This window comes from Uliginosibacterium flavum, from assembly GCF_040566545.1.
Lineage (GTDB): Bacteria > Pseudomonadota > Gammaproteobacteria > Burkholderiales > Rhodocyclaceae > Uliginosibacterium > Uliginosibacterium flavum.
The window spans coordinates 1-115343 of sequence record NZ_JBEWZI010000010.1 but is presented as its reverse complement, the minus strand read 5'-3'; the positions used below and the strand labels follow the sequence as shown (position 1 = coordinate 115343).

At 60.5% G+C, this 115343-nt stretch carries 94 protein-coding genes and 1 other RNA gene (1 of these 95 running past the window's edge); 54 read left to right on the top strand and 41 right to left on the bottom strand.

From position 1 onward, the window contains the following. From ABXR19_RS10980 to mutS, 6 genes are all read left to right on the top strand, one after another. On the top strand, window positions 1–672 hold the 3' portion of the coding sequence (locus tag ABXR19_RS10980; RefSeq protein ID WP_354601170.1) for a PilW family protein. The gene continues 528 nt to the left of window position 1, outside the view; only the last 672 of its 1200 coding nucleotides appear in the window; its start codon lies off the left edge, out of view; it ends in the stop codon at window positions 670–672. Between the two features lie 25 nt (window positions 673–697). Next, complete coding sequence (locus ABXR19_RS10975) at window positions 698–1216, top strand: pilus assembly PilX family protein (RefSeq protein ID WP_354601169.1); 519 nt, start codon at window positions 698–700, stop codon at window positions 1214–1216. Between the two features lie 8 nt (window positions 1217–1224). Next, window positions 1225–4668 (top strand): pilus assembly protein, encoded by a 3444-nt coding sequence (locus ABXR19_RS10970; RefSeq protein WP_354601168.1) that lies wholly within the window; start codon window positions 1225–1227, stop codon window positions 4666–4668. A 77-nt stretch (window positions 4669–4745) separates the two neighbouring features. Continuing rightward, window positions 4746–5162 (top strand): type IV pilin protein, encoded by a 417-nt coding sequence (locus ABXR19_RS10965; RefSeq protein WP_354601167.1) that lies wholly within the window; start codon window positions 4746–4748, stop codon window positions 5160–5162. Between the two features lie 152 nt (window positions 5163–5314). Beyond that, window positions 5315–6913, top strand: a complete 1599-nt coding sequence (gene aceB, locus ABXR19_RS10960) for a malate synthase A (protein WP_354601166.1) — start codon at window positions 5315–5317, stop codon at window positions 6911–6913. Window positions 6914–7261: 348 nt separating this feature from the next. Further along, window positions 7262–9832: a DNA mismatch repair protein MutS gene (gene mutS / locus ABXR19_RS10955; protein ID WP_354601215.1), complete on the top strand. Its 2571-nt coding sequence runs from the start codon at window positions 7262–7264 to the stop codon at window positions 9830–9832. Window positions 9833–10171: 339 nt separating this feature from the next. Here mutS and ABXR19_RS10950 read toward each other — a convergent pair whose 3' ends face one another. The 4 genes from ABXR19_RS10950 to ABXR19_RS10935 form a co-directional block, all read right to left on the bottom strand. After that, on the bottom strand, window positions 10172–12622 hold the full coding sequence (locus ABXR19_RS10950) for a pectinesterase family protein (protein ID WP_354601165.1): 2451 nt from the start codon (window positions 12620–12622) through the stop codon (window positions 10172–10174). Between the two features lie 210 nt (window positions 12623–12832). Continuing rightward, a complete protein-coding gene (locus ABXR19_RS10945; RefSeq protein ID WP_354601164.1) occupies window positions 12833–15610 on the bottom strand; it encodes a pectinesterase in 2778 nt (925 codons plus the stop codon). A gap of 262 nt (window positions 15611–15872) precedes the next feature. Beyond that, entirely contained in the window at window positions 15873–18167 is a 2295-nt protein-coding gene (locus ABXR19_RS10940) for a DUF8769 domain-containing protein (RefSeq protein WP_354601163.1), read from the bottom strand. A 60-nt stretch (window positions 18168–18227) separates the two neighbouring features. Further along, window positions 18228–18467, bottom strand: a complete 240-nt coding sequence (locus tag ABXR19_RS10935; protein WP_354601162.1) for a hypothetical protein — start codon at window positions 18465–18467, stop codon at window positions 18228–18230. A 605-nt stretch (window positions 18468–19072) separates the two neighbouring features. Here ABXR19_RS10935 and ABXR19_RS10930 point away from each other — a divergent pair. After that, window positions 19073–19843: a spermine/spermidine synthase domain-containing protein gene (locus ABXR19_RS10930; protein WP_354601161.1), complete on the top strand. Its 771-nt coding sequence runs from the start codon at window positions 19073–19075 to the stop codon at window positions 19841–19843. A gap of 48 nt (window positions 19844–19891) precedes the next feature. On the opposite strand, the gene ABXR19_RS10925 is transcribed toward ABXR19_RS10930, so the two are convergent. Beyond that, window positions 19892–22072 (bottom strand): dihydroxy-acid dehydratase domain-containing protein, encoded by a 2181-nt coding sequence (locus ABXR19_RS10925; RefSeq protein WP_354601160.1) that lies wholly within the window; start codon window positions 22070–22072, stop codon window positions 19892–19894. A gap of 209 nt (window positions 22073–22281) precedes the next feature. On the opposite strand from ABXR19_RS10925, the gene ABXR19_RS10920 reads away from it, so the two are divergent. From ABXR19_RS10920 to ABXR19_RS10900, 5 genes are all read left to right on the top strand, one after another. Further along, entirely contained in the window at window positions 22282–22818 is a 537-nt protein-coding gene (locus ABXR19_RS10920) for a TRAP transporter small permease (protein WP_354601159.1), read from the top strand. Between the two features lie 16 nt (window positions 22819–22834). Then, window positions 22835–24112 (top strand): TRAP transporter large permease subunit, encoded by a 1278-nt coding sequence (locus ABXR19_RS10915; protein ID WP_354601158.1) that lies wholly within the window; start codon window positions 22835–22837, stop codon window positions 24110–24112. Between the two features lie 21 nt (window positions 24113–24133). Next, the gene (locus tag ABXR19_RS10910; protein WP_354601157.1) at window positions 24134–25141 is read left to right on the top strand and encodes a TRAP transporter substrate-binding protein; all 1008 of its coding nucleotides are present in this window, start codon (window positions 24134–24136) and stop codon (window positions 25139–25141) included. Between the two features lie 100 nt (window positions 25142–25241). Further along, window positions 25242–25934, top strand: coding sequence for a FadR/GntR family transcriptional regulator (locus ABXR19_RS10905; RefSeq protein WP_354601156.1), 693 nt, complete (start codon window positions 25242–25244; stop codon window positions 25932–25934). Window positions 25935–26032: 98 nt separating this feature from the next. Further along, window positions 26033–26716, top strand: coding sequence for a nitroreductase (locus ABXR19_RS10900; protein ID WP_354601155.1), 684 nt, complete (start codon window positions 26033–26035; stop codon window positions 26714–26716). Window positions 26717–27027: 311 nt separating this feature from the next. Here ABXR19_RS10900 and ABXR19_RS10895 read toward each other — a convergent pair whose 3' ends face one another. The 3 genes from ABXR19_RS10895 to ABXR19_RS10885 all read right to left on the bottom strand — a co-directional run bounded on the left by ABXR19_RS10895 (window position 27028) and on the right by ABXR19_RS10885 (window position 34617). Then, a complete protein-coding gene (locus tag ABXR19_RS10895; protein WP_354601154.1) occupies window positions 27028–29256 on the bottom strand; it encodes a UvrD-helicase domain-containing protein in 2229 nt (742 codons plus the stop codon). 265 nt (window positions 29257–29521) lie between these two features. Beyond that, the gene (locus ABXR19_RS10890; RefSeq protein ID WP_354601153.1) at window positions 29522–33700 is read right to left on the bottom strand and encodes a CHASE domain-containing protein; all 4179 of its coding nucleotides are present in this window, start codon (window positions 33698–33700) and stop codon (window positions 29522–29524) included. Beyond that, window positions 33697–34617 carry a GGDEF domain-containing response regulator gene (locus ABXR19_RS10885; protein ID WP_354601152.1) on the bottom strand — a complete coding sequence of 307 codons (921 nt, stop codon included), beginning with the start codon at window positions 34615–34617 and terminating at the stop codon, window positions 33697–33699. Before ABXR19_RS10885 ends, ABXR19_RS10890 begins: the two co-directional genes overlap by 4 nt. A 547-nt stretch (window positions 34618–35164) precedes the next feature. Between ABXR19_RS10885 and ABXR19_RS10880 the strand changes: the two genes are divergently transcribed. The 5 genes from ABXR19_RS10880 to ABXR19_RS10860 all read left to right on the top strand — a co-directional run bounded on the left by ABXR19_RS10880 (window position 35165) and on the right by ABXR19_RS10860 (window position 43248). Further along, window positions 35165–38119 carry a PAS domain-containing hybrid sensor histidine kinase/response regulator gene (locus ABXR19_RS10880; RefSeq protein ID WP_354601151.1) on the top strand — a complete coding sequence of 985 codons (2955 nt, stop codon included), beginning with the start codon at window positions 35165–35167 and terminating at the stop codon, window positions 38117–38119. 99 nt (window positions 38120–38218) lie between these two features. After that, entirely contained in the window at window positions 38219–38461 is a 243-nt protein-coding gene (locus tag ABXR19_RS10875; RefSeq protein WP_354601150.1) for a hypothetical protein, read from the top strand. Further along, window positions 38458–40593 (top strand): ATP-binding protein, encoded by a 2136-nt coding sequence (locus tag ABXR19_RS10870; protein ID WP_354601149.1) that lies wholly within the window; start codon window positions 38458–38460, stop codon window positions 40591–40593. The genes ABXR19_RS10875 and ABXR19_RS10870 overlap by 4 nt, the downstream gene beginning before the upstream one ends. A 485-nt stretch (window positions 40594–41078) precedes the next feature. Next, window positions 41079–41633 (top strand): phasin family protein, encoded by a 555-nt coding sequence (locus ABXR19_RS10865; RefSeq protein ID WP_354601148.1) that lies wholly within the window; start codon window positions 41079–41081, stop codon window positions 41631–41633. Between the two features lie 145 nt (window positions 41634–41778). Further along, window positions 41779–43248 carry a tetratricopeptide repeat protein gene (locus ABXR19_RS10860; RefSeq protein WP_354601147.1) on the top strand — a complete coding sequence of 490 codons (1470 nt, stop codon included), beginning with the start codon at window positions 41779–41781 and terminating at the stop codon, window positions 43246–43248. Between the two features lie 261 nt (window positions 43249–43509). Here the strand turns inward: ABXR19_RS10860 and ABXR19_RS10855 are convergent, their stop codons facing one another. From ABXR19_RS10855 to ABXR19_RS10845, 3 genes are all read right to left on the bottom strand, one after another. Beyond that, window positions 43510–43596, bottom strand: a complete 87-nt coding sequence (locus tag ABXR19_RS10855; RefSeq protein ID WP_354601214.1) for a hypothetical protein — start codon at window positions 43594–43596, stop codon at window positions 43510–43512. A 63-nt stretch (window positions 43597–43659) separates the two neighbouring features. Continuing rightward, a complete protein-coding gene (locus ABXR19_RS10850) occupies window positions 43660–44811 on the bottom strand; it encodes a porin (protein ID WP_354601146.1) in 1152 nt (383 codons plus the stop codon). A gap of 250 nt (window positions 44812–45061) precedes the next feature. Further along, on the bottom strand, window positions 45062–46216 hold the full coding sequence (locus ABXR19_RS10845; RefSeq protein WP_354601145.1) for an oligogalacturonate lyase family protein: 1155 nt from the start codon (window positions 46214–46216) through the stop codon (window positions 45062–45064). A gap of 198 nt (window positions 46217–46414) precedes the next feature. Here ABXR19_RS10845 and ubiU point away from each other — a divergent pair, with 198 nt between their 5' ends. The 6 genes from ubiU to ABXR19_RS10815 all read left to right on the top strand — a co-directional run bounded on the left by ubiU (window position 46415) and on the right by ABXR19_RS10815 (window position 52059). After that, window positions 46415–47419 carry a ubiquinone anaerobic biosynthesis protein UbiU gene (gene ubiU / locus ABXR19_RS10840; protein WP_354601144.1) on the top strand — a complete coding sequence of 335 codons (1005 nt, stop codon included), beginning with the start codon at window positions 46415–46417 and terminating at the stop codon, window positions 47417–47419. A 262-nt stretch (window positions 47420–47681) separates the two neighbouring features. Next, a complete protein-coding gene (ubiV, locus tag ABXR19_RS10835) occupies window positions 47682–48641 on the top strand; it encodes a ubiquinone anaerobic biosynthesis protein UbiV (protein WP_354601143.1) in 960 nt (319 codons plus the stop codon). Next, a complete protein-coding gene (gene ubiT, locus ABXR19_RS10830) occupies window positions 48628–49056 on the top strand; it encodes a ubiquinone anaerobic biosynthesis accessory factor UbiT (RefSeq protein ID WP_354601142.1) in 429 nt (142 codons plus the stop codon). Before ubiV ends, ubiT begins: the two co-directional genes overlap by 14 nt. A gap of 2 nt (window positions 49057–49058) precedes the next feature. Next, window positions 49059–49361 (top strand): DUF202 domain-containing protein, encoded by a 303-nt coding sequence (locus tag ABXR19_RS10825; RefSeq protein ID WP_354601141.1) that lies wholly within the window; start codon window positions 49059–49061, stop codon window positions 49359–49361. Window positions 49362–49409: 48 nt separating this feature from the next. After that, on the top strand, window positions 49410–51320 hold the full coding sequence (locus ABXR19_RS10820) for an O-linked N-acetylglucosamine transferase, SPINDLY family protein (protein WP_354601140.1): 1911 nt from the start codon (window positions 49410–49412) through the stop codon (window positions 51318–51320). A 4-nt stretch (window positions 51321–51324) separates the two neighbouring features. Beyond that, the gene (locus tag ABXR19_RS10815; RefSeq protein ID WP_354601139.1) at window positions 51325–52059 is read left to right on the top strand and encodes a pseudouridine synthase; all 735 of its coding nucleotides are present in this window, start codon (window positions 51325–51327) and stop codon (window positions 52057–52059) included. A gap of 173 nt (window positions 52060–52232) precedes the next feature. On the opposite strand, the gene ABXR19_RS10810 is transcribed toward ABXR19_RS10815, so the two are convergent. The 4 genes from ABXR19_RS10810 to ABXR19_RS10795 all read right to left on the bottom strand — a co-directional run bounded on the left by ABXR19_RS10810 (window position 52233) and on the right by ABXR19_RS10795 (window position 57144). Beyond that, on the bottom strand, window positions 52233–53615 hold the full coding sequence (locus tag ABXR19_RS10810) for a sensor histidine kinase (RefSeq protein WP_354601138.1): 1383 nt from the start codon (window positions 53613–53615) through the stop codon (window positions 52233–52235). Continuing rightward, on the bottom strand, window positions 53599–54288 hold the full coding sequence (locus ABXR19_RS10805; protein ID WP_354601137.1) for a response regulator transcription factor: 690 nt from the start codon (window positions 54286–54288) through the stop codon (window positions 53599–53601). The genes ABXR19_RS10810 and ABXR19_RS10805 overlap by 17 nt, the downstream gene beginning before the upstream one ends. A gap of 117 nt (window positions 54289–54405) precedes the next feature. After that, on the bottom strand, window positions 54406–54627 hold the full coding sequence (locus ABXR19_RS10800; RefSeq protein WP_354601136.1) for a hypothetical protein: 222 nt from the start codon (window positions 54625–54627) through the stop codon (window positions 54406–54408). 312 nt (window positions 54628–54939) lie between these two features. Beyond that, window positions 54940–57144: a RelA/SpoT family protein gene (locus ABXR19_RS10795; RefSeq protein ID WP_354601135.1), complete on the bottom strand. Its 2205-nt coding sequence runs from the start codon at window positions 57142–57144 to the stop codon at window positions 54940–54942. 209 nt (window positions 57145–57353) lie between these two features. Between ABXR19_RS10795 and ABXR19_RS10790 the strand changes: the two genes are divergently transcribed. The 3 genes from ABXR19_RS10790 (at window position 57354) to leuA (ending at window position 60415) form a co-directional block, all read left to right on the top strand. Continuing rightward, window positions 57354–58211: a D-hexose-6-phosphate mutarotase gene (locus tag ABXR19_RS10790; RefSeq protein ID WP_354601134.1), complete on the top strand. Its 858-nt coding sequence runs from the start codon at window positions 57354–57356 to the stop codon at window positions 58209–58211. A 189-nt stretch (window positions 58212–58400) separates the two neighbouring features. Next, on the top strand, window positions 58401–58538 hold the full coding sequence (locus tag ABXR19_RS10785) for a hypothetical protein (RefSeq protein ID WP_354601133.1): 138 nt from the start codon (window positions 58401–58403) through the stop codon (window positions 58536–58538). 221 nt (window positions 58539–58759) lie between these two features. After that, on the top strand, window positions 58760–60415 hold the full coding sequence (leuA, locus tag ABXR19_RS10780; RefSeq protein WP_354601213.1) for a 2-isopropylmalate synthase: 1656 nt from the start codon (window positions 58760–58762) through the stop codon (window positions 60413–60415). A 103-nt stretch (window positions 60416–60518) separates the two neighbouring features. On the opposite strand, the gene ABXR19_RS10775 is transcribed toward leuA, so the two are convergent. The 4 genes from ABXR19_RS10775 to ABXR19_RS10760 are packed head-to-tail and all read right to left on the bottom strand — an operon-like array spanning window position 60519 to window position 62529. Beyond that, window positions 60519–60998 (bottom strand): L,D-transpeptidase family protein, encoded by a 480-nt coding sequence (locus ABXR19_RS10775; protein WP_354601132.1) that lies wholly within the window; start codon window positions 60996–60998, stop codon window positions 60519–60521. A gap of 11 nt (window positions 60999–61009) precedes the next feature. Next, window positions 61010–61480, bottom strand: a complete 471-nt coding sequence (gene tadA, locus ABXR19_RS10770; protein ID WP_354601131.1) for a tRNA adenosine(34) deaminase TadA — start codon at window positions 61478–61480, stop codon at window positions 61010–61012. Beyond that, window positions 61477–61788: a DUF6116 family protein gene (locus tag ABXR19_RS10765; RefSeq protein WP_354601130.1), complete on the bottom strand. Its 312-nt coding sequence runs from the start codon at window positions 61786–61788 to the stop codon at window positions 61477–61479. Before ABXR19_RS10765 ends, tadA begins: the two co-directional genes overlap by 4 nt. Window positions 61789–61797: 9 nt before the next feature. Further along, window positions 61798–62529, bottom strand: a complete 732-nt coding sequence (locus ABXR19_RS10760) for a S1 family peptidase (protein ID WP_354601129.1) — start codon at window positions 62527–62529, stop codon at window positions 61798–61800. A gap of 144 nt (window positions 62530–62673) precedes the next feature. Between ABXR19_RS10760 and ABXR19_RS10755 the strand changes: the two genes are divergently transcribed. Further along, window positions 62674–63432 carry an SDR family NAD(P)-dependent oxidoreductase gene (locus tag ABXR19_RS10755; protein WP_354601128.1) on the top strand — a complete coding sequence of 253 codons (759 nt, stop codon included), beginning with the start codon at window positions 62674–62676 and terminating at the stop codon, window positions 63430–63432. Window positions 63433–63574: 142 nt separating this feature from the next. Here ABXR19_RS10755 and ABXR19_RS10750 read toward each other — a convergent pair whose 3' ends face one another. From ABXR19_RS10750 to ABXR19_RS10735, 4 genes are all read right to left on the bottom strand, one after another. After that, window positions 63575–65320: a dipeptide ABC transporter ATP-binding protein gene (locus ABXR19_RS10750; protein ID WP_354601127.1), complete on the bottom strand. Its 1746-nt coding sequence runs from the start codon at window positions 65318–65320 to the stop codon at window positions 63575–63577. 20 nt (window positions 65321–65340) lie between these two features. Further along, window positions 65341–66468, bottom strand: coding sequence for an ABC transporter permease (locus ABXR19_RS10745; protein WP_354601126.1), 1128 nt, complete (start codon window positions 66466–66468; stop codon window positions 65341–65343). Continuing rightward, window positions 66465–67451 (bottom strand): ABC transporter permease, encoded by a 987-nt coding sequence (locus ABXR19_RS10740; protein ID WP_354601125.1) that lies wholly within the window; start codon window positions 67449–67451, stop codon window positions 66465–66467. Before ABXR19_RS10740 ends, ABXR19_RS10745 begins: the two co-directional genes overlap by 4 nt. A gap of 71 nt (window positions 67452–67522) precedes the next feature. Then, window positions 67523–69427 carry an ABC transporter substrate-binding protein gene (locus ABXR19_RS10735; protein WP_354601124.1) on the bottom strand — a complete coding sequence of 635 codons (1905 nt, stop codon included), beginning with the start codon at window positions 69425–69427 and terminating at the stop codon, window positions 67523–67525. A 451-nt stretch (window positions 69428–69878) separates the two neighbouring features. Between ABXR19_RS10735 and ABXR19_RS10730 the strand changes: the two genes are divergently transcribed. From ABXR19_RS10730 to ABXR19_RS10720, 3 genes are read left to right on the top strand one after another with little or no spacing between them, the layout of a single operon-like run. Continuing rightward, the gene (locus tag ABXR19_RS10730) at window positions 69879–70910 is read left to right on the top strand and encodes an HD domain-containing phosphohydrolase (protein WP_354601123.1); all 1032 of its coding nucleotides are present in this window, start codon (window positions 69879–69881) and stop codon (window positions 70908–70910) included. Window positions 70911–70966: 56 nt separating this feature from the next. Continuing rightward, window positions 70967–71323 (top strand): Hpt domain-containing protein, encoded by a 357-nt coding sequence (locus ABXR19_RS10725; protein ID WP_354601122.1) that lies wholly within the window; start codon window positions 70967–70969, stop codon window positions 71321–71323. A 9-nt stretch (window positions 71324–71332) separates the two neighbouring features. Beyond that, window positions 71333–71950 carry a transglycosylase SLT domain-containing protein gene (locus tag ABXR19_RS10720; protein WP_354601121.1) on the top strand — a complete coding sequence of 206 codons (618 nt, stop codon included), beginning with the start codon at window positions 71333–71335 and terminating at the stop codon, window positions 71948–71950. 142 nt (window positions 71951–72092) lie between these two features. On the opposite strand, the gene cheB is transcribed toward ABXR19_RS10720, so the two are convergent. Next, window positions 72093–73124, bottom strand: coding sequence for a chemotaxis-specific protein-glutamate methyltransferase CheB (gene cheB / locus ABXR19_RS10715; RefSeq protein ID WP_354601120.1), 1032 nt, complete (start codon window positions 73122–73124; stop codon window positions 72093–72095). A gap of 246 nt (window positions 73125–73370) precedes the next feature. Between cheB and dnaE the strand changes: the two genes are divergently transcribed. The 14 genes from dnaE (at window position 73371) to ABXR19_RS10645 (ending at window position 87425) form a co-directional block, all read left to right on the top strand. Beyond that, window positions 73371–76910, top strand: a complete 3540-nt coding sequence (dnaE, locus tag ABXR19_RS10710) for a DNA polymerase III subunit alpha (RefSeq protein WP_354601119.1) — start codon at window positions 73371–73373, stop codon at window positions 76908–76910. 14 nt (window positions 76911–76924) lie between these two features. Further along, complete coding sequence (locus ABXR19_RS10705) at window positions 76925–77467, top strand: hypothetical protein (RefSeq protein ID WP_354601118.1); 543 nt, start codon at window positions 76925–76927, stop codon at window positions 77465–77467. After that, the gene (locus ABXR19_RS10700; RefSeq protein ID WP_354601117.1) at window positions 77467–77940 is read left to right on the top strand and encodes a WbuC family cupin fold metalloprotein; all 474 of its coding nucleotides are present in this window, start codon (window positions 77467–77469) and stop codon (window positions 77938–77940) included. The genes ABXR19_RS10705 and ABXR19_RS10700 overlap by 1 nt, the downstream gene beginning before the upstream one ends. A 235-nt stretch (window positions 77941–78175) precedes the next feature. Continuing rightward, a complete protein-coding gene (locus tag ABXR19_RS10695) occupies window positions 78176–79162 on the top strand; it encodes a dialkylrecorsinol condensing enzyme (RefSeq protein ID WP_354601116.1) in 987 nt (328 codons plus the stop codon). Next, on the top strand, window positions 79152–80294 hold the full coding sequence (locus ABXR19_RS10690; protein WP_354601115.1) for a beta-ketoacyl-ACP synthase III: 1143 nt from the start codon (window positions 79152–79154) through the stop codon (window positions 80292–80294). The genes ABXR19_RS10695 and ABXR19_RS10690 overlap by 11 nt, the downstream gene beginning before the upstream one ends. Then, entirely contained in the window at window positions 80294–80698 is a 405-nt protein-coding gene (locus tag ABXR19_RS10685) for a DarG family dialkylresorcinol biosynthesis protein (protein ID WP_354601114.1), read from the top strand. The genes ABXR19_RS10690 and ABXR19_RS10685 overlap by 1 nt, the downstream gene beginning before the upstream one ends. 10 nt (window positions 80699–80708) lie before the next feature. Beyond that, window positions 80709–81125, top strand: coding sequence for a DUF4279 domain-containing protein (locus tag ABXR19_RS10680; protein WP_354601113.1), 417 nt, complete (start codon window positions 80709–80711; stop codon window positions 81123–81125). After that, window positions 81118–82113 (top strand): BtrH-related acyltransferase DarH, encoded by a 996-nt coding sequence (gene darH, locus ABXR19_RS10675; RefSeq protein WP_354601112.1) that lies wholly within the window; start codon window positions 81118–81120, stop codon window positions 82111–82113. Before ABXR19_RS10680 ends, darH begins: the two co-directional genes overlap by 8 nt. A gap of 2 nt (window positions 82114–82115) precedes the next feature. Then, window positions 82116–83039: an ABC transporter ATP-binding protein gene (locus ABXR19_RS10670; protein ID WP_354601111.1), complete on the top strand. Its 924-nt coding sequence runs from the start codon at window positions 82116–82118 to the stop codon at window positions 83037–83039. Next, the gene (locus ABXR19_RS10665; RefSeq protein ID WP_354601110.1) at window positions 83036–84193 is read left to right on the top strand and encodes an ABC transporter permease; all 1158 of its coding nucleotides are present in this window, start codon (window positions 83036–83038) and stop codon (window positions 84191–84193) included. Before ABXR19_RS10670 ends, ABXR19_RS10665 begins: the two co-directional genes overlap by 4 nt. 9 nt (window positions 84194–84202) lie before the next feature. Then, window positions 84203–84703: a rod shape-determining protein gene (locus ABXR19_RS10660; protein ID WP_354601109.1), complete on the top strand. Its 501-nt coding sequence runs from the start codon at window positions 84203–84205 to the stop codon at window positions 84701–84703. 10 nt (window positions 84704–84713) lie between these two features. Continuing rightward, on the top strand, window positions 84714–84974 hold the full coding sequence (locus ABXR19_RS10655; RefSeq protein WP_354601108.1) for a phosphopantetheine-binding protein: 261 nt from the start codon (window positions 84714–84716) through the stop codon (window positions 84972–84974). 28 nt (window positions 84975–85002) lie between these two features. Further along, window positions 85003–85632, top strand: a complete 630-nt coding sequence (locus ABXR19_RS10650) for a DUF6988 family protein (RefSeq protein WP_354601107.1) — start codon at window positions 85003–85005, stop codon at window positions 85630–85632. Then, the gene (locus tag ABXR19_RS10645; protein WP_354601106.1) at window positions 85629–87425 is read left to right on the top strand and encodes a beta-ketoacyl synthase N-terminal-like domain-containing protein; all 1797 of its coding nucleotides are present in this window, start codon (window positions 85629–85631) and stop codon (window positions 87423–87425) included. The genes ABXR19_RS10650 and ABXR19_RS10645 overlap by 4 nt, the downstream gene beginning before the upstream one ends. 291 nt (window positions 87426–87716) lie before the next feature. Here ABXR19_RS10645 and ABXR19_RS10640 read toward each other — a convergent pair whose 3' ends face one another. From ABXR19_RS10640 to petA, 6 genes are all read right to left on the bottom strand, one after another. Then, on the bottom strand, window positions 87717–90836 hold the full coding sequence (locus ABXR19_RS10640; RefSeq protein WP_354601105.1) for a sensor domain-containing protein: 3120 nt from the start codon (window positions 90834–90836) through the stop codon (window positions 87717–87719). A 572-nt stretch (window positions 90837–91408) separates the two neighbouring features. Continuing rightward, complete coding sequence (locus ABXR19_RS10635; protein ID WP_354601104.1) at window positions 91409–91855, bottom strand: ClpXP protease specificity-enhancing factor; 447 nt, start codon at window positions 91853–91855, stop codon at window positions 91409–91411. A gap of 160 nt (window positions 91856–92015) precedes the next feature. Beyond that, window positions 92016–92615: a glutathione S-transferase N-terminal domain-containing protein gene (locus tag ABXR19_RS10630; RefSeq protein ID WP_354601212.1), complete on the bottom strand. Its 600-nt coding sequence runs from the start codon at window positions 92613–92615 to the stop codon at window positions 92016–92018. Between the two features lie 102 nt (window positions 92616–92717). Then, a complete protein-coding gene (locus tag ABXR19_RS10625; RefSeq protein WP_354601103.1) occupies window positions 92718–93476 on the bottom strand; it encodes a cytochrome c1 in 759 nt (252 codons plus the stop codon). Next, window positions 93473–94945 carry a cytochrome b gene (locus tag ABXR19_RS10620; protein WP_435594321.1) on the bottom strand — a complete coding sequence of 491 codons (1473 nt, stop codon included), beginning with the start codon at window positions 94943–94945 and terminating at the stop codon, window positions 93473–93475. The genes ABXR19_RS10625 and ABXR19_RS10620 overlap by 4 nt, the downstream gene beginning before the upstream one ends. Window positions 94946–94966: 21 nt before the next feature. Beyond that, window positions 94967–95602 (bottom strand): ubiquinol-cytochrome c reductase iron-sulfur subunit, encoded by a 636-nt coding sequence (gene petA, locus ABXR19_RS10615; RefSeq protein WP_354601101.1) that lies wholly within the window; start codon window positions 95600–95602, stop codon window positions 94967–94969. A 257-nt stretch (window positions 95603–95859) separates the two neighbouring features. On the opposite strand from petA, the gene ABXR19_RS10610 reads away from it, so the two are divergent. The 3 genes from ABXR19_RS10610 (at window position 95860) to ABXR19_RS10600 (ending at window position 98195) form a co-directional block, all read left to right on the top strand. Continuing rightward, a complete protein-coding gene (locus ABXR19_RS10610; protein ID WP_354601100.1) occupies window positions 95860–96636 on the top strand; it encodes an HAD-IIA family hydrolase in 777 nt (258 codons plus the stop codon). 206 nt (window positions 96637–96842) lie between these two features. Further along, window positions 96843–97607 (top strand): enoyl-ACP reductase FabI, encoded by a 765-nt coding sequence (fabI, locus tag ABXR19_RS10605; RefSeq protein WP_354601099.1) that lies wholly within the window; start codon window positions 96843–96845, stop codon window positions 97605–97607. An 87-nt stretch (window positions 97608–97694) separates the two neighbouring features. Further along, entirely contained in the window at window positions 97695–98195 is a 501-nt protein-coding gene (locus tag ABXR19_RS10600) for a MaoC/PaaZ C-terminal domain-containing protein (protein WP_354601098.1), read from the top strand. Window positions 98196–98344: 149 nt separating this feature from the next. Here ABXR19_RS10600 and ABXR19_RS10595 read toward each other — a convergent pair whose 3' ends face one another. From ABXR19_RS10595 to dnaX, 5 genes are all read right to left on the bottom strand, one after another. Next, window positions 98345–98977 (bottom strand): DUF2059 domain-containing protein, encoded by a 633-nt coding sequence (locus tag ABXR19_RS10595; protein ID WP_354601097.1) that lies wholly within the window; start codon window positions 98975–98977, stop codon window positions 98345–98347. Between the two features lie 19 nt (window positions 98978–98996). Continuing rightward, a complete protein-coding gene (locus tag ABXR19_RS10590; RefSeq protein WP_354601096.1) occupies window positions 98997–99185 on the bottom strand; it encodes a hypothetical protein in 189 nt (62 codons plus the stop codon). Window positions 99186–99233: 48 nt separating this feature from the next. Further along, entirely contained in the window at window positions 99234–99821 is a 588-nt protein-coding gene (gene recR, locus ABXR19_RS10585) for a recombination mediator RecR (protein WP_354601095.1), read from the bottom strand. 106 nt (window positions 99822–99927) lie between these two features. Beyond that, window positions 99928–100245: a YbaB/EbfC family nucleoid-associated protein gene (locus ABXR19_RS10580; protein WP_354601094.1), complete on the bottom strand. Its 318-nt coding sequence runs from the start codon at window positions 100243–100245 to the stop codon at window positions 99928–99930. After that, a complete protein-coding gene (dnaX, locus tag ABXR19_RS10575) occupies window positions 100242–101936 on the bottom strand; it encodes a DNA polymerase III subunit gamma/tau (RefSeq protein ID WP_354601093.1) in 1695 nt (564 codons plus the stop codon). Before dnaX ends, ABXR19_RS10580 begins: the two co-directional genes overlap by 4 nt. 166 nt (window positions 101937–102102) lie before the next feature. Between dnaX and ABXR19_RS10570 the strand changes: the two genes are divergently transcribed. After that, on the top strand, window positions 102103–102303 hold the full coding sequence (locus ABXR19_RS10570; protein WP_354601092.1) for a hypothetical protein: 201 nt from the start codon (window positions 102103–102105) through the stop codon (window positions 102301–102303). Window positions 102304–102363: 60 nt separating this feature from the next. Here the strand turns inward: ABXR19_RS10570 and ffs are convergent. After that, window positions 102364–102461: signal recognition particle sRNA small type (gene ffs / locus ABXR19_RS10565), an RNA gene on the bottom strand. 191 nt (window positions 102462–102652) lie between these two features. On the opposite strand from ffs, the gene ABXR19_RS10560 reads away from it, so the two are divergent. The 5 genes from ABXR19_RS10560 (at window position 102653) to ABXR19_RS10540 (ending at window position 109042) form a co-directional block, all read left to right on the top strand. Next, window positions 102653–103546: a hypothetical protein gene (locus ABXR19_RS10560; RefSeq protein WP_354601091.1), complete on the top strand. Its 894-nt coding sequence runs from the start codon at window positions 102653–102655 to the stop codon at window positions 103544–103546. A 133-nt stretch (window positions 103547–103679) separates the two neighbouring features. Continuing rightward, window positions 103680–105221: a methyl-accepting chemotaxis protein gene (locus ABXR19_RS10555; RefSeq protein ID WP_354601090.1), complete on the top strand. Its 1542-nt coding sequence runs from the start codon at window positions 103680–103682 to the stop codon at window positions 105219–105221. A 402-nt stretch (window positions 105222–105623) separates the two neighbouring features. After that, on the top strand, window positions 105624–107165 hold the full coding sequence (locus tag ABXR19_RS10550) for a DEAD/DEAH box helicase (RefSeq protein WP_354601089.1): 1542 nt from the start codon (window positions 105624–105626) through the stop codon (window positions 107163–107165). A gap of 466 nt (window positions 107166–107631) precedes the next feature. Beyond that, complete coding sequence (gene purT / locus ABXR19_RS10545) at window positions 107632–108828, top strand: formate-dependent phosphoribosylglycinamide formyltransferase (RefSeq protein WP_354601211.1); 1197 nt, start codon at window positions 107632–107634, stop codon at window positions 108826–108828. A 13-nt stretch (window positions 108829–108841) separates the two neighbouring features. After that, complete coding sequence (locus ABXR19_RS10540; RefSeq protein WP_354601088.1) at window positions 108842–109042, top strand: hypothetical protein; 201 nt, start codon at window positions 108842–108844, stop codon at window positions 109040–109042. Between the two features lies 1 nt (window position 109043). On the opposite strand, the gene ABXR19_RS10535 is transcribed toward ABXR19_RS10540, so the two are convergent. Continuing rightward, window positions 109044–109757: a DNA alkylation repair protein gene (locus ABXR19_RS10535; RefSeq protein ID WP_354601087.1), complete on the bottom strand. Its 714-nt coding sequence runs from the start codon at window positions 109755–109757 to the stop codon at window positions 109044–109046. Between the two features lie 234 nt (window positions 109758–109991). Further along, window positions 109992–111356 (bottom strand): TrpB-like pyridoxal phosphate-dependent enzyme, encoded by a 1365-nt coding sequence (locus tag ABXR19_RS10530; RefSeq protein ID WP_354601086.1) that lies wholly within the window; start codon window positions 111354–111356, stop codon window positions 109992–109994. Window positions 111357–111825: 469 nt separating this feature from the next. On the opposite strand from ABXR19_RS10530, the gene ABXR19_RS10525 reads away from it, so the two are divergent. Continuing rightward, window positions 111826–113028 (top strand): ammonium transporter, encoded by a 1203-nt coding sequence (locus tag ABXR19_RS10525; protein ID WP_354601085.1) that lies wholly within the window; start codon window positions 111826–111828, stop codon window positions 113026–113028. A gap of 251 nt (window positions 113029–113279) precedes the next feature. Here the strand turns inward: ABXR19_RS10525 and ABXR19_RS10520 are convergent, their stop codons facing one another. The 3 genes from ABXR19_RS10520 to ABXR19_RS10510 form a co-directional block, all read right to left on the bottom strand. Further along, complete coding sequence (locus tag ABXR19_RS10520; RefSeq protein WP_354601084.1) at window positions 113280–114077, bottom strand: aspartate dehydrogenase domain-containing protein; 798 nt, start codon at window positions 114075–114077, stop codon at window positions 113280–113282. Between the two features lie 53 nt (window positions 114078–114130). After that, entirely contained in the window at window positions 114131–114544 is a 414-nt protein-coding gene (rnk, locus tag ABXR19_RS10515; RefSeq protein WP_354601083.1) for a nucleoside diphosphate kinase regulator, read from the bottom strand. Window positions 114545–114591: 47 nt separating this feature from the next. Next, the coding region (locus tag ABXR19_RS10510; RefSeq protein WP_494338511.1) for a dehydrogenase family protein at window positions 114592–115343 on the bottom strand (752 nt) is incomplete at its 5' end.

The window sequence follows — 115343 nt, the reverse complement described above, 5'->3', positions numbered from 1 at the left end:
AGCGTGGTCGAATTCAATGGCGACATGGCGCTAAAAACTGACCCCATCGTCTTGAAGAAGACCCCCAATACACCAAAGTTCGTGGACGGTCAAATTGTCGCGGTTGCCGACTGCACAAAGATGGACATTTTCCGCGTCACCAACGTGGTTGAAACAACCACAACGGTCACGCTCTCCCATGCCGTCGGATCAGCCGGCGTCGGCAACACCAGCCCGGAATTTCAAGGTCGCTACGGTGCCACTCTAGGAAGCAAGGCCGTCCGCCTGATCGAACAAGCCTACTATGTCAAAAACACCGGGCGTCTCAACAAAACCGGCCAACCGGTCTTCGCGCTATTCCGTCAAGCCACATCGACGGGACTGGCAACAGGGAACGAAGATGAAATAGCTGAAGGCGTTGAAGATTTACGCATCAGTTACGGCCTAGACACAATAGGTTTGGGCCAGGTCGACCGCTACGTAAGCGCGGGCGCCATGACCACCGCACAATGGCCAATGGTCCGCTCCATGCGCCTCGAACTACTTGTCGCCAGCATCGAGAACGGCGCCTTGGACGCTCCGCAGACTTACACCTTCAATGGCGCCAACGTAGTGCCTGCCGCCACAGACCGCAAGCTGCGCACCAGCATCGGCACCACGATCTCGCTGCGCAATCGCGACCACGTCGAATGACTCAACCGGCTCACGCAAAATCATCATGAAACCAGTTCAAGCCAAACGCAAACAATCGCAGCAAGGCGCCGCCCTGATCGTTGGGCTCGTATTCCTGCTGGTACTGACGATGATCGGTGTATCCGCGATCCAGACCTCCACGCAAGAGGAGCGCATGACCGGCTACATTCTCGACAGCAACGCCTCCCTGCAGGCAGCAGAAGCAGCTCTACGTGAGGCAGAATCTTTCGTAAAAAACCGCACCGAGGCCACCCTGATCGGGGCTTACTATGCTGACCCCGGCACCAGCCCCGAATCCAGCATCCCCGCCAACTGGACAACGGCCAATGCACGCGCCGTCAGCACCATTACCTTTAACGCAGGCGCCATCAACCTGGTGAAAGCCCTGCCCCTGTACCGCATCGAAAAACAACCGATTCTTCCCCTGCAACCCGGTACGCCCTTAACAAAAGAAGCTTTCCTGCTGACGGCTTTCAGCACCGGAGGTAGCGGCAACGCCCCTGTCGTCCTGCAAACATCCTACCGCCGTGATATCCCAGAATGAGGTCCATCATGAACACGCCATCCCAATTCCCCGCGCGCCAACGTACGCCGCAGCTTCTGTGCACGCTCGCCAGCCTAGCCGCGTTGCTGCTCGCGGCATCGCCCGTCGCTACAGCAGTGCCGCCAGCACTCAACATCGCTCAGAAACCGCTGTTCCTCGGCGGCACAGACCCGAACGTACTGTTCGTCCTGGATGATTCAGGCTCCATGAATTTCGCATTCATGCCAGAAATTATCGGCAAGTACGCTCTCACAAACCCGAACAACTCTGGTTCAAACTGTCTCGGAGAGAACGCAATGCCGCGCCGCTTGACTTCGGCCCAGTACAACACGCTCTACTACGACCCGGCGGTCACCTATCTGCCTCCGATGAATGCAGACGGATCAACAATGGCCAATTCAAACTTTGCCGCAGCCTGGACAAACGGCTTCAAGACAAGCGACGGAACGACAAATCTGAATAATTACAAAGCATTATTTAGCCCGGGAACCTACACGACTCCCGGAACAAAATGTAACTACCTCGACTCCACTGCCAAGGCGGCGTACTACCACGTATTCAACGCAAGCAACACCGGCTGCACAATCGACAATGCAGTATCGCCTCCCATCCCAAATGACAGTTGCTACACCCGGGTAAATGTAGCCGCTGGCGAACAGGAAAACTTTGCCAACTGGTTTTCGTATTACCGCATGCGCCTCTTGACAGCCAAAACAGGCGTCAGTCGGGCTTTCGCACAAGCAACCAGCGCCCTTTATCTGGGCTACGGCTCCATCAACACCAGTGGCATGGTTGCCAGAGGCGTACTCCCCTTCAAAGATGGAGTCCCCACTACCACAAGCACCTCCCGCAGCCAGTTTTTCAACTGGCTGTTTGCCAAGTCAACAAGCGGCAGCACGCCCTTGCGCCCAGCACTTGAGAATGCGGGAAAGTATTACGAAACCCAGACAGCGCCATGGAGTAGCAAGCCTTGGGATACCGCAAACGGAAACCCGGTCTCTTGCCGCCAAAGCTATACCATTCTAATGACAGATGGCTACTGGAATGGTGGCAGCGCAGTCGGCAACGCCAAAAATGACAACGACGGCACTGCCGGCTCGACCATTGCTCCAGCAGCAGGTTCAAGCCTTTCGCCCTACACATACACACCATCAGCTCCATTTAAAGACGCTGCGAGCGCGACCCGTAGCGACACGCTCGCGGACGTCGCCATGTACTATTGGAAACGGGATATCCGCACAGACTTGGCGAACAACGTCCCTGTCGGCCTGACCTCTATTGATAATGCGTTCTGGCAACACATGACAACATTTACCATCGGCTTGGGATTTTCAAGCACTGTAAATAAAGAGCGGGCCTTCAATTCGATCACAGCCAAAACCGGCGACGCCGACTTTGGTTACCCAACTAGTTGGCCGGCTCCGGCTGCAGATTCGGAAAACAACATCGACGATCTACTCCATGCTGGTGTAAATGGTCACGGAGGCTTCTTTAGCGCCAAGAATCCGACTGAGTTTGCCAATGCTTTGGGTGACACCCTCTCGTCAATTGCTGCACGCCAAGTCTCTGCTGCAGCGGCAGCGGTTAACTCGGGAACACTCTCAGCAGACACCGTTTTGTATCAGGCCACGTTCAACAGCAACAAGTGGAGTGGCGATGTGGTGGCTTACAAAATTGACCCTAGCACCCAAGCCCTAACGGAACTGGCCAAAGCCTCCGCTGGCGTACCATCACCGGCCGGGCGGACGATTTACACTTGGCGGCCCAGCTACACCAGCGGTGCATCGACTATACCCGCCGCAGCCGTGACCTTCGTCGAAACCAATCTGTCGCCCACTCAAACCGCAGCCATCACCAGCGGCATTAGCGGCGCGAGCTTGGGCAGCACAACCGTCGGCGACATCGTGAATTACGTGCGTGGCGACCGTAGCAAGGAGCTATCCAATATTGGGGGAACTCTACGCAACCGGGATGGCGTCATTGGCGACATCATCAATTCTGACCCGGCCTATGCTCGCAAAATGAACCTCGGCTACAAATACGCCCTGGGCTTGAGCACAGCAGCACGTTCCTCATACGACGCATTCGTTGCAGCGCAGATACCCACCCTGTATGTCGGCGCCAACGACGGCATGCTGCATGCTTTCAACGGATCAAAAGCAGCCGGTGACGCACTGGATGAACTTTTTGCTTTCATCCCCAATAGCGTGATAGGCAATCTGCCTTATCTGGCCAAATCCACTGACTTCGCGCACAAGTACTTTGTGGATGGCCCGACCACAGTCAGTCACGCTTACCTGAATGGCCGCTGGAAGACTATTCTTGTCGGCTCGACCGGCGCTGGTGGCAAGGCCTATTTCGCCATTGACGTCACCACCCCCAGCAGCCCTACCGTTATGTGGGAATTCAGCGATATCAACAATGCTGCGATGGGCAACACCATGAGCAAAGCCGCGGTTGTTCACCTTGCAAATGGCAAGTGGGCGGCAGTGTTCGGCAATGGTTACAACAGCACGGCGCAGAACGCCAGCCTGTTTGTTCTGGATCTTGAAACAGGTGCGCTGATCAAAAAACTGGACGTTACTTCGCGTGATCTGACCCTTGCCAACGGCCTGTCAGCCCCGGCCATCAGCGATCTGGATGGCGACGGCAGCGGCGATCTGGTATATGCCGGCGATTTGCAGGGTAACCTCTGGAAGTTCAACCTTTCCGACAGCAATCCGGACAATTGGGCCGTATCCTTCGGTGGCAAGCCCCTGTTCCAGACACCGATCACGACCGACGTCACGGGCACGCACAGACAGTCCATTACGATCAAACCAGAGTTGGCACGCCACCCGCAAGGAGGCACTCTGATCATGTTCGGCACTGGGAAATTCTTTGAGGCCGGCGACCAGAGCAATATTGACATGCAGACTTTTTACGGCGTCCGTGACGAGTGCGGGTTCAATACAGCCGCTGCTTGCACCACCGTATCGACAGCCAAGGTCACGCTGAGCGAGTTGCTGCAGCAAACCTTTACCGGCAGCACCGTCCGCATCCTTTCGAAAAATACCGACACTACCAAGAAAGGCTATTACGTCAACCTCCGCCTGGGCACCACCAACACCGGCGAACGGGTAATCTCGAACATGCTTCTACTGGATGACCGCATCATTTTTACTTCCGTTATCCCGAATGAAGACGTATGCGGCTTCGGCGGCACCAGCTGGCTCTGGGAATTGAATCTATTGACCGGCGGCGAGACGCCTTACAGCGTGTTTGATCTAAACAATGACGGAAAATTTGACGCCAGTGATCGGGGTAACGCCGTCACGCTAAGCGGACTCGCCAGAACACCAGCTCTGGTCCGAGACGGCTCTACGGGTCACCTCATGACAAACGAAAACAAACCCGTTAAAACCAACTTGTATGGCGAATTCGGTCGCCAGACCTGGCGCAAAGTTCGCTAACCCGGAACATCCCGTGCAGCCCGAAGCTGCGCGGGAGATTTAATTGACCGACCAGCCCGCCACGCGGGGAGATCAAGATGATTACAAGCAAAAAGCATAAAGGCTTCACCCTCATCGAACTAATGATCGTGGTAGCCATCGTCGGGATTCTGGCGGCCATCGCCTACCCGAACTACACTGAATATGTCCGCCGGAGTGCCCGTGTCGAATGTGAAGGAACCATGCTGGCGACGGCAAACGCATTACAACGCCGCTTCACCGCGCCTCCCAACAGCTATGTTGGAGCGCTCCCGGCACCCGCCCGCTGCCCGGCTGATGGCGGCACGCAAACTTACACTTTGACGCCGAACCCGATCGCGACAGCCACGTCCTTTGTCATTACAGCCACGCCCATGGGAGGCCAGATCAATGACCGCTGCGGCACCCTGACACTGTCTGACGCCGGCGTCAAAACCAATAGCGCAGGATTGCCCTTGAATCAGTGCTGGCGCTAAACCCGCCACACCCCTCAAAACGCCAGAGCTCGTCTCTGGCGTTTTCGTTTCTGCGCGGACAAATTCAAGGCAAGTAGCAAACACCAGCATTTCCAGCGGCGCTTCGGCGAGCTACACTGCATCGCAACATTCCCGATGCTTGGAGACCTCTCATGTCCTTTGCCCTGCCCGACCACATTCAGATCAATGCCCCGATTCACTCGGGTTTTGAAGCCATCCTGACACCCGAAGCGCTGGCGTTGGTCACGAAGCTGCATCGCGCATTCGAGCCACGTCGACGTGAGTTGCTGGCGGCACGCGTAGCGCGGCAGGCGCGCATCGATGCGGGTGAGATGCCAGATTTTTTGCCGAAAACGAAGGAAGTTCGCGAAGGTGACTGGCGCGTGGCACCGCTGCCGAAAGCGCTGGAGCGCCGCCGCACGGAGATCACCGGGCCGGTAGAACGCAAGATGATCATCAACGCCTTCAATTCGGGGGCGGACTCCTACATGACGGACTTCGAGGATTCGAATTCGCCGAACTGGTTCAACCAGGTGCAAGGCCAGATCAACCTGTACGAGGCGATCCGCCGCACGATCAGCTACACGAACGAAGCGGGCAAGAACTATCGCCTGAATGAACAGGTCGCGACGCTGCAGGTGCGCCCGCGTGGCTGGCACCTGGACGAGAAGCATGTGCTGATCGACGGCCAGCGTGTCTCCGGCGGCATCTTCGATTTCGCGCTGTTCCTCTTCCACAATGCCAAAGAGCAGATCGCGCGTGGCGCCGGGCCTTTCTTCTATCTGCCGAAAATGGAAAGCCATCTGGAGGCGCGTCTGTGGAACGAGATCTTCTGCATGGCGCAGGACGAATTGGGCATTGCGCGTGGCACGATTAAGGCCACTGTTTTGATCGAGACCATCCTCGCAGCGTTTGAGATGGAAGAGATCCTGTATGAGCTGCGCGAACACAGCGCAGGGTTAAACGCAGGACGCTGGGATTACATTTTTTCGTGCATCAAGAAATTCAAGATGAACAAGAATTTCTGCCTCGCCAACCGCAGTGCAATCACCATGAACGTGCCCTTCATGCGCTCCTACGCGCTGTCGCTGGTGCGCGCCTGTCACAAACGCGGCGCACCGGCGATTGGCGGCATGGCCGCGCTGATTCCGATCAAAAATGATCCGGAAGCCAACGACAAGGCCATGGCCGGTGTGCGCGCCGACAAGACCCGCGATGCCAACGACGGCTTCGACGGCGGCTGGGTCGCCCACCCCGGTCTGGTGCCGATTGCACTGGAAGAGTTCGTCAAGGTACTGGGTGATCGGCCGAACCAGTGGGACAAGCAACGCGATGATGTGTATGGCGCGGCCGATCTGCTGAACTTCCAGCCCGAGCAACCGATCACCGAAGCCGGCCTGCGCAACAACATCAACGTCGGCATCCACTATCTGGGCGCCTGGCTGGCCGGAAATGGCTGTGTGCCGATCCACAACCTGATGGAAGACGCGGCCACCGCCGAGATCAGCCGCTCGCAAGTGTGGCAATGGGTGCGCTCGCCCAAGGGCGTACTGGACGATGGCCGCAAGGTAGATGCCGCACTGGTGCGCACACTGATTCCGGAAGAACTGGCCAAGGTGCGTGCAGCCGTCACTGCGCAGGGCGAAAGTATTGCCAGTTACGAGCAGGCCGCGAAAATCTTCGAAGACATGTCGCTCTCCGAGGATTACGTCGAGTTCCTGACCTTGCCGCTGTATGAGGCCATGCATTGATAGCCTGAAGAGCCGCTTGCAGCGGACGTCTTCAAACGGCATGCCTGTATAGGGAGTACAGGCGGACTTCTTGCGGCATGGCTTCTGTAGAGGCAATGCAGGTGCGCCTCATCAGGCATGCCATCCACGTCATTCCGGACTCGATCCGGAATCCAGCGCCCCTCGCCACCCGTCTTCTGGATTCCGGATCAAGTCCGGAATGACGGATTTTTGGCTTGGCTTTGATCGCTCCCGCCCACTGTGGCCGAAACTGATTAACGCTGTAAAGAACGCTACGCATTGCCCCACACAGCCCAGCCGCTCTCGGCGACAATACGGCCTCGCGCCAACCAGCTCACCGCCCGCCGCATGCAGATCGCCGACATCGAAAAACACACACCCATGATGCAGCAATATCTGCGCATCAAACTCCAGCATCCGGACACGTTGTTGTTCTATCGCATGGGCGATTTTTACGAGCTGTTTTTCGAGGATGCGGAGAAGGCGGCGCGGATCCTGGACATCACCCTGACCACGCGCGGCGCCTCGGCCGGCAACCCGATCAAGATGGCGGGCATTCCATTTCACGCGCTGGAACCCTATCTGGCGAAGATCGTGAAGCTGGGCGAATCGGTGGTGATTGCCGAACAAGTCGGCGAGCCGGGCGCGACCAAGGGCCCGATGGAACGCGCCGTGGCGCGTATCGTCACCCCCGGCACGCTGACCGATGCGGCGCTGCTGGATGACCGCGCCGATGCGTCGCTGATCGCGGTGCAACTTAATCGCGGCGTGCTCGGTCTGGCCTGGCTGAATCTGGCCAACGGCGATTTTCGCCTGGTTGAAACCGATCCCGAAAACCTGATCAGCCATCTGGAGCGCCTGCGCCCTGCAGAGGCGCTGATCCCGGAATCGCTCAAGCTGCCGGCGCTGGAAGCGCGCGTGCCGGCGATCCGCCGTCTGGCCGACTGGCAGTTCGATCCAAAAACCGCACAAGAATTGCTGACGACGCATTTCGGCACCCACGATCTGGCCGGTTTCGGCGCAGAGGGACTCAACGTGGCGCTGGCCGCCTCTGGCGCGCTGTTCGATTACGCGCGCAGCACGCAACGCCAGACCCTCGCCCACATCACCGGGCTGAAGGTCGAAAGCGAGGGCGACTATCTGCGCATGGACGCACAAACGCGGCGCAACCTCGAAATCTCCGAAACCCTGCGTGGCGAGCCAGCGCCAACCCTTCTCTCGCTGCTGGATCTGACCGAAACCAGCATGGGTTCGCGCTGGCTGCGCCACGCCCTGCACCATCCACTCGCTTCTCGCGGCGCCTGTCGCGAACGCCACGCCGTGGTCGGCGCCCTGCTCGGCGATGCCGGTGACGGTCCGCTCTCTGCTGTCGCCGCCGCGCTGCGCCCGATTGCCGACATCGAACGCATCGCCACACGCATCGCGCTGACCAGCGTGCGCCCGCGCGAGCTCGCCGCCCTGCGCGAAAGTCTGGCAGCGCTGGATGCCGTGCGCGCACCACTGCCGCAGGCCGATTCAAACCTGCTCGCCCACATCCACGCCGACCTGGCTACGCCGGTCGACACCTTGCTGTTGCTGCAGGCGGCTGTCGCCGAAGAGCCCGCTACGCAAGTGCGCGACGGTGGTGTGATCAATCGCGGCTATGACGCCGAGCTGGATGAGCTACGCGACATTCAGAACAACTGCGGCGAATTTCTGGTGGCGCTGGAAGCGCGCGAGCGCGAGCGTAGCGGCATCAGTACGCTCAAGGTCGAGTTCAACCGCGTGCATGGCTTCTACATCGAAGTCACCCACGCCAATACCGACAAGGTGCCGGACGATTATCGCCGGCGCCAGACCATGAAGAATGCCGAGCGCTACATCACGCCCGAGCTGAAAGCCTTCGAGGACAAGGCGCTCTCCGCGCAGGATCGTTCGCTGGCGCGCGAGAAGATGCTCTACGAGGAACTCGTCGCCAAGCTCGCGCCGCAAGTGCCGCGCCTGCAGCAAATCGCCCACGCCGTGGCCCTGCTTGATGGCCTGAATGCGTTTGCGCAGGCCGCGGCACGCTTCGACTACCGCGCGCCGGAACTGGTCGATGAGCCCGGCATCGAGATCACCAACGGCCGCCATCCGGTGGTAGAACGCCAGGTCGACGCTTTCATCAGCAACGACACGCGCCTCGCCCCGACGCGCCGCATGCTGCTGGTGACCGGCCCGAACATGGGCGGTAAATCGACTTACATGCGTCAGGTCGCGCTGATCGTGCTGCTGGCCCACTGTGGTTCATTCGTGCCGGCAAGCGCCTGTCGCATCGGCCCGGTCGATGCGATCTACACGCGCATCGGCGCGTCCGACGATCTGGCTTCCGGCCGTTCCACCTTCATGGTCGAGATGACCGAAGCCGCGGCGATTTTGAATGGCGCGACCGACAAAAGCCTCGTGCTAATGGACGAAATCGGCCGTGGCACCTCAACCTTCGATGGCATGGCGCTGGCCTATTCCATCGCGCGTCATCTGCTCGACAAAAACCAGAGTTACGCACTGTTTTCCACCCACTATTTCGAGCTGACCCGACTCGGCCAGGAATACCCGGAATGCGCCAATGTGCATCTGGGCGCCGTCGAGCACGGTCACAGCATCGTCTTCCTGCACGCCGTGCAGGACGGCCCGGCCTCGCAAAGCTACGGTATCGAAGTCGCCGCGCTGGCCGGCATTCCGCCCACTGTCGTGCGCGACGCCAAGCGACGATTGCGGGCGCTGGAGAACCGCGAAGTCGCCAGTGGGCCGCAGGATGATCTGTTCGCCTCGCTGCCAGAGCCGGAGCCCGCACAGGTCAGCCATCCGGCTTTGAGCCAGCTGGCCGACACCGACCCGGACAACATGAGCCCGCGCGAAGCCATGGAAGCGCTGTATGCGCTGAAGAAATTGCTGGGCTGAATTTAGCCACGCGAGCATGTATCGCCATGAGCCGCTCCCGGCCTTGCTCTGCAGGCACCCATGCTGCAGAACCAATACCGGAGCGGGTCTTCAGGCATGATCTGAAAAACCTGTAAACAAAAAAAGCCCGGCGCAAGGCCGGGCTTGAACAGGAACAGTCAGGAAACAAAAGTAACACGCCGATGCGTAAAGACGAATGTTACCGAGAACATAATACCCGCTTGTAACGATCCGACAAAGCGCAACAGCGCGTTTCTGGCTGCTTTTTACCGTATTTAACTGAGCCGACAGCTCGGCCGCAAACCGGGCAAGCCCGGCTTACGACTGAGCGTCAATGGCTCAAGGCTGCGGATTCCATCCAATCGTCGAGAACACCTGCTCACGCGACAGGTAGGGCGCAGCTTCCGCCGCCGTCAGCGTACGTGCAGCCGCAACGCGGGCGCCCACATCCAGTGCCGAGCCGTCCAGACGCGTGCTGCCGAATTCGCGCCAGCCGCTGTTCAGCGTGGCCTTGGCCGGGTTCGGCGTCGGGCTGGTCCACCAGCCTTCAGGGGCGATGTGCTTGTCCATCTTGCTGTTCACAAACACCACATTGTCAAAGAAGGACGGGCTGCCACCGCTGCGAGCCAGCACCGTGGCACCATCCGGCACGCCGTCTTCGCGGGTGATGCGGCTGTTGAGGAAGACGTAACCCTTGTCCTCAGCCTTGGCCACGCGCGCCTGCAGGATGTAGCCACCCTTGGCGGCGTCAGTCGAATCGACAATCGTGCGGATCTCGCTGTTCTCGAACAGAGCGGCCTTCGCGCTGCCCCAGATGAAATCCACATCGCCCGCCACCAGGGTGTTGTAGAACCAGCTGTAGGCGTTGAGCTGCAGCGTGTCCTGACGGCTGATGAAGTTGGCATTCTTGGCGATCAGACGTTCCTTGTCACCGGCAAAGTAGATCGTCTCGGCCTGGCCGTTGATGCCCGCCGTTTTCAGGTGGCTGTTCTTCAGGGTCAGGCGATCCAGCACCAGCATGTCGGCATTCCCCACCGCAAACACGGCACGCCCGCCTCCAGACGTCGCCGGCTTGTTCGCACCGATGGAAAGGCCTGTGTTCTGCGCTTCAAAATTATTGAACTGGATCACAGCACCGTCACGGCTCTCACCCTGAATCGTCACATTATCCTTGGCGCGCAGGAACAGGAGTTCCTCGTAAGTGCCGTTCTTCACCTTGATCGTCACCGGTGCGTCCTTCGGCAACTGCATGGCGTAGTCGAGCGCGCCCTGCACGCTGCGGAAATCCGCCTTGCTGCCGTCGTCATCCACGGTCAGTGCAGCGAGCGCCTTGGCCGGCGCCTTCTTCGTGGTGAAGCTCCAGCCCGCCTTCTTGCCAAGGCCGGTGAAAGGTTTGCCGGCGAGCTTGCCATCCTGCAGCAGGTTTTCCGACACGGCCACGTAATACGTCGTGGCATAGGCCAGCTTGCCTACGTGCGGACGCACGATCAGCTGCTTGCCGGCCACACGCATCAGCGGCATGTTCACACCACGGTAGAAGCCATCCGGCGTCGGGCCGTAAGTGTTGCTCTCACCCTTGGGCTTGATCACATCGACCAGCTTGTCATCCTTGGCACTGAAGATCCGCAACGAACCCTTGCCACTGAGCAGCGGGGCCACATCAAAGCTCAAAGCCAGTTCGCCATCCGCATATGCCGCCTTGCTGCCGGCAGCCGGCTGGGTTTTCTTTGCAAGCTTCGGATAAGTTGTCGAAGCCAGCACAAAGGCCGGTTCAATATTGGCTTTGAGCGTCTTCTTCAGCGCGGGATTCGAGCCGCTGGTGAAGCTGATCGTGGCTGCTCCAGCACCGACCGCGTGCAACACAACCTTGTCGCCGTTCTGCGCCACGCTCACCACCTTAGGATCGCTGGAGACAACGCTGAAGGCATCGGGCTTGGAATCGGACTTGCTCGCCGACACACTGATCTCGCGATCCGCGCCGCCAACTTCGGAATTCCAGTCCGCCGGCTGATCGAGCGAAAGCAGCACCGGCTTCACGTTGGCGTCGCCTACCACAATGTCATCCACAGCAAACGAACGATTATCCAGCCAGAAACCGATCTTGCCCGGCGCAGTAATCGTGGCATCGGTAAAGCTGCCAGCCAGATCATCGTCGATGTAGAAATTCAGGGTGTCGCCCTTCATTTCCATGCGCAGCTTGTACCACTGATCATTCAGGATCGTACGCGCCGAGAACTGACGTGCGCGCAGCCACTTGCCGCCATTCGCCTTGTGGAACTCCACCTTGGCGCTGGCGCTGTTCTGCACATTCAGGCAGCCGCCGTACCAGTTATTCACATCCTGATAGCGACCAAGCAGACACACGAATTTGTTCGAGGTGCTGTTGTTGATCGGCTTGATGCGCGCCTCAACAAAATAGTCGGCGTTTTTCTTCGCAGCGACCGAGGCAAATGCCGCGTCACTCACGCTAGCCACAACGCCCTTGCTCTTGCCAGCGTCGTATTGCAGGAAACTGTTGGCAGCCTCCTTCTGAATCGAAATCTTGCCGTCAGCCACACCGATGGTGGCTGCTCCGCCTGCCGGCAAAATATCCCAGCGTGCGCTGGAGCCATTCTGGAAATCCTCACAGAACCAGATGCCGGGCGCGCACTGAACGGCTGGCGCTGCAACGGCGGGCTTTGCAGCTGTCTTTACCGCCGCCTCTTCCGTCAATTTGCCGCCACCACAGGCAGCCAGCAAGCCCCCCATCGCCAGCGTGGCGGCGAGGATTGAATTACGCATTACGCTCATTTCTGTACTCCTGTAATGAATCAAATCCGTCTGTGGTCAAGAGCCCTGCCCCTGCCCTCTGATATCGGTAACAGATTATCGCGCAAGGATATCTTCTTTAGCTGCGCGACGGAATTCATCCTGCGTTTGTGTTGCAGCACAAGCGAAAACGGGGAGGCCGAAGCCTCCCCGCATTTTCCCTAAACCCCTGAAAATCCGGGGCTCACATCCTTACGGTTGCGGATTCCAGCCGCCACTGAAACCAGAGAAGATCTCGGCGCGCGTATCCAGAGCCCCAGCATCGCCAGCGCTCAACTGCAAACTGGTTGCAGAACGAGCCGATACATTCAGCGCAGTACCATTCAGGTCAGTACTACCGTACTCACGCCAGCCAGCAGCCGCAGTTGCCGGGTTGGTATCCGGATTGACCTGACCATTAATGGTCGCATCCGCCCAACCATAGGCTGCAATATGGGTATCCATCTTGCAACCGATATACGCAACCTTATCACCGACGCCTGTCGACGCTTGGGAGCGTGCCAGATAGGTCGCGGCAGGTGCATTTGTGCCATTTGCGACTTGCTGCCCGGAAGCAGAAGGGCTTGGCCCGTAGGTGAATTTACTATTCAGGAATACAAGTCCCTTATCCCCCGGCGCTGTGCGCGTTACCGCAACATAACCGCCGGAAGGCGATGTAGTGCTCGGTTTGCTATCCCCAACCGTGCGGATCTCGCTATTTTCAAAGACGGCAGCTTTGATATAACCCCAGATAAAATCGGTGTTACCCGCCACCAAGGAGTTGTAGAACCAGGAGTACCCCTTCAACTGCAGCGTATCCTGCTCACTCAAGAAATTTGAGTTCTTGGCAACAAGCCGGCCATCGCTATTAAAGAGAATGGTTTCTGCCTGATCCCCACCACCTGTACGCAAACGCGTGTTTTTGAAGGTAAGGTTATCCAGCGTCAACTCGTCGGTAGTTCCATCAATAAGGAATACGCCGCGGCCACCACCACTCGTAACCGTTGAAGATGTAACACCTGCACCGTTACCGACGTTTAGCCCGTCGTAATTATTGAAGGTAATCACGGATCCTGCACGGCTCTCACCTTGAATCGTCAGCTTATTCTTGCCGCGCAAGTAGAGAAGCTCCTCATAGGTGCCGTTCTTCACCGTAATGGTCGCCGCCGTATCTACTGCAACATTGGCCATAACATAGTTCAGAGCGCCTTGCACCGTGCGGAAATCCGCCACACCATCATCATCCACAGTCAGGCTGGTCAAGCCACTAGCCGGTGCGGCCTTGGTCGTGAAGGACCAGTTCGCTGTTTTACCCAGACCAGAGAAGCTCGTACCGTTCAACGTACCCGCCACCACGCCATTAGCAACTGCAACATAGTAGGTTTTGCCATAGGCGAGCTTATTCATGTGCGGGCGAATCTTCAAACTATTCCCCGACACAGAGATCATTGGCATAGCCAAGCCACGGTAGTAGCCCCCCACTGCCGGACCGACCGCATTGGATTCACCTGCAAGCCCGATGGTGTCGACAACAAGATCATTGCTGGAATCGAAAATACGTACCGATCCGACCGAGCCAAGCACGGGAACAGAATCAAATGTCAGACTCAAAACTTCGTCTGCGTAAGCTGCCGCGGCACCGGAGGCAGGCACAGTCTTGGCCGCCAGGCTGCCGTAAGTAGCCGTCGGCATCACAAAGCCTGGATTAATGGTCACGGCAATCGTGCGTTTCACCGTGGAATCAGATCCGCTAATAAAAGTCACGTTTGCCGTGCCTGCAGCGACCGGCGTCAATGTTACTGTCGTCCCACTAGTCACCACTGAAACGACAGCAGTATTGCTGGACGAAACACTGAAGGTATCTGCCGTCGTACCATCACTTTTAAGTGCGGTAACGGCCACGCTATACGGGGCTGTACCTGCTTCAGCGGTGTAGGTCAGTGCCGACGGAGCCAGCACCAGAGCCACCGGTTTCACACTGGGGTCGCCCACCTTCACGTCATCAATCAGGAAGGAACGATTGGCTGACCAGAGGGCGATCTTGCCGGCACCAGTGATCGACGTATCAGCCCAAACCGCAACTTTCTCGCCATCAACGTAGGTCACCAGATCGCTACCGATCAGCTCAAAACGCACGGTATACCACTGACCGCCCGGAACCCAGGTCGTCAGGTCGGCGGAGGTCGGCGCCGCGCCCATCACCAAGGCTTTCGAAACCTGTTTGGCGCGGCTGGGCAGAAAGCTAGCGTTTGAGACACCCTCCTCAACCTTGGTGGCGGTTGGAAGGCCCTGCATGTTCAGGCCGCCGTGGTACCAGCTGGTCGCACTGCCATAACGCGCCAGAAGATACAGTTGCTTGTTGCCGGAAGTTCCATTCGCCAAAGGCTTGATGCGTGCCTCGACGTAATAGTTGGTCTTGTTGCTCACGCCAGCCCAGACACTGTCTTTCAGCGCAGCAATCACGCCACCCTTGGTATCAACCTGAGCGTCGTAATACATGACTTTGTTACTCGGCGCGCCCGGCTCGTCAATCACCGAGAATCCGCCAGCGGTGCCTGCATTGGTGATGCCGAGATCCCAATTTGCGGAGGAACCATTCTGGAAGTCATCACAAAACCAGTCCGTACCGCTGCAAACGGCCACGGTGCCGCCGCCCGAAGATGAACTTGAGGAACTGCTGGAGCTTGAAGAAGAACTGGAACTGCTGCTCGACGAACTGGAGCTACCGCTCGAACCGCCGGCAGGCGGGCTTGAACTATCCCCGCCACCACCGCCTCCGCCACAAGCCGCCAAAAGCCCGGCGGCGGCGAACATGCTCACCAGCACTGCATTACGAAAACCCTTCATGACTTGCTCCTTCTCCAGCGAATTACGTCTTTGATCATTTCCGGGCGCGGCCTTTTTCAAGCCTGCGTCGCACGAAAACGCCTCCTCGGTCCGGCCTTTCAAAAAAATTCGTGTTACCGAAATCTTTTCCAATGAGACCGACAACAAACAAATTGTTACCGAAAACATCCTACAGCAGTGCCGCAGGCAATGTGTAGGAAAAAATTAACGTAATGGGTAAGAAGCCGGAGCAGAAAAGCCTGGCTCAATGAATCAGGAAGGGCCGGAAAAGCGGCCCGGCAGGCACTTCAGCGCAAACATCCTGCAAGCGCCAAGCGCGTGATAAAACTTTCAAATACACAAAATTTATCAATACCGGACGTTGCTTCGCCGCAACAGCGCTCCTTGGGCGATCCGCAGACAGCCCCTATTTATAAGGGTTTGCCTGTATTCGGCCATTCACCCACAACGCAGCCTCGGCCGGCAGCAAATTCATGCCCTCGCGCAGCAGGCGCTTGCCAGCCACTACATCGGCCATCAAGCGCAAGGGATGACCGCCGCGCACGCTTGCTTCCAGCTGATCGCCCTGCAGCGTCGCCGCGCCTTGCACGCGGATCTGCCTGCGCCGGTATTCCGCAAAGGCGGTTTCATCAACCAGACCGTCCTGCACACTCGCCCACATCGCCAGGCTGGCACGCTGCTCCGTGCGCATGGCCGCATGCGTGGCGCTCAGACGCAATGCGCCATAGGCGAGGCCGTCGTTATGCAGGGTAAAGCCGACCGGCGCGCCCTGCACGTCCCAGGCACCGAGCAGACGCAAGGCAGCCACCGCACCCTCACGGCGCGCAAAGAGTGTGGCGCCGGCCGGGATCGCGTTCTGCTGCGGCACGAACTCGCGAAAATCAAAACCTCCCAGGAGCCTCGTTGCGCCTTGATCTGCAGGCAGCTCTTCGAAACGAAGATCAGCCACGCGCAGCTCGGTGCGATTGCTGCTGGTGGAATATAGCCAGGCCTTGCACCACACCGCGCCTTCGGGCGCAGCGTGACTGAACTGGCGATCGGCAAAAGCCCCCTGCCCGCCAGAAACCTTAATGGCATGTTCGCTACCGATCAGGCGTTTCGCGCCATCCAGATAATTGAGATACAGGAAGACCTCACCGCCCTGCAGGCTGGCGGCCAGCCGGTAAGTGCGGCCCGATTGCACCGGAAAGATACGCGAGACACCGACACCCAGCTTGTCATCGCGATCACTGAGCAGCAATTCGGCACGGCCATCACGCTGCTTCACGTCGATGACGGTGCTTATCCCATTCGGGCCAAAATCGTAAATCCAACGGCTGCGTGCGGTAAACAGGTCGAGCTTTTTATCGTCCAGCCAGTATTCGGCATCCGCCGGCAAAGTCACGACTGATTCCAGCGCGCTCAGTGCCGGGCTGGCATCGCGCACCGAGGCGAGGAACAACACCTCGTTGTCGTGCTGCACGCTACTCAGAAAGGGCCGCAGATGCAGCGCCTTCATGTGGCCGGATCCGGCCTCCAGCGTCTTGTTCTGGCCGTAATAATCGCGCCGCCCGTCCATGAAGAAATTGATGATCGGCACGTCTTGCCCGCTGCCCAGATTGATCACCAGCGGTGAGTTGTCGTGGCCCGCGTGGTAGCCGGATTCGGCCGAGGCGATGCTGAAATTCTTGCCCAGAAAGTGCGTGTGACGCTTCTCCGCCTCGACGCCCCAACGCGCCGAGACCAGTCTGGGGAAGGACCCCTGCAGCCACTCTTCAGCCCCCCTGCCCGGAGACGCCCATGCATAGGCGTCGTACGGCCCCCTGCTTGCAGAAGTCCGCCCCGTGCGGCTCTCCGGGCCACCCATCCAGCCGGCACGCGCCACCCAGTTATTCACGCCACCCACGTTGAACAGGCGGTTGTAATCGCGGCTGTGCGTGCCGCCGAGGCGCTGCGCCGGCGCGTACCAGTTCAGCGCGATGTCCTGCCAGAAAATGTCCAGCGCCTCGCGCGCCTGACTGCGGGCACCGGCGTCGCGCGACAGATTGCAGATCAAAGCCAGGCTTTCCAGATCCACGTCGTAATAGCTCGGGCTGAGATATTCGTTGATGCCGGTGCGCCGCGTGTGCGCCAGCCAATCTGCCAGCATCCTGTAACCCGAGGCGGCCAGCGCTTCGTCCTGCAAGGCCTCGCCCAGCGCAATCAGATTCCAGGTCTTCATCAACCAGATATTGGTGTAGCTGATCGCCACGCCGTGGCGGGGAATGCCGACCTTGGCCATGTTCAACAAAGTCAGTAGAGATTCGCGCTGCGCGGGCGTCAGCCGCTCGGCATACAGCAACCAGATCAGCACAGCCTTGCGCGTCACGAATTCGATACCGTTACGGTCCACCAGTTTCGTGTCGCCCTGATACCAATGGATATTGCCGAAGGTCTTGCTGGCCGGATCGGTATCCAGCAAGGCAGGCAGCGCGGCCAGCATCTGCGCGCTGCGCGCCGGATCGTAGCCGGCCGCCAGCGCATCCAGGGCCAGCGCCGAGGCGTCAATGGAACTCATCCCCGGCCGCAACACGCCCTGTGCAAACAGACGCGCGTAGCGCGCATCGACGGCCGTACGCAGCTGGGCCAGCTCCTCCGCCGAAGGCTGCCAGCGCGGCGGAGCCTCTTGCGCTGCGACACCCAGAGACAACAGCAGCAGACACAGAACCAACAGCCGACGCATGGTTTTCTCCGGACCAAAAAATTGCGGGCCGAGGGGATTGGCTCGCGAATACCAACAGCGTCACACGGGCGACATCAAACTGCAACGCCTGTGCCATTTTTGCGCAGCAAGGGAATCCGCTTCAGGTTCAAGCACTTGAGTCGGTTTGCGGAAAACAATCCACAGACTTCTCCCCATTTTCTGTGGATAAGCCTTTTCGGGGCCGGAAAATATCTGTCGATTATGACGTTTCTGCCTTGACTGAAGCACCCCGAAATGCCGCGCAACCCTCTTTTGCTCAAAGCCCAAAATCTGCTTCATTTTTGATCAGTCCGCACATCTTCCTTTGCATCAAGCACTTGAGTCACTTTGCCGGGATTCATCCACAGGCTTCTCCACGGATTCTGTGCACAGCTCGCCGACGCGCACTCCGGATTTTTAAATTCCCCTGTAAAAACAGGGGTTAACACGTTGACAATGCGTCCTCGGCATGCCGTAAGAGCCATTCCATCGCCCAATCGGCATATCGCTCATTTTTTGCCCGGCCGCCTCTTTCGCCCTGCGCTCAGACACTTAACCTACTTATCCGGCACTCATCCACAGGCTTCTCCACGCATTCTGTGTACAGGCTGGCGCGCGCTTGCAAAAAACTTGGATTTATCCGGAAAAATGCCGCTTCACCCCTTGACAGCATTCCTCACGCATACCGTGAAGACCCGCGTCCATGGCCGATCTCCAAGATGATCAGTTTTTGATCAGCGCCCTCTTTCGCCTTGCGCTCAGACACTTAGCCTACTTGTCCGGCACTCATCCACAGGCTTGTCCACGTTTTGTGTGGATGGGTTTTCCGACGCCATCACAAGCAAGCCTTGGCGAAGTACTTGTCCACAGGTAGGCTGCGCGAAACTTTCAATCGGATCATCCGCATGAGCCAATCCTCCATCGACGTCAGCGAAGAAGCCGGCATCCGTTATCTGCATTTCGGCTCCGAATGGGTACAGGGCGCAATGCGCATCCGCCGCTCGATTGATCTCGAACTCGAATACACCCGCGAGATGATGTTCGGCCTGCTCCTGCGCGGCGGATTCACGGCCGAGGCGAAATGGCCCAAGCGCATCCTGCTGATCGGCCTGGGCGCCGGATCGCTGACCAAGTTCTGTTACTGGAAGCTGCCGCAGGCGCGCGTCACCACCGTGGAGATCGACGAATCCGTGTGGGCGGCCGCCAGTTTCCACTTCAAGCTGCCACCCGAAGACATTCGCCTGTCCATCGTCATCGACGACGGCGTGGATTTCATGACCCGGCCCGGCCCCGGCTATGACTACATCCTGATCGATGGTTACGACGAAGATGCCAAGGTCGGTCTGCTCGACAGCCTGCCTTTCTATCAGGCCTGCTGGGCGCGCCTGAACGAAGGCGGCATGCTGGCCACCAACCTGTTTGGCCGCTCGCGGAAGTACGGCCCGCCGCTCAAGCGCCTCAGCGAAGCCTTCGAAGGCCGCAGCCTCGCCCTGCCCCAAGGCGAAAGCGGCAATGTAATTGCGCTGGCCACACGCGGCGCGGAAATCGCCGTCTCGCTGACCGAGCTGCGCGAACGTGCCGTGCAACTCAAGGCCGCAACGGGACTTGATCTGCGTCCGACTCTGAAACGCCTCGAACAATCCACGACGCTACAGGACGGCGCCTTGCGGATTTGAACAGCAGGCTGAAGAGCCGCTCTGGCCAGACTTCTTCAGCCTGTTGATTCATGACTTCGCGGGCCAGGCCAGCGTCGCCCGGCGATGCACGGCCAACGGCACCACGCCAAACTCCGCGTCGGTCACGTTATCCATCATGCTGCAGGCAGCGACCTGCAGCTGGCGGTGTTCAATGCGGGCCCGTCGCTGAGCAATCAGCTCGGCGCGTTCAGCCAGCGGCGCCGCGTCACACACCCGCACCTCGCCGAGCAAGAAGGCTGCACTATCCAGCAAATCAATGCGCCGCTCCGAGAGTTGCATCCACAGCAGATCTCCATCGATCAGCGCACCGATGCCGCCACCTTCATAAGCCTCCGGCACCATGTGTCCGACGCAGGCGCCCTTGGTGACGCCGGAGTAGCGCCCGTCGGTAATCATGGTCGAAGTCTTTTCAACCACGCCGTGGTGGCGCAGATTCTGACTGGGCGCGAACAGTTCGGGCATACCGAAGGCTTTTGGCCCCTGACCGGCGATGACAAAGGCAAAGGCAAGCGTTCCGGCCGTGATCATGTCGATGACGCTCTGGTCTTCCGGCGCGCCGTTGAAGCGGCGCAAGGCCGCGAGCAGTGCTGGCGTCAGCGCGGGCATTGCCGCCAGGCGCTCGATGAAATCGGTGGCGCGCATCTCGTGATTGCAGTCGATCTCGTTCTCGTAATAGCGCACGAGAAAGACGCGGCCGTTGAAGCGCTCATAGGACTCGGTAGACATGCCAGCAACCTTGAGCGTGCAGGACGAGAAGAAATTGCCGCGCATCACGTCGGTGCCGGAGATGGCGCGGATCGGCGTGATGCGGATCACCGACCGCTCCTGCGACAACTTCGGCGAAACGGCGACCGCGATCGCCGCGACGCGCTGGCCCCAGGTCAGGCCGGCCACGGTTGGCGCATCCAGATCCATGGGTACGCCCAGATCGGTCAGGGCTTTGAACAGGCTGGTCATGCCGTGATGCAGACCGGCAGCCGCCTGCTGGGCGAGCACGAAGGTATCGCGCCCCTCGGTCAGACTGTGCGCAAAGATGTCCGGCACGGCGTGTGAATCGCGCACACGGGCATAGTCGAAGAGCGAGACATCGAAACCGGCATGGCGCATCACGCAAGGCATGTGCAGCATCAGGTTCGATGAGCTGCCGGTTGCCCCATGAATGCGGATGGCATTGGCGTAATTCTTCTCCAGCAGATTGCACACGGAGTATTCGGGCTTGTTGAACATGCGGAAGAGCTGATCGACGTTATGCCGCACGATGTCGCTGGTGGCTTCATCGGTTAACAACTCGGATTCGGCGGGCACGAAACCCAACGCAGCTACCAGCGTGCGCGATGAGTTGCCGGTGCCGTTGAAGGCGCAGATGCCGCCCTTGTCATCGCAGGTCGCGGCGGCCAGTTCGTTGAGAATCTGCTCCACCTCGGGCTGGCTGAGCAGGCCCTTTTCCTCGGCGCGCGCCAGCAAACCGAGGAAGGCCTCATCGGACGAGCACTGCAGGATGTAATGGCAGTTTTCCTCGATATCGTCGGACAGCTGACGGTCACCGGCCGCCGCCGCCGCATCCTGAATCGCCTGCAATTTCTGACGCGTGCGCTTGGGGATCGTGCCGCCCTTGAGCACATGCGCTGGCACGAAGATCGCCCACACTGGCGCGGTGCCGCGCTCGGGCTGACGCCGGGCGCGATCGGCGGAGGCCAGTCCGGAGAGGATGCCGGTTGGCGTCTTGTCGCAGCCGGACAACACGTAGGCCGCGTGGTAGCTGTGACCCTCGAAATTGATGTTCACAGCCATCGCCGTGTGATTGCGCGAGGCCAGCGAATAGCTCTGGCCGATATTGCTTTGCGCCGTGCCATCGCAGATCACCGGGATGCCGAAAGTGAAAGGCACGCCGCCGTTCTGCCAGATGCGCGCGGCAGCACGCAGAGTGTGCTCGTGATCGAACATATGCGCCGGATGGTCCGGCGAGCCCTGGATGATTGCCACACGCGGACGATTGGCCGCGAGACGCTGAACGATGGCATCCAGCGAGTAGTCGCCCAGCCCGGCAAAGCCCGCCTCATCCAGCAGCAGGTCGTCAGCCCGGTGCAGCAGTGCACGCACGGTGATCGGCTCATTGGCCAAGCCCTGAATACACACCCGAAAAGGGTTGTAGGCCTCGTCTATATACAGATCAGCAAACTCGGGGTTCAGAACGGTGGTGTTGTCCATGGCGCTTCCATCCATACGATGCAGCAGGAGCAGACGTGCCCCGGAATGCCGCGTTCAAACAGATTGTAGTACAACACATCAACACTTGACGTATAAGTGAAAACACCTATGGGTGCATAAGTTAATTTTGTCCTACATTTCAGCGCAAGCCGACCCGGGCAACCCGACACCCCGGGCACGAGACCGGCAGAACCGCAAGGAGACTTACCGTGAAACGCTTGATTCCCCCACTCGAAACCGCCGTCGAATGGCTCATGGCCCTGGCCCTGGGCGTGATGGTGCTGGCCATCGGCAGCAATGTCGTATTGCGCTACGTATTCAACACCGGCATCCCGGCGGCTGAAGAAGTGGCCCGCCTGATGTTCGTATGGATGATCTTCCTCGGCGCGATCCTCGCCCTGCACCGCGGAGCACATCTGGGCATGGAAATCTTCCAGGCCCGTCTGCCGCGCAGCCTGCGCCGCGCCTGCGCCATCGTCAGCCACCTGTTGATCCTCTACGCACTGTGGCTGTTCCTCGTCGGCAGCTGGGATCAGACAGTGATCGGGCTGAATACCTACTCCACCGTCCTCGGCTTCCCGATGGCCCTGATGGCCTCGGGCGGACTGGTCTGCGCTGCGGCCATGCTGCCGATGGTGGCGCTGAACCTGTGGCGCATCGTCACAAAACATCCGGCCGCCCGTATTCCGGGTGAAGCCCCGGCCGTGCATCACGCCGCCGAAACCGCACCTGAAGTCAGCCAGTAAAAAAGGAAGCCCGATCATGACTCTAGCTGTATTCCTTGGCTCCCTGCTCATCCTGATGCTGCTGGGCATGCCGATCGCCTTCGCGCTGGTACTGACCGGCGTGGCCCTGATGTTCCACCTGGACTTTTTCAACGCCCAGCTGGTCGCCCAGAACCTGCTCTCCGGCGCCGACAGTTTTCCGCTGATGGCGGTGCCCTTCTTCATCCTCGCCGGCGAACTGATGAATGCAGGAGGCATCTCCCGGCGCATCATTGATCTGGCCGTCACCCTGGTTGGCCATATCAAGGGCGGTCTGGGTTACGTCACCATCGGCGCAGCCGTGCTGCTGGCCAGTCTGTCCGGCTCGGCGATTGCCGACACTGCAGCACTAGCGACCCTGCTGGTGCCGATGATGCGCAATCACGGCTATTCGGTGCCACGTTCGGCTGGCCTGATCGCTGCGGGCGGCATCATCGGCCCGATCATTCCGCCTTCGATGCCCTTCATCATCTTCGGCGTCACCACCAACACCTCGATCACCAACCTGTTCCTCGCCGGCATCGTGCCCGGTGTCTTGATGGGCGTGGCGCTGATCATCGTCTGGGCTCGCTTGGCCAAGAACATGGACGTCAAACCGCAACCCAAGTGCACTTGGGGCGAACGCGGTCACGCCGTCATCAAGGGTCTGTGGGCGCTGATGTTGCCGGTAATCATCCTCGGTGGTCTGCGTGGCGGCTTCTTCACTCCGACCGAAGCGGCCGTGGTCGCGGCGGGCTACTCGATGTTCGTGGCGATGTTCATCTACCGCGAGGTCAACTTCAAACAGCTGCTGCAACTCCTCATTGATGCAGCGCGCACCACCAGTACCGTGATGTTCCTGTGTGCCGGCGCGCTGGTCTCGTCCTACATGGTCACCCTGGCCGATCTGCCGCTGCAGGTGACCGAATTCCTCGGCCCCCTGATGCAGGATCCGCGCCTCTTGATGGCGGCGATCATGTTGCTGCTGCTGGCGGTGGGTACCGTCATGGATCTGACCCCGACCATTCTGGTGATGGCGCCGGTACTGATGCCGATTGCCTTGAAGGCGGGGATCGACCCGACCTACTTCGGCATCATGTTCGTGCTGGTCGGCACCCTCGGCCTGATTCACCCGCCGGTGTGCACCGTGCTCAATGTGGTGTGCGGCGTGGCCAAGATTTCGCTGGAAAGCGCGACCAAGGGGATCTGGCCCTTCCTGCTGGTCTATATCGTCCTGATCGCGCTGTTTGTTGCTTTCCCCGGGATCATCACGACTCCGATGACCTGGTATCACTAACCTGCAATTGCTGGAGGAATCATGAATCGCATTTTCAAATCCATCGTCATCGGCCTGGCCGTGGCCGGCAGCATGGCAGCCGCTCAGGCGGCCGACTTCAAACCGCGCATCGTGCGCTTCGGCTACGGACTGGCCGAAGACAGCAATCAGGGCCGCGCGGTGAAATACTTCACCGACGAGATGACAAAACTGTCCGGTGGCAAGTGGAAGGTCAAGGGTTTTGCCGGCGCCAGCCTGGGCAGTGATCCGCAGATGCAGAACGCCCTGATCGGCGGCGCCCAGGAAATCATGGTGGGCTCCACGGCCACCCTGGTCGGCATCGTCAGTGATTTCGGCGTGTATGACCTGCCCTTCATCTTCGCCAACGAGAAGGAAGCCGACACGGTGCTCGACGGCCCCTTCGGTCAGAACCTGATGACCAAGCTGCAGGACAAGGGCATGGTCGGCCTGACCTACTGGGAAAACGGTTTCCGTAATCTGACCAACTCCAAGCGTCCGGTCGCAAAGATGGAAGACATGGCGGGCATCAAACTGCGCGTGATGCAGAACCCGGTGTACATCGACATGTTCAAGGGCTTCGGCGCCAATCCCGTGCCCCTGGCCTTCTCCGAACTGTTCGCGGCGCTGGAAACCGGCGCGGTGGATGGCCAGGAAAACCCGGTGACGACCATCGAATCCTCCAAGTTTTATGAAGTGCAGAAATATCTGTCGATGACCCGCCACGTCTACAGCCCATGGATCGTGACCGTGTCGAAGAAGTGGTACGACGGCCTGTCCGCCGACGAGAAGAAAGCATTGCAACAGGCAGCCATCGCCTCGCGTGACTTCGAGCGCAAGGATAGCCGCGCCGCCTCGACCAAAGCCATGGAGGTGCTGAAACAGAAGGGCATGCAGATCACCACGCTCAGCGATGCTGAACTGACCCGCATGCGTGGCACGACTACCGCCGCTGTCGACAAGTTCGCCGCCGACGGCCACGCGCAGGTCGTCAAGGATCTGCAGGCCGAACTGGCCAAGATCCGCAAGTAAGCAAGCTTAGAGATCGGGCCACCACGCGTGGCCCGATCTCTATCCGGTTCCCTGCTAGGATGTCGGCAAACATATGAAGGAATGCGCAGTGAGCCCAAAAATGACGAAGACAGACCGCCTGATTCACGCCTTCGGCCGTGACATCGTGCAGGGAGCGCACGCCCCCGGCAGCGCCCTGCCTTCCGAAGCCGAGCTGTGCGAAAAGTATGAAACCTCGCGCAACGTGATGCGCGAAGTCATCAAGGTGCTGGCCACCAAGCGCCTGATTGATGCGCAACGCTATCGCGGCCTGTTCGTGATGCCGCGCACGCAATGGAATTATCTGGATGCCGATGTGCTGGAATGGGCGCTGGAAAACGCCGATGACCCGATCCTGATCGCCTCGCTGATCGAAGTGCGCAGCCTGATCGAACCCGCCATCTCGCGCTGGGCCGCCGAGCGCGCTACAGCCCTCGATCTGGTCGCCATCGAGGAGGCACTCAACAACATGAAGGCTAACACGACGCAGCGCGACGCCTTCATGGAAGCCGACATCGCCTTCCACCGCGCGATAGTCGCCGCCACCCACAATTTCGTCATTCAGCAGCTGGCCGACGCGATCAGCGCCCTGCAACGCGCGATCTTCGATCACACCTATCTCGCCGAACCGGATCACATGGCGCTGACCATCCAGGAACACAACGACCTGTTCGACATGATCCGCATGAAGAACCCGGTCGTCGCCGAGGAAATGGCCCAGGGCATGATTTCGCGCACGGCGAGCCGCGCTCGCATCAGCCTGGACGCCGCCTGAACGCCTGCGCTTGAATCCGCATCAAAGGCCAGTCTGTGCAAAGCTGCCAAACTGGCCTTTGATGTTTTTCCGACCACTCGTCCAGCAGGATTCTCCCCATGAGTTCATCCCCTTCCGTCTTTGCCGAAGCCGTCCAAGGCCGCCGCTCGATCCGCCGCTTCCTGCCCACGGCCGTGCCGCGTGACACCGTGCTGGAGCTGCTGGATCTGGCCGCCCGCGCGCCCAGTGGCGTCAACACCCAGCCCTGGCATGTGCACGTGCTCACAGGCGCGAGCAAGGTCGCGCTGAGCGAAGCAATCCTGCAAGAGTATGAAAATCCGAGCTTCGAGCACAAGGGCGAATACGATTACTACCCGACCGAATGGGTCGAACCCTACCTCGCCCGCCGGCGTCACACCGGCCTCGCCCTGTATTCGCTGCTGGGCATCGAGAAGAAGGACACCACGCGCATGCGCGAACAATGGGCGCGCAATTACACCTTCTTCGACGCTCCGGTCGGCCTGATCTTCAGCATCGACAAGGTACTGGGCCAGGGCAGCCTGATCGATTACGGCGGCTTCCTGCAAACCCTGATGCTCGCCGCCCGCGCCAACGGCTTGGACACCTGCGTGCAGGCAGCCTTCTGCGAATATCACCCGATCGTGCATCGCCTGCTGGAAATTCCGGACAGCCAGCGCGTGGTCTGCGGCATGTCACTGGGCTACGCTGATCCAGCCGCGCCGGAGAACACGCTGGAACTACCGCGCATCCCGGCCACGGAATTCACGCAGTTTCACGACTAGCGGAAGAGCCGCAGCTGGCGGCTCTCTACGGCAAGCATGCCCGAAGACCTTTGGCTGGCGGAACTCTTCAATACACGACAGCGTAGAGCAAGGCGCAGCGCGGCTCTTCAGGCACATCCATTCAGCAATCGAAACTGAGCGTTTTCCAAACGGCACGATCTGCCATCGTAGGTGCGACTTCAGTCGCACTCCACGCGTGGGTGGCCGACTAAAGTCGGCCCTACGAAAACCGACGAGCCACGCGCGGCTCAACAAGCAGGCGCACTCAGTCCTCAGCACTCATTGCTCAGCACTCGGCTGTAAGCAGCCGATCAAACCGGCTCCAGCTTGGCCATGCTCAGCATCAGCAGCTTCATGCCAACATCAGCGCCGAAGTTGATCTGCACCTTGGCATCCTCGCCGCTGCCTTGTGCGGCGACGATCACGCCTTCGCCAAACCTGGCGTGACGCACCAACTGGCCAATGCGCAGACCGTCCAGATCGCGGCTTTTCTGCGGCGGGCTGCGGTGCGAGGCGGCCAGAACGGATTCGTTCTGATACGGCGGAGCTGCATTTTGCCCACCACCGAAACGTGAAGGCGCGCTCCAGGCCTGCACGCGCGGCGTCAACCACTTGAGCAACGCCTCGGGAATCTCGTCAAAGAAACGGCTCTTCATCGCGTAACGCGTCTGGCCGTGCAGCATGCGGCTCTGCGCCAGGGTCAGGTACAGGCGCTGACGCGCACGCGTGACCGCCACGTACATCAGGCGCCGCTCCTCTTCCAGACTCGCCAGATCATTCATGCTCTGTTCATGCGGAAAGAGGCCTTCCTCCACGCCGGTGATGAACACCGCGTCGAATTCCAGACCCTTGGCCGCATGCACGGTCATCAGCTGGATCGCGTCCTGCCCGGCTTCGGCCTGATGGTCGCCGGCCTCCAAAGAGGCGTGCGACAGGAAACGCGACAGCGGATCGCCGGGCAAGGCTTCCTCGCCCTCGGCCACCGGCTGATCGGCCTCGTTCATGAAGTAACGCGCGGCGCTGACCAGTTCGTCCAGATTCTCCAGACGCTCCTGGCCTTCACGATCCGCCTTGTAATGCGCGCGCAGGCCGGAAGTATCCAGGATGTGATCGACGATCTCGTACAGCGGCAACTCGCTGGTAACGTGGCGCATTTCCTCGACCATGCGCACGAAGCCACCAATAGCCACGCCCGGCTTGCCGGACAGATGCGGCACCGTCGCATACAGGCTGGTGTTGAAGCTGCGTGCCGCGTCCTGCAGCTGTTCGAGCGAACGAGCGCCGATACCCCGCGTGGGGAAGTTCACCACGCGCAGGAAGGCCGTGTCGTCATCGGGATTGGCCAGCAGACGCAGATAGGCCAGCGCGTGCTTGATTTCCTGACGCTCGAAGAAGCGCAGGCCGCCATAAACCTTGTAGGCCACGCCGCTCGAAAATAGCTGATGCTCCAGCACCCGCGACTGGGCGTTGCTGCGATAAAGCAAAGCGATATCGCTGCGTGAAGCGCCATCGCGCACCAGTTGCTGGATTTCCTCGACGATCCAGCGCGCCTCGTCCAGATCGCTGGCCGCCTGATACACGCGAATCGGCTCGCCGCTACCCTGATCGGTCCACAAATTCTTGCCCAGACGCTTGCTGTTGTTGGCGATGATGGCGTTGGCTGCGTCGAGGATGTTGCCGTGCGAGCGATAGTTCTGCTCCAGGCGGATGACCGCAGCGACCTTGAACTCGCCCTCAAAGTCGCGCATGTTGCCGACTTCGGCACCCCGGAAGCCGTAGATGCTCTGGTCATCATCACCGACTGCAAAGACCGCCGCTGGCGTCTCGGAACCATGCGCGGCCAGCATCTTCAGCCACAGATATTGCAGACGGTTCGTGTCCTGAAACTCGTCGACCAGAATGTGGCGGAAGCGGGCCTGATAGTGGCGGCGGATCGGCTCGTTGCGCTCCAGCAGCTCGTAGCAGCGCAGCATCAACTCGGGGAAGTCGCACACGCCTTCGCGCTGGCACTGCGCATCGTATTCGGCGTAAAGACCGACGCGCTGACGCGTGTAATCGTCCCAGGCTTCGACGTTCGGCGGGCGATAGCCGGCCTCCTTGTTGCCATTGATGAAGTGCTGCAGCTCGCGCGGCGGGAATTTCTCGTCATCCACGTTCATGGCCTTGAGCAGGCGCTTGATCGCGGCGAGCTGATCGGACGTATCGAGAATCTGGAAAGTCTGCGGCAAACCGGCTTCACGGTAATGCGCGCGCAGCATGCGATTGCACAGGCCGTGAAAAGTGCCGATCCACATGCCGCGCGTGTTGATCGGCAGCATCGCGCCCAGACGCAGCAGCATCTCCTTGGCAGCCTTGTTGGTAAAGGTCACCGCCAGCAGGCTCGCCGGGCTGGTCTGCCCGGTCTGCAGCAGCCAGGCGATGCGCGTGGTCAATACGCGGGTCTTGCCCGAGCCGGCGCCCGCCAGAATCAGCGCAGCCTGCGGCGGCAGGGTCACGGCGGCGAGTTGTTCGGCATTCAGGTTTTCGAGCAGCTTGGACATGGAAGGCGACGCTTGGAGGAAGCGTGCATTCTAAAGAAGGACTGGGTGCGTAGGGTGGGTTCGGCGCGAAGCGACAACCCACCATCGGCAATTGACGGATCGTGGCGGGTTGCTTCGCGAACCCACCCTACGAAAACGGGCCTCAAAGAAGCCCACCCAGCGGACCTCTTCAGGCAGATATGCCGCAGAGGAAGGCGCAGAGCGGCTCTTCACGACACACCTCACAAAGCGAGTGCCTTTACTCAGCACTCAGTCCTCAGCACTTTTATTGCTTCATCAATCGTTCCAACAGCGCCGCCGCCGGATCGAAATCCAGCGCGCTGATCAGGATCGTCAGGCGTTCGGAATCGACGCTGCCGAAGGAACCCGGCAAGCCGGCGCGCAGGTATTCGAAGGCGTCCAGCGCATCCAGATCGTGGCGGCGCAGTTGTTCCAGCAATTGCTCCAGCGCGACGCGATCCACGCCGGTGACTGCCGAGGCGGCCTGGGCGGGCGAGAGTTTGTGTTGCTCCAGCGAACGGGAAATCGCGGGCAGCAAGCGCTCCAGCTCGACACGGATATCGTTCAGGCTTTGTTGCGCCAGAGCGAGATCACTGTCGTGCATAGCCATCTCGCCGGTCTGGGCGAGTGCCGCCAGGGCGTTCGCACCGATGCTGGCGGCGGTCGATTTCAGAGTGTGGAAACCACGCCCCGCATCACGCAGCGCGCCGCTATCGAGCGAGCGTTGTGTCTCGATCGGCAGCTCGCTGGCTTCTATGCGGAACTGCAGCAGCAGCTCGCGATACAAGGTCTGATTGCGCCCGATACGGGCCAGCGCACCCGCGCGATCAAGGCCGTCGACGCCCTCGCCGGCTTCGAGCTCCGGCACAGGCAAATCAACTGCAGGCGGGGCTTCATCAGCTGGGGCAGCACTGGCGGGCGCCACCACAGCGGGCTCAACATAAGCACTGCCGAGCAGCACACGATCCAGGGTATCGATAGTCAGCTGCGCATCCAGCGGCTTGGAGAGGAAATCCGTCATCCCCGCCGCCATGCATTCATCGCGCTGCGACTGCAGCACGCCGGCGGTCATGGCCACGATGGGCAAGGCCAGACCCAGCTCCTCGCGAATGATGCGCGTGGCGGTGATGCCATCCATCACGGGCATCTGCACATCCATCAACACCATCACATACAGACCGGGATGCTGACGCAGCCGATCCACAGCCTCCTGTCCGTTATTGGCCACATCCAGCACGGCGCCGGCCTGCTGCAGGATGCCGCGCGCCACCAGTTGATTGATGGAGTTGTCCTCCACCAGCAGCAGGCGGGCGCCGCGCAGCGAGCGGGCGCGCAACTGCAGCTCCGGCACCTGCATCAGCTTGCGCAGATCGCGCGAGCTGTCGCGCTTGGCGCAGGCCTGCATCACGCAATCGAGCAAGGTCGAACTGGTAACCGGCTTGACCAGCACGCCATCGAGCGAGACCGCCAGCGGATCGGCATTCAAGGCTTCGCGACCGAAGACGGAGGAAATCGCCAGCACGATGGTGTGGCGCGCAGCGGCCTTGCCGCGCAATTGCGTGAGCAGCTGGCTGCGGCCACGATCCGGCATGTTCCAGTCGATCAGCACCACGTCATGCGCCCGCCCGCGCGTGATGATGCGGGCCATGGCCTCGGATTCGCTCGCGCAATTCTCGCAATTAACGCCCAGCGCGTTGGCTGCCGAGGCAATCGAGCCGGCCGCCGTGGCACTGGATTCGACCAGCAACACATCCCGCACCTGCAATTCATCCAGCGAGGCCGACAACACGCCCTGGCCCTGCGGCACGCGCGGCAAGCGGGCGGTGAAGCGGAAGCTGCTGCCGTGGTTGGGCGTACTGCTCACGCCAATCGTGCCGCCCATCATCTCGACCAGACGCTTGCAGATCGCCAGCCCCAAGCCCGAGCCGCCGAATTTGCGTGTCATCGAATTGTCGGCCTGCGAGAAGGGCTGGAACAGACGCCCGATCTGCTCCTCGCTCATGCCAATGCCCGTGTCGCGCACAGTGAAGCGCAGCTTCACTGCGTCCTCATCCGCCTCCACCAGATGGATGCGCAGATTCACCTCGCCTTGCTGCGTAAATTTGATGGCATTGCCCAGCAAATTGATCAGGATCTGCTGCAAACGCAGCTGATCGCCAAGCAGGCAGGCCGGCACTGTCGGATCGATGTCGATGGACAGATCCAGATCCTTGTCAGCCGCGCTGGACTGCATGATATCGGCCAGGCCATCAGTCAGATCCTGCATATAGAAAGGCACTGGCGCCAGCTCCAGACGGCCCGCCTCGATCTTCGAAAAATCCAGAATGTCGTTGAGGATGCTCAACAACGTCTTGCCGGACCTTTCGATCATGCGCAGATATTCGCGCTGTTCGGGCTCCAGCCGGCCAAAGCCCAAGAGCTGCGCCATACCCAGCACGGCGTTCAGCGGCGTGCGGATCTCATGGCTCATGTTGGAGAGGAATTCGGTCTTGGAACGGCTCGTTGCCTCGGCATGATCGCGCGCCTCGGCCAGCGCACGCTCGGTCTGGCGACGGGCGCTGATGTCATAGGCGATACCGATGAATCCCCCCGGCGTACCCTCCACACCTGGAATCGCGCTGACCGTCAGACTCACCGGCAGGCTGCTGCCATCCTTGCGGAAATACCTCCATTCACGGGCCTCGGTACGCCCGGCCCGCGCTGCATGCACGAATACATCAAAGCCCTCGATATGCTCGCCCGCCTCTTGCGACAGCTCCTCGCCACGCGCCCGAAGCTCGATCGGATCGTGAATGATCGCAGGCGTCTGTTTGCCCACCATCTCTTCAGCGGAGTACCCCAGCATGCGCTGCGCACCGGTATTGAACATGGTGATCAGACCATCCGGGGCGGTCGCGATGATCGAAAACTCGCTTGCCGCATCAATCACGCCCTGCATCAACGCCCGCGTGCTCGCCTCCAGCTGCGTGCGCGCACGGCGCTCGGAGATGTCGGTAACCGCTGCCAGCACCCGATTGCCGCGCTCGGTTTGCAGCGGGCAAAGGGCGATCTCGATATCAAACTCACGACCATCCAGGCGCAGCCCGCGCAGATCGCGGCCGGCCCCCATCGCCCGCTCAGCCGGTTGCTGCATGTATGCGCCGCGCTGGCCATGATGCACATCACGCAGCGATACGGGCATCAGCAACTCGACCTCCACGCCGAGCAAGCCTTCCGGCGCATAGCCGAAGATGTGCTCGGCCTGGGCATTGGCCATCTCGACCCGGCCATGCGGATCCACCAGCAGCAAACCGCCGGGACTGGCTTGCACCACCTGACGGAAACGCCCTTCACTGGCGCGCAACTCGGCCGTCATGGCCTCAGCTTTTTCATTGGCCTTGGCCAGAATGCGCCGCTCCGAGTGGCTATAAATCAACAGTAGCGCGAACAACATGCCATCCAGCAGAAGACCACCACCCAGAATCAGCTCGGGCAGGCTGCTGGCGGAAGTCTCCAGCAGACTCCTGCGCGCCTGGAACGCCGCCGTCCACTGCCCACCCGGCAGTTCAAGCCGCGTCTCGGTATGCAAGGCCTCGCTGCCACTCAGAGCCTCCGGCACCTGATGCACGGCCGAGTCGTAAAGCAGCTGCTGCGCACTCACCTGCTTGCCGTCGTAAAGCTGCAGATCCAGCCCCGAGTTCTGCTGTTTACCAAAAATTCCTGCCAGCAATTCATCCATGCGGAATGCCGCAAAAACATAACCGATCAGGGCACTGCGGCGTTGCTCCAGCGAGGCCACCGGCGCGCCCGTGCGATACACCGGCACATACATGATCATGCTCGTCTGGTTCGCCGCATCGGCCCCGAGAAACAGACGCAGCTTGCCACTCAGCGCGGTCTGGCCGGAATCGCGCGCCCGATCCATCGCGTGTCGTCGCGTCTCCTCGGTGAGCATGTCCATGCCCAGCGCACGCTGATTATCAGCCGTCTCCGGCGCGCCATAGATGATCGCGCTGTAACGACTACGCCGGCCTGGCGGCAAGACCCGGTACGCTGGAAAACCGTCAGCACGCAGCCGCCGCTCATGCGCAGCCAACTCATCCGGCCCGAAGACGACGGCATAGCCGACCCCGGTTACGCCAGAATAGCGATGCGACAGTTGCAGGGTCTGGAAATAAGTCTGAAACTCCTCGCGGCTGACATCATTGCTGGCGCGCACCAAGCCACCCGCACCCAGCAACACCTGCCGGTAAGTCTCCATGCGCTGCTCGATGTCATGGCGCGCATTCGCCACCGCGTCGGCAAACACGCTTTCGCGATTCTGTTGCACGTTCCGCCGCGCCAGATGCCAGCCCGCCACGGTAATCATCAAGCTCAGGCCCAGAACCAGCCAGGGTAAAGCACGCCAAAGTTTGACCGCCTGCGTGGCACCCGCAGGCGACACGGGCAGCTCCGCCTGATTCATTTAATCTCTCCCTGGCACACGCAATTGCGCCCACCGGCCTTGGCACGGTAGAGCGCGGCATCGGCACTGGCCAGCAGTTGCTGATCCGAAATATCGGACTGCGGCTCACCCGCCGCCACGCCCACGCTGATGGTCACAATCCCCGTTCCCACGGCCTCGTGCGGCAGCGCCAGTCCGTGCACTTTCTCGATCAGGAATTCGCCGTACCGCAGCACCTCGTCCGGCGTGCAGTTCGGAATGATCACCGCAAATTCTTCGCCGCCATAGCGCGCCGCCATCTCACCGGGACGCCGCGCATTGGCATCAATGGTGCGAGCCACTTCACGCAAACAGGCGTCGCCCGCCTGATGACCATAAAAATCGTTGTAGGCCTTGAAATGATCAATATCGACGATCACCAGACCCAGCGAACCCGGGGTGCGCCGATGACGCCGCGCTTCGAGAGCGATGCGTTCATCAAACGCGCGTCGGTTATGGATGCCGGTCAAACCATCCATCATGGCCAGTTCGCGCAAGGTGTCGCCCTGGCGTTTGAGGGTCAGATGGGTGCGCACGCGCGCGCGCACGATCGGCTCGGACAAGGGCTTCCCAATGAAATCCACCGCGCCGGCGGCGAACCCGGCCACCTCGTGATCCACCCCGTGATGCGCAGTGATGAAGATCACCGGCACATCCAGCAAATCGGCGTGTTTTTTTAGCTGACAACAGGTTTCCAAGCCATCCATGCCAGGCATTTCCATATCCAGCAAAATCAGATCCGGCAGCAGATCGACCGCCGTTTTCAGCCCGGCGTCGCCGCTTGTGGCGAAATGCACTGAACCCATATCGCGCACGAAATGGCTCACCAGACGAATGCTGGAGGGCGAGTCGTCGATGATCAGGATTCGGGCTTCGCGCTGAGCTTCAGGAAGATCCATCGGGCACGCTCTCGCACACGGGCGGCCGCAGGCTGCGGCTATCCACCTTTTGCTTATCGTCAGGGCACGGCAAAGCTTGAGGGCGCCCGCCCGCGGCGAAGTGCTGAGTTCTGAGGATTGAGTGCTGAGTGGGCGGAAAGCCGCGTGCGGCGGACTCCTTCAAACAGCGTGCCTGTAGAGGCAATACCGATGAGGCTCTACAGGCAGGGCCAGTTTTCGTAGGGCGGACGAGCGCAGCGAATTCCTTCAGCGATCCAGCGGATCGCCTCATCCCCGCAACGCCAAACACCCTCCGGTTGAGTTCGCTACGCTCGTCGACTCTACATTTTCGGTCTAAGCATGCCTGCAGAGCCTCACCCGCATTGACTCTCCACCACCCCTGCCCGAAGAACGAATACCCGAGCGGCTCTGCAAGCACCCCCCACTCAGCACTGTTTTAAAGCCCTTCCGGGCAGCCCGGATTGGCTCTCTCTGGCGGTCAAGGCCCAGCGCCTCCTGCCGATAAGCAGAAGGATGACATCCCATCCTTCGCAAGGGCTGCTCCCCAATGAATCCTGAGCTGTTCCGTTTACTTCTCACGGCTGTCGGCACCTTGCTGGGGGGCGGGCTGGCGCTCGGGCTGGCCCTGCCAGTCTTGCCGGCGCTGCTGAGCGTTGCTGCCGGGGCGCTCGCGCCTCTTGCCTGGCCGCTACTGCGCACGCGCCCGGCACTGCCTGAAGGGCTGGCACAATTACAGGCGGTGCTCGATCAGATCCCCGATCCGGTCTATCTGAAAGACCGGAACAGCCGCTATGTGCTGGCCAATCAGGCCTTCCTGGGCGAGCACTCGCTGAAAGCCGAGCAAGTCATCGGCCACACGCCTGAAGATATTTTCGGTGCGGAATACGGCGCGCGAGTGCGTGCCGAGGATCAAGCCATCTTCGCGGGTCAGGCGGTGCAGAAGGAAGAACACGCACCCAACCCGGTCACCGGCGAGGATCGCTACCAACGGGTCAGCAAGCGCGCATGCCCGTTTCCGGGCGGCGAATCCCTGATCGTGGGCTGCAATCTGAACACGACTCACTGGGTGCAAACCGAAGATGGCCTGCAAGATGCACTGCAACGCGAGGCAGATCTACGCCAGCGCGTGCAGGATTTCGTTCAACGCCTGATTGATGTCATCCCCGACCCGGTTTATGTGAAAGACGAGAACCGCCGCTTCATCATGGTCAATGAAGCTTTCGCCCGCGAACGTGCCCGCCCGCATGCCAGCCTGCTCGGACTGACCTCGGACGATCTGGCCCCCGATAACGCCGCAGCCTCGCTCTCGGCGCGCGAGGATCTAGCCGTGCTGGCGGGTGGCGAGGTCAACAAGGAACAGCACACCACGCTGCCGGTCAGTGGCGAGGAATGTTTCCGCATTGTGCGCAAACGCCGCTGCGTGGATGCCGATGGCAAACCGGTGGTGGTCGGCGCACACCTGTACATCACCGAATGGAAGCTTGCCGAGCGCAAGCTGCAGGACACGCTGGAGCGCGAAAAAGCCCTGCGCCAGCGCGCCCAGGCATTTGCCCAGCGCCTGATCGACGTGATCCCGCAACCTGTATACGTGAAGGATGCAGCCAGCCGCTATGTGATGGTCAATGGTGCCATGGTGCAAGATACGGGCAAGAGTCCCACGGAATTGCTCGGCCACACCCCTGAGGAACTCGGCGCCACGCCCAGCTATGCGGCGCTGGTAAAACGGGAAGATCAACAGATCATCGAAGGCAAGGTGATCCTCAAGGAAGAGCACATTCAGCACCCTTACACGGGTCAGGATGCCTACCGTCTGATTTCCAAGAACACCTGCCTGAATGCGGATGGCGAACCGATCATTGTCGGCGCCAACTTCGACATCACGCCCTGGCGCCGTGCCGAAAATGCGCTGCAAGGCGCGCTGCAGAGCCAGACCCAGTTGCTGGATTTCCTGCAGGCGGTGTTTGACGCCCTGCCCACGCCGCTGTTTGTGGAGAACAGTCAGGGCCAGTTCGTGATGCTCAACCGTGCCTTGGCCCGCATGCTCGGCAGCAGCACCGAGACGCTGGTCGGTGCCAGCAGCGCGGAGATGGGACTACCGCCTCTGCCCGACAGCATCCCACTGACGGAAACGAGGGCGCATGGACAGGACATGCATGTGCATCATCGCAGCTTGAGCCTGCCGAGCGAAATGGGCCAGATCCGCCACTTCGTACTCTTCGACACGGTCAGCGAAGGCGCCGACGGCTTGCCGGTGCGCATCGGCGTGCTCTCCGACATCACCTCACTGCGCGAAGCGGAAACCCGCTGGCAACACGCCAAGGAAACCGCCGAGCGCGCCAATGCGGCAAAGTCCGCCTTCCTCGCCAATATGAGCCACGAGATCCGCACCCCGATCTCCGGCGTGATCGGCACCCTGCGCCTGGCCATGCGCGATGAAGCGCTGGCCCCGGGCACACGCCACTATCTGGACACGGGCCTATCCAGCGCCGAATCGCTGCTGGGCATCATCAACGACATCCTCGACTTCTCGAAAATCGAAGCCGGCCAGCTCAAGATCGAAGAAATCGACATCGACCTGCACAAGCTGCTCGACGACACCATGCAACTGCTGCGCCACACGGCCCAGACCAAGGGTCTGCGCTTCACCCTGGACATGGGCCCACAGGTGCCGCGCCGGGTGCGCGGGGATCCGGTGCGGATCCGTCAGGTGCTGACCAATCTGGTCGGCAATGCCATCAAATTCACCGCAGCCGGACGCATCACGGTAATGGTCGACTCAGATTCCGACGAAGGCGAAGGCCGCATCGCCTTTGCGGTGCGCGACACCGGCGTAGGTATTCCGCCCGAAGCCGTCGGCCGCCTGTTCCAGAAATTCCAGCAGGCCGACAGCTCCACCGCGCGCAAATTCGGCGGCACCGGTCTGGGCCTGGCGATCAGCCGCCAGCTCGTCGAAGCCATGGGCGGGGTAATTGGCGTGCAAAGCGAGGAAGGCGTGGGCACCACTTTCCGCTTCACCTTGCCGCTGCTGGCGAGCAGTGAAAACAGTCTGCCCGCGGCACACATCGCCCAGCGCGCCGCGCACCGCCTGGACATCCTGTGTGCCGAAGACTCGGCCACCAACCGCATGATTGTGCAGGCCATGCTCGAAGACATGGGCCACACGGTCAGCTTCGCGGAGGACGGCGTCGCTGCCGTTCAGGCGCTGACCGAAAAGGACTTTGATCTGGTGCTGATGGATGGACGCATGCCCGAAATGGATGGCGCAGACGCCGCCCGCGCGATTCGTGCCGGCGGCCTGCCAGGCATCGCCGTGCGCGACGCCCGCATCCCGATCATTGCGCTGACCGCCAACGCCAGCCTGGAAGATCGCGAAGAGTATCTCTCCGCCGGCATGGATGATTTCCTGACCAAACCCATCGACGAAGCAAAGCTGGCCGAAGCCCTGCAGCGCTGCAGCGAACGCCTGCACAAACGAACGGCACCAGCAGTGAAGGCGCCATGAAGCTGGACTGGTGCATCCTCGGACTGATCCTGATCACCCAGTGGCGCCAGACCAAGTGCGCACCGTGACAGCTTGGCCCACTTGCAATCATTCGCTAACATGCATCCCACACCGCTCTGCATATTCGATGGCACACATGGCGGACAGCCTGGAATCCGCCTCGCCAGCCCGGCCGTTACCACGCGCCAGACCGACAGCACCGAAATCCTGTCCGCCGCGCTCAATACAGACACCGAACCCGTGTTCACCTTGCCAAATCATCTACAAGGCCAGCCGCGCTGCCATAAACTGCACATCAGCATGCTCTGCCTACTGATTGAAGACCCGGTGGCGGCCACATGAAAGCCGACTGGCTGTGGATTGCCCTCTCCTTTTCGATGGCTCTGCTCGGCGCGGCCGGACTGCACCAGTTCGATCTGCCGCCGCTCCTCGGCCTGTGCCTGGCCGCAACCGCTGGCCTGATCCTGCCCTGCGTGCGCCTGATGCGTCAGGCCGCCAAAACCGAACCTGAACAAGTCCACTCCTTCGTCCAGCGCCTGATCGATGCAATCCCCGAGCCGGTCTACATTAAGGACGCACAATCACGCTTCCTGTGGATCAATCAGGCCTTTGCCGAAGAACGCCGTCGCCCTGCCAGCGAAATCATCGGCCTCACCTCCTTCGACCTCTCGCCCAATCCGGAGGCCAGCCGCACCCTCTCCAGCGAAGACAGCGAAGTACTCGCCGGCGGCAGCGTGTTCAAGGAGCAACACACCACTTACCCGATCACCGGCGAGGAGTGTTTCCGCCTGGTCTCGAAACGCCTGTGCTTCGCCCCCACGGGTGCCGCCTTGATCGTAGGTGCGCATTTCGACATCACCGGCCTGCGCCAAGCCGAACGCGCGACCCAGGAAAGCCTGACACGCGAAGTGATGCAAAGTCAGCGCATCCAGACTTACATGCAACGCTTCGTAGATGTCATCCCGCAGCCGGTCTACGTCAAGGACGCCGCCAGCCGCTACCTGCTGGTCAACGAAGCCCTTTGCCGCAATCGCCTGCTCAGGCCAGAACAACTGGTCGGCAAATCACCCTTTGACCTTTCCGACAATCCCGAACATGCACAACAGGTGATCGAAGAAGACCAGGAAGTGCTGAACGGCCTGGTGATCGCCAAAGAGGAATGCCTGAAGCATCCAGTCACCGGCAAAAATGTCTATCGCTTCATTTCAAAAGGCAGTTGCGAAGACGCGAATGGCCACCCGGTGATCGTCGGCGCCAATTTCGACATCACCGCCTGGCGCGAAGCCGAGCTGCGCTGGCAACACGCCAGCACCGCGAAATCGCAATTCCTCGCCGCCATGAGCCATGAAATCCGCACTCCGCTTTCGGGCGTGATCGGTACCCTGCGCCTAGCCATGAAAGATGCACAGATCCTGCCCGGCACCCGCGACTATCTCGACACCAGCCTCAACAGCGCCGAATCCCTGCTGCGCATCATCAGCGACATCCTGGATTTCTCGAAAATCGAGGCCGGCCAGCTCCTGCTCGAAGACATCAATTTCGACCTGCATAGCACCGCCCGCGAAATCCTCAAAAGCTTCCGTGAACAAGCCGAACAACGCGCCCTGCGCTTCATTCTGGAAGTCGATCCGCAACTGCCCCAACACTTCCGGGGCGACCCCACGCGCATCCGCCAGATCCTCATCAACCTTGTCGGCAACGCCCTGAAATTCACCGAACAAGGAGAAATCAGCCTGCGCATTCGCGCCAATCCGGTCCATAACGGACGCCAGCAAGTCATCTTCTGCGTCGCAGATACCGGCATCGGCATCGCCCCCGATGTCGTCCCGAAACTCTTCCAGATGTTCCAGCAAGCCGACACCTCCACCACCCGGCGCTTCGGCGGCACCGGCCTGGGTCTGGCCATCAGCCAGCAGCTCGTGGAAGCCATGGGCGGCAAACTCAGCGTCGTCAGCCACGTTGGCGTCGGCAGCAGCTTTGAATTCGATCTGCAACTGGCCCCCGGCGAAGCCCCGGCCCCCGTCCCAACCGCCAGCGACGAACTGCCACCGCACTCGCGCCGCCTGAACATCCTCTGCGCCGAAGACGTGCGCGTGAATCAACTCATCATCCGTGCCCAGCTCAAACACCTCGGACACAACGTCACCATGGTCGAAAACGGCCGCGCCGCCATCGCCGCCCTCGCAGAAAATGATTTCGACCTGATTCTCATGGACGGACGCATGCCTGTCATGGACGGTGCCGATGCCACCCGTGCAATCCGCGCCGGCGGCCTGCCCGACACTCCCGTGCGCAACCCGAAGATCCGCATCGTCGCCGTCACGGCCAACGCCAGCGCCGAAGACCGCGCCCTCTACCTCGCCTGCGGCATGAACGACTACCTCACCAAACCCGTGCACGAAAGCCAGCTGCACGCAGCCCTGAGCCGAACGATCGAAGCACTGGACGCGGAAATCCGGAGTTCTGAGTTCTGAGTTCTGAGTGCTGAGCACCCAAAGTTGTAGGAGCGGCTTTAGCCGCGAATCACGCATCCATTCGCGACTAAAGCCGCTCCAACGAAAGGCATGTCGTGAAAAGCCGCTCTGCGCCTGCCTCTACGACATGCCTGCCTGAAGAGAACCGCCGGATGCGCTTCTTCAAGGCCCTATCCCGCGGACCGATATCCAGCGCAACGGAATCCTGGGCATTTCGCCCGCCCCCAGCTAGACTCGCCCCTCCAAAAACACCCCGCATCACAACAAAGACCCCGCCCGTACGGACAGTAGGCCAAGCGCCAAGCCTTGCAGATAATGGCGCCGCGCCACCAAAAAAACTTGACGCAACGCAGCAAAATTATTCTTGACAGCGCAAAAGTCCTTCGTATAATTCAGATTGTGCGATGCAGCAATTTCGTCGCAAGCAGCACATTCAGTCCTCATGTAGCCGCTTCAATCCGAAATCAACTATCTAGGAGTCAACCATGTCCCTGCCAGATCAAATCAACGTCGCCAACAAAACCGCCATCGAAGCCGCTCTGACCTTCGCAAACACTGCCTTTGCCAGCGCCGAGAAGCTTGCTACGTTGAACCTGAACACCGCCCGCGCCATGCTGGAAGACAGCGTCGCCACGGCCAAGACCCTGCTCGGCGCCAAGGATGCACAAGAGCTCAGCTCCCTGCAATCCACCCTGGCACAGCCGGCTGTCGAAAAAATCGTCGCCTATAGCCGCAGCGTGTATGAAATCAGCGCCGCCGCTCAGGAAGACATCGGCAAGATCCTCGAAGGCCAGCTCTCCGAAGTAAACAAGAACGTTTCCGCCGCACTCGACAAGGCCGCCAAGTCTGCACCTGCCGGTTCCGACGTTGCTGTCGCCGCCGTCAAGTCCGCCATTGCCGCAGCCAACTCCGCTTACGACAGCATCAACAAAGCTGCCAAACAAGTCGCCGAAATCGCCGAAGCCAATGTCGCAGCCGCCACCACCGCCACCGTCAAGGCCGTGGGCAGCTCCACCGCCAAGGGCAAGAAGGCCGCCTGAGTTTCAAGCTCATCGGGCCCCGGCCGCAACCGCCGGGTTTTTAAGCCGCAGCCGCAATGGCTGCGGCTTTTTTGCGTGCAGATTTAAATTGCCACTACGCCCCCGGCACAGGAAAATGGGCGCTCTCCCCATGTGACGCATGCCAATGGAAAATCTGAGCTTAGCCAAGAATCTGTTTCTTCGGGCCCTGGCAGCACAAGAGGCAGGCAATCTGCCGGAAGCCGAAACCCTGCTACGCCAGGCACTGACACACGCCCCCGGACGTGAATCATTGCAAGTCAATCTGGCCGGCATCCTGCTCGAAAACAGCCAAACAGCAGAAGCCACCTCCCTTTGTGAACAAGTGCTGGCTCACAACCCGGCCAACCCCACTGCCTGGCTCAACCTGGCCTTGTGCAGGATGAAGGACGATGCGCCTTCTGCTGCGCTTGATGCCATGGAAAAATCTATTGCACTTGACCCTGGCAATGCAAGCGCATACGGCAATCAAGGCAGCATCCTGATGCTTCTAGCCAAGCCAGGGAAAGCACTTTCTGCCTATGAGCACGCTATCAGACTGGATGCGGACAACCCAGAGTGGCATACCGCCCGAGGCACAGCACTGCGCGCACTGCGTCGCTTCAATGAAGCTGCAGAGGCCCACACCAAAGCCCTACTGCTTGATCCGGACTGCGCCAACGCCCACTGGAACCGCGCGCTTGTTGAACTCACGCTGGGGCACTACGAAACCGGCTGGCAAGAATTCGAGTGGCGCTGGCGCACGCCTGAGCCCGTGATTTTCAGCTACAGAGGCCATGCCCCACGCTGGCATGGCGCGTCTTTAAAGGGTCAGCGTATCCTGCTATGGAGCGAACAAGGGCTGGGGGACACCCTGCAGTTTTGCCGCTTTGCGCTCCCTCTTGCAGAGCAGGGAGCCATTGTCATCCTGCAGGTTCAGGCTTCGCTGCTACGACTCCTGCGCGACAGCCTCGCCTCAGCGCACATCAGCGTGATTGCACAGAATGAAATCCCACCCCCGCACGACCTGCACAGCCCACTACTGAGCCTGCCACGGATACTCGGCACCAGGCCCGAGACCATTCCCGCCCGACATCAGGCCTACCTGAGCGCCCCGACAGGACTCGAACACGATTGGCAAACCAAACCAGACCTCCAGCGCCAGCCTCGGGTCGGTCTGATGTGGCAAGGCAATCTGGAAAACCGTATCGGCCGCTCCCGCTCGCTACATGCCAAACAGCTGTTACCCCTCCTCAGCTTGCCCTGCGACTTCGTCTTTGTCGGCAAAGATCTGGCCGAAGAAGACGCACAGCTGCTGGTCAGCACCGGCAACTTCCGGCACCTCACCAGAGCCATCAGCGATTTCGCCGACACGGCCAGCCTGATTTGTCAACTTGATCTCGTGATCAGCATCGACACCTCAGTGGCGCACCTCGCCGCAGCACTCGGCACGCCAACCTGGGTACTGCTTGCTCAAGGTGCAGACTGGCGCTGGGGCCTGGATGAGGACAGCTCCCCCTGGTACCGGCACAGCACCCGCTTGTTCCGCCAGACCGAAGCGGGCAACTGGGACGAAGTTATCAGCGCCTTACGCTCCGCCCTGAACTCTTTGACTTGAGGGTTTGAGCGGCTTTATTGATTCAGCCCAATTTCAGATTGAAACCCAGAAGCAACTTCAGTCGCACACCACGCTTGGCAGACTGACTGAAGTCTGCCTGCCACACGGGCACATGCAACTGTTTGCGGACCCAATCAATTGTCGCGAATGAACGCGATATTTCGCGGCTAAAGCGGCTCCTGCGAAAGGCAGATCGCGCCGTTTAAAAAACGCTCACCCTCTGAACTTGCCTGCCCGAAAAGCCTCACCCAGCTTGCCTTTTCAGCATAGCCGCCTCGAAACCCTTGTCACGCGCGTATCTTCAGGGTGCACTGCTGCTAAACAAGGCCCGATGCCGCTCCCTGACAGGTAGACAAAAAAAGGCAGCCCGAAGGCTGCCTTTTTACAGAAACCAATCTTCCTTGCGGAGGATCAGAATTCCTTCATGATACCGACCTTGACGGTCGTTGCATCAGCCTTGGTAGCACCGCCGCTGAAATTAGCACCCGTGCCAACATACTTGCCGTTAGCGAGGGCTTCTTGACGGGCAAAGTCAGTCTTCTGCAGGTTTGCATACACTTGCACGCTCTTCGACAGGAAGTAGGAACCGCCAACCATGATCGACTTGCCGCTGTTACGACCCGTCGGGCCCGAACCCAAGTCGTTCAGGTGGGAGATACCCAGACCGACTTCAGCCTTGCCATTGAAGTTGTAAGCCACCACGAAATTGGTGTTCTTTTCCTTGTAGTAACCTTCAAGAGCCGAGGCGCCCTTGTACACGTTGTACGCAGTCGAGAACTTCAGGTTCTTGTTGCCCGGGATCGGACGGATGTTCAGGTAAGCGTGGGTGAAGTTACGACCCAGACCAGCTGCACCGCTCTGCTGAGCAGACGGACGCACGTCGGTCACGTCGAAGCCCCAATCCACGATACCGTCCATCACGACACCTTCGGAACCGATCACGAAGACATTGCCAGAAGAAACAGCGTCAGCATCATTGGCGCCAGCCTTCTGGTTGTCGCCGTTGGCGTACGTAGCCTTGACCAAGGTCTTGATCGGGCCGAGGTTGAAGGTCGGGGACCAGTAGGTCGTGTTACGGTTGGTCAGGGACTCTTCACGGAACTGGGACACGCCGAACTTGACCAGCTCGGTGTCCTTCGGAGTCACCATATAGGGCTTTTCGGCCAGCTTGTACTCGTTAGAGGCCAAGTTGGCAACACCCCACTGCAGCGTGCCGAACGGCGTGGTAAAGGCCATGGCCTTCTTATCGTTGCTGTTCAGGCCGCCAGTGGTGGCAGCGTTTTTGCCTTCATGCACGTTGCCGAAGCGAATATCGAAGTCGACACGGATGTCGTAGCCCTTGGCGATTTCTTCCTTGGCGCCGATGCTGATGCGGCTGGTCGAGTTGCAACCGCCGTCAACAGATTCCTTGGTGCCGATCATGTTGCCATCGGTGTCGTTGGCTTGAGTGCGGCTGAACGAATAACAAGCATCAAACTTACCACCAACGGTGACGGAAGTTTGTGCGAAAGCGGCGCCAGACATCAGACCAGCAACAGCCAGAGCAATAAGTTTCTTCTGCATGAATAATTCTCCTCACAGTTGAAGATCGGGGGCATGGCAGCTGCTGCCTTACTCTCCCATCCCACCTCTCGCGATTCGAGAAGTTGATGCGATTCTGGCAAGCGAGGCTGCTCAGGGCAAGCTTAAAGCAGCCTTTCCACACATTCGGGAGTCAAACTGTTGTGAGGATGCAACACAGACCACCTCGCACCGGAGGCATAAAAACAAAACGGGCCCACAGGCCCGTTTTGCTTGGAACCACACAGCTTGCTCAAGTTGGCAGATCGGCCAGATAGACCGCCGGCTCGCCCTCAAAATCGGACGAAAACAACACGCGCTTGCCATCCGGCGTGAAGCCGGGGTGTGGGTGCGTGACCTGACGATCATTGCGATACACCTTCCACGAGGAGTTATGTTCGCAGATCTTCTTGGTGGTCTTGTTCTTCAGATCGAAGAGGTACAGGAAGGGATCATTTTCGTGGGTATGTGCAGCCGTATCCTGGACATCCGCCGGGGTATCACAGCCATCGCCAACCGCCAGGGAGCCGTCGTGATTGCTATACAGATGCGAGCACGGCGGCATGGTCAGCACGGCTTCGTTTTCCAGCGTAACCGGATCGGCCACACAGATCCAGCGATCCGAGCTGCCTTTTTTGTAAGACACGTACATCATCTTGGAGCCGTCCGGCACCCAGAATTCGTGTGTGCAGGATTCGCCCTCTTCCTGTTGCTTGACCTTGCGGGCATTCGTACCGTCTTCGTTGATCATCCACATGCGCGAATCGATCAGATCGTGCGGACCTTCGTGACAGAAAGCCACGGTGTTGTCGTCGCCCGGGCGATAGATGGGGTGACCCATCCAGCGCTTTTCGTCGAGCAGGACTTCGCTGGAGCCCTTTTCAATATCGACAATGATCAGGCGGCAACGCGGCTTCATGTGAAATTGTTCCGCGAACTGCTCCCAGGTGGTCAGCGGCAGCAGGTCGTCTTCGATGACTTCAATGCCGGCAAGCTTGGTGCAGTCAGTGTTGGAGCCCCAAGTGCCGTAGCCTTTCCAGCCATCCGGCACGGTGTAATAGGTTTCTTCCTTGAGCGTGGCCAGATCGACCTTGCGCATTTCCTTGGTGCCCAGGCGGTAATAGAAAGTCTTGTCGTCCGGCGACAGGAAGCAGCCAAAGGTGTTGTTGCCCGCGCCTTCGGTGATCTGGGTGGCGACCTGAGTGTCCAGATCGAGCAGGAAGTTGTTCCAGTTATTGTCAAACCAGCCGCCGAACATGAGCTTCTTGCCGTCATTGGTAAAACACTTCTGATAGAAGTAGTTACGGTGACAAGTCACGTCCGTGGGCGTCAGTCGGGTGACGCGCACGCCGGTACTGGGGTCGGTGTAGTCGTGAAACTTGAGCTGGAAGGTATCGCCCTTGGCCATTTTTATCCCCTGCTGAAAACCGGAAAGCCTGCGGGAGTGCGCTTTTCGGAGAGTGTCGGCGATTTTACGGCATTTGTCGGGCAAGCTTTAGCCTCGCCAGCAAGAATATAGGCTCCACTTATCCCGGCTTGACCCAAGGCAAGGTTCGCGCACGCCGCCCTGACTAAGCTGGACACCTGTTTTCAGCAAAGAGTCATCATGCGCAAACCCGAGCTGGTATGCCCCGCCGGCAGCCTGCCTGCCTTGAAAGCGGCCGTCGATAACGGCGCCGATACGGTCTATCTGGGGCTGAAAGATGCGACCAATGCGCGCAATTTCGCCGGCCTGAATTTCGACCAAAACACTGCCCGCGAGGGCATACGCTACGCGCAAAGTCGCGGCCGTCAGGTACTGATGGCGATCAACACCTATGCCCAACCCGGCGAGGAGGCACGCTGGCGTCAGGCCGTGAATAGCGCCGCCGATCTGGGTGTGAATGCGGTGATTCTGGCCGATCCGGGCCTGCTCGATTACGCCAGCAAGACCCATCCTGACTTGCGCCGCCACCTTTCGGTGCAAGGCTCGGCGACCAATTACGAGGCGATCAATCTGTATCGCGACCTGTTCGGCATCTCGCGCGCCGTGCTGCCGCGCGTGCTGACCTTGGCACAGGTAGAACACGTGATCGGCCATACCGACGTGGAGATCGAAGTCTTCGGTTTTGGCAGTCTGTGCGTGATGGTCGAAGGTCGCTGCCTGCTCTCCAGCTATGCTACGGGCGAATCGCCGAATACGGCTGGCGTGTGTTCGCCCGCCAAAGCGGTGCGCTGGGTGGAAACGCCCAAAGGCACCGAAGCGCGCCTGTCCGGCATCCTGATCGACCAGTACGCACCGGATGAGCCGGCCGGCTACCCGACCCTGTGCAAGGGGCGTTTCGAGGTCAATGACGAAACCTATTACGCGCTGGAAGAGCCGACCAGCCTGAACATCGTCAGCGCCCTGCCCGACCTGCTGCGCATCGGCGTGGCCGCGATCAAGGTGGAGGGCCGCCAGCGCAGCCCGGCCTATGTGGCGGAAGTGACACGCACCCTGCGTGCAGCCATCGACGCGGCTTTCGCCGATCCGGCGCGTTTTGCGTCGAAACCGGCCTGGGATGCGGCGCTGGGCAAGGTTTCGGAAGGACAGCATGTGACGCTGGGTGCGTATCTGCGGCCGTGGAAGTAAAAATGGCTGACGGCGCTACTGCGCGAACGGCAGGCTGCGTTGGCTCGCTCGCCGTGCAAAAGCACTGTCTGCGCTCGCCGCCTTGCCTGCCGTCCGCTCGCTACGCGCCCTCAGCCATTTTCGGCATTTTTACCCGACAAATTCAAAGCCCTCATCGCAAAGCCTTATAGAACGGACTTCTCCGAGCAGGGCAATCCGAAGAACCAAGCTGCGCGCGGCTCTACAAACACCTCACTCCTCACTCCTTACTCCTCACCGCCCCATGAAACTCTCCCTTGGCCCCCTGCTCTACTTCTGGCCCCGCGAAACGGTACTGGCCTTCTACGCGCAAGCCGCCGACTGGCCCGTCGATACCATTCACCTCGGCGAGATGGTGTGCAGCCGGCGCCAGCAGATGCGTCTGGATGACTGGCAGGGACTGGCGCGCGAGCTTACGTCCGCCGGCAAGGAGGTCGTGCTGTCCTGTCAGGCGCTGCTGGAATCCGAAAGCGAGCTGAAGGCGCTGCGCCGGATCTGCGCAAACGGTGAGTTCCTCGTCGAAGCCAATGACATGGGCGCGGTCAATCTGCTCAAGGGCTCGCGCTGGGTCGCCGGCTCGCACTTGAATATCTACAACGCCGCCACCCTGCAGCTTTTCGCCGGGCTGGGCGCCGTGCGCTGGGTGCCGCCCGTGGAGATGGGGCGCGATGGTCTTACGACCTTGCTCAAGGACATAGACGGCGCAGCCCTCTCCCCTAACCCCTCTCCCGCAAGCGAGCGAGGGGAACATGCAGCGGCTGCGCCGATCGTAAAGCCGGAAACCGAACTCTTCGCCTGGGGCCGCCTGCCGCTGGCCTTCTCGGCTCGCTGCTTCACCGCGCGCCATTTCAATTTGAAGAAAGACGACTGCCAGTTCCGCTGCCTTGAATTCCCTGATGGCATGCAACTGGACACCCGCGAGGGCGAACACTTCCTCGCCATCAACGGTACCCAGACTCAGTCTGCAGCCACCCATGCCGCATTGCCGCACCAGGCGGACTTCTCCACGGCAGGCGTTTCGCGTCTGCGCATCAGCCCGCAGGCCGAGCACACCGCCCGCATCGTGGCCATGCACCGCGCCGCGCTGGACGGGCATGCGCTAAACTTGGACGAACTGGCCACTCTGGCCCCGAGCGCCCTGTGCGATGGTTACTGGACGGGTCGCGAAGGCATCAAGCTTGGAGAAATACATGCTGCCCACTGATTTCCGTCTGCCGAAATTCCTCGCCGAAATCGGCCCGAAACTGCCACAACGCCCGTGGAGCGACGCACTGTGCGCGAGCCTGGAACTGGCCCGTCTGACCAAACAGATCGACGCCGACTTCAGCTTTCTGGAAGGGCGCACCCTGCGCATCCTCATTGAAGATCTCGGCGCGCGCGCCACGCTGCGTTACACGAACGGCCACTTCCGCCCGGCCGCCGCCGACATCGAAGCCGACGTCAGCTTCCGCGCCGCCAGTGCCGATTTCCTCAAGCTGCTGCGCCGCACCGAAGACCCGGACACGCTGTTCTTCCAGCGCAAGCTGCGCATCGAAGGCGACACCGAACTGGGCCTGCACCTGAAGAACCTGCTCGACAGCATCGAGCCGCCAGCTTGGTTCAGCCGGCTGGTCGCCTGAGCATGGCCGATCAGCCCTATGCGCGCTTTCAGAGCGAAGACCTGATCCTGCGCGACGAACTGGCCATCGATCGCACCCTGCTGGCCAACGAAAACACCCTGCTCGCCTACCTGCGCAGCGCACTAACGCTGGTCATTGCGGGCGTCACCTTCATCCATTTTTTCGCCGCCAGCTGGCTGCTGTGGCTGGGCGTGGCTTTCGTACCACTGGGTATCGGCGTAGGCCTGTTCGGCGGGTGGCGTTTCTGGAAAATGCAGAAATCCATTTGCACCGTCCGCAGTCATAACCAGGCCCGCACGTCATAAATTTTATGACGCCAGTTTTGCGGCTCCAACGGCCATACCCCCTTCACCATGCACAAACTCAATCCCGCCAAAGCCCGCAGGCTCTCTGAACTGTTTGACCATGGCCTCGCCCTGCTTCAAGGCGGCGATGCTGAAGCGGCCATCTACGCTTTCGAAACCGCACAAAAGCTCGCTCCCGCTCAATTCGACGTACTTCACATGCTCGGCGTGGCGAATTTCGCGGCCCGCAAACCAGCACAAGCCATCAGCCTGATCCGGCGTGCTCTCAGCATCAAACCCACCGATGCAATGGCATACATGAATCTGGGGTTGGCACAGCACCAGCAAGGCAGTCTGGCAGAAGCGCTGGCCAGCCTGCGCAAGGCGGCGCAACTCCAGCCCGACGACCTGCGCATCATCTACAACCTGGCCAACACTCTTACAGACGCCGGCAACACGCAGGAGGCTGTCACACATTACCAGCATGCCCTGCATATTCAACCGGACTGCGCAGAAGTGCTGCATGCCCTGTGCAATGCACTCCGCGATATCGGCGCCTATATGGCTGCAGCCGGATACTGCAAGAAGCTCATGCAGATCGAACCTCAGCGCGACCGAATTGACGGGCGGCTGCTGCACCTGAAGGCACGCGCCTGCCTGTGGAACGACTTCGAGTCGGACTGCGCAAAAACCCTCACAAAAGTGGAGCAGGGCCTGGATGCTGCGGAGCCGTTTGATCTGCTCTCCATCCCATCAACGCCCGCCCAGCAGCGGGTCTGCGCCCACAAATATGCCGGCGCATACTTCCCTGCCCAGCCAACACCTCTCTGGCAAGAGAAAACCAGCCAGCCGGAGCGCATTCGCATCGGCTATTTCTCCGCCGACTTCCACGATCACGCTACGGCCTATCTGATGGCCGAACTGTTCGAAAAGCATGATCGTTCGCGCTTTGAAATCCACGCATTTTCCTTCGGCCCAAAACGCTCAGGGGCTATGCGCGCACGCCTTCAGGCCGCTTTCGAACACTTTCTGGATGTCGAAACTTTGAATGACGCTGAAATCGCACAGCTGGCCAGGAAACACGGAATCGACATTGCCATTGATCTGAAGGGCTACACCACCCATAGTCGAGCAGGCATTTTTGCCCACCGAGCAGCCCCGATCCAGGTCAATTACCTGGGCTATCCCGGCACGATGGGCGCGTCCTTCATGGATTACATCATCGCTGACGCCACACTGATCCGCGAGGGCGACGAGGTGCACTACACTGAAAAAGTCGTGCGCCTGCCCCACTCCTATCAACCCAACGACCAGTACAGAGAAATTGCAGCGCAGGCTCCAGAACGGGCCACCCAGAACCTGCCGGACAAGGCTTTTGTTTTCTGTTGCTTCAACAATAACTTCAAGATTACTCTGGAGGTCTTCGCCATCTGGATGCAGCTACTGCTGCAAAAAGAGGGCAGCGTTCTGTGGTTGCTGGAAGACAATAAGGACGCTGCAAACAGCTTGCTACAGGAAGCGCGACAACATGGTGTCTGTCCTTCCCGCCTGATCTTCGCACCACGTCTGGACCTGCCCGCGCATCTGGCCCGCCATCGTCACGCAGACCTATTCCTCGACACGTTCTATTACAACGCCCATACCACCGCCAGCGACGCGCTGTGGACAGGCCTGCCTGTCCTGACCCTGCCGGGTGAAACATTTGCCTCACGCGTCGCAGCCAGCCTGCTGAACGCACTGGATTTCCCGGAGTTGATTGCGACGAACCCTGACGATTACGCGGCAAAAGCACTGCATCTGGCCCACTCTGCAACAGACTTGCAAACCCTGCGTCAAAAGCTCGCGTGCAACCGTAGTAGCCACCCCCTTTTTGACGCGACGCGCCTGACCCGCAACATCGAGCACGCCTATTCCTGCATGTGGCTACGCCAGCAGCAAGGCTTGCCACCCGCAGCGCTGAACGTCCCGAATCAATCCTGAGATCATGCTCGACATCCTCTACCGCGACGATCAGCTAATCGCCGTGCACAAGCCTGCCGGGTTGCTGGTGCATCGCTCGGAAATTGACCGGCATGAGACCCGTTTCGCCATCCAGCTGCTGCGCGACCAGATCGGGCAGAAAGTATGGCCGGTGCATCGGCTGGATCGCGGCACTTCAGGGGTGCTGCTGTTCGCACTGGAACGCGAGGCCTTGATCGCGGCCAGCCGAGCCTTTGAAAACAATGAAGTCGACAAGGCTTATCTGGCGGTGGTGCGCGGCTGGCCAGCGGAAAGTGGAGTGATCGATTACGCCCTGTCGCGACAATATGATGACTATGAGCGACGCCCTGCGGGCGCCACAAGCGAAGCACAAGCCGCCATCACCCGCTTCGAGCGACTCACTACGGTCGAACTGCCGATCGCCGTAGATCGCTATCCAACCAGCCGCTATGCCTTGCTGCGCCTGCATCCTGAAACAGGCCGCCGCCACCAGATTCGCCGCCACCTGAAGCACATTGCGCACCCGGTCATCGGTGATTCAACGCATGGCAAAGGCATTCACAACCGGATGTTCGCCGAACACTTCGGCTGCCAGCGCATGCTGCTGGCGTGCACCGCCATGCGCCTGCGCCACCCTGTTACAGGCGCCGATCTGCTACTGGAAACACCACTGGATGAGGATTTTTCGGCGCTGCTGGGCGCGCTGGGCTGGAGTGCCTCAGTAGCCGTGTCCGCATAGCAAGCAGAAGACCATCTTAAGTTGCTCGAAGAGCCGCTCCCAGAAAGAGTCTTCAGGCATATACACCAGACATCCTTAGCCATAAACGCTCTTGGGACATATAGCCCGAAGAAGCCCGCTGGATGCGGCTCTTCAGGCGGCCTGACTCATAAACAGAAGTCTGCCCGGAAGCATCAAGTCCCGGCGCAACTCACAAAACTGACCCGCGCCAGCAAGCCCTGCCCACCCGGCGCATCGAGCAATTCGAAGCGAGCCTGATGGCCTTCGGCGATTTCCGCGACGATTGCCAGACCCAAGCCACTGCCCGTGCCGCGCGTGCCTGGCAGGCGCATGAAACGCTCCAACACTTTCTCACGCAATTCGGGCGCGATGCCGGGGCCGTTGTCTTCCACGGCGAAGAATCCGCCCCCCTCGTACAGGCCGGTGCGCAGGGTGACGCGCCCGCCGGATGGCGTATATTCAAGAGCGTTGTGCAGCAGATTGACCATCATCTCGCGCAGCAGCAAGGGCGAGCCTTCGACCGGCGCGGCGGCGAGTTCGAAGCCCAGGTCAATCCGGTTGGCAATCGCGCGCGGCACCCATTCGTCGACGAGTTCAGTGGCGAGCTTGGCCAGATCCAGCACCACACGTGCGTCGCCGGTACTTGCGCCAGGTTCGGCGCGCGCCAGCGAGAGCAACTGCACCGCCAGACGCGCTGAGCGTACGGCGGATTCATGGATCTCGCCAAGGCGGATGCGACTGTCAGGATCACGTGTTTCCAGCTGGGCCAGCTCGATGCGCGATTGCAGCCCGGCAAGCGGGGTGCGCAATTGGTGGGCGGCGGTGGCCAGAAATTTCTGCTGGGCAAAACTGGCTTCGCTCAGTTGCTGCATCAGGCGATTGACGGCTTCGACCAGCGGCTGAACTTCATCGGGCGCGTCGGCGACCCGGATTGACGAGAGTTCGCGCGGCGAGCGTCGTTCCAGCTCACGCGACAAGCGCACCAGCGGGCGCAGACCGCTGCCCAGACCAAACCAGACCAGACCGAAGGCGACACAGCCCGCCAAAGCCACCGGCAGCAGCGCGGAAAGCTGCGCGGCACGAATCAAGCGGCCACGCTTGCGCACAGTGGCGGCCATCACCACGCCACAATCGAGGACGCCGCAAGCCGTCATGACGGCGACCGCACGCACCGGGCGATCATTGACGACTGAATCAAAAAAATAGGGCTCGCCGCGCGTCAGTTTAACGGCCGGCCAAGGGATGTTGGGCTCACCCGCAATCGGCTTGAAGCGCTCGTTGAAGGCCGCGAACCAGTTGTAATCGAGCGCATCTGCATCGAGCAGCGCAGCGGCCTCGTCGGAGAGTTCGAAGGTCACATCGCCACTCTCATTGACGCCGATCCGGTCGGCCAGAGCGATGGCGACGTCACTCAGAGCGCGATCAAGTTCGCGTTGTATCGGACGCACGGCGAGCAGGTATTGCGCCAACGCGCTGACCAGCAACAGGATCAGCAAGCTGGGCAGCAGGATCAGCGCCAGACGCCGGCGCAAGCTACCGCTAAGCCGGCTCAGCATCGGCCGCTTCTTCCAGCATGTAACCAAAGCCGCGCACGGTGCGGATACGCAGACCAGAATCGACCAGCTTGCTGCGCAAACGGGAGACATACACCTCAACGGCGTTCTCGCTCACGTCACCCTCCCAGCCGGAGAGCGAACTGACCAGATGTTCCTTGCTGACGACTTTGCCAAGATGGCGCAGCAGGTATTCAACCAATTGCCATTCACGCGCGGGCAGATCAATCTCCTGCCCGGCCACCCAGGCACGCCGCGCCGAAGCATCCAGCATCAATTTGCCGACCGTGGTTTGTGCCCCCGCCGACTGACCGCGCGCGCGGCGCACCAGCGCCTTGGCGCGCGCCACCATCTCGGGCAGCGCAAAGGGTTTGACCATGTAATCATCGGCACCCAGCTCCAGCCCATGCACGCGATCATCAATCGCTTCGCGACCGGTCAGCACCAGCACCGGCAAGCGCAGCTGGGCGGCACGCACGCGGCGCAGCACCTCGAAGCCGTCAATGCCGGGCAAGCCGATATCCAGCACCAGCAGATCGTAATCATCGGTCTGCAGGGAGTTGAGTACCGGCTCGCCGCGCCCGGTCCAGTCCACCTGCGCCTCGGCCTGGCTCTGCAAGGCCCGCGAAATCGTGTCGGCCAGCGCCGGATCGTCTTCTACCAGCAGTACGCGCATGTCGTCGTTCCTGAATCAGAGAGTTCGTATGCTGCCATAAAAGCACAAGCGCCCGTGGAGGAAGGCGGGCGCTTGGGTTCTGACAGTTTGCCGGCTATCGCCCCGGCAGGCCAAGACTTACTTCTTGACTGCCGGAGTCACCGGTGCAACAGGCTTGGCAGCCGGCGCAGACGCCGTCGCGGCAGGGGCCGAAGCAGCCGCCGGAGCAGCAACTTTTTCAGTCTTCTCGATCTTGCCAGAAGCCTTGGCCGCAGCCGGAGCAGTGGCCGGCGCATCCGCAGCAAACGCAGTGGAAGCAGCAAAGGCAACAGCAGCAAGGCTCAGGACGAACTTGGTCATTTTGCAACTCCTTGGATTTGGTTGAGTTTCGGATCTGCGTGATTGCTCGTCCGACAACTGCAGATTAATCACCGAAACTGACCCAAGCCTGAGGCGAAGCTGACGACCACCTGACAGCGTCTGCGACGCAGTGCTAAGTGCTGAGTGCTGAGTGCTGAGTGCTGAGTGCTGAGTGCGCCATCAGCATGCTCCGAGAGCCGCTCTGCTAAAGCCTCTTCGGCATCCCTATCCGAAAACCGAATACCAGCGCGGCTCTGCAAACACGCCCACTCAGCACTCACTCCTCATTGCTCAGCACTCCGCCGCAGGCGGTCACCCCCGACTCGCCGAGACCACGCCTTTCACTTCGCTGATCTGCTGGATCACGCGCTGCACGGGTTCGGTGCCGGAGACTTCGATGGTGAAACGCATGAAGGCACGGCCGGATTTGGAGACGGTATTCACACCGATGACATTGAGCTTGTCGCGCGTAAACACATCCGAAATATCGCGCAGCAAGCCGGGGCGGTCGTGGGCTTCCAGCGCGATATCCACCGGATAAACCTCGCCGTGCGGCGTCTCGGCGGCAGCCGAACCACCCCAGGTGGCGGCGACGATGCGCTCGGGATGAACCCGCGCGATATTCTGAAAACTGCTGCAATCGCTGCGGTGAATCGATACGCCGCGCCCGCGCGTCACAAAGCCCTGAATCACATCCGGCGGCACCGGTTTGCAACAACGCGCGAGTTGCGTAAGCAGGCGACCGACGCCGACCACCAGCACCTTGTCATCCGAATTGGGCTTGTGGCTCTCGCGAATCACCAGTTCGGGTTCGGCCACTGCCGGCAGTTCCGGCAGCACCGCGTTGTGAATCTGCCGCCCGCTGATGTCGCCCCGCCCGACAGCCAGAAAGAAACCGGGCACATCCTTGAAGCCCAGTTTGCTGGCCAGTTCTTCCTGACTGGCCTGGGTCATGCCCGCGCGCTGCAATTCCTTGATGACGATGGCGCGGCCCTGCGCAGCGGTTTCTTCTTCGTCCTGCTGCACAAACCAGCGCCGCACCTTGGCCCGTGCATTCGAAGTGACAAGGTAGCCCTGCTGCGGATTAAGCCAGTCGCGCGACGGCCCGCCTTGCTTGGCCGCGATGATCTCGACCTTCTGCCCGCTGAGCAAAGGCGTATCCAGCGGCACCATCTGCCCGTCGACGCGCGCACCGCGGCAGCGATGGCCAAGATCGGAGTGCAGACGATAGGCGAAGTCGATCGGCGTAGCGCCCGCAGCCAGATCGATCACCCGACCTTGCGGCGTCACGACATAAACCGTGTCGTCCAGCGCGGCAGCCTTGGTATGTTCTTCCCACACGGCACCATCAGTGACTTCATCACGCCAGGACAGCAGCTGACGTAGCAGCGCAATCTTTTCGTCATACTCTGAGGCGCCATCGCCCTTGGCGCCTTCCTTGTAACGCCAGTGCGCGGCGACGCCCAGCTCGGCATGGCGATGCATGTCGTAGGTGCGGATCTGCACTTCCATGGCACGACCATCGGCGGCGCGCACGGCGGTGTGCAGCGACTGGTAATTGTTGCCCTTGGGTTGCAGGATGTAGTCGTCGAACTCCTTGGAGATCGGCTCCCACAGCTCATGCACCAGCCCCAGCACGGCATAGCAATCCACCACGTTGTCGACCAGCACGCGCAGCGCCCGCACGTCATACACCTGATCGAAGCCGACGTTCTTGCTGCGCATCTTGTTCCAGATGCTGTAGATGTGTTTGGGCCGGCCATACACTTCGGCCTTCACGCCGATCTCGGCCAGATCGTGCTTCAGACGTGTGATTGAATCGGCAATGAAGGCCTCGCGCTCGACGCGCCGCTCGTCCAGTTGTTTGGCGATTTTCTTGTAGGTATCCGGCTCAAGAAAGCGGAAGGATAGATCCTCCAGCTCCCACTTCAACTGCCACACGCCCAGACGATTGGCTAGCGGGGCGTAGAGATCCATGCTCTCGCGGGCAATATCCAGATTGGTGCACAACTTGTTCGCGGCAAAGTGGCGCAGGGTCTGCACCCGCGAGGCAATGCGCAGCAGCACCACGCGGATGTCCTCGGCCAGCGCCAGCACCATCTTGCGCAGCACTTCGGTCTGCGCGCGCAGATCGGCCGGCGAACCACTCTCGGTGCGCGAAGCCATTTGCAGACGATTCAGGCGGCGCAGGCCTTCGGCCAGTTTGGTGACGAGCGGCCCGAAACTCTCCTCGATGTGCTCGGCCGCCTTGGCATCGAATTCATGCACCGCGAAGAGCAGCGCCGCAATCCGCGCATCCAGATCCAGTCGCAGTGACACGGCGATCAGAGCCATGCCTAAGGCATGCTCCCAAACCCCTTCGCCGCTGGAAAGCTGACGGTCTCCATAGCAAGATTGTGCCCATTCAATGGCCTGAGCCAGAATGGCGCGCGCCTCGGGCGGCAAACCATCGGCGAGTAGCTCGTCGAAGGACGTTTCGCCATCAGTATTGGCGACAGAGTGCTGAACAGAAACCATGGCCGGATTATCCCACACCGACCGGCTTGATCTGCGCGTCCTATAGGGAAACCCTGAGCAGAATAACTGCGCTCACCGCTCACCAGCAAACCCACGTTCCAGGCATTGAAATGGGCTTGTCGACAGATTGGTGGTAAACCCGCGCTCAACAAAAGTACGGACAAACGCGTAAAATCCTGACAACTTCACATCCTGTCAGACACATACTCATGGCCACTCCACTCGCCCAGGACATCGATTACCACGGCTTTCCCGCCATTCACCTGCGTTCGCCTGACGGCGCCGAAGCCATCGTGCTGCTCTACGGCGGGCATATCGTCTCCTGGAAGCCCGCGGGCGACGAAGAGCGCCTGTATCTTTCTGAGAAGGCTTTCTTCGAAGCCGGCAAGCCGGTTCGTGGTGGCGTACCGATCTGCTTCCCGCAATTCGGCACGACCGGCCCGCTGCCACAGCACGGCTTCGTACGCACCCAAATGTGGGAAAAAGTGGCCGCCCGCGCCGGCGACGATTTCGCCATGGCCACGCTGCGCCTCAAGGACAACGCGGAAACTCGCGCCCTGTGGCCCCACGCCTTCCAGGTTGAATTAAGCGTCGGCGTCAGCAATGCCCGCCTCGACATGGAATTCGAAGTCGAAAACACCGGCGAGTCAGCTTTCGAATTTTCTGCCGCTTTGCACACCTATGTGCGCGTCAAGGAAGTCGAAGAAGTTCGTCTCGAAGGCTTGCGCGGCCAGACCTATCGGAATCTGCTCAACCTGAACGCCAAAGAAGAAACCGTCGACTCCGGCATCGCAGTGACCATCGACCGCGAACTTTCGCGTCTGTATTACGAGACCGAGAATCCGCTGCTCTTGCGCGAAACAGATCGCTCGCTGGGCATCAATTCCGACAACATGCCTGACACCGTAGTGTGGAATCCTTGGGTGGAAACCTGCGCCAAGATTCCGGACTTGCCTGCCAACGGTTTCCGCCGTTACCTCTGCGTGGAAGCTGGCGCCATCCAGAACCCTGTGCAGCTGCAGGCGGCCGAGAGCTGGTGGGGCCGTCAGACTCTGGTGGCAATGTAAAGGGCTGGAACTGGGAACTGGGTGCTCGGAGAGGCTCGCTGCGCTTGCCTCTGCAGCCCACCAGCCTGCACACGTCCGCCCCGCGCGGCTGTGCAGGCAGGCTCCCTTGATAGCCGCTATCGCTCCCATTGCCATTCCTGATCGCCCAAGGCTTGACACCCCGGCGCTGCGCCCGTTATGGTTCGTCTCATGGCTACGTTCTCTTTCGCCCTCGCTCTGCTTCTCTCCTTCGCTCTGGCGCTGATCGCCAAGCGCGTGCTGTCGGCTCGCCGCCTGCAGCCGATCCGCCTGCCATCGCAGCGACTGCTGCGCCGCACGCGCAGATAAAACCCCACCCCTCGTTCTGGCTTTTGGCTCCTGCCCTTCGGCTGGCGGTGCGCCATGGCGCACGCCTTTTCATTCCCTCGGGAGACTCACATGACTGCATTGCTCAACACGCTGCTGCGACTGCGCCCCGGGCGCCGGGCCATGAATCTGTGGTCGCCCGCTGCCCCTGCTTCGGCCACCCTGCCTGAATTCCAAAAGCAATGGAGAAACGAATCATGTCGATGTTGAAAAATCCCGCCAGCAAATACGCAGCCTTTCCTGCCATCTCCCTCCCGGACCGCCAATGGCCCGGCAAGACGATCACCCGCGCACCGATCTGGATGAGCACCGATCTGCGCGACGGCAATCAGGCCCTTTTCGAGCCGATGGACATTGCCAAGAAATTACGCATGTTCGAGATGCTCTGTGCCGTGGGCCTCAAGCAGATCGAACTCGCCTTCCCCTCGGCCTCGCAGACCGAATTCGACTTCGTACGCCGTCTCATCGACGAAAACCGCATTCCGGCCGACGTCACGATCGAAGTACTGACCCAGGCGCGTGATCCCTTGATCGAGCGTACTTTCGAATCACTCCGTGGCGTGCGCCGCGCCATCGTGCATGTCTATAACGCCGCCGCGCCGGTCTTCCGCCGCACCGTATTTGGCGTAGATCGCGCCGGCTGCATCGAAATCGCTGTGAATGCCGCGCGCAAGATCCAGCAACTCGCCGCCGCGCAGCCCGAGACCGAATGGACCTTCCAGTACAGCCCGGAAGTTTTCAGCTCAACCGAACTCGATTTCGCGCTCGAAATCTCTGAAGCCGTTGCCGACGTATGGCAGCCCACGCGCGAGCGGCCGATGATCCTCAATCTGCCCGCCACCGTGGAAGGCGCCACTCCCAACGTGTATGCAGACCAGATTGAATGGATGAGCCGCAATCTCAAGCGCCGCGACGCCATCCTCATCTCCGTGCATCCACACAATGACCGTGGCACGGCGGTAGCCGCTGCGGAACTCGCGCTCATGGCCGGCGCCGATCGCGTCGAAGGCTGTCTCTTCGGCAATGGCGAGCGCACCGGCAACGTCGACCTGGTCACGCTCGCGCTCAATCTCTACACGCAAGGCATCGATCCCGGCCTCGACTTCTCCGACATCAACACGGTTGCCCGTGTGATTGAGGATTGCACCCAATTGCCGATCCACCCGCGCCACCCTTATGTCGGCGATCTCGTGTTCACGGCCTTCTCCGGCTCGCATCAGGACGCAATCAAGAAGGGCTTCGCCGTGCAGCAGGCCGACTCGCTCTGGGAAGTGCCCTACATGCCCATCGATCCGCACGATCTGGGCCGCAGCTACGCCTCGGTGATCCGCGTAAACAGCCAGTCCGGCAAGGGCGGCATAGCCTGGTTGCTCGAATCCGCCTATGGTTTGAGTCTCCCTCGGCGCATGCAGGTGGAATTCTCGGGCGAAGTGCAGAAGGTCATGGACGAGCTCGGCGCCGAGATGGAAGCCGCCGATCTGTGGGCGCTGTTCGAGCGCAACTATCTGAACGCCGACAAGCCCTTGCGCCTGCTTGATCATCGCCTCGACGAATCACGTGAGCGCCATGGCATCACGCTTGAAGTCGACTGGGCGGGCGAGCACCGCAGCCTCACCGGTACGGGCAACGGGCCTTTGGCCGCTGCGCTGGCCGCCATCGGCGTGGATGCGGCAATCCACAGCTTCGAGGAGCATTCGCTGGGCAGTGGCAGCGGCGCCCAGGCCGTGGCCTTCGTCGAAATCACCGTCCCCGGCCGGCCCGGCACGCTCTTCGGCGCCGGCTGCTCGACCAGCATCGTTGAGGCCTCCTTGCGCGCCCTCGTATCTGCCTTGAACCGCTCGGGCGCAACGGCAGGCTGAAGAGCTCACGTAGCCTGGATGCAGCGCAGCGGAATCCGGGGCCTTTGCCCGGCGGGGCTCCAGGATTCCGCTGCGCTGCATGCCGGGCTACGAAAACAAACGCTCACGCCTCGATCAGCACCGGCGTTCCCGCCTGCACCAGCTCGAACAACTCAACGACATCGCGATTGCGCATGCGGATGCAGCCATGCGAAGCGGCGACGCCCATCGGCTCGGTGTCCGGCGTGCCGTGAATGTAGATGTAGCGGCGCATGGAATCCACGCAGCCGAGCCGGTTACAGCCCACTTCCGTCCCGGAGAGCCACAGGATGCGGCTCAGAATCCAGTCCCGTTCGGGCTGAGCCGTCTGTAGGTCGGGCGTCCACACTTCACCAGTCGGGCGGCGCGCCTTGAACACGGCACACAGCGGCAGGCCTGCGCCGATCCTGGCGCGAATGAGGTGGCGCCCGCGTGGGGTCTGAAAACTCCCTATTTGCTCACCCGCGCCCAGAGCGGCTGTCGAGATGGCATAGCGGCGGATGCATGCACCGTCTGTATCTACAAGCAGCATGCGCTGTGAGCCAATACTGACGCGGATCTCCATAAGAGTCTCGCTCAGGCCGTCATCACGCGACTGCGCCGCGCGGAGAAAAATGCGGACAGCAACTCGCCGCATTCCTGCGCCAGCACGCCGCCTTCAATCGTGGCGTGGTGATTTAGCTTCTCCTGCGCATAGAGATCAAACACGCTGCCGGCCACGCCGGTTTTCAGATCGCGCGCACCGTAAACGACACGGGCGATCCGCGCATGGAAGATCGCGCCGCTACACATCGCGCAGGGTTCCAGCGTCACGTACAACTCGCAGCCCGGCAAACGGTAATTGGCGACGTTTTTCGCCGCATCGCGCAGCGCCATGACTTCGGCATGCGCCGTCGGATCGTGCCGGCCAATCGGCTGATTGAAGCCGCGCCCGACGATCTGGCCATCCAGCACCACCACAGCCCCCACCGGCACCTCGTCCAGGCTGCCAGCCTCGCGGGCCAGCGCCAGCGCCTCGCGCATAAAGGCTTCGTCGCGTTCGCTCATGGGCGAATATTCCTTTGTTTCCAGGCCGCAAAGAGCAGTGTCGCGAGGCCCAACAATATTTCGTCGAGGAAGGGAATGAAATCCGGCACGAGCAGATCGAGCCCGAACAGCGCCAACATCAGCAGGAACAGATGCGGAAAGCGCAGGCGCTGCGCGAAACTCAACAGGGCCCCGGGCAATACTTTTGCGATCAATCCGGCTACCGCCATGCGCGCGACTCCCACCCAAATGCCAACATGAAACACCTTGCCCGACGGGCGCAAAACTCCGGCCGAAATGATAGCGCGACGTAGCGCATCTGTCGGCATTCCGGCCAGCTACTTCTCGGTCAGCGTCATCAGGATGTCGGCGTACCAGGTGCAGTTCAGGCCCAAGGCCTCGTCCTGCTCCAGATCTCGCGTGCCCATATCCATCCGGGCGGAATGAATCCCCAGCAGGCGCCAGGGCAGATCGCCATGAGCCGGATTGTCCTGACTGTCGCGGATCACGACCGGTGCGCCGCTGGTACCACGGTGCGTACGCGCATCGGTCAGGAAGTAGCCATTGCCCTGAAAACGCAGGCCGAAGGAGGATGCATTGACCGCCTGGCGCACCACCGGCAGGTGATGCAGCGTGTCCTGAAACCCCAGTGGGAAACCCACGATCAGCAGGGATGAACCAACCTCGACCTGCTCGCTGGCAGCCAACAGATGATCCGGCGTGAACGCCCGATACACGGCGCCCTTGGGCAAGGTCGCGCGATTCAGCTCCACTACCGCCACGTCGATCTCACCGGCCGAATCGCTACCCTGCCGCCAGATGCTCTTGCCATCCCGGTACAGGGGAATCGAATAGGCGGTGTAGGCGGTCATATTCGTGGCATCAAGGTGCACTTCGATCTCAAGATGACTCGGAAAATGCTCGGTCGGCTTGTCGATCACTACATGCCGGCTGGTGACCAGAAACAGGCGATTGCCGCGCTCGAAGAAAAAGCCGGTCGCATTGGTCAATGGGCGCTGCAGATCAAAAGTGGAAATGCGCGAGGCGGTCAGCAGTAGGGTTTCGATCATGGCAAGGAGCAGACTTGAGGTGAGCGGTGATGCGCTGAAACACGGCGGACACAAAGAGAATACCGCGATAGCCCCGCTCACGCTCGCGGCAATTGCGCTACGCTTGCCACATCCTTACAGAACAAGCCCAACAGGAGCTTTCCCATGATTGCTTTCGTCACCGGCGCTACCGCCGGATTTGGTGCCGCCATCACCCGCCGCTATCTGCGCGAGGGTCACAGCGTTATCGCCGTCGGCCGTCGCGCCGAACGTCTGCAAGCCTTGCAAACAGAATTCGCCGGCCTGCCGCTGCACACCGCGGTGCTGGACGTGTGCGACAAGGCAGCCATCGCCGCCGTCATCGCGGCCCTGCCCAAATCTTTTTCTGCCATCGACGTGCTGATCAACAATGCCGGCCTCGCCCTGGGTCTGGAGCCGGCCCAGCGCGCTTCACTGGACGACTGGGAACGCATGGTCGACACCAACGCCAAAGGCCTGATGTACATGACTCATGCCCTGCTGCCGGGCATGGTGGAACGCGGGCACGGCCACATCGTTAACCTCGGCTCGGTCGCCGGCCATTACCCCTATCCCGGCGGCAATGTGTATGGCGCCACCAAGGCCTTCGTGCGCCAGTTCAGCCTCAACCTGCGTGCTGATCTGGTCGGCAGCAATGTACGCGTCACCGACATCGCCCCGGGGCTGTGCGGCGGCACCGAATTCTCCAACGTGCGCTTTCATGGCGATGACGCCAAAGCCGCTGGCGTGTATGCCGACACCTTGTCGCTATCCGCCGAAGACATCGCCGAATCGGTCTACTGGAGCACTGCGCTACCCGCGCACGTGAACATCAATTTCATAGAACTGATGCCCACCACCCAAGCCAACGGGCCCTTTACCATCGTGCGCAACCAACCTGTCTGAAGAGCCGCACGGGACGGACATTTCAGCGCTGCATTGCTGGACAAGCCCGCCCCGTGAGGCTCCACGAGCATGCCACTTACAGATCACCCCAAAAGCAAAAAGCCACCCGAAGGTGGCTTTTTGCTTATTGCCTATTCCGCAATCAGGAACCGGACAGCTTGACGCCATGTGCAGAGGCGTCATAACGGTGACGGTTAATGATGCGCTTGTCGCGCGGGTGGGTACCCGGTACGGCAGAGATAAGCGCCTTGGTGTAAGGGTGATCCGGGTTCGTACAGATTTTCTCTGCAGTCCCGTGTTCCACCACTTGCCCCTTGTACATCACCGCCACGCGGTCGCAGAAATAACGGATCACGCCGATATCGTGCGAAACGAGGATGAAGCTCAGGTTCAAGGTGTCCTGCAGATCCAGCAGCAGATCCAGCACTTGCGAACGCAGGGTCACGTCCAGCGCTGAAGTTGCTTCATCAGCAATGATCAGACGCGGGCTGAGAGCCAGCGCGCGGGCAATACCGATACGCTGACGCTGACCACCCGAGAACGCGTGCGGATAGCGCTCCATGGCACCTGCCGGCATACCGACCATGGCCAACAGCTCTTCGGCACGCTTGCGCAGCGCTTCACCCTTGTGGGTGCCCGCCACCAGCAGCGGCTCGCCAACGATCTGACCAATGGTCATACGCGGATTCAGGGACGCGAACGGATCCTGGAAGACCATGCGGATTTCGCGGTGGACCTGACGCAGTTCGTGCGTGCCAGCCTTGGCTAGGTCAGAAATACGACCATCCGCCATACGGAACAGCACTTCGCCGCCCGAACACGACAACACACGAATCACACAGTTACCCAGCGTGGTCTTGCCGGAGCCAGACTCACCCACGATGCCGAGGTTTTCACCTTCGAACACATCCAGAGACACGTTATCCAGTGCCTTGAACGGAGGATTCGCCTTACCGAGGAAATTCGAACGCGCCGGATAGATCTTCGACACGCCACGGATTTCCATCAGCTTCTTGTCCGTCACGCGGGAACCGCGTGCAGCACGAGCCGAAGTTTCCAGCTTGCGCACGGAATCAATCAGCGCCAGCGTGTAAGGATGCTTGGCTTCGTAGAAGATTTCTTCTGCGCTGCCGAACTCCAGCATCTTGCCGTTCTGCATCACGCCGATTTCGTCAGCGATCTCGGCCACCACGCCCATGTCGTGCGTGATGAACAGCACGGCCATCCCGTAGGAGGTCTGCAGTTCCTTGATCAGCGCCAGAATTTCGGCCTGAGTAGTCACGTCGAGAGCGGTGGTCGGCTCGTCGGCGATCAGGATCTTCGGGTTACAGGCCAGCGACATGGCAATCATGGCGCGCTGACGCATACCACCCGAATACTCGAAGGTGTACTTGTCGATGGCCACACCCGGGTTCGGAATTTCAACCCGGCGCAGCAGTTCGATCGCACGCGCACGCGCTTCGGCCTTATCCACGTTTTGGTGCAACAGGATCACTTCCATGATCTGGTTGCCGATGGTGTGGATCGGCGACAAGGAGGTCATCGGCTCCTGGAAGATCATTGAAATTTCATGACCCCGGATGGAACGGATTTCCTTGCTGCGCTCATGCAGCTGGGCGAGATCCTGACCTTTCGGATCCTTGCCGTAATACAGCACCTGACCACCGAGGATCTTGCCTGGAGGATCGACGATCTGCAGGATCGAACGCGCCGTAACCGACTTGCCCGAACCCGACTCGCCCACAATGCACAGGGTCTTGCCGCGCCTGATTTGAAAGCTGATGTCATCAACAGCGCGCACAGCCTTTTCACCCGTACCAAAGTGGGTCTGAAGGTTGCGTACGTCGAGAATGATCTCGCCCGATTTAGTATCCAATGAAGTATTCACGTTTTCAACCATTCCTGGAATTAGTGCGAGTACGGGTCGGCAGCATCACGCAGGCCGTCGCCAAAGAAATTCATGGCCAGCACGGCTAGCACGGTGGCAGCACCGGGAAGGAACAGCCAAGGAGCCGCAGAGATCACGCTGATCTTCTGTGCATCCTTGAGCAGCACGCCCCAACTGATTGCTGGCGGTTGCAAACCAAGGCCAAGGAAGGACAGTGTCGTTTCCGCCAGAATCATCGTCGGGATCGCCAGCGTTACCGCAGCAATCACGTGCGAAGCCATCGAGGGCAACATGTGACGGAAGATCACACGACCTTCCGAACATCCGTCCAGCTTGGCTGCGATCACGAACACTTCACCACGCATGGCGAGGAACTTGCCGCGCACAACCCGTGCGAGGTGAGTCCAGCCAATCAGCGAAATGATCACCGTCACCGAGATATACACCAGGTGCGGCGGCCAGTTACGCGGCATGGCAGCGGCCATGGCCAGCCAGATCGGGATGGTCGGCAGCGACAGAATGAACTCCACGAGGCGCTGAATTGCCCAGTCAATCTTGCCACCGTAGTAGCCCGAAATACCACCGAGGGTAATACCCAGCACGGTCGACAGAATCACGCCGATCAGGCCCATGGAGAGCGTAAAACGCGCGCCATAGATCACACGGGAGAACATGTCGCGACCAAGACGATCCGAGCCGAACGGAAAGATCTTTTCGCCCGCTTCGGTCGGCCCGAAAAGGTGAATGTTCGTCGGATAGACGCCGAGCATCTTGTACTCGAACCCAGGCACGAAGAAACGGATGTAAGTCCTCTCGTCAGAGTCGACATACGTAGGCTTCAGGGTCACCGGATCACGCGTGAGCTTGAACTTGGTGACGTAAGGCTTGATGCCATCGAAGTGGATCATCTGCGGCGGCTGATAGACCGTGCGCGAGCTCGGATCTTCCGGATCGAAGGGCGACAGAAACTCTGCAAACACCGCAACACCGTAAAGGAAGAACACGAACATCATGCTCCAGTAAGCCAGCTTGTGCTTACGGAAACGTGCCCACATCAGTTGCCATTGCGAGGCGTATTCGATACCACCACGCAAGTTGGCCATATTGACCGCTGGCGCGGCCGCTTCTTGCTTGTTTTCTGCGCTCATTGTTCCAACCTAATACGCGGATCGAGGATAACCAGAAGGATGTCGGACAACAGGGTGCCAACAACCGTCAACGCACATACCACCAGCAGAATCGTGCCCGACAGATAGATATCCTGGGACATGAGCGACTGGAACAACATCGGGCCAACCGTCTGCAGGTTCAGCACGATGGAGGTGATCACCGCACCCGACACCAGGCTCGGCAGAATCCAGCCGATCGAGGAAACAAACGGGTTCAGCGCGATGCGCACCGGATACTTCAGCAACAGCTTGGTTTCGGACAGCCCCTTGGAACGAGCCGTCACGACGTAAGGCATATACAACTGATCGATCAGGTTGGCACGCAGGATACGGATCAAACCAGCCGAAGAGGCTGCGCCCATGATGACCATCGGAATGATCAGATGCTTGCCAAGGTCAGCGAAACGAGCCCACGACCACGGCGCATTCTGGAACTCGGAAGAAAACAGACCGGTAACGTCCAGACCGTAGTACTTGGAAGCCAGAAACATCAGGATCAAGGCCAGCAGGAAGTTGGGCACTGCCAGACCGATAAAGCCGATGAAAGTAAAAACGTAATCGCCGATGGAGTAACGCTTGACGGCGGAATAGATGCCGATAGGCAAAGACAACGCCCAGGTAAACAACATGGCAGAAAGAGACAGGATCAGGGTCAGGCCGATACGCTCGCCAACCAGATCTTTAACCGGCGACTGCCACTCAAAGGAGTAACCGAAGTCGCCCTGAATCACGCCAGAAATCCAGCTGAAATACTGCATGATCAAGGGTTTGTCGAGGCCAAACCGATGGCGCAATTCAGCCATCTGATCAGGAGAAAGGGTTTCGCCAGACGATGCCACCATTGCGGCATAGCTGTCGACGAAGTCGCCCGGGGGCAACTGAATCAGGATGAATACTGTCAGCGACACCATAAACATGAATGGAACCGCCGAGAGCATGCGCTTGAATATGTAGTTAAGCACGGCTTGACTCTCTAAGAAGACCTCAAAAAGGGGGAACCTGAGGGCCGAAGCCCTCAGGTCTTACAGCGGGATTACTTGTTATACGACCAAGTAGCCGGCAAGGTCGGAGCCGGGTTCGGCCAGGTCCAGCCATCAGGCATGGCAACCGGCACATTCACCAACTTGGCGCTACGGACACCAGCATTCGGAGCCGGGGCAACAGTGCCGATGACTTCGAACTCGTTGGCAGCCTCTTCAAGAATCTGCTTGAACAGGTTGTCAGCTTCAGGCAGGGTCTTGGCGACTTGCCACTGGTCATACAGCGCCATACGCTTGGCCATGCTGGCAGAAGGCTTCTCGCCTTGCTTGCCATCGGTCAGGTAGTACTTGACCCAAGGCAGGCTCATACGGGATTCCTGCGGATGCACAGCCAACCAAGGACGCGGGTTGTGAGTCGGATCCAGACCGCCCGAGAACACATCCAGCGAAATATCATACTGGTTGGTGTTGGCACGATCATAGAACAGCGAACGCTCGGACGAGTTGATGACGATCTCGATGCCTACCTTCGAGAGATGCTTGCGCACCAACTCGGCGGTTTCCATCAGTGACGCGTTGGAGATCATGACGATCATGCCCATGGACACGCGGCCACCTTCCGGATAAGTACGGAAGCCGTCAGCACCCTTCTTCAGGCCCAACTTGTCGAGCAGTTCCTCAGACTTCCGCAGATCCAGAGCAAGGAACTGGGTTGCCAGCTTCTCGTTATAGAACTTGGAAGATTTCTGCGGACCAGACTGCCAAGGTTTCGCCTGCCCCAGATACACGATGTCATTGATTTCATTGCGATCAATGGCATGCGACATGGCGATGCGGAAGTCCTTGTTACGGATCAGCTTGTTCAGTTTGGCATTAGTGGTCGAATGATTCAGCCACAGACCGCCCTGATTGGCGTTGATACCCTGACCCGCCAGCAGCTTGTAGCCGCCCTTTGCCGCATTCTCGGACAGAACCGGACGGTTCTGAATCGAGGAGATGTGACGCATCTGGAAGTCCAGCTGGCCATTGATGGCAGCCAGCAGGATGGTTTCCACTTCGGAGATCACCTGGAACTGGACGCGGTCGACGTAAGGCAATTGATTGCCCTTGTCATCGACTTGCCAGAAGTAGGGGTTACGTTCCAGCACAACCTTGGTGGCGGAACCCGAATACGGTTCCTTGATCATCCAGGGATCCATCACCGGACGCAGAGGATTACCCCAACGCTGCGGAACTTCCTGATCGCCGCAATACTTGCGCAGCAAAGAACCCCAGTCCTTCAGGTTCTCAGCCTTGGCCTGGTCAGCAGCCTTCGGGTTGTACTTCGGATGGAACTGGCTGCAATACTTTTTCTGATACAGCGTCGGGTACTGGGCAACCGGGGTAGCCAGCTTCTCGAGGAAAGGCAGGTAAGGCTTGGCAAACTGGAAAACCACGGTCTGATCATCCGTCTTGCTCACCTTGACAGCATCACCACCCGGCTGAAAGTCAGCCGGCAATGCATTCAGGAATTCCTTGTTGGCGAGAACGTCGTTCATGGCGAACATCACGTCATCCGCCGTAAACAGGCCGCCATCAGACCACTTCAAACCCTTACGAAGCTTGAAAGTATAGGTCGTGCCGTCCGGGCTGATTACCCAGCTTTCAGCAAGGTTGGGAACAACCTTGTTGAAACCGGTAGGCTCCCAGCGCACCAGCGACTGGTTACCAATGAATTTCAGGATGTTGTTATGGTCATTATTGGCGCGCATGGCCGTACGGATAGTGCCGCCGTACACACCGGTGCGTTCCAAGGGCTTGACCACTTCCGGCTGAGCCGGCAGGCGCTGATCAACAGGCGGGAGAGCCTTGTTGGCTGCCAGCATCGGGGCCTGTTGATAGGCCACGGCCAGCGAGGGAACAGCCGCAACAGCAACCGCTGCAACAGCAAGCGCAAAACGAGAGGGAATAAACCTCATCACGTCCTCCTAGTTAAATTACCGGTTAGAGAGTCTTGTGCAGCACCCGGAACACTGCGCGCGCCAAGTATAAGCACAAACCCCAACTAATCCTACCATCAGCCCAGCTTATGAAGAAGGGCAAAAAAAACGCAAAGGTGTTTACAAAAAAAACCCGGCGTAAGCGCCTGAAAACACGCCTGTAAGTTTTTCCCGTTCAAGCCTCGCGATTCGCTGCAAGATCGGAACCTTAGCGGTGCCGCGACCATTGGCACTTGTGCCAAATCAAGTCGATCACGACTTTCCCTAGGGTTAACCCTGAACACATTGTAATCGATCAAAAAAATCCTGCCACCGCAGTGCAGCATTGGTTCCGGCCTGATTTTTGCGCTCAAGCACGACAAGTAAAGGCCGTAACACCCTTTAACCAGACTGCTGTCAAACCCAACCCTCCTTCTGCATCAGCCCTTTCATGCTCATTGCCATAATTGAAGACACGCCGGTCAATCTGCTGGTCATGCAAAGTCTGGTCAAACGGCTAGGGGCGCACGACTGCCAGATTTTCAGCGACGCGGAATTTGGGCTGGCCTGGTGTCAGGACAATGCGCCCGATCTGATCATTGTCGATTACATGATGCCGAGCCTGGATGGACTGGAATTCATTCGCCGCTGTCGCAGCACTCCGGCACTGCAAGAGCGTCCAATTCTGATGGTGACCGCGGCTGCCGAAAGATCCGTGCGCTACGCGGCGCTGGAAGCAGGCGCCTCCGACTTCCTGACCAAACCCATCGACACCCACGAATTCACGCCGCGCGTACGCAACATGCTCCAGCTGCGCGCGGCCATGGCGGCCACAACCCACCGCGCCGACGAACTGGCGGTGGCGGTGCGCCAAGCCACCGAAGAAATCCAGATGCGCGAGCGCGAAACCATCATGCGCCTGGCGCGCGCCGCCGAATTCCGCGACCCGGAAACCGGTTCCCACATCCTGCGCATGGCCCATTATTCCGCAATCATCGCCCAGCATCTGGGCCTGCCCGACGAAACAGTGGATCTACTTCTATCAGCTGCTCCCATGCACGACGTTGGCAAGCTCGGCACGCCTGATCACATCCTGCTTAAACCCGGGCGACTCACGCCTGACGAGATGGAAATCATGCGCCAGCACGCCAGCATCGGCTACGAAATCCTGCGCAATTCCAGCTCGCCGATGTTGCAGATGGCCGCAGAGATTGCACTCAGTCACCATGAAAAATATGATGGCACGGGTTATCCGCAAGGCAAGATCGGCGAAGATATACCCCTGACCGGGCGTATTGTGGCGGTCGCCGACGTTTTCGACGCTCTCACATCCGCCCGGCCGTACAAGGAAGCCTGGGATCTCGAACATGCCCGCGAACACCTTCTGGCGGGTCGCGGCACCCATTTCGATCCGGTCTGCGTCGATATGTTTCTCGACAACTGGAATGAAATCCTCGATATCCGCAGCATTTATCAGGACTAAGTCCGCGCCAAGGCGCTCGCACAGCTTTTAAACCTATCCCTGACAAGGCATCAATCATGGACAGCAGCCCCTCAGCCGACCTCGTGTTCGACCGCAAATGGGTTCTGGAGCAAATCGGTGGCGATGCAGGTCTGCTGCACGACATCATCGAAGTCTTCCTCGTCGACTGCCCGGACATCCGCCAGCAGATCAATGCCGCCTTGCACGCTGGCGAGCTGAAAGCCTTGCACGCAGCCGCTCACTGCGCCAAAAGCGCCGTCGGTAATTTCGGTGCGCCGGCTGCCGTCAAGGCCGCCATAGAACTTGAAGAGGCCACCAAAAAGGGCGAGACTGCGCAGCTTGAGCGCCTGACCAACAGCCTGTGTCAGGCACTGATTGAGGTTGAAAACACCCTGCGCCTGGAACTGGTCTGAACACCTCGAATGCTCCGCCTTGCCCTGACTGCCTGCCTGCTGCTCACCGCCCTTCAGCCTGCCGCCGCGCGCGCTGACGTTTTCGGTTTCGTCGATGAAAAGGGCGTGCGCAACTACACCGACGTGCCCACAGATCGCCGCGCCCGCCTGCTGTGGCGTGACGTCAATGGCCCCAAGGCCATTTTCCTGCCGAGTGGCGGCGGCTTCCTCTACAAATTCCCGCCTGCCCTGCTGGCCGATGTCGAGACGGCTGCCCGGACCCATTCACTGGACCCCTTGCTGCTGAAGGCGCTAGTGTCCGTCGAGAGTCGCGCCAACCCCAAAGCACGCTCCCCCAAGGGCGCTATGGGCCTGACCCAGCTGATGCCCGGCACCGCCAAACGCTACGGCGTCAGCAACGCCTACGATCCGCGCCAGAATCTGAACGGCGGCGCGCGCTATCTGCGCGATCTGCTCACCCTCTTCCGCGAAGACGTCCACCTCGCCCTGGCCGCCTTCAATGCCGGCGAAAACGCCGTAATCCGCAATGGCAATCGCATCCCGCCCTACGCAGAAACCCAGCGCTATGTACCCGCCGTGCTGGAACAAATGGCTATTTTCCGCCGTCAGACTGCACCGAACTCCTGACACGCTGAAGAGCCGCACCTGCATTACCTCTACAGACATACACCCTGAAGACCCTCTTGCACAAAGGTTCTTCAGGCAGATATGCCGCAAAGAACCAGCCAGTGCGGCTCACCCGGACAGTTCATCCAGCTGGCCCGCGTTTTCAAACCGGCAAGCCGAGCGCCCGGCACAAGGCCGCTGCAATCTCCTGAACAGGCAGGATCTGACTCGCCCCGCCCAGGCGGATCGCCTCGCCGGGCATGCCATGCACCACCGACGTAGCCTGATCCTGCGCAATTGTCTGCGCGCCGGCGTCATGCAAGGCCTTCAACTCGGCTGCGCCATCCTTGCCCATGCCACTGAGCAACACCGCAAGTACCCGTCCGCCACCCACCGCCAGCGCCGAGCGGAACAGTCGTGACACGGAGGGGCACACACCATGCTCCCGTTCCCCTGGCAACAGATGGATGCGCCGATCAGCCTGCCACTCCATGTGAATTTTCTCCGGCGCCAGATACACCCGCCCGGGCTGCGGCGCCTCGCCCTCCTCGGCCAGAGCCACCGACCAGGGCGTGGACTGGCTGAGCCAGTGCGCGAAGCCCGCCGAAAACCCCGGCGACATGTGCTGCACGACCAGAATCGGCAAGGGAAAACTCGGCGGCAAACCTTTGAGCAAAGTATGGATTGCCTGCGGCCCGCCCGTGGAGGCGCCAATCAGCAAGACTTCCGGCGGCACCACTGGCCGCGTTTGCGGCACAGGCCGAACAGCAGCCTCGCGGCGACGCGGCGCGTGACGCGCGGCCATGGCCCGGAAAGTTTCCAGCAAGGCCGTCTGCCGCAACCGACACTCCGGCGTATCACCTGCCGGCGGTTTCTCCAGAATCGCCAGCGCCCCGACCTCCAGCGCCCGAAAGGCCATCGCCACCTGATGCGGATCATAGGTCGCACTGACAATCACGATAGGTAAGGGCGCAGTTGCCATGATCTGCCGCGTGGCCTCGAAGCCGTCGATATCCGGCATGTTGATGTCCATGCACACCACATCCGGACGCAGGCTCGCCGCCAGCGCTACGCCTTCACGCCCACTATGGGCAGTCCCCACCAGCGCGAAAGCCGGATCGCGGGCAAACAGGGCCGCCAGATGGCGCACAGCCAGCGGCGAATCATCAACAATCAGGAGCTTGATCGGAGGCATGTAGCAGTTCAAAAATTCGGGTCTGGCGCAAAAACACAACGCCCACTCTGTGCTTTGCGTCCACGAACACCTGAAACTTGAGGCCAGGCAAACATTCAAGCGAGGCATGCTTGAAGATCCCCGCCCCGCCTTGCTCTCACAGCACATCGCTTGAAGACGCCCTCCCGGAGCGGCTCTCCAGCCTGCCATTAAATTTGGCCCGCCGCCAAAGCGGCGATGGCGCCCCGACGGGTTAAAATCGCTCCCATGCAGATCAGTCCCCTCATTTCTCCCGACAACCCCGCTTTCGTCCACCTGCGTCTGCACACCGAGTTTTCAATCGAAGACGGGATTACCCGCATCGACGAAGTGATCGCGGCGGCGGCGGCCGATGGGCAGCCGGCGCTGGCAATCAGCGATCTGGCCAACCTGTTCGGCATGGTCAAGCATTACAAGGGCTGTCGCGGCCGGGGCATCAAGCCGGTGATCGGCCTGGATGCGTGGATCAGCAACGAAGTGGAGCGCGACAAGCCTTTCCGCGTGCTGCTGCTGGTCAAGCATCGTGAAGGCTATCGCCAGCTGTGCGAGTTGTTGTCCCGCGCCTATCTGGAAAACAAGCATCGTGGCCGCGCCGAGTTGCGCCGCGACTGGCTCACGGCCGAATCCGCCGCGGGCCTGATCTGCCTGTCCGGCGCGCTGCAGGGCGACATCGCCGCCGCACTGGCCGCCGGCAAGTTGCCCGCCGCGCAGACGCTGGCGCAGGACTGGGCTGAGCGCTTTCCCGACAGCTTCTATATAGAAGTGCAGCGCGCCGGCCATCCCGGCACCGACACCTATGTGCAACAGGCCCAACACTTGGCAGGCGAACTGGGCCTGCCGCTGGTGGCCACGCATCCGGTGCAGTTTCTGGCGCGCGAGGATTTCAAGGCGCACGAAGCCCGCGTATGTATCTCGCAAGGCTATGTGCTGGCCGACACGCGCCGGCCCAAACTGTTCACCGAGGAGCAGTATTTCAAGACCCAGGCGGAGATGCTCGCGCTCTTCGACGACATCCCCGAGGCGCTGCAGAACGCGGTCGAGATCGCCAAGCGCTGCTCGCTGACCGTGGTGCTGGGCAAGAATTTTCTGCCGCAGTTCCCCACGCCGGAAGGCATGACGCTGGACGAGTTCCTCGTCGCCGAAGCCAAGAGCGGCCTGGAGATCCGCCTCGCCCAACTCTATCCGGACGAAGCAAAACGTGACGCCGAACGCCCGCGCTATCTGGATCGCCTCAAGTTCGAGACCGACACCATCGTGCAGATGGGCTTCCCCGGCTACTTCCTGATCGTGGCGGACTTCATCCGCTGGGGCAAAAAGAACGGCGTGCCCATCGGCCCCGGCCGGGGTTCCGGCGCCGGCTCGCTGGTGGCCTATTCGCTGGACATTACCGATATCGATCCGACAGCCTACGCCCTGCTGTTCGAACGCTTCCTGAATCCCGAGCGGGTCTCGATGCCCGACTTCGATATCGATTTCTGCCAGGAAAAGCGCTACATGGTCATCGACTATGTGCGTCAGCGTTATGGCCAGAACGCGGTGAGCCAGATCGCCACCTTCGGCACCATGGCCTCCAAAGCCGTGGTGCGCGACGTCGGCCGCGTCCTCGATTTGCCCTACGGCCTGTGTGATCGCCTGTCCAAGCTGATCCCGATTGAGCAGAACAAGCCGCTGGGCCTGACCGAGGCGCGCGAAAGCGAACCCGGCATCAACGAAATGATGAACGAGGACGGCGATGGTGAATCCGTCTCCGAACTCTGGGATCTGGCCCTGCCGCTGGAGGGCATGACGCGTGGCGTGGGCATGCACGCGGGCGGCGTGCTGATCGCCGACGGCAACATCACCGACTTCTGCCCGATCTATCTGGCCGACGGCGAAGATGCCTCGACCGTCTCACAGTTCGACAAGGATGACGTCGAAGCCGTCGGCCTGGTGAAGTTCGACTTCCTCGGCCTGCGCAATCTCACGATTATCGAACTGGCGCTGAAATACGTCGAAAAGCTCACTGGCGCGCGCCCCGACCTGATGTCGCTGGGCTTCAGCGATCAGGCCGCCTACAAGATCCTGCGCGACGCCAACACCACCGCAATCTTCCAGGTGGAATCGGACGGCATGAAGAAGCTGCTGAGCAAGCTCGGCCCTGACCGCTTCGAAGACATCATCGCCGTGCTCGCGCTCTACCGTCCGGGCCCGCTGGGCTCCGGCATGGTGGATAACTTCATCCTGCGCAAAAAAGGCCAGCAGGCCATCGACTACTTCCACCCGGACCTGAAAGCCTGCCTGGAGCCGACCTATGGCGTGATCGTGTATCAGGAACAGGTGATGCAGATCTCGCAGATCATTGGCGGCTACTCGCTGGGCGGCGCCGACATGCTGCGCCGGGCGATGGGCAAGAAGAAAAAAGAAGAGATGGACCTGCACCGCGCCACCATCGCGGAAGGTGCGGCCAAGAAGGGCTACGACCCGGCGCTGGCCGAACAGCTCTTCGATCTGATGGCCCAGTTCGCGGAGTACGGCTTCAACAAGTCGCACACCGCCGCCTACGCCGTGGTCACCTATCACACGGCCTGGCTGAAGGCTTATCACTGCTCAGCCTTCATGGCCGCGACGATGTCGTCCGACATGGACAGCACCGATACGGTAAAGATCTTCTTCGAGGACACGCTCAACAACAAGATCGTGGTGCTGCCGCCGGACGTCAATCACTCGGCCTACCGCTTTGAACCGGTGGACGCCAAGACCATCCGCTACGGTCTGGGCGCGGTAAAGGGCTGCGGCGAACCAGCAGTCAAAGGCATCATCGCCGCGCGCGAGGCCGGTGGGCCGTTCAAGGATATTTTCGATTTCTGTGCACGCGTCGATCGCCGCGCCGCCAATCGCCGCGTGATGGAAGCGCTGGTGCGCGCCGGCGCGCTGGATACGATTGCCCCGCTGGCCGAGGACGGCAAGGCACACCGCGCGCGCTTGCTGGCTACGGTGGGCGTGGCCATGGAGGCCGCCGAACAGGCAGCGGCCAGCGCCGGTCAGGGTGGCCTCTTCGACATGGGCGACGGGCCTTCGGAAATCGCGCCGGAATACATCGACGCGCCGCACTGGAACGAAAAACGCCGTCTCACCGAAGAAAAAGTCGCCATCGGCTTCTTCATCTCCGGCCACCCCTTCCACGGTTATGCCGCCGAGGTGCGCCGCTTCGTGCGCACCCCGCTGTCGCGCGTCGAACCCCGACGCGAGCCGCAGACACTGGCCGGCGTGGTTTCCGGCATCCGCATCAAGATGGGCGCACGTGGCAAGATTGCCTTCGTGACCCTGGACGACGGCAGCAAGCCGCTGGACGTGATGATCTATGCCGAGGTGCTCGACGCCAACAAGGGCAAGATCACTCAGGATGAGGTGCTGATTGTCGAAGCCAAGGTCAGCAGCGACGATTACGGTGGCGGCGGAGGTGGTTTGCGGGTCATCGCCGACAAGCTACTGACGCTTGGCGAGGCGCGTGGCCGTTTCGCCCGCCTGCTGACGCTGCGTATGAATGGCGCAGCAGCAGACGGCAAAACAGGAGGCAAAACGGCCGTCACTCATCTGCTGAGCCTGTTGAACCCGTACCGGGGCGCGCGCGATGAAGGCTGTTGCCCGATCCGCGTACGCTATTGCAATGGCGCTGCGGAAGCCGACCTGCCCTTAGGGGACGGATGGAGGGTAAGACTGGATGACTCGCTGCTTGAAAGCCTGAGAGAATGGCTATCATCAGAGTGTGTAGAGATCATCTACCAATAACCGGAGCACTGATCATGAAAGCATCAGCCAGCGCCTTGTTGAGCAGCACCTTGGCTTGCCTTATCGCTATCGCGCCCGCCTACGCCCAGCCTAGCGGCCTGCGCTTGCAGGGCCATGCCGAAGGCTTCGCCCTGCGCGAAACCGATAGCGGCCTGCGCCTGCGCTTCAGCTCCGAGACGGCTCCTGTCAGCATCAGCGCTGCAGAATCCAGCCCGCTCACCCGCAACACCCTGCGCGCCGACTGGCCGGTCTTCGGCTATGGCATGCACACTTCGCTAGGCCTGTCCTGGAGCGCTCCGGATGCTGGCAATACGTTTTCCAACACATCCGTCGCCCCCTCGTCCTTTATGGGCTTTGGCTGGCGCAGCGAATCGATCCGCAACTCCGGCTGGAAACTCTCGGCCGAACTCGGCACCAATGTGTCCGGGGGCAGCGGCTGTGCCGGCACTGGCGCAGCCTGCCCGCCGTTGCGCCCGCAAGGCCTCAGCGGAGATGCCGGCGGCAACGGCCTGCGCCTGACCCCATACATCAACTTCGGCGCCACTATCAATTATTGATGTCTGCCGAGCTGTTCGATCAAAGTCTGCTCGATCAGCTCAGCCGCGCGGCGCGTGCCAATCCGCGCCTGCGCCAGAACCACAACCTGCACACCAGCCCGGATGATCCGGTGCAGCGTTTCTTCAACGCCATCGAGCCCGGCTCCTACGTCATCCCACACCGTCACCTGGCTGCCGACAAAGCCGAAACCCTGCTCATGCTGCGCGGGCGGATCGGTCTGATCCTGTTTGATGAGCAAGGTCAGATCACCGCCACCCACGTTCTGGCGCCCACCAGCGCGTGCAGCGGTTTTCACCTGCGGCCAGGCTGCTGGCACAGCGTCATCGCCCTCGAATCTGGCAGCGTCTTCTTCGAAACCAAAGCCGGGCCTTATCTGCCGCTCACGGCCGCAGAGCGCGCGCCTTGGGCGCCGGCAGAGGGCACGGCTGCAGCAGCCACTTTTGAAGCCGATATGCGCCAAGCTTTCATCTAGATGCAGTAAGGCCTGAAGAGCCGCACCCAGCCTGGCTCTTGCGACAGGAAGACTGAAGAGCCAAGCGGGATGCGGCTCTTCAGACCATGCGTCGGCAGACCCGCATCCTGACGCGGCGCGCCCGCCCGCCTCATCTTGCTGACGCAGCAAAGCGGCCAGACCCCCGACATGGGCGAGCAGCCCGCTTCCTGTTAAGATTCGCCCCGTCCCCACCCCAAAATCCCGAGCAAAAACAGTGACTCAAGCACAATCTGCGGCGCCTTCTGATAGCGCCCAAAAACGCGTGCTGGTCATTGCTTACTCGCAGACCGGGCAGCTGACGGCCATCATCGAACGCATCCTCGCGCCGCTGCAAGCCGATCCACGCATCGCCGTGCACGTTGAAACCCTGCAGCCGCAACCGGCCTTCCCGTTTCCCTGGTCGATCACGCGCTTCTTCGATGCCTTCCCCGAATCCGCCCATCTCGTGCCGCCCGCGCTGACGCCACTGAGCCTGAGCGGCGACGAGAATTTCGACCTGATCATTCTTCCTTGGCAAGTCTGGTTCCTCGCGCCGAGTCAACCGATCACCGCCTTCCTCAAACATCCGGTCGCGGCTAAATTGCTGCGCAACAAACCGGTGGTCAGCGTGATCGCCTGCCGCAACATGTGGCTGCTGGCACTGGAAAAAATGAAGGGCCTGCTCGCCGATGTGGGCGCCCATCTGATCGACAACGTCGCCCTCACCGACCGCGCGCCGACCTTGGCCACCCTGATCACCGCTCCGGCCTGGCTGCTCAGCGGCAAGCGCCAGCCGATTCCGGGTCTGCCCGCCGCCGGCGTTTCGCAGGCCGACACTGCGCGCAGCATCCGCTTCGGCCGAGCCCTGCTGGATGCACTGCTGGATGACTGTGAAAAGGCACATCAGCCCTTGCTCACGGGCCTCGCTGCCGTGGAAGCCAATCCCCGCCTGCTTGTCAGCGAACGTGCCGGCACGCGCAGTTTTTTCCTGTGGGGCAAACTGCTGCGTGCCGCTGGCGGCCCCGGCGCCTGGCAGCGCAAACCGCTACTGCTGCTCTATATCCTTTTCCTGACTACCCTGATCCTCACCGTCGTGCCGCTGAGCCTTGTCCTGCAAGCCCTGCTGCGCCCATTTTTGAAACAGCGTCTGGCAGCGCTGAAACAGCAATTTGAACAACCTTCGGGCTCCGGCTCTGAACGTTTAGCCCAATATGACTACTGACGTTTTCATCACGCGCACCGCCACGTTTCTACCATTTGACCCGGTTTCCAACGATGAAATGGAAGCCGTACTCGGCATGGCCGGCGGCAAGCCCTCGCGCGCGCGGCGCATGATCCTGCGCAGCAACGGCATCCAAAGCAGGCATTACGCTATCGACCGTGCCACCGGAAAAAATGTCCTGAGCAATGCGCAACTTACCGCCGCCGCAATCCGCGCCTTAGGCAGTGTCGAAGAAATCGGCCCGGTAGATTGCCTGTCAGTCGGCACCTCGATGCCCGACCAACTCATGCCCAACCACGCCGTCATGGTGCATGGCGAACTCGGCTGGCCACGCATGGAAGCCGTAGCCTTTGCCGGCATCTGCATGGCAGGAACGGCAGCACTCAAACATGCATGGTTGTCCATCAAAGCTGGCGAGGCGCAGCGTGCCATCGCCACCGCCTCAGAAGTTGCTTCCGTCGGCCTGCGCGGAGAATTCTACGCAGCTGAAACCGATCACCAGATCGATGCCCTAGAGGCCGAGCCACAGATCGCCTTTGAAAAAGATTTCCTGCGCTGGATGCTTTCCGACGGCGCCGGCGCCCTGCTGCTGGAAACGGCGCCGCGCGGCCCGCTGTCGCTGCGCATCGAGTGGATTGAACTTTCCTCCGCCGCGCATGAACTCTCCGCCTGCATGTACATGGGGGCGGAAAAACAGCCCAATGGCTCGCTGACCAGCTGGTTCCATTACAACCACGCTGAGCGCGGCGAACGTTCGATCTTCGCCGTCAAACAAGATGTCAAACTGCTCAACGAACACGTCGTACGCGCCACCCTGCGCGAACCACTAGCCCTGATCGCGGCCAAACGCAACTTGACGGTCGAAGATATCGACTGGTTCCTGCCGCATATTTCCTCAATGTATTTCGCCGAACCCGCTGCAGCGGCGATGCGCGAAATTGGCCTGGATGTCCCACGAGAACGCTGGTTCACCAATCTCACCAGCAAGGGAAACACCGGTTCAGCCTCACCCTACATCATGCTCGACGAGCTGTTCCACTCAGGACGCATCCAGGCGGGCCAGCACATCCTCATGTTCATCCCCGAGAGCGGCCGCTTCTCCAGCGGCTTCGTGATGCTGGAAGCCGTCTGATGGAAATCGATCAGGTCCCGCAGGACGACAACCGCACCTTGGGCGGCCACCGCAAGGTGGTCTACGCCCGCGATGCCAACGGCAAAATGGTGCTGGTTGCCTCCAAAGGCTGGGAAGTCGAAGAGATCGTCACAACCCAGGCCGTCGACGCCTTCCACGCCCAGGCCGAAGCCGCCCGCACCCGCGTTGCCGCCGGGCAAAGCTCGCCGCTGGAATACTGGATGTACGCCCGCCGCATGGACGTGGAAATGCTCGCCCAAGTCAGCGGCTTGTGGCAATGGCGCATTCGCCGTCACCTGCGCCCGGATGTTTTTGCGGGCTTGGCGCCGAAGATTCTGACGCGGTATGCGGAGGCGCTAGGACTGGCTACCGACACAATCTGCAGCCTTCCAGACCTAACCTGAACAAACAGCCATGTCATCACCACCACTGACACACCGCGAATACGCCTACTTCTTCGTATCGGGTCACGGCAATCCTGAGGTCATTACCGAAAGGCTCGGCCTCAGGCCGTCCGACTCGTGGTCTGCTGGTGATATCGGACCGCGTGGTCGGGTACGCCAAAGCATGAGCTGGCGACTTGACAGTGGCTTTGATGATACGGAACCGCTGGATCGGCACATTGATGCTCTGCTGCAGATCCTTGGCACGAAAGCTGAGTCACTGCGGCAGCTCTGGGTGGAATACGACTTGACTCTTCAGTGCGTCGGTTATTTCCCCGCATCCGGCCACGGTCTTCATCTCAATCGAGATGCCATCCGGAAAGCCGCTCAGCTCGGACTGGCCTTCGATCTTGATTTTTATGGGATCGATGAACACGACCATGACTAATAACGTTTCCTACCAACACCAGCACGCCGCCCACTGCGAGAGTGGCACCATCGCCAATCTGCTGCGCCATCAGGGCGCAACGGTGTCCGAGCCGCTGGCTTTCGGCGTCGCGTCCGGCCTGGCGTTTGCCTATTTTCCTTTCGTGCGCATCAGCAATGGCCTGCCGCTGATTGCCTATCGTTCGCTGCCCAAATCCATCATCAAGGGCACGGCCAAGGCCTTCGGCAGCCGCTTCCGCTTTGAAACCTTCGGCAACGCCGCCGCCGGCCAACGCCGCCTCGACGAGCTGTTGGCCCAGGGCCATGCCGTCGGCGCGCAGACCTCGGTGTACTGGCTGCCCTACTTTCCGGAGGAAATGCGCTTTCACTTCAACGCGCACAACCTCGTGGTCTTCGGCAAGGACGGTGACGACTACCTGATTGGCGATCCGGTAGCCGAACACGTTCAGCGCTGCGCCAGCGCCGACTTCAATCGCGCGCGCTTCGCCAAGGGCGCGCTTGCGCCCAAGGGCCTGCTGTATTACCCGGACAAAACGGTGCTGCCCAACATCCTGCCGGAATCCATCCGCCCGGCGATCCGCAAGACCGTGCGCAACATGGCGGCACCGATCCCGCTGATCGGCGTGCGTGGCATCCGCACCCTCGCCAGACACATCGCCCGGCTTGATCCCAAGGCGGCGCAAAGCAGCCCCTTCATCGGTCATGTCGTGCGCATGCAGGAAGAGATCGGCACCGGCGGCGCGGGTTTCCGTTTCATCTATGCCGCCTTCCTGCAGGAAGCGGCGGACATCGCCAGCCTGTCGGTGCTCAGCGAGTTCTCGGAACGCCTGATGAACATCGGCGATGCCTGGCGCGACTTCGCTTTGGCCGCCGCACGCATGGTGAAAGGGCGAGACGCGCTCGATCCGCCGGCGATTGCTGCGCTGCTGCTGCAACAGGCTGACAGCGAAGCCGCCTTCTTCCGCGATCTCGGCAACGCTATCAAGTAAGCATGCTGACGATCAGTGCGCTCAGTTTCCAGTACCCCGGCGCGCCGCAAGCCGCGCTCAGCGGCGTATCGCTGCAGGTGCAGCGCGGCCGCGTGCTGGGCCTGCTCGGGCCGAACGGGGCGGGCAAGACCACGCTGATCTCGCATCTGGCCGGTCTCCTCGCCGTACAACAAGGCAGCATCCTGCTCGACGGCCAGCCCCTTGCGCAGGCCCGCGCCGAGCGCCCGACGCGGATCACCCTGGCGCCGCAGGAATACGCCTTCTACCCGATGCTGACGGTGGCCGAGAATCTGGCCTGCTTCGCCGCCGCCGGGCGCCTGACGGGTGACAAAAAACGCGAGCGCATCGCCGCGTGTCTTTCTTTCGCCCAGCTGGAGCGCTTCGCCAAGACGCGCGCCGAACAGCTTTCCGGCGGGCTCAAACGCCGCCTGAATCTGGCTATCGCCCTGCTGCCCGAGCCCGAACTGATTCTGCTCGATGAACCCACCGTGGGCGTCGATCCGCAGTCGCGCGCCTTCCTGCTCGACGCCGTCAAGGCGCTGGCCGCACAAGGCTGCACGGTGCTCTACACCTCGCACTACATCGAGGAAATCGAAGCCATCGCCGACGACGTGGCAATCCTCGACAACGGCCGCGTGCTACGCGCTGCAACCCTGCCCGACTTGCTGGCCGAAGGTGGCGCACAAATGGCGCTGCGCATCGAAGGCTCCGTCGAAGCGGCACTTGCCCTGCTGGCCAATTTCGGCACGGTCCAGGCGAGCCACGACGGCGAGATTGCCTTGTGTCTGAACGCAAGCGCCACCCCCGCCGGTGTGCTGCAAGCCATCGCTACCAGCGGAGCGACCCTGCACATGGCGCGCTATGGCAGCCACGATCTGGAAAGGCTATTCATGCAACTGACTCACCGCACCTTGCGAGACGAATGATGCTGGCCGCCCTGATCCGCAAGGAAATCCTCGCCCTGCTGCGTGACCCGCACGGCTTGGCCGCGCTCTTCGTGATGCCGGTGCTGTTCATCGTCATCATGTCGCTGGCGCTGAAGGACTATTACAGCCCCTCGACCAAATCGCTGGCTTACGCCATCGTCAATCTGGACGCCGGCCCGCAAGCGCAAACCCTTGCCTCGCAATGGCGCACCCAGCATGGCTCTCCAGCCACCCTGCCCGCAGACTGGCGCGCAGCGCTGCTCTCCGGGCATCTGCAATACGTTCTCGAAATCGCGCCCGACTTCTCCACCGCCATCAGCGCCATGAGCACGCCGCCCGGCGTCAAGGCCCACCTGCTCGCCGAGCCGGGCCTGGAGCACGCGGCCTTGCGCAGCATCGAAGCCGAGCTGGCCGCAAGCACAGGCGAGCTGCGTGCCGATGCCCTGCAGGAGCGCTTCATGGGCCTGACCAGCGCAGGTGGCAACAGCATCCGCAAACTGGTTTCGGCCGAACGCGTCGCCGCCAGCGTGCGCCCCACGGCCGTGCAGCAAAACGTGCCGGCCTGGCTGGTCTTTGGCATGTTCTTCGTCATCACCGCAATTGCCAGCCTCTTCGTACAAGAAGCGCGCGACGGCACCCTGGCTCGCCTGCATACCATCGGCGTGCCGCGCAACATCCAGATCCTCAGCAAGGCCCTGCCCTATCTGGCCGTGAATGGTCTGCAAGCCGCGCTGATGCTGGCCGTCGGCGTATGGCTGATGCCGCTACTCGGCGGTGATCGCCTGCAGCTCGCCGGCATCCACTGGCCTGCGCTGCTGCTGATGCTCGCCTCGATCAGTGCCGCTGCCATCGGCTTCGCCCTGGCACTGGCCTGCCTCGTGCGCACCCACGCTCAGGCTGCCGCACTCGGCGCCATGTGCAACATCCTGATGGCCGCCATCGGCGGCATCATGGTGCCCGCCTTCGTCATGCCACCCGTGATGCAGGCCGCCGCCGCCTTCTCGCCGATGAACTGGGGCCTGGAAGGCTTGCTGCAGGTGCTGCTGCGCGATGGCGGAATAGCTGCCGTGCTGCCGTATGCTGCACGCTTGGTCGGCTTCGCGGCCCTGATGTGGCTGGCGGCGACGCTGTTGTTTCAACGCCGAATGAAATAGGGGAAGCGCGTGCTCATATCACTCAAGCCAAAAATTTACGTTCGGCTCCAGCCAGACCTGCTCTCGCTTCGCCTTGTCGGCACGACTCATGAGGTCAGCGGCACACCTTGGCTCGCCATCCACGACGCAAAACCGATGCAGACATTGGCGACAGGCGAAGAAGCCTTGCTGCACCGGGACAAGTTGAACGTCAGGGTCATCAACCCATTCGCTCATCCGCGCACGCTGATTTCGGATTTCACCTGCGCTGAAGTGGTACTGAAAGGATTTTTCAAGAAACTCGCCTCGGGTCTTTCCGGTCTGGCGCGCGCCTTCCAGATTTCGCCAATTTTCATCATGCATCCCTGCATCGAACCGGAAGGCGGCTTTACTCAAGTTGAAATCCGCGCCCTGCATGAGCTCTGTCTCGGCGCAGGCGCAGCCCGCGTCAAGATCTGGCAAGGACGCGAACTGACGGATGAGGAACTGAGCAGCGGCAACTTCCCGGCCGATGGCAAGCTCCTGAACTGAGCCCCGCACCATGACCCAAGACATCATCCAGGAACTCAAAACCCTGATCCTCAGCGCCTGCGACAAGGACGAGCCGGCTGGCGGCCTCGCCGCCGACGAAGCCCTCTTCGGCCCGGAATCACGCCTCGGCCTCGACTCGCTCGACGCCCTGCAGATCTCGGTAGCGATCCACAAGAAGCTGGGCGTACGCATCGCCGACAGCAAGGACACCCGGCGCGCGATGGCTTCGCTGGCGACGCTGGCGGAGTATCTGGCGGAACGGCGCGGATAAATCAACTTCAATCAAACGGATGCACCCCATGAACGACTCACTCGAACGTGCCCGCTCATGGGCAGATGAACTCATGTCTCTGTTGGACGGGTATTCATTTGAGCCCAATGAGCGCTCGCAATTGTCAGCATCTTTTTTGAGCTTGGTTATTCGCCACCAACGTGCAATTAACGATCTGTTTAGCCTAAAACATGGCAATTCAGCCCTTGCATTACTTCGTCCTCAAACTGAATCTCTGGTCAGAGGTCTTTGGTTTCGTCGCTGCGCCACGCAGGCTGAACTAACAGCTTTTATCAAGTCAGAAAAGATTCCCCCCTTACCCAAGATGATTGCCTCCATTGAAACAACGCCTGGCTACAAAAACGGAACTCTGAAAATATATAAAGAGCGTACGTACAAACAACTTTGTGGCTTCACTCATGGCGGGAATCTTCAATTTTTTTATCTAAACACCGATGGCGAAGTTCGCAGCGCAATCCCCCTTGAAGTCGTTGATAACTCCCTTAACGACGCTGCACGAATTGCACTTCTAGCAGGACTAGATCTCTGCGCAATCGATAACAGAAACGACCTCGCTACAGCGGCACTCAGCTCCTATCAAAAAATATATGACAGCGAACCTGAATGCGTGGGTCAAGAAAATGTTCTCAAGCCATGATTTCCGTCTTCCTCCACGCCTGCGGCCTCGTCTCCGCGCTCGGCCCTAACCTTCCCAGCGCCCTCGCACGCCTGCAAAACGGCGGCGTTGAGCCAAACCCGCTCGCCGTCAGCCCCGACACCGTCTGGCCCTGCTTCACCATCGCCGATGAGGACACCGACTGGTACGCGCGCGCGCGGCGCCTGACGCTGCAGGCGGTGGCCGAATGCGGCGAGCTGGATCGCGATGCGCCGCTCTTCCTCGCCTCCTGCTCACTGGACGTGGGGGCAGTGGAAGATGGCACGCCGTATCTGACGGATTGCCAGGCTTTCGCCGAGACGGTGGTGGGCTGGCTGGACTGGCGCGGGCCGGTGTTCTGGATTTCGACGGCCTGCAGCTCGGCCAGCAACGCGCTGCTGGCGGCTCTCAATTACCTGCAATCGAGCATGCAGGCTGGTCCAGCGCGCTGCGCCTTGGTCTTGGGCATGGAGCTGCGCAATCGCTTTACCTATGCGGGTTTCGGGGCGATGCAGTTATTGGACACGCAGCGCCCGCGCCCGCTGTCGGCAGATCGCGCCGGGCTGGTACTGGGTGAAGCAGTGGCGGCTTTGTACCTGAGCACCGAGCCCTCGCGCTGGCGTCTGTGCGGCGGGGCGAATGTGGTGGATGGCAGCGATCCGGCCGGCGCTACGTCGGATGCAGTACAGACGATGGTCAAACGCGCGCTGGCCGATGCAGGGCTGATGGCCAGCGATATCGATCTGATCAAGCTGCAGGCGGCCGGCAGCCCCGGCAATGACGCGACGGAACTGGCCGGTCTGCGCGCAGCCTTCGGCACGCTGCCCGCACTCGTCAGCCTGAAGGCCGAAATCGGCCACACCCTCGGCGCCTCCGGTGCGGCAGAGCTGGCGCTGCTGATGGCCTGTCTGGAAAACAAGGTCTGGCCTGCGCCGCGCTGCGCAGCCGATCCGGCGCTGGGCGCGGAGCTGGCGAGTGAGGCGCCCGGCGTGTGTTACCTGATGAGCAACATCCTCGGCTTCGGCGGCGGGCATGCGACGGTCATCGTGGAAGATTGCGCGAGTCAGGAAGAAGGCTTTCACCGCAGAGGCGTGGCGACGCAGAAGGCAGCAAAGGAGATCCTGAACAGTAGCCCGGATGCAGGCCAGCGGCCGGAATCCGGGGCTTTGCCCCCGGCCTCCCGCGTGGCCCCGGATTACGCTGCGCTGCATCCGGGCTACGAATTACCCGCAGACGGCCAAGTCTGGCACATCGCCGGCCGCTGTTTTGCCAGCCCGCCACCGGCCGACTGGCGCGAACAGCTGGCGGTCCGACTGGGCTTCAAACCACGCCGCATCGGGCGCTGGGCGGAGCTGGCCCTATACGGCGCGCTGCGCTGTCTGGACGAGGCCGGCGAGGCGACACTGCCCGCTGATGCACTGCTGAGCCTGGCGAGCCTGCGCGGCCCGGATCAGGCCTTGCGCGCCTCGCTGGCAGAGGCCGCAGATGGCATGCCGCTGCCGCTGGGTTTCCTGCAGAGTCAGCCGAATCAGGCGCTGGCGCATCTGTGCAAGGCACTAAATTGGCAGGGCGATGCGCGCTGCCTGACCACGCGCGATCCGCTCGCGGCGCTGCGCCTGGCCTGCGCCAGCGCCGGGCCGGTAGGAGTTTTGCTGGGCTGGATAGACGAAGATCAGGACGGCGCCAGCCAATGGCTGCGCCTGCTGCCGATGGCAAATGGCGACTTTGCGCCGCTGCCGGAAACCCTGGCGGCGCTGGGTGATCCGACGCTAAAAGGGTTTGGCCTGAGAGGCTGAGATTTCTGATTTGGCGACAAAGGCGCTGCTGGCCGGCCTGAACCTGCCCGGAGAGCCGCTTCGGACGGACATCTACAGATAGCCTCATTGAAGAGACCCACCCAGCATGCCTAAACAGGCAGGCTTGCTGAAGAGATAATACAGGTGCGGCTCTGCAGCCGGCCCATGCGTAGCAGCCGACCCTCTCCCCAGCCCTCTCCCTGGCAGGGAGAGGAAGCCGTTCGGGCCATCCCCGGATTTTGCGACTTGCGACTTGCGACTTGCGACTTGCGACTTGCGACTCAACGATCTTCAGCTTGCCATCAACAAAGGTGCACGCTCATGGGCTGGCGAGGCCAGTCCGCGTGCGAGCATGCCCATGAACACATCGTGAGCCACGGGCGGACAGAAGAAGTAGCCCTGCGATTCGAGGCAGCCTTCACGGATCAGGAAGTCGACCTGGGTGCGCGACTCGGCGCCTTCGGCGATGACTTCGAGTTTGAGGCTACGGCCGAGCTGGATGATGGCGCGCACGATGGCGGCGTCATCGGGATCTTCGACCATGTCGCGCACGAAACTCTGGTCGATCTTGAGGCGATCTACGGCGAAACGCTTGAGGTAGGACAGCGAGGAATAGCCCGTACCGAAATCATCGATGGACAGGCGCACGCCCAGCGTTTTTAGGCGCAACACTGTGTCGAGTACGTCTTCAACATGCTCCATAAGCAGGGATTCGGTCAGCTCCAGCTCCAGATACTCAGGCGGCAGACCGCTTTCAGCCAGGGCTTGGCTGACACAGGCTACGATGTCGTCACGACGGAACTGCAGCGCCGAGATATTCACCGCGACGGTGACGTTACGCACGCCGGCGTCATACCAGAGCATGGCCTGACGGCAGGCTTCGCGCAGCACCCAACGGCCAATCGGCACGATCAGACCAGACTCCTCGGCAATCGGGATGAAGCGCCCCGGCGGCACGAAGCCCAGCGCATCGGATTGCCAGCGCAGCAGCGCCTCGCCGCCGACGATGGCACCACTTTTCAAATCTATCTGCGGCTGGAAGTGCAGGCTCAGCTGATTCAACTCTAGGGCGCGACGCAGATGGTTTTCAATCTGCAGGCGATCCAGCGCATTGGCATTCATGGATTCGGTGAAGAAACGGTAGGTGTTGCGGCCGTTTTCCTTGGCGTGATACATCGCCGTGTCGGCGTTTTTCATCAGCGTATCGGCCGTTGCGCCATCGTTCGGGAAGACCGAAATACCGATGGAGAAGGAGGTGCCAAGCACGTGGCCATCGACTTCGAAAGGCTCGGCCAGACGACGCAAAATCTTCTCGGCGATGCGCGCGGAAACTTCGATGTCCGAGATTTCCGGCAGGACGATGATGAACTCATCGCCCCCCTGACGGCAGATCGTATCGGTGTCGCGCACACAGTGCTGCAGACGCTCCGCTACGGACTGCAGCAAGCGGTCGCCGATGAGGTGGCCAAGCGAATCATTGATGGTCTTGAAGCGATCCAGATCCAGGAACAGCAGCGCCAGCACATTGCCACTGCGCTCGGCACGGGCCAGCGCCTGCTCCAGCCGGTCCTGGAAGAGGGTGCGGTTGGGCAAGGCGGTGAGCGGGTCGTGGTGCGCGAGGAAGGCGATGCGCGCCTCGCTGGCCTTGCGTTCGGTGATATCGGAAAACACCGCGACATAGTGAGTGATGGCGTTACTGCGATCACGCACCGCGCCGATGGACAGCCACTCGGGGAACTCGCTGCCGTCGCGCCGGCGCTGCCAGATCTCGCCCTGCCAGGAGCCCTTTTCGGTGGCTTCCTTCCAGATCGTGTCGTACTGCACCAGGCCGTGACGCGAGGAAGATAGCAGCGCGGGTGTTTGCCCAACCACGCCTGCTGCCGGGAAGCCGGTCAAGTCGGTGAAGGCCTTGTTGACCGAGAGAATGCGGCGCTGCGCATCGGTGACCATGATGGCCTCGACACTGTGATCGAACACCGTGGCGGCCAGACGCAGCTCTTCCTCGGCGCGACGCTGGGCGGTCACGTCGTTCAGCGTCAGCACCACCGGATGCAGGCCGGTGCTTTCGTCGCGGGCCAGCGGCTCGGCCTTGGCCAGCATCCAGCCACGCGTACCGTCGCGCCGATCGATGCCGACCACGGCGGACGCAGGACGGCCGAAGTGCATGGCACGCGCACCGGGCAATTCTGAAATCGGGCAGTCGCTGCCGTCCTCGCGCACGAAACTGTAGCCTTCCGGTTCCTGCAGGGGCGGGAAATTCTCTTCGGCCTCCAGACCATACAGACGCCGGGCTGCTGCGTTAGCGACAATCACCGCACCGCTCGCGTCACGCAGGATCACGCCTTCACGCATCGCCGACAGGATGGTGCGCATGCGCCCTTCATTGGCGCGCAATTCGCTCTCGGCCTGCTTGCGTGCGGTGATGTCTTCGATGACTTCCATGAACTGACCGCTGCTACGGCGCGAACGCACCAGCGACATGGTCAGGTTGACCCACACCACTTCGCCACCGCGCCGGATCATGCGTTTTTCAATTGAGAAGGTCTCAGCCGTGTCGAGAACCAGCACATCCAACAGCCGATCATTGGCCTCGACATCATCGGGATGGGTGATCTCGCGGAAGTCGCGCAGCAGCAGTTCGGCCTCGCTGAAGCCGGTGATCTGGCAATAGCGTTGATTGACGCGCATGTAGCGCCCCGACACCGCACACAGGCACACGCCGACGGCGGCCTGCTCGAAGGTGCTGCGAAAGCGCGCCTCGCTGTCTTCCAGCGCGGATTCAGAGGATTTGTGCGCGGAGATATCCACAAAGATCCCGCGCATGCCGATCACGTGGCCGCGATGCGCCTCGATCGGGCTGCGCAGATCGCGCACATGGACCTCACGGCCATCGGCCCGCACCAGCCGGTATTCGCACTCGCGTTCCTCCCCGCTGACCATCAGGCCACGCAGGAAGGACAAGGCGATTTCACGGTCCTCGGGATGCAGGCGCGCCTGCCAGAAACCGGACTGCTGCCAGTCCGTCAATGCAAAGCCGAGCAGGCGCTCGCCCGGCGCGGAAACATAAGTGAATGCGTTGGAGCCAGCATCGTATTCCCAGGCCACTACACTGGTGCCTTCTACGATGACGCGAAAGCGCTCTTCAGACAATTGCAGCTTGCGGGTGCGCGCGGAAAGCGTGTGCAACTGGCGGCGGTACAACAAGGCGGCAGCCAGCAACAACAGAATCGCGCCGCCGATCACGCGCGTCGAGTCGAACCCGGAGGAGGCGCTGGCAACAGCTTCGGCCCGCGCCAGCCCGACGTAAACGAAGGACAGGCTCGCCGCACACAGAGTGCGGCCCAGCCAGCGCCACAAGGCCTGGCATTTCGTGCGAATCGCGTACAGCGGCAAAGCCTCCCCCTCCTCCATTCGAATCCGGACTGGCGTCCGAACCCGAAAAGCATGCCAACCCGGCGCTCTCGCGGCACCGTGTTCATTGGGTCTGTTGACATACATTCAACGGATCGCGTTGAAGCGTATGGCTTGTGGAACAAGGCGTGCGACACAGTGTGGAGTGGTCCTCCACACAAGGAGCGCAACGCAGTGCCACGAGCCATACGCTTCAACCCGCAGGGCTCGGGCGCTTTGGGCGCGGGGCTGCGTTGCAGCTTCTCGACAGGGAACCGCCCTGCCTTCGTCGCTACGCCTTGCCCCGCACCCAAAGCACCGCGAGTGCGACCGCTGAATGTATATCAAAAGACCCTAACCGAACGCGAACAATACACCGACCGCCAGCGGCAGCCTACGGTCTGGCGAAATACTTTGCCTAAACAAGGCATTAGCTCACACTCAGCGGCTTGAATCGGTCACGAATTGTTACGAAAAACGGGCCGGCAGATAAGCGCTTAAGGGCTGCGAAGCGGCCAGCAGAGCGACTCTCCAGAGGGGGTGTCGGGAGAGGCTTATTGGGAGCGGCTGTGCGGGCATACCCGCAAGAAAACTTACTTGATCCGGCGCAGGTGCGAGCCCTTGGCGGGCGCAGGCGTCTCGGGTTCAGGTGGTGGCGTATCTGTCGGGCTGGCGTCGGAATCTGCAGCACTGATGCCGCCCAGCTCCATACCGGAACCGGCAACGGCGCCCTCTTCAAAAGCCATGCCCTGCCCGTTCTCGCGCGCATAAATCGCCAGCACATTGGCAATCGGCACATACAGGGATTGCGCCACGCCACTGAAGCGGGCCTGACAGGTGATTTCGTCGTTACTGATCTGCAAGCCGCCCGTGGCATACGGCGCAATATTCAGCACGATCTGCCCCTTGCTCACATGCTGCATCGGCACCCGCGTACGCTCATCCACCCGCACCGAAATATAGGGCGTGAAGTTGTTATCCACGCACCACTCATGCAGCGCGCGAATCAGGTAAGGCTTAGTGGAGGTAGCTTGGGTCATTCAGAACAATCTGGAATCTCTACTTCCCAAAAAACCGCTCGGGAAGCGCCCAGCGGCCGTAGCGAGCGGGATCGAGCTTGAGGCGAGAAGCGCAAACGTACGAATAGTACGGAGAGCATCGCAGCCTCAAGATCGGCCCGCGCAGTAGGCCGATGGGTGTTTACCGACGCATGGCGCGTTCGGAGGGGGTTAAGGCATCGATGAAGCCCTGACGCGTAAAGATCCGCTCGGCGTACTTCATCAAAGGCGCAGCCGTCTTCGGCAGCTCGATGTTGTAGTGCTCAAGACGCCACAGCAGCGGAGCGATGGCCACGTCCAGCATCGAAAACTCGTCGCCGAGCATGTATTTCTGCTTGGCAAACAGCGGCACCAGTTGCAGCAACTGATCACGCACCGCTGTGCGGGCCTTGTCGGCAGCAGCCTTCTGGTTCTTTTCCAGGGCTTCAATGTGCGAAAACAGCTCGTGTTCCAGCGTATGCAGCAGCTGGCGGGCCTTGGCGCGCATGATCGGATCCGGCGGCATCAGCTGCGGGTGCGGAAAACGCTCATCAATGTATTCGTTGATAATGTTCGATTCGTACAGGACGAGATCGCGATCCACCATCACCGGCACGCGGCCGTAGGGGTTGATGACCGCATTTTCTTCAGGCTTGTTGAAGAGATCGACATCGACCACCTGGAAATCCATGCCTTTTTCGTACAACACGATCCGGCAGCGGTGGCTAAAGGGGTCCGTTGTACCGGAATACAAATTCATCATTGCAGAGTTACTCCAGGAATATTCAGTGTCACGAACCACCCGACGCGCCTGCTGCGCGTCGCTGTCGCGACCAGCCAACACCATCATTTGGTTCACACCCGATCAATGCACGTCTTTCCAGTATGCCCGCTTGAGCAACCAGGAAAGAACGGCGAAAACACTCAAAAGAGCCAGTACGAACCAGCCCATGCTGCGGCGGGTTTCCTGTCCCGGCTCACCCATCCAGGTAAGGAAGGACACCAGGTTCGCGACCTGCTCATCATATTCTTGCGGCTTCAGCGACCCCGGCTTGACCAGTTCGAAGCCTTCCAGATGCTTGATCTGGTTGCCGTGCCCGTCATCCTTGGTGACAAACTTCGCAGCTTGTTCGCCCTGCAGGGTCCACAAGGCGTGAGGCATGCCGACACCCGGGAAGATTGCATTGTTCCAGCCGGTCGGACGCGAATCGTCACGATAGAAACTGCGCAGATAGGTGTACAACCAGTCTGCGCCGCTGCCATCTTCCGAAGCACGTGCCCGCGCAATCACCGACAGATCCGGAGGTGCCGCGCCAAACCACTTGCGCGCATCGTCCTGGCGCATCGCCGACAACATCTGCTCGCCGGTCTTGTCCGCCGCAAACATCAGATTGTCCTTGATCTGCTGTTCGGACAAACCGATCTGGGTCAAAGTGTTGTAACGCACCGAGCTTGCACTATGGCAATTCAGGCAGTAATTGACGAAAAGCTTGGCGCCCTGCTGCAGAGAAGCATCATCAAAACGCACCGGCGCCTTGTCGAGCGCAACACCACCCGCAGCCAGCGCTCCGGTAATCGTCACCGCCAGCACAGCAGCGGCCAGAAATTTGTTGAGCAGACTCATTTCGAGGTCACCCTTTCCGGTTCAGGTTTGGTCTTGTCCATGCGTGAATACCAGGGCATCAGGCCGAAGAAAGCCAGATACAGAATCGTACTCACCGCCGCCACCGGGCCTCCCGGGATCAAGCCGAAGAAGGCATAGCCCGGAGCCTTGGTACCCAGGAAGCCGAGCAACACGAAGCTCAGTACAAACAAGGCGAGAGCCGTCTTGTACAGCCCGCCCTTGTAACGGATTGACTTGACCGGGCTTTGATCCAGCCAGGGCAGCAGACCGAAGAGCATCACCGAGCCGCCCATCATTGCCACACCCCAGAACTTGGCATCGAAGCCACGACCAAGGTGCACACCCAGAATCACCGGGTCAATCGGTGGCGGCGTGAAGCCGAACACCGTCAAACCGAAGAAACCCCAGTACACGCCGACCACTGCCAGCACACAGGCCCGTTTGACCCACACGCAACTCGTTGCACGGAAAGTCAGGCCGGCCACCAGGGTGATGAAAGCCCACAACACCGGCAGAAAGTCCGAAGTCGTGGCGCGCAGCATCGAGTAGAAAGGCGTGAAGTACCAGACCGGAGCGATATGTGCGGGCGTCTTCAACGAATCGGCCGGGAAGAAGTTGTTGAACTCCAGGAAGTAGCCGCCGCCCTCTGGCGCGAAGAAGATGATGATGGCGAAGACGATCAGGAAGATCGACACGCCAAAGATATCCTTCACGGTGTAGTAAGGGTGAAACGGGATGCCATCCAGCGGGATGCCATTGGCGTCCTTGTGCTTCTTGATTTCCACGCCATCCGGGTTGTTCGAGCCGACTTCATGCAGCGCGATCAGATGCGCCGCCACCAGGCCAATCAGCACCAGCGGAATGGCAATCACATGGAAAGCAAAGAAACGGTTCAGGGTCGCATCAGAGACTACATAATCGCCACGAATGAAGATCGACAGATCCGGGCCAATCACCGGAATCGCCTCGAACAGATTCACGATGACCTGTGCGCCCCAGAAGGACATCTGGCCCCAGGGCAGGAGATAGCCGAAGAAGGCTTCGGCCATCAGACACAGGAAGATCCCCATGCCGAACAGCCAGATCAGCTCGCGTGGCTTGCGGTAGGAGCCGTAGATAATGCCCCGGAACATGTGCAGATACACCACGATGAAGAACATCGAAGCGCCCGTCGAGTGCATGTAGCGGATGAACTTGCCGCCCATCACATCACGCATGATGTATTCCACACTGGCAAAAGCCACCGGAACCCCGGCAGCATTCAGCGAGGCATCCGGCTTGTAGTGCATCACCAGGAAGATCCCGGTAACGATTTGAATCACAAGCACCAGCAGCGCCAGCGAACCGAAGAAATACCAGAAGTTGAAATTCTTCGGCGCGTAATACTCGGACAGGTGCGACTTGTAATTGGCGGTCAGCGGAAAACGCTCATCCACCCAGCCCAGAACCTGTTGCAGCTTGTCGGTCACAATCTTGCAGTAGCTCATCGTTCAGGCCTCTCCGGAATCTTTGCCGATCAACAGGCGTGTGTCGCTCAGATAGGTATGCTTGGGAATCTTCAGATTCGTTGGCGCCGGCATGCTCTTGAACACGCGCCCGGCCAGGTCGAACTGCGAGCCGTGACACGGACACAGGAAGCCGCCCGCCCAGTCTTGGCCCATGCCGCTCTCGGCACCCAGGACGAACTTGGAGTTCGGCGTACAACCCAAGTGGGTACACACGCCAAGACAAACAAAAAACTCATCCTTGATCGCCCGGCCCGCACCCTTGACGTACTCAGGCTGCTCGGCGCGTTCGGAGGCTGGGTCAGCCAGGGCCGTTTCATTTTTCTGCAGAGCCGCAATCATCTCGGGCGTGCGGCGCAGAATCCACACCGGCTTGCCCTGCCATTCGACGGTAATCATCTCGCCCGGCTTGATCTTCGACAGATCCGCCTCCACCGGTGCACCGGCAGCCTTGGCGCGCTCGGACGGCTCAATGAAACTCGTCACGAAAGGCACGGCCACTCCGGCACCAATTACGGCACCGACGCCAGCCGTCGCGGCCAGCAAAACACGGCGTGAAGGATCGAGACTGCATGAACAGCACGACTCTCCGCCGGATGCATCTTGTTTGTTATCGCTCATTGCAAACCCCGAGTGATTGTGATCCAAAGCTGGCCGATTATAGCCAATTTGCCACCAAGGATTAAAGCCCATGCGACCACGAAAGGCGCTACAAGGCCTGCCTGAGCCAATCTTCAGACAACAGAAACCCTTAAGGCATAAGCTGAAGAGCTCAAAACCTGCTCTTTTTTGACACTTCCCGGCTCCGCAAGACTGATTTGGCGATTCTGCGGCATACTTGATGCATTCAATTTTTCATCGCAAACAGGAACATCAACATGGTCAAGGGCATCATTTCCGACATGGACGGCGTCATCTACCGCGGCAAGCAACTCGTGCCCGGCGCCAAGGACTTCGTGCAACGCCTGCACGACTCGAAAACCCCTTTCCTGTTTCTGACCAATAACGCCGAGCAAACCCCGCTGGATCTGAAGCTCAAGCTCGCCAGCCTCGGCATCGACGGCCTGACTGAAGGCAACTTCATCACTGCCGCCATGGCTACCGCCACCTTTCTGAAGAATCAAAACCAGAAACAGCACGCCACGGCTTACGTTGTTGGCGGCGGCGGCCTGATGAGCGAGCTCTACAACGTCGGCTTCTCGATCTCGGAATCCAACCCGGACTATGTTGTCGTCGCCAAGTGCTCGACCCTGAGCTACGAACAACTCAAAAAAGCCGTACGCTTTATTGACCATGGCGCCAAATTCATCGGCACCAACCCGGACATGATTGACCCGGTCGAAGGCGGCCTGGAGCCGGCTGCAGGCACCATCCTCGCGGCTATTTCGGCCGCCACCGGCAAGAAGCCCTACATCGTCGGCAAGCCCAATTCGCTGATGATGATGCTGGCCGCACGCAAGCTCGGCGCCCACCCTGAAGACTGCGTGATGATCGGCGACCGCATGGATACCGACATCGTCGGCGGCATGGAAGCCGGTATGAAGACCATTCTGGTGCTCTCCGGCGTCACCACGCCCGAACTGATGACCGAATTCCCCTACAAGCCCGACTACGTTTTCAACACCGTCGGCGATATCGATCTGGCCAATTTATAAAACCCCACTCAAGAAATGTTGCAGCGCATCCGCTAAAGCTCAGGTAGCACCTTTTGGCGGATGCGCAGCACGATCATCAAATAATCCCTTTTGATACAAACGCCGCGCGACTGAGCAAGATCAAGCGCCCGAAGGATCATGATGCGCAAGACTGGGTTTCCGCCTAGACTTTGCTGCACTCGCACATTTCCACAGAGAGGCTCTTCATGTTCAGTCTGAAAGGTAAGCGCGGTCTCGTCGTCGGGGTCGCCAACGATCACAGCATCGCCTATGGCTGCGCCAAGGCCTTCCACCAAGGCGGCGCGGATCTGGCCATCACCTATCTCAACGCCAAATCCGAAGGCTATGTGCGCCCGCTAGCGGAAAATGTCGGCGCTTCGCTGATCCTGCCGCTGGATGTCGAAATTCCCGGCCAGCTTGAAGCCGTGTTCGAAGCCATCCAGCAAAAATGGGGTCGCCTCGACTTCCTCGTGCACTCCATCGCCTTCGCGCCGAAGGAAGACCTGCACGGCCGCGTTACCGACTGTTCGCGCGAAGGTTTCTCCCGCGCCATGGACATCTCCTGCCACTCCTTCATGCGCATGGCCAAGCTGGCCGAGCCGCTGATGACCGAAGGCGGCACCTTGCTAACCATGAGCTACCACGGCGCCGATGAAGTCGTCGCCAACTACGGCATGATGGGTCCGGTCAAGGCCGCGCTGCAGGCCTCTACGCGCTACATCGCATCGGAACTCGGCCCCAAAGGCATCCGCGTGCATGCCATTTCACCCGGCCCGCTGGCCACCCGCGCCGCCTCGGGCATCAAGGATTTCGACAGTCTGATGCAATCCTCGGCTGCCCGCGCCCCGCTGCACAAACTGGTGGATATCGACGACGTCGGCGCGCTCTGCGCCTATCTCGTCAGCGACGGCGCGCGTTCACTGACCGGCGGCACCATCCATGTGGATGGCGGCTACAACATCATTGACTAGGAAGTGCCGGAGCGTCGTTACGCGCCTTGCCAGAACCGCTTCGTTTCACTTCGCTCCATTTTGACGGCACCTCCAAGGAGTTTCTGAATGACCGACTTCATCGAAAACCGCACCTACGCCGAAATCCAGATCGGCGAATCCGCCAGCCTGACGCGCACGATCAGCGAGGCCGACATCCAGCTCTTCGCCGCACTCTCGGGCGACGTCAACCCGGCCCACCTTGATCATGAATACGCTGGCGCCTCGATGTTCGGCGGCGTGATTGCTCACGGCATCTTCAGCGGCGCACTGGTGTCCACCGTGCTCGGCGTTCTCCTGCCTGGCCCCGGCACCATCTACATGGGCCAGACCCTGCGCTTCACCCGCCCGGTCAAGCCCGGCGACCAACTCACCGTCACGGTCACCGCCCGCGAAAAATTCGACGACAAGAAGCGCGTGATCTTTGACTGCGTATGCGTCAATCAGGATGGCAAAGGCGTCGTAAAGGGCGAAGCCGAAGTGATTGCGCCGAGCGAAAAAATCCGCCGTCCGAAGATGCCCGTCCCGCCGGTCTCGCTGGGCGGCACGCCCTTCAGCATCCAACCCTGAACGCATCTTCGGGCAAGAAAACGGCCTGCCGGAGGCTTCCGCGCGGGCCGTTTGTTTTTGGCGGAGGCATGTCTGAAGAGCCCCACCCAGCGGACCTCTTCAGCCTGCCATCGCACAGAGCAAGGGTGCGCGCGGCTCTTGGGCCCACCTCAAGCGCAGGCTTGACCAGTCTTGGCGTTACGGCAAGCGCCAGCAGCAGCAGGCACTTTGCCTGAAGATTTTTCAGCCGGCTTGTCGAAGACCTTGTCAGCCGGTTTGGCGCCGCTTGGCGCCGCACTCGCAGCCCGCGCAAACTCCGCCTGAAAATCCTGCGAAATCCCCTGCAGTTGCGGGCGCATCACATCGACCTGAGCACGCACGATTTTCGCGATGCCTTCTGACAAGGCCGGCAGGCCGCGCAGCATTTTCTGCCCCAGCGCCGTCTTGTAGAACACCACCAGTTCGCGCGTTTCAGACTCGGTAAAAGTATCCATGTACAGCTTCGCCAAAGGATCTTTCAACTTATTCCAGTTCAGGCCGGCATCCAGTGCCTCGGCGCCGTGTTCGGAGAAACGCCGCACGGACTGACGCTGGGCATCACTGAGTTGCTCGGGACGACGCCCTTGCACGGCCTCTTCAACCATTTCCTGCGCCTGCGCCTCGAAACGCTTGCGCCAGTTGCGCACCGTCGCCTCGGTCTGGGTCAACCCCATCAGCTCCTCGGCCAACCGGCGATGACTGGCCTCATCGGCCCAGGCTGCGCATGAGCAGAGCAGCAGAAGCAATGCCGCAAAACGTTTCATCCCTTGTCCTCTGAATATCCTAGAAACCGTAGTTGGACGCGCCCGAGTGGGTCGCGATGCGGTGCGTTGGCAAGGCGCGCCGACGCAGCGGGCCTTTGCCCGCAAGGAGAAGCAACGCCGCCAGCGTGCAGCAGCGCGGCTCAATCGGACGCGTAGCGCTCTCACCCAAGTGGCGCCGGCTACCGTAGGAACGAAACTTAGTGTCCACGCGGGTTTTCCAGCAATTCAAAGCGGTCAACTGCGGTTTCTAGGATCATTACCAGCCGCGCCGCTCGACAAAAGCCTGCGCCACGGTGCCCAGATCGGTATGTTCAAGTTCGCCGCCCACCGGCACGCCGCGCGCGATGCGGCTGACCTTGAGACCACGCGTGCGCAGCATTTCGCCAACGTAGTGCGCGGTAGCCTCACCTTCATTGGTGAAGTTGGTCGCCAGAATCACCTCCTGCACCGTGCCATCGGTGGCGCGGGCAATCAGTTTATCCAGCTTCAATTCGCGTGGACCGATGCCGTCCAGCGGCGAAATCCGCCCCATCAAAACGTAGTACAAACCGCGATACGCGTGGGTGGACTCCATCACGGCCAAGTCTGAGGGCATCTCAACCACACACAGCTGCGAGGCATCGCGCGCCAGATTCAGGCAGCGCTCGCAGATCTCGGCTTCGGTGAAATTATTGCAGCGCCCGCAATGCCGGATATCCGCCAGCGCACTGGCCAGAGCCGCCGACAAGCGTGCCGCGCCCTCACGATTGCGTTGCAGCAGGTGATAAACCATGCGCTGGGCAGACTTCGGGCCAACGCCCGGGAGCACGCGCAAGGCTTCAGTGAGGGAATCGAGGAGGGACATTTTCTTTGGGGACTCGGGACTGGGAAATAGGAACTGGGAAAAACCACGGGCGGCAACGCCGCCCGCTGCACGCCGAGTACCCAGTCCCTAATCCCCAGTTCCCGTATTAAAACGGCAGCTTGAAACCCGGTGGCATGCCCGCGCTGAAGCCAGACATCTTCTCGGAGGAAGTTGCCTCGACCTTGGCCACGGCTTCGTTCAGCGCGGTCACGATCAGGTCTTCGAGCATTTCCTTGTCGTCCATGACCGAGGCATCGATCATCACGCGCTTGACCTTGTGCTGGCAGCTCATCACTACCTTCACGGCACCCGCGCCGGCAGAACCCTCCACGTCGACCAGGGCCAGCGCGTCTTGCGCCTTTTTCATGTTTTCCTGCATCTGCTGGGCTTGTTTCATCAAGCCAGCAAGGCCGCCTTTCATCATTGCATCTCTCCAGACAAGGGTTTTACTGAGGACTCCACCAGCGTGGCACCACCGCGCTCGATGAGTTCCTGCACAAAGGGATCGGATTGCATCGCGGCCACCGCATCGGCCTGCCGCGTCTGACGCACTTCTTCATTGCGTTGGGCGGGCGTCTGGCTGGCTACGTCGCCCACCTCGATATTCACCCGCACCGGCTGGCCGAAGTAGGTCGACAGCGCTTCCTGCAGCTTGGTCACGTTCGACGACATGGCAACCAGATGCTTGTGACTGGGCGGCAGGCGCAGCTTCAATACCGTACCCTGCAGATCCAGCAACTCGCAATTCTGAGCCAGCTCGCGCGTCATGGCGCCCAGGCCAGCGGCCAGAATCATCGCGTGCCAATCCATGTCCGCCGTCAGAGGCGCGGCGGGCGCGGCGAAGGCCGGTGGCGGAGCCTCGTTCAAGACCGGCGCGGGGCGAGGCTCTTCAGGCACATAGGCTGTTGAAGCAGGCGTGGCGGGCTTCGCCACAGGGGCAGGCTGCGCAGCCACGGCCGGTGCGGCTGTCTGGGCAGGTCTTGCTGGCGCCGCAGCCGGTGTCGCACGCGGCGCAGCGGCCACCGCACCCGGCGCGTCCGGCCGGAAGGCGTGCAGGCGCAGCAGGCTCATGGTGAAACCGGTGTATTCATCGGGCGCCAGCGCCAGTTCCTCGCGGCCATGAATCGCAATCTGGTAAGCCAGCTGCAAGAATTCCGGGGCAAAGGCGGCAGCGTAAGGCGTCAGACGCTCGCGTTCAAAGGTGTCGCTGATCGCCTGCGGGGCGAACTGCACCAGCGCCACGCGATGCAGCAAGGTGGCGAACTCTTGCAGCGCCGACTCGAAGCTCAGGCTGCGCGCTTCCATGGCATCGGCCACGGCAATCAACGCACCGATATCCTGCGCCTGCAGTGCATCCAGCAATTCGTAGAGATGATCCTCGCCGACCGTGCCGAGCATGTCGCGCACGCCCTCCTCCTCGACCTTGCCGGCGCCGTGGGCGATGGCCTGATCGAGCAGCGACAGCGCATCGCGCATTGAGCCGCTGGCGCCTTTGGCAATGTGGCGCAGCGCCCCGGGCTCAAAGCTCACGCCTTCCTTGCCCAGCACCTGACCCAAGTGATCGACGATGTGCGTCAGCGGCATCTGCTTGAGGTTGAACTGCAGGCAACGCGACAGAACGGTGACCGGAATCTTCTGCGGGTCGGTCGTCGCGAGAATGAATTTCATGTGCTCGGGCGGCTCCTCCAGCGTCTTCAGCATCGCATTGAAGGCGTGACCGGTAAGCATATGCACTTCGTCGATCATGTAGACCTTGAAGCGCCCACGCGCCGGGGCGTAAGCCGCTTTTTCGAGCAGCGAGGCCATGTCGTCGACGCCGCGATTGGAGGCCGCGTCCATTTCGACGTAATCGACGAAACGCCCGCTGTCGATCTCGGTACAAGCCGCGCATACGCCACAAGGCGTGGCGGTAATGCCACTCTCGCAGTTCAAGCTCTTGGCCAGAATGCGCGAGATCGTGGTCTTGCCCACGCCGCGCGTCCCGGTAAACAGATAGGCGTGATGCAAACGCCCGGTCTGCAGTGCGTGCGTCAGCGCACGGACGACGTGTTCCTGGCCGACTAGAGTTTCGAAACTCTTGGGGCGCCACTTGCGGGCAAGTACCTGGTAGCTCATGGGGCGCGATTTTAACAGCAGGGCAGCAAGAGCCTACGGGTATTTGTACGCGGGCTCCGACTTGTGTGATTGACGCGGGCTATTACGCCTGTTCAGGCAATCAATTGGACGCCACATTGGCCGCCGGCCAGACTGCAGTCAGACCTTCTGAGAAAGGGTAATGATCATGAACACCCCCACCCCCGGCACCAAAGAAACTCACAAAATCCTGCGCCTGATCGGCGCACTGATCATTGCGATTGGCAGCATGCTGCTACTCAACCAACTGATCGGGCCACAAATGCCCACTGGCACGGTGCGCGACGGTAATTACCAGCGCATGCAGCTGCCCGAAACCACCCAGCCAGCGCGTCTGATCGAAACCTGAGCACCAGGCACCAAAGCAAAACAGGCTGTGTCTCACGACACAGCCTGTTTCTTTATTCAAGGCGGCGAGCCTGACCCCCGGCACTTACAGGTAGTGGTTATGGCTGCTTCCTTCCGAACCTGACCAGATTCCCACGCTGCAATGCGGGGAGACCCGCCGCGCGCCATTGTAACCCAGTTTTCGTTTCCCCCCGCCAGCGCCAAACATACCCGGTGTGCCAAGCCCTGCCTCAAAGGGTGATTTCCGTTTACGACAACTCAAGTTCGTGGCCTCCCGGCCGATAGTCCGAAGACACCAGCCTGCCCAAAAAGAGCAGGGCGCCCCACCAAACAGAGCGAGAGGTACGAGCATGTCCCATCCTTGGCAGCGTCTGCTGGCCATAGCCTCGTTGACGGCCAGCCTTAGCGTACAAGCCGCCGACCTGACGGTCATTTACAACAAAAACGAACCCAAAAACTTCATCGCGCTTTTGCAGGATGCCTTGGAACACACCAAGGCAGACGGCGCTTATACACTCAAAGCAACCGACACCGCCCTGCCTACAGCACGCATGATCGACGAGATCGCCGACAACACCGGCGTCATTTCGATAATGACGCGCGGTTCGAACATGGAAGAGGAGAAAAAACTCCTACCCATCCGCATCCCGCTGGACAAGGGTCTGCTGGGCTACCGGATCATGCTCGTACGCAAGCAGGATCTGCCGAAATTTGCGGCCATCCAGAGTGTCGATGAACTCAAAAAGTTGAGTGTCGGCCAGGGCTCGCGCTGGCCGGACACCAAGATCCTTGAAGGCGCAGGCTTCAAGGTCACCAAAGCTTACTACGCAGCGGGCCTGCTGCGCATGCTCAACGAAGAGCGCTTTGACATGTTTGCCCGTGCCTCCTGGGAGGCTACGGGCAATTTCGAAGACGCCCAAAAGCAGGGGCTGGACGATCTGGTCATCGAGCCCAGTCTGACGGTGTTCTATCCCTACCCACGCATTTTCATGGTCAGTCGCAAGGGCGACGGTCCGGTGCTGGCTGCCCGCATCGAAAAAGGGCTGCGCATGATGATCAAGGACGGCAGCTTCGATAAAGCCTTCAACGAATTCTTCGGCCCGGCCATTGAAAGCACCAAGCTGCGCGAGCGTAAGGTCTTCCGTGTCGAAAACAAGCTTCTCTCGCCTGAGACACCCCTGGACGACAAGAGCCTGTGGTTCTCGATGGATACGCCTGCCGCCAAAACCCCCAGCAAACCCTGATCATTCCAATTCCAGATAGAAACGAGGCGCGAAGACGAGCCGCAGACAGTGCTGTAGCACGGCAAGGCGAAGTCAACAAAGTATCGTTTCTATCTGGAACTGGAATCAAATCCGCTACTGACGGAGATACAAAATGCCCACACTCAATCTCAACAGCATCAGCACCCGCCTGGGGCTCCTGTTTCTGGTGATCATCACCGCGCTACTGGCAGTGTCCGGCGGCATCAACTACTTCTCCGCCAAAGCAGAGCTTGAGACGGCCCTGGAAGAAGACGCCAACAACGCCATCGCCCGTATCCAGACCAACCTGTCGATGCCTCTGTGGAATTTTGACAAGCCGGTCATGGCAGCTACGCTCAAGGCTGAGCTTGGCGCTGGATTCATCCAGTCAATCGACCTGAAAACACCCAAAAATTGGGGCTTGATCATCGGTCGCGACAAGGATGGCAAGCCCGACGAACTCAAAGAGCAGATGGCAAACGCCGGCGAGCTGCTCAGCAAGGACGCCGAAGTGACTTACACGGAAGGCGAAAAAACCCAGAGCATCGGCAAATTCACTCTGCTGTATTCACGAGCCAATGTTGACTCGGCACTGCGCAGCGCACTCGGCGGTATCGTGCTGGAAATCATCGTGCTGGACGTAGCACTGCTGTTTGCCCTGTCGATGGCCTTACGCCTGATCGTGATCAATCCACTACACCGCATCCGCGATGCACTGAAGGATATTGCCGAAGGAGAAGCCAATCTGACGCGTCGCCTGGACACCACGTCCAATAATGAATTCTCCGAAGTCGCGCAATGGTTCAACACCTTCGTCGCACGCATCCAGGGGGTGATCCGCGAAGTCGGCGACAGCGTGGCTGAGCAGATATCCGCCTCGCGCGAACTCACCTCCGCCGCCGAAAAGGTCAGTTCTGCCTCGTCTCATCAATCGGAAGCCGTGCAATCCACCGCAGCCGCCATCGAAGAAATGTCAGTCAGCGTCAGCCACATTGCCGAGAACACGCATAACGTCGAAACCGAAACCCGCAGCGCGGCCAGCACCGCCAGTGGGGGCGCCCAAAGCGCCCGTCAGGCCGCCGGCGAGATCCGCCAGATCGCCCAATCCATTACGGGTGTCAGCGAAACCGTCAGCGCGCTGGCCAAACGCTCGGATGAAATCGGCAGCATCGTCAACGTCATCAAGGAAATCGCCGATCAAACCAATCTGCTCGCCTTGAATGCCGCCATCGAAGCCGCCCGCGCCGGCGAGCAAGGGCGCGGCTTCGCAGTTGTCGCCGATGAAGTCCGCAAGCTCGCCGAACGCACCACCGTTGCCACTCAGGAAATCAATTCCAAGATCGAAGCCGTCCAGCGCGACACGTCGGATGCTGTCGTCGGTATCAGGGATGCCAACCTCAAGGTCGAAGCCGGCGTAAAAAGCACCAGCGACGTGGCCGAAGCCCTGCGCATCATTGAGGACCAATCCACCGAAACCGTGGGTCACATCTCCACGATTTCGGTATCAGTGTCCGAGCAAAGCAGCGTCAGCCAGGACATTGCCCGCCACATCGAGCGTATCGCGCACAGCAGCGAAGAAAATCAGGAAGTCGCCGAGACCACCAATCGCCTGTCTGTTCGCCTGTCCGACATTGCCTCGCGCCTGGATGCCACGGTACGGCGTTTCACCGTATAAATTGCTCTCTTGCACTCATCCAGCCGGCACACGGAAATCCGGGGCAACAAGGCCCCGGATGCCAGACTGTTGCCACTCGCACGCCAAAATATCTTGCACGAATCCAACAGCCCGGCTTCCACAAATCAAACTTTTGCAAAATATACGTGCAATCAAGGCCTTGATCCTGTAGAGTGCGCCCCCTTGCAGCGCGGCCTTTGTGCATTGCAAAATTTTTACCTGTTTCATCGTCCCTGACCCCCCTTCTCACGCATTTCCGCATTTCTTCGGAAAATCCGCGCGTTTGTCGTACCGGTTGGCGCCGATGTTGTTTGCGCAGTCTTTTGACTGCGCCTGTTGCGCCAACTTCCTGTGCTGCTCACAGCAGACACAGACGCTTCGCGCTTTTTCGATTGGAATCAAATGTCGTTCAGTACCCTCGGGCTCAATGAAGCCCTCGTTGCCGCAGTTGCCAGCAGCGGTTACACCACCCCAACATCCGTACAAGCAGAATCCATCCCCGTTGCGCTGACTGGCGTCGACATGATGGTTTCCGCCGCCACCGGCAGCGGCAAGACCGCCGCCTTCATGCTGCCCGCCCTGCAGCGCATCATGGCGGCTCCGGCCGTCAAGAGCATCGGCCCGCGCGTCCTCGTGCTGTGCCCGACCCGCGAACTCGCCCAGCAAGTTGCCAAGGCCGGTGTCACCTATGGTCGCCCGCTGCAGCGTCTGGCCGTCGTCACCGTCGTGGGTGGCATGCCCTACCCGGCTCAATTGAAGCTGCTGCGTCAGCCGGTCGACATCTTGGTTGCCACACCGGGCCGCCTGCTCGACTACATCAATAGCGGCCGCATCGATTTCTCGCGCACTGAAATGCTCGTGCTCGACGAAGCCGACCGCATGCTCGACATGGGCTTCATGGAAGACATCGAAAAGATCGTCGCCGCGCTGCCCGCAGGTCGTCAGACCGTCATGTTCTCCGCCACCTTCGGCGGTGAAGTCGGTCGTCTGGCCGCCTCCATGCTGAACAAGCCCAAGCGCATCGAACTGGCCAACTCCACCGACACGCATGCCGACATCGAACAGCGCGTGCACTGGGCCGATGACACTGCCCACAAAAATCGCCTGCTCGACCACCTGCTGAATCAGGCCGACATGACCCAGGCCATCGTCTTCGCCGCGACCAAGCGCGATGCCGACTGGCTGTCCGAGTCCCTCGCCGACAAGGGCTTCGCTGCCGCTGCCCTGCATGGCGACATGCCGCAAGCCAAGCGCACCCGCACCCTCAACGGCCTGCGCCGTGGTGAAATCAAGGTCCTGATCGCCACCGACGTTGCCGCACGCGGCATTGACGTCCCGGCCATCAGCCACGTCATCAACTACGGCATGCCGATGAAGCCGGAAGATTATGTTCACCGTATCGGCCGTACCGGTCGTGCTGGCCGCAGCGGCATCGCCATCACCCTCGCGGTGCCGGCTGATCGCTTCAAGGTCAAGGCCATCGAGCGCTTCACCACCCAACTGATCCCGGCGTCCGTGATCGAAGGTCTGGAGCCGCGCTTCAAGCCCGAGCAACAACGCTCCGGCGGCGGTCGCAACTTCAATGACCGCCCGCGTACCTTCAATGATCGTCCGCGCTCCAACGACGCACCGCGTAGTTTCAGCGACCGTCCGCGCAGCAATGACGCACCGCGCAGCTTCAGCGATCGTCCGCGTTCGAACGACGCCCCGCGCAGTTTCAGTGATCGTCCACGTTCCAACGACGCACCGCGTAGTTTCAGCGACCGTCCGCGCAGCAACGATGCACCGCGCAGCTTCAGTGACCGTCCGCGTTCGAATGACGAACGCAAGATGGGTGATCGCCCGCGCAGCTTCAGCGACCGCGACGCCGCCCCGCGCACCTTCACGCGCGACGCAGCCCCGCGTCAGGACGAGCGTCTGGTACGTGCCCGCCGCGAGTTCTGATTCGCGCAGCACACGCTAGACAGAGAGAGGCCTCTTCGGAGGCTTTTTTTGCGTTCAGGGCGTCCTCAAACCGCCCCTCCCGTTATTCCGGACTCGATCCGGAATCCAGCGCCCTTCGCCACCCATCTTCTGGATTACGGATCGAGTCCGGTATGACGGGCTTGGCGAGGCCTGTCCCTCGCCCCTTGGGGGAGAGGGTGGCGCGCAGCGCCGGGAGAGGGCGCTTTTGACTTGCGACTTGCGACTTGCGACTTGCGACTTGCGACTTGCGACTTGCGACTTGCGACTTGCGACTTGCGACACATCATGCCCTAAGAGCCGCATCCCGCCTTGCTCTGCAGCACGCCTATCAGGACAAGGCCGCCCTGCGCGGCTCTTCAGCACACCTGCCACTGAGACAGATCAGCTCACCAAAACCACGCGCCGCGTTAAAATAGCGGCCTTTCCGGCCCACCTCATGCTCACCATGCACATCGGCACCCCGCTCTCCCCTTCCGCTACCCGCGTCATGCTGCTGGGCTCCGGCGAACTCGGCAAGGAAGTGATCATCGCGCTGCAGCGCTTCGGCGTCGAAGTGATCGCAGTGGACCGTTATCCGCACGCGCCGGGGCATCAGGTGGCGCACCGCTGGCACTGCATCGACATGACCGACCCCAAGGCCCTGCGCGCACTCGTGGAGCTGGAGCGCCCGCACATCATCGTGCCGGAAATCGAAGCCATCGCCACCGACGAACTCGCCCGCATCGAAGCGGACGGCCTCGCCACCGTCGTGCCCACCGCGCGCGCCACCCAGCTCACCATGCATCGCGAAGGCATCCGTCGCCTGGCCGCCGAGGAACTCGGCCTGCCCACCTCGCCCTACGCCTTTGCCGACACGCTTGAACAACTGCAGGCCGCCATCCACCAGGTCGGCTACCCTTGCGTCATCAAACCGGTGATGTCCTCGTCCGGCAAGGGCCAATCAGTCATCCGCAGCGAAGCCGATATCGCCGATGCCTGGGAATACGCAGCCACCGGCGGGCGTGTGAAGCAGAGCCGCATCATTGTCGAAGGCTTCATCGACTTCGACTACGAAATCACCCTGCTCACCGTACGCGCCAATAACGCCAAGGGCGAAATCGAAACCCGTTTCTGCGCGCCGGTCGGCCACGTCCAGGTACGCGGCGATTACGTCGAAAGCTGGCAACCGCAAGCCATGCTGCCACTGGCCCTGCATCGCTCGCGCGAAATCGCCGACAAGGTCACCACCGCGCTGGGCGGGCGTGGCGTCTTCGGCGTGGAGCTTTTCGTCAAGGGCGAACAAGTCTGGTTCTCCGAAGTCAGCCCGCGCCCGCACGACACCGGCCTCGTCACCATCGCCTCGCAGCGCTTCTCGCAATTCGATCTGCATGCACGCGCCATCCTCGGCCTGCCGGTGGATGTCAGCCTGCGCCGCCCGGGGGCCAGTGCCGTGATCTACGGCAACATGAACGCCACTGGCATCCTCTTCGAAGACGTAGACGAAGCCCTGCAGGTACCCGAATCAGATATCCGCCTGTTCGGCAAACCGGAAGCCTTCGAACGCCGCCGCATGGGCGTCGCCGTAGCCAGTGCCGATGATGTAGAGACCGCCCGGGCTCGCGCCACCGCCTGCGCCAACAAGGTCAAACCCTGCGAAGGGTGAGGCGGACGAGGGCTTGCTGCCGGATGATCAGTCGGCCCTGCAAACTCATGCACACCTGACAGAGACAGGTGTTTTTATTGTTTTCGGCCTCACAATTACCCTGAAAACTGATTCCGAGGAAAACCTGAAGAGTCTTTCTGGATGCGGATCTGCAGAGATCGCCCACCGGCAGATCGGCAGGTCGGAGAAGCCGAAGGCGCCTGCGCATTTCTGACCTAAGCAGGGGGCTCGGATTCCGGCTGATCTCCCTGAATGCGCTTGAGCGCTTCGCGCCGGGTCAGCCCGGACACCTGTCCGGCATGCGCATCGAGCCAGGCACATACCCAGTCCGGATCAGTCCGCGCAAACTGGCGCAAAGCCCAACCCATCGCCTTGCGAATGAAGAAATCACTTTGCCCCAGATTTGCCGTCAGCGCGGCCGCGAGGCGTGCACGATCCGTCTCGGCGGCGTAGTTCAACTGAGACAGGATCGCCACCCGGCGCAGCCACAGATCCTCATGCGTGGCATACCCATCCAGGCGCAGCCGCAGTTCTGGCGCCTTGCGGCACAGCGTGCCATAGACATGCGCAGCAAGCAGGTCCACCGAATCCCACCAGGCCTTCGCCCGCACCAGCGCCACCAACTGCGGCTCGTGCCGCGCCTCCAGTCGCCCGGCAAATTTCACCAGCAGATCAACCGCCACGTACTGACATTCGCGTTCGTCAAACTCCCACAAGGCTTCCGCCACGCCCAGCAGCCAGTCAGCCTCCGGCGCCTTGCCCAGCGTCGCGATCAAGGGCTTCACTGCCGCGCGCCGGGCCGACGTCGGGATGCCGAAAAACACGAAGCGTTGCTTCATATAGGCGGCCATCGGTGCGGCGCGCACGGGGTCGGCCTTGGCAGCGAGAGCGGCGCGTAGCGCGCTGGCGAAATTGACGGAATCGGACATCGGCGGCTCCTGCGGATCAGGTGCTGGAGACTATCAGAGAAAAATCACGGGCAGATCCAGCTCACCGGCAAAGCTCGAAGAACCGCACACAACAAGGATCTTCAAGCACCAACCCAGAACATCCAATAGCAGCAAGCCTCTGCAGGCAGAGTGCTTGCAGAGGCTTGCCGGGCGCGGCTCTTCAGGCATGGCTGAGCGATTAACGCAATCCTCAGCACGCATTGCTCAGTCCTGTCATGCGACCTGCGGGAGCAATGACAAAGCCATCGCCAGCTCGTTCTCGTCGTAGTCCTGATCAAGCAGATTGCCGTCGAAGTAGGCCTGATACGCAGCCATGTCCATGTGGCCGTGACCGGACAGGCAGAACAGGATGGTCTCGGCCTTGCCTTCGCGTTTGCAGCGCAGTGCTTCTTCGATGGCGCCCTTGACGGCGTGAGTGGCTTCGGGCGCCGGCACGATGCCTTCGGTGCGGGCAAACAGCACGCCGGCTTCGAAACAGGCTTTCTGCTGATAGGCCTGGGCTTCGATCAAACCGAGATCGGCCACATGACTGAGCATCGGCGCCATGCCGTGATAGCGCAGGCCGCCAGCGTGAAAGCCCGGCGGCGTGAAGGTGGATCCCAGCGTGTGCATCTTCACCAGCGGCGTCAGGCGTGCCGTGTCGCCGAAGTCGTAGGCGAACTTGCCGCGTGACAGGCTTGGGCAGGCGGCCGGCTCCACCGCGACGAAACGGCGTTTGCCATGCTCGCCACGCAATTGCTGGCCCAGGAAGGGGAAGGCGATGCCGGCAAAATTCGAGCCGCCGCCGGTACAGCCGATGATCACGTCCGGATCGTCACCGGCCATTTCCATCTGCAGGATGGCTTCCTGCCCGACGATGGTCTGGTGCAGCAGCACGTGGTTGAGCACCGAGCCGAGCGCATATTTGGTGTCTTCATTCTTGGCGGCGACTTCGACCGCCTCGGAAATCGCCAGACCGAGCGAGCCCATGAAGTTCGGATCTTTCGCCAGCGCGGCGCGGCCGGCATCGGTGGTGTTCGAGGGCGACGGGATGCACTGCGCGCCCCAAGTTTCCATCATGGCGCGGCGATACGGTTTCTGGTCGTAAGACACACGCACCTGATACACCGTGACCTCCAGCCCGAAGAGTCCGCCAGCAAACGCCAGCGAGCTGCCCCACTGGCCGGCGCCGGTTTCGGTGCATAGTTTCTTCACGCCTTCCTGCGCGTTGTACCAGGCCTGCGGGATGGCGGAGTTGGGTTTGTGACTGCCAGCGGGCGAGACGCCCTCGTACTTGTAATAGATCTTGGCCGGCGTGCCGAGCGCCTTTTCCAGACGACGCGCGCGGAACAAGGGGCTGGGACGCCACATCTTGAACACCTCCTGCACCGGCTCGGGAATGTCGATGTAACGCTCGGTGCTCATTTCCTGCGCGATGATGGCTTGGGGGAAGAGCGGCGCCAGATCGTCAGGACCAATCGGCTGACCGGTCCCCGGGTGCAGCGGCGGTGCGGGCGGCGTAGGCAGATCGGCCGCGATGTTGTACCACTGCCCCGGCATGCGGGCTTCTTCGAGCAGGTAACGATTACGATCAGGCATTGCTTGTCTCCAGCGTATTTTTTGGGAAAAGTCGCGTCGCGACTCTGAATGCTCCACTCGCCCATCCAAGGAGAGGGAACGAGCAGGCGTCCGTCATGGAAAACGCAGCCTAAACGAGCGCCTCATCCGTGACCATGATCTGCGCCAAACGCGCGCACATCGTCAGTGCACAACGAACATGCTCGAAGATCAGCCAGCAGCGGACCTCTACAGACAGACATGCTGAAGAAGCAAGCGGGTAGCCGCTCTACAGAACGAGCGTATAAGCTCAAAAACGTGCTCAACAACACTCATGCACCGCAATGCAGAAGCACTCAATCAGTGCACAAACTCAAGACATGCACAGATACAGCGCACAGGCGACAGCCTTTTTGCCCACAAGGGCAAACCAAACCATTGATTTATATAGAATACAACTCTGGCTTACTTCATGCTTATAGCTCCGCCATTGTGCAAAACGGAGTCCAAGATGGAGCAGTTCAAAACCCAAACTGACGTACTTTTCATTCTGTTAGGCGCCATCATGGTGCTGGCGATGCACGCTGGCTTCGCCTTTCTGGAATTGGGAACCGTGCGTCGCAAGAATCAGGTCAACGCCCTGGTCAAGATCCTCGTCGATTTCTGCGTCTCGACCATCGCCTACTTCTTCATCGGCTACGGCGTCGCCTACGGCATACATTTCTTCACGGGTGCCGAAACCCTGGCCGTGAGTAATGGCTACGGACTGGTCAAATTCTTCTTCCTGCTGACCTTCGCCGCAGCAATCCCCGCCATCATCTCCGGCGGCATCGCCGAACGCGCGCGCTTCTCGCCACAGATGGCAGCCACCTTCGCCTTGGTCGGCTTCGTCTACCCTTTCTTCGAAGGCATTGCCTGGAACGACAACTTCGGCATCCAGCCCTGGGTGGAGGCCGTGTTCGGCGCCAAGTTCCATGACTTCGCCGGCAGCGTGGTGGTGCATGCCATGGGCGGCTGGATCGGACTGGTTGCGGTGTTGCTGCTCGGCGCCCGCCGTGGTCGCTACAACAAGGACGGTGGCATTTCGGCGCACCCGCCTTCAAGCATCCCCTTCCTCGCCTTGGGCGCCTGGATTCTCACCGTGGGCTGGTTCGGCTTCAACGTGATGAGCGCGCAAAAAATGGAAGCGATCACCGGTCTGGTCGCGGTCAACTCGCTGATGGCACTGGTCGGCGGCACGCTGGTCGCGCTGGTTGCTGGCAAGAACGACCCGGGCTTCGTGCATAACGGCCCGCTCGCCGGCTTGGTCGCCGTGTGTGCCGGCTCGGATCTGATGCACCCGCTGGGCGCGCTGGTCGTCGGCGGTGTCGCCGGCGGACTGTTCGTCTACATGTTCACCAAAGTACAAAACCACTGGAAGATCGACGACGTGCTCGGCGTATGGCCCTTGCATGGTCTGTGCGGCGCCTGGGGTGGCATCGCCGCCGGCATCTTCGGCCAGACCGCACTGGGCGGCATGGGCGGTGTGAGTTTCTGGGCGCAGATACTCGGCACCCTCGCCGGCATTCTGGTGGCGGTAGTCGGTGGCGGTATCGTGTACGGCACGATCAGGAAATTCATCAGCCTGCGTCTGGATCCCGAAGAGGAATTCCACGGTGCCGATTTGTCCATTCATAAAATCGGTGCGTCTCCGGAACGGGAAACCAACTGGTAATTTTGGTAGCAAACAATCAAGTCTGTCGGACTTTTCAGCCCGACCTGACAATCTCAACAAAAAGCCCACGGCATGCCGTGGGCTTTTTTTTCATTTTAAGCAGACCTGTAAACCGCCACAGAACGGCGCTTACTCAGGAAAGCGGTCTGCCAATTCTGGCCTCTGCGGACACTAAGAAACAAGCTCGCAAACAGCTGCAATGCGACTCACAGGCGGCCCGAAGCATTCTCCATACAGTTCAATCAAATCGCTCAGAATGCGATCGGAGAAACCAGATTTTGCAGCAACGCAACCACGCTCCAGCCTGCGATGGCGCTGGTCCGCGAGTAAATATCGACGACGACATGAACCTCCTCGCCACGGACTTCTATGCGGTGATCGTCGCCCTTGAAGCCGGCTACGCTATTGATACTCACTCGGGTGGCATCAGCACCGGCAGTGGCGAGCGCAGTAGCTACGGCCACATTGACTTTGGTCGGAAAAAGCGCAATGGCATCGCGTGCGTTGCCGGAAAAAACTTCGCGCTTGTCGCTGGCATCAAGCAAGTCTTCGCTGAAGACAGCGGTATTGCGCAGTGAGTTAGGGCCTTTTTCTGTGGTGATACTGGCTTCAATGGCGCTCATCAGCGCCGCGGTGCGCAGTACGTCGAAACCGCCGATGGCGCCCGAAGCCAGATGGACACGCCGGCCGTTGGCACGCGCACAGGCTTCGATGCGCGCCAGAAAGCTGGCGTCGGCGAGCGCGCCGATGGACAGCAAGACGAGATTTGCCCCTGCCGATAAAACCGCTTCCGCGATTTCCTTGACGGCGCCGGGCGAAGCGGCCTCAACAACATAGTCGGGCGCCAGTTCCAGCAGCTCGCCGAGATCGGCGCAGGCCTTGCATTTGTAGCTGTCTGCCAGCGAGCGGGCGGACTCCGGGTTGCGTGACAGGCAAGCAACCAGCTCGTATTCCGGCAAGAGCCCATTTTTCCAGGCTTCAGCCACAATCCTGCCAAGAAATCCGCAGCCAACGATGGCCAGTTTCAGTTTTCTACGTTGAAGGCTCATTTCATCTCCGACTAATGGTTCGGTTGCGTGCCCGCTCTGAGAGGAACCCACTTTCACAAAGACAGCATCCCCACTCGCTCCGGCTGCCAGGTCACGGCAACAATCCGGACCGAGACATTGCCACCAGCGGGCGCTGGCCACTCGATTTCCTGCCCTACGGACAATCCCAAAATGGCCGCGCCAATCGGGGCAAGAATGGATACCTTATTCGGGTTGTCATCCATTTCATCCGGGTAACAAAGCACCAGTTCAAACTCTTTCCCGCTCGGGTCAATCACAAAGCGCACAACCGAACGCATCGTGACTACGTCTGGTGGCATCTGGTCAGCTTCCAGAATGTTGGCGCGCATCAGCTCATTTTCCAGCGCGACTGCACTGGCAAAATTTTCGGCCGGCAGTTTGCCGAGCAAGGAATACAGTCGCTCCAGATCCAGACTCGATACGGTAATGGGGGGCAATTCTGCCATGACGTTTTCTTCCACTAATTTTTAACAGCAACCAGGAAGGCGCCGACTCAGATCACGCCTTGCGCGAGCATGGCGTCGGCCACTTTCACAAACCCCGCGATATTCGCGCCATTGACGTAACTGACCTCGCCGGATTTCGAGCGGCCGTAGTTCACGCAGGTTTCATGAATATTGATCATGATTTCTCGCAAACGTGCATCTACTTCCTCGCGCGGCCAACCCAAGCGCATGGCATTCTGACTCATCTCCAGGCCGGAGGTGGCGACACCGCCAGCATTGCTGGCCTTGCCCGGCGCATAAAGCACTCCCTTGCCTTCAAAAACTTTTACGGCCTCCGCGGTCGAGGGCATGTTGGCGCCTTCAGCAACGCAGATCACTCCGTTTTCAAACAAGGTTTCGGCATCCGCCTTGTCCAGTTCATTCTGGGTCGCACAGGGAAGCGCAACATCCACTGGCACACACCAGGGCCGCACACCGGCAAGGAAGGTAGCTCCAACCCGCTGCGCATAATCACATACGCGCCCGTGCAGATTGTTCTTCACATCCATCAGGACAGCCAGCTTCTCGGGAGTAAAGCCATCTTCATCGACCACAGTGCCGCCGGAATCGGAAGCCGTGACGACTTTGGCACCAAGCTGCATGGCCTTTTCAATGGCGTATTGCGCCACATTCCCGGCCCCGGATACGCTGACCCGCAAACCATCGAGACTTCGCCCCTGCAGCTTGAGCATCTGCTCAACGAAATACACCGTGCCATAGCCAGTAGCCTCCGGGCGGATCAACGAACCGCCAAAGCTCA

What these genes read in the sequence shown, in the direction of transcription:
- ABXR19_RS10975 (WP_354601169.1), top strand. Translation starts at nt 698, where the DNA reads ATGAAACCAGTTCAAGCCAAACGCAAACAATCGCAGCAAGGCGCCGCC.
- ABXR19_RS10970 (WP_354601168.1), top strand. Translation starts at nt 1,225, where the DNA reads ATGAACACGCCATCCCAATTCCCCGCGCGCCAACGTACGCCGCAGCTT.
- ABXR19_RS10965 (WP_354601167.1), top strand. Translation starts at nt 4,746, where the DNA reads ATGATTACAAGCAAAAAGCATAAAGGCTTCACCCTCATCGAACTAATG.
- aceB (WP_354601166.1), top strand. Translation starts at nt 5,315, where the DNA reads ATGTCCTTTGCCCTGCCCGACCACATTCAGATCAATGCCCCGATTCAC.
- mutS (WP_354601215.1), top strand. Translation starts at nt 7,262, where the DNA reads ATGCAGATCGCCGACATCGAAAAACACACACCCATGATGCAGCAATAT.
- ABXR19_RS10950 (WP_354601165.1), bottom strand. Translation starts at nt 12,622, where the DNA reads ATGAGCGTAATGCGTAATTCAATCCTCGCCGCCACGCTGGCGATGGGG.
- ABXR19_RS10940 (WP_354601163.1), bottom strand. Translation starts at nt 18,167, where the DNA reads ATGCGTCGGCTGTTGGTTCTGTGTCTGCTGCTGTTGTCTCTGGGTGTC.
- ABXR19_RS10935 (WP_354601162.1), bottom strand. Translation starts at nt 18,467, where the DNA reads ATGAAGCAGATTTTGGGCTTTGAGCAAAAGAGGGTTGCGCGGCATTTC.
- ABXR19_RS10930 (WP_354601161.1), top strand. Translation starts at nt 19,073, where the DNA reads ATGAGCCAATCCTCCATCGACGTCAGCGAAGAAGCCGGCATCCGTTAT.
- ABXR19_RS10925 (WP_354601160.1), bottom strand. Translation starts at nt 22,072, where the DNA reads ATGGACAACACCACCGTTCTGAACCCCGAGTTTGCTGATCTGTATATA.
- ABXR19_RS10915 (WP_354601158.1), top strand. Translation starts at nt 22,835, where the DNA reads ATGACTCTAGCTGTATTCCTTGGCTCCCTGCTCATCCTGATGCTGCTG.
- ABXR19_RS10910 (WP_354601157.1), top strand. Translation starts at nt 24,134, where the DNA reads ATGAATCGCATTTTCAAATCCATCGTCATCGGCCTGGCCGTGGCCGGC.
- ABXR19_RS10905 (WP_354601156.1), top strand. Translation starts at nt 25,242, where the DNA reads ATGACGAAGACAGACCGCCTGATTCACGCCTTCGGCCGTGACATCGTG.
- ABXR19_RS10900 (WP_354601155.1), top strand. Translation starts at nt 26,033, where the DNA reads ATGAGTTCATCCCCTTCCGTCTTTGCCGAAGCCGTCCAAGGCCGCCGC.
- ABXR19_RS10895 (WP_354601154.1), bottom strand. Translation starts at nt 29,256, where the DNA reads ATGTCCAAGCTGCTCGAAAACCTGAATGCCGAACAACTCGCCGCCGTG.
- ABXR19_RS10890 (WP_354601153.1), bottom strand. Translation starts at nt 33,700, where the DNA reads ATGAATCAGGCGGAGCTGCCCGTGTCGCCTGCGGGTGCCACGCAGGCG.
- ABXR19_RS10885 (WP_354601152.1), bottom strand. Translation starts at nt 34,617, where the DNA reads ATGGATCTTCCTGAAGCTCAGCGCGAAGCCCGAATCCTGATCATCGAC.
- ABXR19_RS10880 (WP_354601151.1), top strand. Translation starts at nt 35,165, where the DNA reads ATGAATCCTGAGCTGTTCCGTTTACTTCTCACGGCTGTCGGCACCTTG.
- ABXR19_RS10875 (WP_354601150.1), top strand. Translation starts at nt 38,219, where the DNA reads ATGCATCCCACACCGCTCTGCATATTCGATGGCACACATGGCGGACAG.
- ABXR19_RS10870 (WP_354601149.1), top strand. Translation starts at nt 38,458, where the DNA reads ATGAAAGCCGACTGGCTGTGGATTGCCCTCTCCTTTTCGATGGCTCTG.
- ABXR19_RS10865 (WP_354601148.1), top strand. Translation starts at nt 41,079, where the DNA reads ATGTCCCTGCCAGATCAAATCAACGTCGCCAACAAAACCGCCATCGAA.
- ABXR19_RS10860 (WP_354601147.1), top strand. Translation starts at nt 41,779, where the DNA reads ATGGAAAATCTGAGCTTAGCCAAGAATCTGTTTCTTCGGGCCCTGGCA.
- ABXR19_RS10850 (WP_354601146.1), bottom strand. Translation starts at nt 44,811, where the DNA reads ATGCAGAAGAAACTTATTGCTCTGGCTGTTGCTGGTCTGATGTCTGGC.
- ABXR19_RS10845 (WP_354601145.1), bottom strand. Translation starts at nt 46,216, where the DNA reads ATGGCCAAGGGCGATACCTTCCAGCTCAAGTTTCACGACTACACCGAC.
- ubiU (WP_354601144.1), top strand. Translation starts at nt 46,415, where the DNA reads ATGCGCAAACCCGAGCTGGTATGCCCCGCCGGCAGCCTGCCTGCCTTG.
- ubiV (WP_354601143.1), top strand. Translation starts at nt 47,682, where the DNA reads ATGAAACTCTCCCTTGGCCCCCTGCTCTACTTCTGGCCCCGCGAAACG.
- ubiT (WP_354601142.1), top strand. Translation starts at nt 48,628, where the DNA reads ATGCTGCCCACTGATTTCCGTCTGCCGAAATTCCTCGCCGAAATCGGC.
- ABXR19_RS10825 (WP_354601141.1), top strand. Translation starts at nt 49,059, where the DNA reads ATGGCCGATCAGCCCTATGCGCGCTTTCAGAGCGAAGACCTGATCCTG.
- ABXR19_RS10820 (WP_354601140.1), top strand. Translation starts at nt 49,410, where the DNA reads ATGCACAAACTCAATCCCGCCAAAGCCCGCAGGCTCTCTGAACTGTTT.
- ABXR19_RS10815 (WP_354601139.1), top strand. Translation starts at nt 51,325, where the DNA reads ATGCTCGACATCCTCTACCGCGACGATCAGCTAATCGCCGTGCACAAG.
- ABXR19_RS10810 (WP_354601138.1), bottom strand. Translation starts at nt 53,615, where the DNA reads ATGCTGAGCCGGCTTAGCGGTAGCTTGCGCCGGCGTCTGGCGCTGATC.
- ABXR19_RS10805 (WP_354601137.1), bottom strand. Translation starts at nt 54,288, where the DNA reads ATGCGCGTACTGCTGGTAGAAGACGATCCGGCGCTGGCCGACACGATT.
- ABXR19_RS10800 (WP_354601136.1), bottom strand. Translation starts at nt 54,627, where the DNA reads ATGACCAAGTTCGTCCTGAGCCTTGCTGCTGTTGCCTTTGCTGCTTCC.
- ABXR19_RS10795 (WP_354601135.1), bottom strand. Translation starts at nt 57,144, where the DNA reads ATGGTTTCTGTTCAGCACTCTGTCGCCAATACTGATGGCGAAACGTCC.
- ABXR19_RS10790 (WP_354601134.1), top strand. Translation starts at nt 57,354, where the DNA reads ATGGCCACTCCACTCGCCCAGGACATCGATTACCACGGCTTTCCCGCC.
- ABXR19_RS10785 (WP_354601133.1), top strand. Translation starts at nt 58,401, where the DNA reads ATGGCTACGTTCTCTTTCGCCCTCGCTCTGCTTCTCTCCTTCGCTCTG.
- leuA (WP_354601213.1), top strand. Translation starts at nt 58,760, where the DNA reads ATGTTGAAAAATCCCGCCAGCAAATACGCAGCCTTTCCTGCCATCTCC.
- ABXR19_RS10775 (WP_354601132.1), bottom strand. Translation starts at nt 60,998, where the DNA reads ATGGAGATCCGCGTCAGTATTGGCTCACAGCGCATGCTGCTTGTAGAT.
- tadA (WP_354601131.1), bottom strand. Translation starts at nt 61,480, where the DNA reads ATGAGCGAACGCGACGAAGCCTTTATGCGCGAGGCGCTGGCGCTGGCC.
- ABXR19_RS10765 (WP_354601130.1), bottom strand. Translation starts at nt 61,788, where the DNA reads ATGCCGACAGATGCGCTACGTCGCGCTATCATTTCGGCCGGAGTTTTG.
- ABXR19_RS10760 (WP_354601129.1), bottom strand. Translation starts at nt 62,529, where the DNA reads ATGATCGAAACCCTACTGCTGACCGCCTCGCGCATTTCCACTTTTGAT.
- ABXR19_RS10755 (WP_354601128.1), top strand. Translation starts at nt 62,674, where the DNA reads ATGATTGCTTTCGTCACCGGCGCTACCGCCGGATTTGGTGCCGCCATC.
- ABXR19_RS10745 (WP_354601126.1), bottom strand. Translation starts at nt 66,468, where the DNA reads ATGAGCGCAGAAAACAAGCAAGAAGCGGCCGCGCCAGCGGTCAATATG.
- ABXR19_RS10735 (WP_354601124.1), bottom strand. Translation starts at nt 69,427, where the DNA reads ATGAGGTTTATTCCCTCTCGTTTTGCGCTTGCTGTTGCAGCGGTTGCT.
- ABXR19_RS10730 (WP_354601123.1), top strand. Translation starts at nt 69,879, where the DNA reads ATGCTCATTGCCATAATTGAAGACACGCCGGTCAATCTGCTGGTCATG.
- ABXR19_RS10725 (WP_354601122.1), top strand. Translation starts at nt 70,967, where the DNA reads ATGGACAGCAGCCCCTCAGCCGACCTCGTGTTCGACCGCAAATGGGTT.
- ABXR19_RS10720 (WP_354601121.1), top strand. Translation starts at nt 71,333, where the DNA reads ATGCTCCGCCTTGCCCTGACTGCCTGCCTGCTGCTCACCGCCCTTCAG.
- cheB (WP_354601120.1), bottom strand. Translation starts at nt 73,124, where the DNA reads ATGCCTCCGATCAAGCTCCTGATTGTTGATGATTCGCCGCTGGCTGTG.
- dnaE (WP_354601119.1), top strand. Translation starts at nt 73,371, where the DNA reads ATGCAGATCAGTCCCCTCATTTCTCCCGACAACCCCGCTTTCGTCCAC.
- ABXR19_RS10705 (WP_354601118.1), top strand. Translation starts at nt 76,925, where the DNA reads ATGAAAGCATCAGCCAGCGCCTTGTTGAGCAGCACCTTGGCTTGCCTT.
- ABXR19_RS10700 (WP_354601117.1), top strand. Translation starts at nt 77,467, where the DNA reads ATGTCTGCCGAGCTGTTCGATCAAAGTCTGCTCGATCAGCTCAGCCGC.
- ABXR19_RS10690 (WP_354601115.1), top strand. Translation starts at nt 79,152, where the DNA reads ATGACTACTGACGTTTTCATCACGCGCACCGCCACGTTTCTACCATTT.
- ABXR19_RS10685 (WP_354601114.1), top strand. Translation starts at nt 80,294, where the DNA reads ATGGAAATCGATCAGGTCCCGCAGGACGACAACCGCACCTTGGGCGGC.
- ABXR19_RS10680 (WP_354601113.1), top strand. Translation starts at nt 80,709, where the DNA reads ATGTCATCACCACCACTGACACACCGCGAATACGCCTACTTCTTCGTA.
- darH (WP_354601112.1), top strand. Translation starts at nt 81,118, where the DNA reads ATGACTAATAACGTTTCCTACCAACACCAGCACGCCGCCCACTGCGAG.
- ABXR19_RS10670 (WP_354601111.1), top strand. Translation starts at nt 82,116, where the DNA reads ATGCTGACGATCAGTGCGCTCAGTTTCCAGTACCCCGGCGCGCCGCAA.
- ABXR19_RS10665 (WP_354601110.1), top strand. Translation starts at nt 83,036, where the DNA reads ATGATGCTGGCCGCCCTGATCCGCAAGGAAATCCTCGCCCTGCTGCGT.
- ABXR19_RS10655 (WP_354601108.1), top strand. Translation starts at nt 84,714, where the DNA reads ATGACCCAAGACATCATCCAGGAACTCAAAACCCTGATCCTCAGCGCC.
- ABXR19_RS10650 (WP_354601107.1), top strand. Translation starts at nt 85,003, where the DNA reads ATGAACGACTCACTCGAACGTGCCCGCTCATGGGCAGATGAACTCATG.
- ABXR19_RS10645 (WP_354601106.1), top strand. Translation starts at nt 85,629, where the DNA reads ATGATTTCCGTCTTCCTCCACGCCTGCGGCCTCGTCTCCGCGCTCGGC.
- ABXR19_RS10640 (WP_354601105.1), bottom strand. Translation starts at nt 90,836, where the DNA reads ATGGAGGAGGGGGAGGCTTTGCCGCTGTACGCGATTCGCACGAAATGC.
- ABXR19_RS10635 (WP_354601104.1), bottom strand. Translation starts at nt 91,855, where the DNA reads ATGACCCAAGCTACCTCCACTAAGCCTTACCTGATTCGCGCGCTGCAT.
- ABXR19_RS10630 (WP_354601212.1), bottom strand. Translation starts at nt 92,615, where the DNA reads ATGATGAATTTGTATTCCGGTACAACGGACCCCTTTAGCCACCGCTGC.
- ABXR19_RS10625 (WP_354601103.1), bottom strand. Translation starts at nt 93,476, where the DNA reads ATGAGTCTGCTCAACAAATTTCTGGCCGCTGCTGTGCTGGCGGTGACG.
- petA (WP_354601101.1), bottom strand. Translation starts at nt 95,602, where the DNA reads ATGAGCGATAACAAACAAGATGCATCCGGCGGAGAGTCGTGCTGTTCA.
- ABXR19_RS10610 (WP_354601100.1), top strand. Translation starts at nt 95,860, where the DNA reads ATGGTCAAGGGCATCATTTCCGACATGGACGGCGTCATCTACCGCGGC.
- fabI (WP_354601099.1), top strand. Translation starts at nt 96,843, where the DNA reads ATGTTCAGTCTGAAAGGTAAGCGCGGTCTCGTCGTCGGGGTCGCCAAC.
- ABXR19_RS10600 (WP_354601098.1), top strand. Translation starts at nt 97,695, where the DNA reads ATGACCGACTTCATCGAAAACCGCACCTACGCCGAAATCCAGATCGGC.
- ABXR19_RS10595 (WP_354601097.1), bottom strand. Translation starts at nt 98,977, where the DNA reads ATGAAACGTTTTGCGGCATTGCTTCTGCTGCTCTGCTCATGCGCAGCC.
- recR (WP_354601095.1), bottom strand. Translation starts at nt 99,821, where the DNA reads ATGTCCCTCCTCGATTCCCTCACTGAAGCCTTGCGCGTGCTCCCGGGC.
- ABXR19_RS10580 (WP_354601094.1), bottom strand. Translation starts at nt 100,245, where the DNA reads ATGATGAAAGGCGGCCTTGCTGGCTTGATGAAACAAGCCCAGCAGATG.
- dnaX (WP_354601093.1), bottom strand. Translation starts at nt 101,936, where the DNA reads ATGAGCTACCAGGTACTTGCCCGCAAGTGGCGCCCCAAGAGTTTCGAA.
- ABXR19_RS10570 (WP_354601092.1), top strand. Translation starts at nt 102,103, where the DNA reads ATGAACACCCCCACCCCCGGCACCAAAGAAACTCACAAAATCCTGCGC.
- ABXR19_RS10560 (WP_354601091.1), top strand. Translation starts at nt 102,653, where the DNA reads ATGTCCCATCCTTGGCAGCGTCTGCTGGCCATAGCCTCGTTGACGGCC.
- ABXR19_RS10555 (WP_354601090.1), top strand. Translation starts at nt 103,680, where the DNA reads ATGCCCACACTCAATCTCAACAGCATCAGCACCCGCCTGGGGCTCCTG.
- ABXR19_RS10550 (WP_354601089.1), top strand. Translation starts at nt 105,624, where the DNA reads ATGTCGTTCAGTACCCTCGGGCTCAATGAAGCCCTCGTTGCCGCAGTT.
- purT (WP_354601211.1), top strand. Translation starts at nt 107,632, where the DNA reads ATGCACATCGGCACCCCGCTCTCCCCTTCCGCTACCCGCGTCATGCTG.
- ABXR19_RS10535 (WP_354601087.1), bottom strand. Translation starts at nt 109,757, where the DNA reads ATGTCCGATTCCGTCAATTTCGCCAGCGCGCTACGCGCCGCTCTCGCT.
- ABXR19_RS10530 (WP_354601086.1), bottom strand. Translation starts at nt 111,356, where the DNA reads ATGCCTGATCGTAATCGTTACCTGCTCGAAGAAGCCCGCATGCCGGGG.
- ABXR19_RS10525 (WP_354601085.1), top strand. Translation starts at nt 111,826, where the DNA reads ATGGAGCAGTTCAAAACCCAAACTGACGTACTTTTCATTCTGTTAGGC.
- ABXR19_RS10520 (WP_354601084.1), bottom strand. Translation starts at nt 114,077, where the DNA reads ATGAGCCTTCAACGTAGAAAACTGAAACTGGCCATCGTTGGCTGCGGA.
- rnk (WP_354601083.1), bottom strand. Translation starts at nt 114,544, where the DNA reads ATGGCAGAATTGCCCCCCATTACCGTATCGAGTCTGGATCTGGAGCGA.